The 115343-nt window shown below is 59.2% G+C and carries 100 protein-coding genes and 4 tRNA genes (2 of these 104 cut by a window edge); 42 read left to right on the forward strand and 62 right to left on the reverse strand.

Annotation, left to right across the window (positions count from 1 at the left end; all coding sequences use genetic code 11):
- From gatA to ACYJRZ_RS12640, 3 genes are all read right to left on the reverse strand, one after another.
- Positions 1–969: the 5' portion of an Asp-tRNA(Asn)/Glu-tRNA(Gln) amidotransferase subunit GatA gene (gene gatA, locus ACYJRZ_RS12630; protein WP_459459232.1), read on the reverse strand. It extends 513 nt beyond the left edge of the window; only the first 969 of its 1482 coding nucleotides appear in the window; it begins with the start codon at positions 967–969; its stop codon lies off the left edge, out of view.
- A 59-nt stretch (positions 970–1028) separates the two neighbouring features.
- Positions 1029–1316, reverse strand: a complete 288-nt coding sequence (gene gatC / locus ACYJRZ_RS12635; RefSeq protein ID WP_037194314.1) for an Asp-tRNA(Asn)/Glu-tRNA(Gln) amidotransferase subunit GatC — start codon at positions 1314–1316, stop codon at positions 1029–1031.
- Positions 1317–1402: 86 nt separating this feature from the next.
- Entirely contained in the window at positions 1403–2113 is a 711-nt protein-coding gene (locus tag ACYJRZ_RS12640) for a metal-dependent hydrolase (protein ID WP_459459233.1), read from the reverse strand.
- Positions 2114–2229: 116 nt separating this feature from the next.
- On the opposite strand from ACYJRZ_RS12640, the gene ruvX reads away from it, so the two are divergent.
- The gene (ruvX, locus tag ACYJRZ_RS12645; RefSeq protein ID WP_459459234.1) at positions 2230–2727 is read left to right on the forward strand and encodes a Holliday junction resolvase RuvX; all 498 of its coding nucleotides are present in this window, start codon (positions 2230–2232) and stop codon (positions 2725–2727) included.
- Here ruvX and ACYJRZ_RS12650 read toward each other — a convergent pair.
- From ACYJRZ_RS12650 to ACYJRZ_RS12665, 4 genes are all read right to left on the reverse strand, one after another.
- The gene (locus tag ACYJRZ_RS12650) at positions 2661–2996 is read right to left on the reverse strand and encodes a DUF6105 family protein (RefSeq protein WP_459459235.1); all 336 of its coding nucleotides are present in this window, start codon (positions 2994–2996) and stop codon (positions 2661–2663) included. The genes ruvX and ACYJRZ_RS12650 overlap by 67 nt on opposite strands.
- 302 nt (positions 2997–3298) lie before the next feature.
- Entirely contained in the window at positions 3299–3955 is a 657-nt protein-coding gene (locus tag ACYJRZ_RS12655; protein WP_459459236.1) for a TetR/AcrR family transcriptional regulator, read from the reverse strand.
- Between the two features lie 103 nt (positions 3956–4058).
- Complete coding sequence (locus tag ACYJRZ_RS12660) at positions 4059–4676, reverse strand: GNAT family N-acetyltransferase (protein ID WP_459459237.1); 618 nt, start codon at positions 4674–4676, stop codon at positions 4059–4061.
- A 3-nt stretch (positions 4677–4679) separates the two neighbouring features.
- Positions 4680–6338 carry an acyl-CoA dehydrogenase family protein gene (locus ACYJRZ_RS12665; protein WP_459459238.1) on the reverse strand — a complete coding sequence of 553 codons (1659 nt, stop codon included), beginning with the start codon at positions 6336–6338 and terminating at the stop codon, positions 4680–4682.
- A 185-nt stretch (positions 6339–6523) separates the two neighbouring features.
- Between ACYJRZ_RS12665 and ACYJRZ_RS12670 the strand changes: the two genes are divergently transcribed.
- The 9 genes from ACYJRZ_RS12670 (at position 6524) to rpmG (ending at position 18135) form a co-directional block, all read left to right on the forward strand.
- On the forward strand, positions 6524–7480 hold the full coding sequence (locus ACYJRZ_RS12670) for an aspartate carbamoyltransferase catalytic subunit (protein ID WP_459459239.1): 957 nt from the start codon (positions 6524–6526) through the stop codon (positions 7478–7480).
- The gene (locus ACYJRZ_RS12675; protein WP_459459240.1) at positions 7477–8766 is read left to right on the forward strand and encodes a dihydroorotase; all 1290 of its coding nucleotides are present in this window, start codon (positions 7477–7479) and stop codon (positions 8764–8766) included. Before ACYJRZ_RS12670 ends, ACYJRZ_RS12675 begins: the two co-directional genes overlap by 4 nt.
- 34 nt (positions 8767–8800) lie before the next feature.
- Entirely contained in the window at positions 8801–9418 is a 618-nt protein-coding gene (gene plsY, locus ACYJRZ_RS12680; protein WP_112414706.1) for a glycerol-3-phosphate 1-O-acyltransferase PlsY, read from the forward strand.
- Complete coding sequence (gene dprA, locus ACYJRZ_RS12685) at positions 9418–10566, forward strand: DNA-processing protein DprA (RefSeq protein WP_459459241.1); 1149 nt, start codon at positions 9418–9420, stop codon at positions 10564–10566. Before plsY ends, dprA begins: the two co-directional genes overlap by 1 nt.
- 281 nt (positions 10567–10847) lie before the next feature.
- A complete protein-coding gene (topA, locus tag ACYJRZ_RS12690) occupies positions 10848–13517 on the forward strand; it encodes a type I DNA topoisomerase (RefSeq protein ID WP_459459601.1) in 2670 nt (889 codons plus the stop codon).
- Positions 13514–15892: a ribonuclease R gene (rnr, locus tag ACYJRZ_RS12695; protein WP_459459242.1), complete on the forward strand. Its 2379-nt coding sequence runs from the start codon at positions 13514–13516 to the stop codon at positions 15890–15892. The genes topA and rnr overlap by 4 nt, the downstream gene beginning before the upstream one ends.
- A 32-nt stretch (positions 15893–15924) precedes the next feature.
- Positions 15925–16380 (forward strand): DUF983 domain-containing protein, encoded by a 456-nt coding sequence (locus ACYJRZ_RS12700; RefSeq protein WP_459459243.1) that lies wholly within the window; start codon positions 15925–15927, stop codon positions 16378–16380.
- Between the two features lie 306 nt (positions 16381–16686).
- Entirely contained in the window at positions 16687–17871 is a 1185-nt protein-coding gene (locus ACYJRZ_RS12705) for an MFS transporter (protein ID WP_459459244.1), read from the forward strand.
- A gap of 96 nt (positions 17872–17967) precedes the next feature.
- The gene (rpmG, locus tag ACYJRZ_RS12710; protein ID WP_003587245.1) at positions 17968–18135 is read left to right on the forward strand and encodes a 50S ribosomal protein L33; all 168 of its coding nucleotides are present in this window, start codon (positions 17968–17970) and stop codon (positions 18133–18135) included.
- An 817-nt stretch (positions 18136–18952) separates the two neighbouring features.
- Here rpmG and ACYJRZ_RS12715 read toward each other — a convergent pair.
- Positions 18953–20326: a PleD family two-component system response regulator gene (locus ACYJRZ_RS12715; protein WP_459459245.1), complete on the reverse strand. Its 1374-nt coding sequence runs from the start codon at positions 20324–20326 to the stop codon at positions 18953–18955.
- A gap of 16 nt (positions 20327–20342) precedes the next feature.
- On the reverse strand, positions 20343–20714 hold the full coding sequence (locus tag ACYJRZ_RS12720; protein WP_106997712.1) for a response regulator: 372 nt from the start codon (positions 20712–20714) through the stop codon (positions 20343–20345).
- Between the two features lie 131 nt (positions 20715–20845).
- Here ACYJRZ_RS12720 and ACYJRZ_RS12725 point away from each other — a divergent pair, with 131 nt between their 5' ends.
- Both ACYJRZ_RS12725 and ACYJRZ_RS12730 read left to right on the forward strand, forming a co-directional pair.
- Positions 20846–21154 carry a DUF3572 domain-containing protein gene (locus tag ACYJRZ_RS12725; protein WP_459459246.1) on the forward strand — a complete coding sequence of 103 codons (309 nt, stop codon included), beginning with the start codon at positions 20846–20848 and terminating at the stop codon, positions 21152–21154.
- Positions 21155–21156: 2 nt separating this feature from the next.
- Positions 21157–21804, forward strand: coding sequence for a hypothetical protein (locus ACYJRZ_RS12730; protein WP_459459247.1), 648 nt, complete (start codon positions 21157–21159; stop codon positions 21802–21804).
- Between the two features lie 18 nt (positions 21805–21822).
- Here ACYJRZ_RS12730 and ACYJRZ_RS12735 read toward each other — a convergent pair whose 3' ends face one another.
- Positions 21823–22401 carry a GNAT family N-acetyltransferase gene (locus tag ACYJRZ_RS12735; protein ID WP_459459248.1) on the reverse strand — a complete coding sequence of 193 codons (579 nt, stop codon included), beginning with the start codon at positions 22399–22401 and terminating at the stop codon, positions 21823–21825.
- 83 nt (positions 22402–22484) lie between these two features.
- On the opposite strand from ACYJRZ_RS12735, the gene ACYJRZ_RS12740 reads away from it, so the two are divergent.
- The 3 genes from ACYJRZ_RS12740 to ACYJRZ_RS12750 all read left to right on the forward strand — a co-directional run bounded on the left by ACYJRZ_RS12740 (position 22485) and on the right by ACYJRZ_RS12750 (position 26473).
- A complete protein-coding gene (locus tag ACYJRZ_RS12740; protein WP_459459249.1) occupies positions 22485–23774 on the forward strand; it encodes a DNA polymerase IV in 1290 nt (429 codons plus the stop codon).
- Positions 23775–23963: 189 nt separating this feature from the next.
- On the forward strand, positions 23964–25007 hold the full coding sequence (locus tag ACYJRZ_RS12745; protein WP_459459250.1) for a glycoside hydrolase family 25 protein: 1044 nt from the start codon (positions 23964–23966) through the stop codon (positions 25005–25007).
- 194 nt (positions 25008–25201) lie between these two features.
- A complete protein-coding gene (locus ACYJRZ_RS12750) occupies positions 25202–26473 on the forward strand; it encodes a L,D-transpeptidase family protein (RefSeq protein WP_459459251.1) in 1272 nt (423 codons plus the stop codon).
- 60 nt (positions 26474–26533) lie between these two features.
- Here ACYJRZ_RS12750 and dnaE read toward each other — a convergent pair whose 3' ends face one another.
- Positions 26534–30028: a DNA polymerase III subunit alpha gene (gene dnaE, locus ACYJRZ_RS12755; RefSeq protein WP_459459252.1), complete on the reverse strand. Its 3495-nt coding sequence runs from the start codon at positions 30026–30028 to the stop codon at positions 26534–26536.
- Positions 30029–30381: 353 nt separating this feature from the next.
- Here dnaE and ACYJRZ_RS12760 point away from each other — a divergent pair, with 353 nt between their 5' ends.
- Positions 30382–30972, forward strand: a complete 591-nt coding sequence (locus ACYJRZ_RS12760; RefSeq protein ID WP_459459253.1) for a hypothetical protein — start codon at positions 30382–30384, stop codon at positions 30970–30972.
- A gap of 78 nt (positions 30973–31050) precedes the next feature.
- Positions 31051–31518, forward strand: coding sequence for a DUF5680 domain-containing protein (locus ACYJRZ_RS12765; RefSeq protein ID WP_459459254.1), 468 nt, complete (start codon positions 31051–31053; stop codon positions 31516–31518).
- Positions 31519–31525: 7 nt separating this feature from the next.
- On the opposite strand, the gene ACYJRZ_RS12770 is transcribed toward ACYJRZ_RS12765, so the two are convergent.
- The 25 genes from ACYJRZ_RS12770 to ACYJRZ_RS12890 form a co-directional block, all read right to left on the reverse strand.
- Entirely contained in the window at positions 31526–32209 is a 684-nt protein-coding gene (locus ACYJRZ_RS12770) for an ABC transporter ATP-binding protein (protein ID WP_459459255.1), read from the reverse strand.
- A 14-nt stretch (positions 32210–32223) separates the two neighbouring features.
- Positions 32224–33534 (reverse strand): lipoprotein-releasing ABC transporter permease subunit, encoded by a 1311-nt coding sequence (locus ACYJRZ_RS12775; protein WP_459459256.1) that lies wholly within the window; start codon positions 33532–33534, stop codon positions 32224–32226.
- Positions 33535–33560: 26 nt separating this feature from the next.
- Positions 33561–34883 (reverse strand): proline--tRNA ligase, encoded by a 1323-nt coding sequence (proS, locus tag ACYJRZ_RS12780; protein WP_459459257.1) that lies wholly within the window; start codon positions 34881–34883, stop codon positions 33561–33563.
- Positions 34884–35608: 725 nt separating this feature from the next.
- A complete protein-coding gene (locus ACYJRZ_RS12785) occupies positions 35609–35884 on the reverse strand; it encodes a DUF1467 family protein (protein WP_459459258.1) in 276 nt (91 codons plus the stop codon).
- Between the two features lie 149 nt (positions 35885–36033).
- The gene (gene mce, locus ACYJRZ_RS12790; RefSeq protein ID WP_459459259.1) at positions 36034–36438 is read right to left on the reverse strand and encodes a methylmalonyl-CoA epimerase; all 405 of its coding nucleotides are present in this window, start codon (positions 36436–36438) and stop codon (positions 36034–36036) included.
- A 30-nt stretch (positions 36439–36468) separates the two neighbouring features.
- Entirely contained in the window at positions 36469–38142 is a 1674-nt protein-coding gene (locus ACYJRZ_RS12795; protein WP_459459260.1) for a ribonuclease J, read from the reverse strand.
- Positions 38143–38156: 14 nt separating this feature from the next.
- Complete coding sequence (locus ACYJRZ_RS12800; RefSeq protein WP_459459261.1) at positions 38157–38921, reverse strand: biotin--[acetyl-CoA-carboxylase] ligase; 765 nt, start codon at positions 38919–38921, stop codon at positions 38157–38159.
- Complete coding sequence (gene nuoN, locus ACYJRZ_RS12805; protein ID WP_459459262.1) at positions 38921–40363, reverse strand: NADH-quinone oxidoreductase subunit NuoN; 1443 nt, start codon at positions 40361–40363, stop codon at positions 38921–38923. The genes ACYJRZ_RS12800 and nuoN overlap by 1 nt, the downstream gene beginning before the upstream one ends.
- 18 nt (positions 40364–40381) lie before the next feature.
- Positions 40382–41893, reverse strand: a complete 1512-nt coding sequence (locus ACYJRZ_RS12810; protein ID WP_459459263.1) for an NADH-quinone oxidoreductase subunit M — start codon at positions 41891–41893, stop codon at positions 40382–40384.
- A complete protein-coding gene (gene nuoL / locus ACYJRZ_RS12815; RefSeq protein WP_459459264.1) occupies positions 41893–43887 on the reverse strand; it encodes an NADH-quinone oxidoreductase subunit L in 1995 nt (664 codons plus the stop codon). Before nuoL ends, ACYJRZ_RS12810 begins: the two co-directional genes overlap by 1 nt.
- Before the next feature lie 7 nt (positions 43888–43894).
- Entirely contained in the window at positions 43895–44203 is a 309-nt protein-coding gene (nuoK, locus tag ACYJRZ_RS12820; protein WP_007689961.1) for an NADH-quinone oxidoreductase subunit NuoK, read from the reverse strand.
- A gap of 31 nt (positions 44204–44234) precedes the next feature.
- Positions 44235–44849: an NADH-quinone oxidoreductase subunit J gene (locus ACYJRZ_RS12825; RefSeq protein WP_069614970.1), complete on the reverse strand. Its 615-nt coding sequence runs from the start codon at positions 44847–44849 to the stop codon at positions 44235–44237.
- Between the two features lie 149 nt (positions 44850–44998).
- Positions 44999–45490, reverse strand: a complete 492-nt coding sequence (gene nuoI / locus ACYJRZ_RS12830; RefSeq protein ID WP_069614971.1) for an NADH-quinone oxidoreductase subunit NuoI — start codon at positions 45488–45490, stop codon at positions 44999–45001.
- 40 nt (positions 45491–45530) lie between these two features.
- Positions 45531–46574, reverse strand: coding sequence for an NADH-quinone oxidoreductase subunit NuoH (gene nuoH / locus ACYJRZ_RS12835; protein ID WP_047627053.1), 1044 nt, complete (start codon positions 46572–46574; stop codon positions 45531–45533).
- Between the two features lie 12 nt (positions 46575–46586).
- Entirely contained in the window at positions 46587–48668 is a 2082-nt protein-coding gene (nuoG, locus tag ACYJRZ_RS12840; RefSeq protein ID WP_459459265.1) for an NADH-quinone oxidoreductase subunit NuoG, read from the reverse strand.
- 241 nt (positions 48669–48909) lie between these two features.
- Positions 48910–49653, reverse strand: a complete 744-nt coding sequence (locus ACYJRZ_RS12845) for a 5' DNA nuclease (protein WP_459459266.1) — start codon at positions 49651–49653, stop codon at positions 48910–48912.
- Between the two features lie 9 nt (positions 49654–49662).
- Positions 49663–50967: an NADH-quinone oxidoreductase subunit NuoF gene (gene nuoF, locus ACYJRZ_RS12850; protein WP_095434513.1), complete on the reverse strand. Its 1305-nt coding sequence runs from the start codon at positions 50965–50967 to the stop codon at positions 49663–49665.
- 10 nt (positions 50968–50977) lie between these two features.
- Entirely contained in the window at positions 50978–52099 is a 1122-nt protein-coding gene (locus ACYJRZ_RS12855) for an NADH-quinone oxidoreductase subunit E (protein ID WP_459459267.1), read from the reverse strand.
- A gap of 15 nt (positions 52100–52114) precedes the next feature.
- The gene (locus ACYJRZ_RS12860; RefSeq protein WP_459459268.1) at positions 52115–52432 is read right to left on the reverse strand and encodes a hypothetical protein; all 318 of its coding nucleotides are present in this window, start codon (positions 52430–52432) and stop codon (positions 52115–52117) included.
- Positions 52432–53622, reverse strand: a complete 1191-nt coding sequence (locus ACYJRZ_RS12865; RefSeq protein ID WP_459459269.1) for an NADH-quinone oxidoreductase subunit D — start codon at positions 53620–53622, stop codon at positions 52432–52434. The genes ACYJRZ_RS12860 and ACYJRZ_RS12865 overlap by 1 nt, the downstream gene beginning before the upstream one ends.
- 66 nt (positions 53623–53688) lie before the next feature.
- The gene (locus ACYJRZ_RS12870) at positions 53689–54291 is read right to left on the reverse strand and encodes an NADH-quinone oxidoreductase subunit C (protein WP_095434510.1); all 603 of its coding nucleotides are present in this window, start codon (positions 54289–54291) and stop codon (positions 53689–53691) included.
- Between the two features lie 18 nt (positions 54292–54309).
- A complete protein-coding gene (locus ACYJRZ_RS12875; protein WP_015339504.1) occupies positions 54310–54891 on the reverse strand; it encodes a NuoB/complex I 20 kDa subunit family protein in 582 nt (193 codons plus the stop codon).
- Positions 54882–55247 carry an NADH-quinone oxidoreductase subunit A gene (locus ACYJRZ_RS12880; protein ID WP_034489570.1) on the reverse strand — a complete coding sequence of 122 codons (366 nt, stop codon included), beginning with the start codon at positions 55245–55247 and terminating at the stop codon, positions 54882–54884. The genes ACYJRZ_RS12875 and ACYJRZ_RS12880 overlap by 10 nt, the downstream gene beginning before the upstream one ends.
- A 258-nt stretch (positions 55248–55505) precedes the next feature.
- A tRNA-Asp gene (locus ACYJRZ_RS12885) sits at positions 55506–55582 on the reverse strand.
- Between the two features lie 48 nt (positions 55583–55630).
- Positions 55631–55707 (reverse strand) — tRNA-Asp (locus tag ACYJRZ_RS12890).
- A gap of 391 nt (positions 55708–56098) precedes the next feature.
- On the opposite strand from ACYJRZ_RS12890, the gene ACYJRZ_RS12895 reads away from it, so the two are divergent.
- Positions 56099–56174: transfer RNA gene (locus ACYJRZ_RS12895), tRNA-Val, on the forward strand.
- Between the two features lie 349 nt (positions 56175–56523).
- On the opposite strand, the gene ACYJRZ_RS12900 is transcribed toward ACYJRZ_RS12895, so the two are convergent.
- From ACYJRZ_RS12900 to ACYJRZ_RS12920, 5 genes are all read right to left on the reverse strand, one after another.
- Positions 56524–57819, reverse strand: a complete 1296-nt coding sequence (locus ACYJRZ_RS12900; RefSeq protein WP_459459270.1) for a capsule biosynthesis protein — start codon at positions 57817–57819, stop codon at positions 56524–56526.
- Positions 57816–59393, reverse strand: a complete 1578-nt coding sequence (locus ACYJRZ_RS12905; RefSeq protein ID WP_459459271.1) for an LTA synthase family protein — start codon at positions 59391–59393, stop codon at positions 57816–57818. The genes ACYJRZ_RS12900 and ACYJRZ_RS12905 overlap by 4 nt, the downstream gene beginning before the upstream one ends.
- A gap of 131 nt (positions 59394–59524) precedes the next feature.
- Positions 59525–60379: an SDR family oxidoreductase gene (locus ACYJRZ_RS12910; RefSeq protein WP_459459272.1), complete on the reverse strand. Its 855-nt coding sequence runs from the start codon at positions 60377–60379 to the stop codon at positions 59525–59527.
- Positions 60380–60398: 19 nt separating this feature from the next.
- On the reverse strand, positions 60399–61757 hold the full coding sequence (locus ACYJRZ_RS12915) for an aminotransferase class I/II-fold pyridoxal phosphate-dependent enzyme (protein WP_459459604.1): 1359 nt from the start codon (positions 61755–61757) through the stop codon (positions 60399–60401).
- A 50-nt stretch (positions 61758–61807) separates the two neighbouring features.
- Positions 61808–69268, reverse strand: a complete 7461-nt coding sequence (locus tag ACYJRZ_RS12920; protein ID WP_459459273.1) for a type I polyketide synthase — start codon at positions 69266–69268, stop codon at positions 61808–61810.
- Between the two features lie 399 nt (positions 69269–69667).
- Here ACYJRZ_RS12920 and ACYJRZ_RS12925 point away from each other — a divergent pair, with 399 nt between their 5' ends.
- Complete coding sequence (locus ACYJRZ_RS12925; protein WP_459459274.1) at positions 69668–69934, forward strand: glycosyltransferase family 2 protein; 267 nt, start codon at positions 69668–69670, stop codon at positions 69932–69934.
- Positions 69935–69956: 22 nt separating this feature from the next.
- Here the strand turns inward: ACYJRZ_RS12925 and ACYJRZ_RS12930 are convergent, their stop codons facing one another.
- On the reverse strand, positions 69957–73412 hold the full coding sequence (locus ACYJRZ_RS12930) for an ATP-binding protein (RefSeq protein WP_459459275.1): 3456 nt from the start codon (positions 73410–73412) through the stop codon (positions 69957–69959).
- The gene (locus tag ACYJRZ_RS12935) at positions 73412–74647 is read right to left on the reverse strand and encodes a metallophosphoesterase family protein (RefSeq protein ID WP_459459276.1); all 1236 of its coding nucleotides are present in this window, start codon (positions 74645–74647) and stop codon (positions 73412–73414) included. Before ACYJRZ_RS12935 ends, ACYJRZ_RS12930 begins: the two co-directional genes overlap by 1 nt.
- Positions 74648–74869: 222 nt before the next feature.
- Here ACYJRZ_RS12935 and ACYJRZ_RS12940 point away from each other — a divergent pair, with 222 nt between their 5' ends.
- On the forward strand, positions 74870–75856 hold the full coding sequence (locus ACYJRZ_RS12940) for an aldo/keto reductase (protein WP_459459277.1): 987 nt from the start codon (positions 74870–74872) through the stop codon (positions 75854–75856).
- A gap of 147 nt (positions 75857–76003) precedes the next feature.
- Complete coding sequence (locus tag ACYJRZ_RS12945; protein WP_459459278.1) at positions 76004–76741, forward strand: SDR family oxidoreductase; 738 nt, start codon at positions 76004–76006, stop codon at positions 76739–76741.
- 127 nt (positions 76742–76868) lie between these two features.
- Here the strand turns inward: ACYJRZ_RS12945 and hupB are convergent, their stop codons facing one another.
- From hupB to clpP, 4 genes are all read right to left on the reverse strand, one after another.
- Entirely contained in the window at positions 76869–77144 is a 276-nt protein-coding gene (hupB, locus tag ACYJRZ_RS12950; RefSeq protein ID WP_015339480.1) for a DNA-binding protein HupB, read from the reverse strand.
- Positions 77145–77346: 202 nt separating this feature from the next.
- Entirely contained in the window at positions 77347–79767 is a 2421-nt protein-coding gene (gene lon, locus ACYJRZ_RS12955; RefSeq protein ID WP_459459279.1) for an endopeptidase La, read from the reverse strand.
- 420 nt (positions 79768–80187) lie between these two features.
- On the reverse strand, positions 80188–81465 hold the full coding sequence (gene clpX / locus ACYJRZ_RS12960) for an ATP-dependent Clp protease ATP-binding subunit ClpX (protein WP_015339478.1): 1278 nt from the start codon (positions 81463–81465) through the stop codon (positions 80188–80190).
- Positions 81466–81762: 297 nt separating this feature from the next.
- Positions 81763–82395, reverse strand: a complete 633-nt coding sequence (gene clpP, locus ACYJRZ_RS12965; RefSeq protein WP_269245515.1) for an ATP-dependent Clp endopeptidase proteolytic subunit ClpP — start codon at positions 82393–82395, stop codon at positions 81763–81765.
- 411 nt (positions 82396–82806) lie between these two features.
- On the opposite strand from clpP, the gene ACYJRZ_RS12970 reads away from it, so the two are divergent.
- Positions 82807–84051 (forward strand): GGDEF domain-containing protein, encoded by a 1245-nt coding sequence (locus ACYJRZ_RS12970; RefSeq protein WP_459459606.1) that lies wholly within the window; start codon positions 82807–82809, stop codon positions 84049–84051.
- Between the two features lie 143 nt (positions 84052–84194).
- On the opposite strand, the gene pstB is transcribed toward ACYJRZ_RS12970, so the two are convergent.
- From pstB to ACYJRZ_RS13005, 7 genes are all read right to left on the reverse strand, one after another.
- The gene (gene pstB, locus ACYJRZ_RS12975) at positions 84195–85028 is read right to left on the reverse strand and encodes a phosphate ABC transporter ATP-binding protein PstB (RefSeq protein ID WP_081598367.1); all 834 of its coding nucleotides are present in this window, start codon (positions 85026–85028) and stop codon (positions 84195–84197) included.
- 29 nt (positions 85029–85057) lie between these two features.
- Positions 85058–85909, reverse strand: a complete 852-nt coding sequence (gene pstA / locus ACYJRZ_RS12980; RefSeq protein WP_459459280.1) for a phosphate ABC transporter permease PstA — start codon at positions 85907–85909, stop codon at positions 85058–85060.
- 10 nt (positions 85910–85919) lie between these two features.
- Positions 85920–86891 carry a phosphate ABC transporter permease subunit PstC gene (gene pstC / locus ACYJRZ_RS12985; RefSeq protein WP_459459281.1) on the reverse strand — a complete coding sequence of 324 codons (972 nt, stop codon included), beginning with the start codon at positions 86889–86891 and terminating at the stop codon, positions 85920–85922.
- Positions 86892–86967: 76 nt separating this feature from the next.
- Positions 86968–87993, reverse strand: coding sequence for a phosphate ABC transporter substrate-binding protein PstS (gene pstS / locus ACYJRZ_RS12990; protein WP_459459282.1), 1026 nt, complete (start codon positions 87991–87993; stop codon positions 86968–86970).
- A 251-nt stretch (positions 87994–88244) separates the two neighbouring features.
- Entirely contained in the window at positions 88245–88601 is a 357-nt protein-coding gene (locus tag ACYJRZ_RS12995) for a cupin domain-containing protein (RefSeq protein ID WP_459459283.1), read from the reverse strand.
- Positions 88602–88740: 139 nt separating this feature from the next.
- Positions 88741–90024 carry an O-acetylhomoserine aminocarboxypropyltransferase gene (locus ACYJRZ_RS13000; protein ID WP_459459284.1) on the reverse strand — a complete coding sequence of 428 codons (1284 nt, stop codon included), beginning with the start codon at positions 90022–90024 and terminating at the stop codon, positions 88741–88743.
- Between the two features lie 169 nt (positions 90025–90193).
- Positions 90194–90622, reverse strand: coding sequence for a CoA-binding protein (locus tag ACYJRZ_RS13005; protein ID WP_459459285.1), 429 nt, complete (start codon positions 90620–90622; stop codon positions 90194–90196).
- 113 nt (positions 90623–90735) lie between these two features.
- Here ACYJRZ_RS13005 and ACYJRZ_RS13010 point away from each other — a divergent pair, with 113 nt between their 5' ends.
- The 9 genes from ACYJRZ_RS13010 (at position 90736) to ACYJRZ_RS13050 (ending at position 98501) form a co-directional block, all read left to right on the forward strand.
- Positions 90736–91062: a hypothetical protein gene (locus tag ACYJRZ_RS13010; protein ID WP_459459286.1), complete on the forward strand. Its 327-nt coding sequence runs from the start codon at positions 90736–90738 to the stop codon at positions 91060–91062.
- Positions 91063–91913: 851 nt separating this feature from the next.
- Positions 91914–92750 carry an EamA family transporter gene (locus ACYJRZ_RS13015; protein WP_459459287.1) on the forward strand — a complete coding sequence of 279 codons (837 nt, stop codon included), beginning with the start codon at positions 91914–91916 and terminating at the stop codon, positions 92748–92750.
- 237 nt (positions 92751–92987) lie between these two features.
- A complete protein-coding gene (rplM, locus tag ACYJRZ_RS13020) occupies positions 92988–93452 on the forward strand; it encodes a 50S ribosomal protein L13 (protein WP_004122374.1) in 465 nt (154 codons plus the stop codon).
- Between the two features lie 2 nt (positions 93453–93454).
- Positions 93455–93925: a 30S ribosomal protein S9 gene (gene rpsI, locus ACYJRZ_RS13025; protein WP_069616279.1), complete on the forward strand. Its 471-nt coding sequence runs from the start codon at positions 93455–93457 to the stop codon at positions 93923–93925.
- A 138-nt stretch (positions 93926–94063) separates the two neighbouring features.
- The gene (locus ACYJRZ_RS13030) at positions 94064–94327 is read left to right on the forward strand and encodes a hypothetical protein (protein WP_459459288.1); all 264 of its coding nucleotides are present in this window, start codon (positions 94064–94066) and stop codon (positions 94325–94327) included.
- Positions 94328–94392: 65 nt separating this feature from the next.
- Positions 94393–94770 carry an antibiotic biosynthesis monooxygenase family protein gene (locus ACYJRZ_RS13035; RefSeq protein ID WP_459459289.1) on the forward strand — a complete coding sequence of 126 codons (378 nt, stop codon included), beginning with the start codon at positions 94393–94395 and terminating at the stop codon, positions 94768–94770.
- Positions 94751–95704: an agmatinase gene (gene speB / locus ACYJRZ_RS13040; RefSeq protein ID WP_459459290.1), complete on the forward strand. Its 954-nt coding sequence runs from the start codon at positions 94751–94753 to the stop codon at positions 95702–95704. The genes ACYJRZ_RS13035 and speB overlap by 20 nt, the downstream gene beginning before the upstream one ends.
- A 137-nt stretch (positions 95705–95841) precedes the next feature.
- Positions 95842–96774 carry an N-acetyl-gamma-glutamyl-phosphate reductase gene (argC, locus tag ACYJRZ_RS13045; RefSeq protein ID WP_459459291.1) on the forward strand — a complete coding sequence of 311 codons (933 nt, stop codon included), beginning with the start codon at positions 95842–95844 and terminating at the stop codon, positions 96772–96774.
- Between the two features lie 416 nt (positions 96775–97190).
- Positions 97191–98501 (forward strand): DUF2778 domain-containing protein, encoded by a 1311-nt coding sequence (locus tag ACYJRZ_RS13050; protein ID WP_459459292.1) that lies wholly within the window; start codon positions 97191–97193, stop codon positions 98499–98501.
- A 22-nt stretch (positions 98502–98523) separates the two neighbouring features.
- Here ACYJRZ_RS13050 and ACYJRZ_RS13055 read toward each other — a convergent pair whose 3' ends face one another.
- A complete protein-coding gene (locus ACYJRZ_RS13055) occupies positions 98524–99627 on the reverse strand; it encodes a COX15/CtaA family protein (protein WP_459459293.1) in 1104 nt (367 codons plus the stop codon).
- 112 nt (positions 99628–99739) lie between these two features.
- On the opposite strand from ACYJRZ_RS13055, the gene ACYJRZ_RS13060 reads away from it, so the two are divergent.
- Together ACYJRZ_RS13060 and ACYJRZ_RS13065 are read left to right on the forward strand one after the other, a co-directional pair.
- Positions 99740–99949: a DUF2842 domain-containing protein gene (locus tag ACYJRZ_RS13060; RefSeq protein ID WP_047627098.1), complete on the forward strand. Its 210-nt coding sequence runs from the start codon at positions 99740–99742 to the stop codon at positions 99947–99949.
- A gap of 134 nt (positions 99950–100083) precedes the next feature.
- Positions 100084–101334, forward strand: coding sequence for a GNAT family N-acetyltransferase (locus ACYJRZ_RS13065; RefSeq protein WP_459459295.1), 1251 nt, complete (start codon positions 100084–100086; stop codon positions 101332–101334).
- On the opposite strand, the gene ACYJRZ_RS13070 is transcribed toward ACYJRZ_RS13065, so the two are convergent.
- Positions 101335–103590, reverse strand: a complete 2256-nt coding sequence (locus ACYJRZ_RS13070) for a GumC family protein (RefSeq protein WP_459459297.1) — start codon at positions 103588–103590, stop codon at positions 101335–101337. It lies immediately after the preceding gene.
- Between the two features lie 192 nt (positions 103591–103782).
- On the opposite strand from ACYJRZ_RS13070, the gene ACYJRZ_RS13075 reads away from it, so the two are divergent.
- The 6 genes from ACYJRZ_RS13075 (at position 103783) to ACYJRZ_RS13100 (ending at position 109995) form a co-directional block, all read left to right on the forward strand.
- Positions 103783–104358 (forward strand): polysaccharide biosynthesis/export family protein, encoded by a 576-nt coding sequence (locus ACYJRZ_RS13075; RefSeq protein ID WP_112337566.1) that lies wholly within the window; start codon positions 103783–103785, stop codon positions 104356–104358.
- A 12-nt stretch (positions 104359–104370) separates the two neighbouring features.
- On the forward strand, positions 104371–105516 hold the full coding sequence (locus ACYJRZ_RS13080; protein ID WP_459459300.1) for a glycosyltransferase: 1146 nt from the start codon (positions 104371–104373) through the stop codon (positions 105514–105516).
- Between the two features lie 76 nt (positions 105517–105592).
- A complete protein-coding gene (locus ACYJRZ_RS13085; protein WP_459459302.1) occupies positions 105593–107149 on the forward strand; it encodes an undecaprenyl-phosphate glucose phosphotransferase in 1557 nt (518 codons plus the stop codon).
- Positions 107146–108408, forward strand: coding sequence for an O-antigen ligase family protein (locus tag ACYJRZ_RS13090; protein WP_459459304.1), 1263 nt, complete (start codon positions 107146–107148; stop codon positions 108406–108408). Before ACYJRZ_RS13085 ends, ACYJRZ_RS13090 begins: the two co-directional genes overlap by 4 nt.
- A complete protein-coding gene (locus tag ACYJRZ_RS13095) occupies positions 108405–109640 on the forward strand; it encodes a glycosyltransferase family 4 protein (protein WP_459459306.1) in 1236 nt (411 codons plus the stop codon). Before ACYJRZ_RS13090 ends, ACYJRZ_RS13095 begins: the two co-directional genes overlap by 4 nt.
- A 64-nt stretch (positions 109641–109704) precedes the next feature.
- Entirely contained in the window at positions 109705–109995 is a 291-nt protein-coding gene (locus tag ACYJRZ_RS13100; protein WP_459459308.1) for a helix-turn-helix domain-containing protein, read from the forward strand.
- A 55-nt stretch (positions 109996–110050) separates the two neighbouring features.
- Here the strand turns inward: ACYJRZ_RS13100 and ACYJRZ_RS13105 are convergent, their stop codons facing one another.
- Together ACYJRZ_RS13105 and ACYJRZ_RS13110 are read right to left on the reverse strand one after the other, a co-directional pair.
- Positions 110051–111070: an extracellular catalytic domain type 1 short-chain-length polyhydroxyalkanoate depolymerase gene (locus tag ACYJRZ_RS13105; protein WP_459459311.1), complete on the reverse strand. Its 1020-nt coding sequence runs from the start codon at positions 111068–111070 to the stop codon at positions 110051–110053.
- A 224-nt stretch (positions 111071–111294) separates the two neighbouring features.
- Positions 111295–111507, reverse strand: a complete 213-nt coding sequence (locus ACYJRZ_RS13110; RefSeq protein ID WP_459459313.1) for a hypothetical protein — start codon at positions 111505–111507, stop codon at positions 111295–111297.
- A gap of 239 nt (positions 111508–111746) precedes the next feature.
- Here ACYJRZ_RS13110 and ACYJRZ_RS13115 point away from each other — a divergent pair, with 239 nt between their 5' ends.
- Positions 111747–112139, forward strand: a complete 393-nt coding sequence (locus ACYJRZ_RS13115; protein WP_459459315.1) for a hypothetical protein — start codon at positions 111747–111749, stop codon at positions 112137–112139.
- Positions 112140–112231: 92 nt separating this feature from the next.
- On the forward strand, positions 112232–112927 hold the full coding sequence (locus ACYJRZ_RS13120) for a thermonuclease family protein (RefSeq protein ID WP_459459317.1): 696 nt from the start codon (positions 112232–112234) through the stop codon (positions 112925–112927).
- A 36-nt stretch (positions 112928–112963) separates the two neighbouring features.
- Here the strand turns inward: ACYJRZ_RS13120 and ACYJRZ_RS13125 are convergent.
- Positions 112964–113040 (reverse strand) — tRNA-Pro (locus ACYJRZ_RS13125).
- A gap of 87 nt (positions 113041–113127) precedes the next feature.
- The gene (locus ACYJRZ_RS13130) at positions 113128–113544 is read right to left on the reverse strand and encodes a BA14K family protein (protein WP_459459319.1); all 417 of its coding nucleotides are present in this window, start codon (positions 113542–113544) and stop codon (positions 113128–113130) included.
- 174 nt (positions 113545–113718) lie between these two features.
- On the opposite strand from ACYJRZ_RS13130, the gene ACYJRZ_RS13135 reads away from it, so the two are divergent.
- Complete coding sequence (locus tag ACYJRZ_RS13135; RefSeq protein WP_459459321.1) at positions 113719–113976, forward strand: hypothetical protein; 258 nt, start codon at positions 113719–113721, stop codon at positions 113974–113976.
- A 79-nt stretch (positions 113977–114055) separates the two neighbouring features.
- Here ACYJRZ_RS13135 and ACYJRZ_RS13140 read toward each other — a convergent pair whose 3' ends face one another.
- Positions 114056–114385 (reverse strand): hypothetical protein, encoded by a 330-nt coding sequence (locus tag ACYJRZ_RS13140; protein ID WP_069616257.1) that lies wholly within the window; start codon positions 114383–114385, stop codon positions 114056–114058.
- A 245-nt stretch (positions 114386–114630) separates the two neighbouring features.
- On the reverse strand, positions 114631–115343 hold the 3' portion of the coding sequence (locus ACYJRZ_RS13145) for a porin (RefSeq protein WP_459459323.1). 394 nt of this gene lie beyond the right edge of the window; only the last 713 of its 1107 coding nucleotides appear in the window; its start codon lies off the right edge, out of view; the stop codon is at positions 114631–114633.

Raw genomic sequence — 115343 nt, forward strand, 5'->3', positions numbered from 1 at the left:
GGAGGCCTCGGCGGGCGCGACGATGTAATAGGCCGGCAGCGCATATTTCGTGTGCGGCAGGGAGATGTTGACGATCTCGGCGCCGGCATCCTTCAGCCAGGCAATGCCCTGCTGCCAGAGCGTTTCGATCTCTTCCGGCATGCCGTCGACGCGATATTCGTTCGGGATGCCGATCTTCATGCCTTTCAGCGACTGACCGAGCGAAGCTTCGTAATCCGGCACCGGCAGGTCGACGGACGTCGTGTCCTTAGCATCGACGCTGGCCATCGACTTCAGAAGGATGGCGGCATCGCGCACATCGCGGGCGATCGGGCCGGCTTGGTCGAGCGACGAGGCGAAGGCGACGATGCCCCAGCGCGAGCAGCGGCCATAGGTCGGCTTGATGCCGACGGTGCCGGTGAAGGCGGCAGGTTGGCGGATGGAGCCGCCGGTATCGGTCGCTGTGGCACCGGCGCAGAGATGCGCGGCAACGGCCGCGGCCGAACCACCGGACGAACCGCCGGGAACGAGCTGCAGGTTGGATCCCTCGGCGCGCCAAGGGTTGATCACCGGCCCGTAATAGGAGCTCTCGTTGGAGGAGCCCATGGCGAACTCATCCATGTTGAGCTTGCCCAGCATGACGGCGCCGTCGTTCCAGAGGTTCTGCGTGACGGTCGATTCATAGTGCGGCTCGAAACCGTCCAGGATGTGGCTGCAGGCCTGCGTATGAATGCCTTCCGTGCCGAACAAGTCCTTAATGCCAAGCGGAATGCCTTCCAGCGGGCCGGCTTTGCCTTCCGCAAGGCGAGCGTCCGACACCTTGGCCATTGCCAGCGCCTTTTGCGGCGTCACCTTCACATAGGCATTGAGCTGACCGTTGGCCGCCTCGATCGCCGAGATATAGGCCTCGGTCAGTTCGGTGGCTGTAATCTGCTTGGCGCGCAGCTTGTCGCGGGCTTCGGCAATGGTCAGGCTGGTCAGTTCGCTCATTTTGTTTCGCTTCAGATCTGGAATTGGGCAACGGGTCGGAAAAGGCTCCAAAGGAGCGGTTATTCGACGACTTTAGGCACCAGGAAGAAATTCTGATCGGTATTCGGCGCATTGGCGACGATGTCAGCGGCCTTGTTTCCGTCCGTTACTTCGTCGGCGCGCTTCTTCATCGCCATCGGGGTTACCGAGGTCATGGCCTCAACGCCATCGACATTCACTTCGGAGAGCTGCTCGACGAAGCCCAGAATGCCGTTAAGCTCGCCCATCATCCGCTGCGCTTCGTCTTCATTGACGGCGATGCGGGCAAGATGGGCGACGCGTTTGACAGTGGCGAGATCGACGGACATGGCATTCTCCGGATAGGTGACTTATCCACTAAAGTGAATTTGCTTCACGCTATAAAGGCCATGCCCGCCATACGCAACGGGTATCGTCAGGCAGAAACGCTCTCGCCCGCCTTCGGCGCCGCAACCGCGGTCTTTGAACCTTCCATGCCGGCGATGAACTTTTCCGGCGTCTGGTCGATGATCGGGAAGGTGCCGTAGTGGCAGGGAATGGCAGTCTTGAAGTTGAAGAAGCGCTGGCAGGCGAGTGCCGCCACCGCACCGCCCATGGTGAAGCGGTCGCCGATCGGCAGGATGCCGATATCGGGCTGATGCAGCTCGTTGATGAGAGCCATATCCGAGAAGATGTCGGTATCACCCATATGGAACAGCGTCGGCTCGTCGTCGAAATGCAGCATCAGGCCGTTCGGATTGCCGAGCGCGTGGGAAACGCCGTCTTCGGTGATCTGCGCTGAAGAATGCAGCGCATTGGTGAAAGTGGCCGAGAAGCCGCCGAGGCCGACGGTGCCGCCGGTATTGCCCATTTCCAGCTTCTCGACGCCCTTGGTGCCGAGCCAGGAGGCCAGATCGGCATTGGCGAGAACGACGGCGCCAGTATCCTTGGCAATCTGAACCGTGTCGCCGACATGGTCTGCATGGCCGTGCGTCAGCAGGATATGGGTCACGCCGGCGGCAACGTCCTTGATGTTGAGACCGGCGGCCGCAAAGGAAGAATTATAAGACAGAAATGGATCGATCAGTATTTTTGCTTTGGCCGTTTCAATGCGAAAAGCGGAATGGCCGAGCCAGGTGATCTTCATTGGATTTCTCCTTATGACTTGATTTGAAATATAAGGCTGGTGTCTAGGAGATATCTCAAACCGCGACAAAGAAAAGCGGCTTGGCTTCAATTTGTTTTGACAGGAGCAAGACCCTGATGACGACGCTGACCATCGAAGATCTAGCCGTGATGCTCCTGCCCGGTCAGCCGATCGCTGGTCTCGATCTCGGCACGAAGACGATCGGACTAGCGATGTCGGATCTCGGGCGGCGCTTTGCCACGCCTCGCCCCGTCATCAAGCGCGTGAAATTCACCCAGGATTCCCAAACATTGCTCGCCTTCGCCGAGAAGGAAAAGGTCGCAGCCTTCGTCATAGGGCTCCCGATGAATATGGACGGCTCTGCCGGACCGCGGGTGCAGGCAACGCGTGCCTTCGTGCGCAGCATGTCGGAAAAGACCGCCCTGCCCTTCGTCTTCTGGGACGAGCGGCTTTCGACCGTTGCGGCCGAACGGGCGCTGCTGGAAATGGACGTCTCGCGTGCCAAGCGCGCCGAGCGCATCGACTCGGCCGCTGCCAGCTTCATCCTTCAGGGAGCCTTGGACAGGCTGTCGGCGCTCGGCAGAGTCGCCTTGCCCGATTCGGACGCCTCCTGACGGCGCTTCCACCATCCAATGATGGTTGCCCGTCGGCGGAAGCCGTAGATTGCGAAGACCAGCAGGCTGTCGAATGCAATCGCACGCGCGACCAGCGGCGGAATGGTTTCCGGCGGAATGCCGAGGATCTTCCCGTAGATATCGAAGACCAAGTCATGCATCTGCCGCGTCAGCATGAAGATGCCAAAGCTCATGTCGTAGTACGACAGGTAATACCATGCCCCGAGAAACGAGACCGGTCCGGCCCAGCAAATCAACAACCACTTCATGCGGTACCCCTTCGACGCTGAAATTGCGTCGTGCCAGCCGAAAGGACGAGCCAATTCGACAGCGCCATGGCGCTCAAAACCATCGCGGGCAGCGTGATATCTAGCGCGAGCACGGCGAAGAACATCACCGCAGTCACGAGAAACACTAATTTAGTGGGCTTCAACCCCATGGCTTGCACGCTTGATGGTTAACTAATCATCTTCCAACAGTGACGAGTTAACCGTTGCGGCGCAATGTAAACCATTTGTTAAGGTTAACGACGGAGTGGATCTGTGGAGATCCCCCTGCTCGATGGCCGCTATCAGCCGTAGACGCCGCGCACGATCCGCTTCAAGGCGATGGCCGCCTTCTCCCAATCCCTGCCATTCTTTAAGGCGAGACCGGCGCATTGGTCGCTGACGGCCGCAGCCAGGACGATGTGCTGGATAGCCGCAAAGATCATGGCATTGACCGCTTGAGCATCGACGCCTTTGGGCGGCACGAGCGAGCCGCGCATGCGCTCAATCCAGCCGGCGAGCGCCTTCGAACGCGCTTCCGACAGGCGGCGCACCTGCTCGCTGTTTTCCGAGACTTCCCAGGCGACGATACGGCGCATGAGGGGATCAGCGCGCAGCGCATCGAGGAAGAGCATCGAAAGCCGCTCCATGAGATCGCCATAGGTCAAAAGGAACATGCCGCCGGTGTCGTCAGGAATGCGATCCGTCACCCAGCTGCCGAGATCGGTGCCGATGGCCTCCACAAGGCCATTCAAGCCACCGTAATAGCGGTAGATAAGCTGCTTGTCGCAGCCGGCGCCGCGGGCGACCGCATTGATACCGAAATTCTGGAATCCTTCATCCGCCAGAAGGCGTTTGGCTGCATCGAGGATCGCCTGCTCAGTCGCGGCGCGATTGCGCACGCGCTTTTCCACTACGGGCACTTCCAAAGGGATTTTAACGGCAGCGTTTGCGGGGGCCATCGACTCGACTCCAATCTGTCACCGAGCGGTGAATAACAAGCCAAGTCGCCCTGAACAACAAAACCGTCAGACCTCTGTCCGTCAAAACACGCGAATCCACAGATTAGAGAAACTGACCAAACCATACTGTCGTTTCAGATGCCAGACCTAGCGGAAATTCAACAGGAACGAAACCGCGTGATGACCAGAAGCGGATACCGCCATGATTGCCGGCATTGGCGCCAAGATGGATGCCCTTGATACCGTTGGCGCGGGCGTTCGCGACCCAGCGATCGAGAAGCGCCGTACCTATGCCCTTCCCCTGGGCTCGCGGCAGAAGATTCATGTGAATATGGGCAGGGAAGCGCTCAATGAGGATCGCCGGCGCCGACTTCGGATGGTGGATCAGCGATATCCGCTTCTGATCGGCGTCCCACAGCGCCGGATCACTTTGCGGGTCTGCATAGCGCCGCCGCAGATGCGGCCACCACTCACGCTCCAGCCGCTCGTCGAAGGTAATCGTATCGAAGACACCGGCGATATAACCGAAAACACCTTCATCATCCTCGGCGACGAACACCAGCTCGGGATGAAGCTTGGCATAGGGCGCGGAATAGATGTGTCCGATCAGCCGGCCGTCGCGGTAGAGCGACGTCGCATCCTTGCCGGCATCGCCGGTCAGGAGCGAGATGGCGTAGAGCTGATCAATATCCTCGGGCCGAACGGTTCGAACGGAAACCATCGCTTATGTCGCCGGCGGATACAGCAGATCAACGATATAGCTGGCATCGAAGCGCGAATCGAGCATGCCGTAAGTCGCGCGCCAGCCACCGGCGAGCCGCGTTTCGATGAAGGCATCGGCAATCTTGCCAGCTCCGAGGCGATAAAGCTCCGCGGCACCGGCTGCGAGCGCCATTTGCTCGACCAGCAGACGGGCGGCGCCCTCGTCCTGCTCACAAAGCGCCATGGCCGCGCGCAGGACATCGATGGTCTTCTTGCCGGCCGGGCCGAGATCGCGGGCGAGACCGGCAAAGACGGTCTCGAACAGGTCCTTGCCCCTGTTCAACACCCGCAGGACGTCAAGCGCCATCACGTTACCGGAGCCTTCCCAGATCGCATTGACGGGGGCTTCGCGATAATGGCGGGCGATCGGCCGCTCTTCGATGTAGCCGCTACCGCCGATGCACTCCATGGCTTCGTAGATCAGCGCCGGCGCGATCTTGCAGCACCAATATTTGGCGACCGGCGTCATGACGCGCGCATAGGCCGCATCTTCCGTGCTGCCGCTGGCCTTGTCGAAGGCCTCGGCCAGGCGGAAGGCGAGCGCGGTCGCAGCGGCGACGTCGAGCGCCATATCGGCAAGTACGCGCGTCATGATCGGCTGGTTGACCAGCATCTTGCCGAAAACGCTGCGGCCGCGAGCGTGATGCACGGCTTCGGCGAGCGAGGCGCGCATGATGCCGGCGGATGCCAGAGCGCAGTCAAGCCGCGTCAGCGTCACCATATCGAGGATCGTGCGGATGCCGCCATCGGGCGCGCCAAGCAGAAAGCCGAAAGTGTCGGTGAACTCCACTTCCGAGGAAGCGTTCGAGCGGTTGCCGAGCTTATCCTTCAGCCGCTGGAAGTGCAGGCCGTTGGCTGAACCATCTTCCAAAAGACGTGGCACCAGGAAGCAGCCCATGCCGTCCTTGGTTTGCGCGAGCATGATGAAGGCATCGCTCATCGGCGCCGACATGAACCACTTATGGCCCGAAAGTCTGTAAATGCCTTCGCTGACCTTGTCGGCACTCGTCTTGTTGGCGCGCACATCCGTGCCGCCCTGCTTTTCCGTCATGCCCATGCCGATGGTGACGGCGCTCTTCTGCATGGCGGGTTTGTTGGACGAATCGTACTTACGCGAAAGAATCTTCGGTGCCCAATCCTTCTGCACCGCCGGCGAGGCCATCATTGCGGCCACGGAGGCGCTGGTCATCGTGAGGGGGCAGAGGTGGCCGCATTCGAGCTGCGCCGTCAGATAGAAACGGGCGGCGCGCACCTTGTGCGAATGACCCTTCGCTTCAGGGTCGGCCTGCGCATCCCAGATCGAGGAATGCAGGCCCATCGCCATGGAGCGGCGCATCAGCGCATGCCAGGCGGGGTGAAACTCGACGACATCGAGACGCTCGCCGCGCGGGCCGTGGGTACGCAGCTGCGGCGTGCCCTGGTTCGCCATGCGCGCCAGTTCCTGCGCCTCGTGCGAAGTGACGAAACGACCGTGCTGCTCCAACTCTTCCCGTATCGAACGCGGCAGGCCGGAGGTAAGATCGACGATCAGCGGATCGGAACGATAGGCATTGATGCCGGTCCAGAGGCTCGGCTGGTTCAGGTCGGCAAAAGGGTCGTCAGTCCGGGTCGCTTGGGTCATGAATCGCTTGTAGAGCAAGTGGGTTGCAAAGGGAAACTGGAAGTTATGTCTCCCACCGGCATAGCTCCTGTAGCGGGATTCGGGCGAAATTGCATGGGGAACAAACGGCCTCCATGCAGCCCCCCGCTTGCCCCATCGGCGCTCCCTCTTTATAGACCGCCTGACGAAATCCAGAGGGCAGGTTCATGGTCTTCTTTCCCCACCGCCATCTCATCGGCATCAAGGGCCTCACCGAGCAGGATATCACCTATCTTCTCGACAAGGCCGACGAGGCGGTCAAGATCAGCCGCCAGCGCGAGAAAAAGACGTCGACGCTTCGCGGGTTGACGCAGATCAATCTCTTCTTCGAAGCATCGACGCGCACGCAATCCTCCTTTGAATTGGCCGGAAAACGGCTGGGCGCCGATGTAATGAACATGTCGGTCGGCAATTCCTCCGTCAAAAAGGGCGAGACGCTGATCGACACAGCGATGACGCTGAATGCGATGCGACCAGACGTGCTGGTCATCCGCCATTCGAGCGCGGGTGCCGCAGCACTTCTGGCGCAGAAAGTCTCCTGCTCGGTCGTCAATGCCGGCGACGGCCAGCACGAGCATCCCACCCAGGCCCTGCTCGACGCACTGACGATCCGCCGCGCCAAAGGCAAGCTTTCGCGCATCATCGTGGCGATCTGCGGCGACGTGCTGCATTCGCGCGTGGCGCGCTCAAACATCCTCCTTCTCAATGCCATGGGAGCACGCGTCCGGGTCGTGGCCCCCGCTACACTACTGCCCGCCGGGATTGCCGACATGGGCGTCGAGGTCTTCCATTCGATGAAAGAAGGGCTGAAGGATGTCGACGTTGTCATGATGCTGCGTCTGCAGCGCGAGCGCATGTCGGGCGCCTTCGTGCCTTCGGTGCGCGAATATTATCACTTCTACGGCCTCGACGCCGAGACGCTCAAGGCCGCCAAGGAGGATGCGCTCGTGATGCATCCAGGCCCGATGAACCGCGGGGTGGAAATCGCCTCCGAAGTGGCCGACGGCCCGCAAAGCGTCATTGCCGAACAGGTGGAAATGGGCGTCGCCGTGCGCATGGCCGTGATGGAGACCCTGCTCGTTTCGCAGAACCAGGGACCCCGCACTGAGGGAGTGGGCGCATGAGCAACTCGATCGTCCTTCAGAACGTCCGCATCATCGATCCCTCCCGCGATCTCGATGAGGTCGGCACGATCGTCGTCGAAGATGGCGTGATAGTTGCCTCCGGCAAGGATGCGAAGAACCACGGCATTCCCAAAGGCGCGACGGTTCGCGATTGCAATGGGCTTGTCGCCATTCCCGGCCTCGTCGATGCGCGCGTACATGTCGGCGAACCCGGCGGCGAGCATCGCGAAACCATTGCCTCCGCCAGCCGTGCGGCAGCAGCGGGCGGCGTCACCTCCTTCATCATGATGCCGGACACGGATCCGGTCATCGACGATATCGCGCTGGTCGAGTTCGTCAGGAAGACCGCGCGCGATACCGCCACCGTCAATGTCTATCCGGCAGCCGCCCTCACCAAGGGGCTTGCCGGCGAGGAGATGACGGAAATCGGCCTGCTGCGGGAAGCCGGAGCCGTCGCGTTCACCGATGCCCATTCGGGCGTCCACGACAGCCAGGTTCTGCGTCGCATCATGACCTATGCGCGCGAATTCGGCGCCGTGATTTCCTGCGAAACACGTGACAAATATCTCGGCGCAAACGGCGTCATGCACGAAGGGCTTCTGGCAAGCTGGCTCGGGCTTTCTGGCATTCCGAAGGAAGCTGAACTGATCCCGCTGGAGCGCGACCTTCGCATCGCGACGCTGACGCGCAGCCGTTACCACGCTGCTATGATCTCGGTGCCGGAATCAGCAGAGGCGATCCGTCTCGCCCGCTCGCGCGGCGCCAAGGTCACCTGCGGCATTTCGATCAACAATCTCGCCCTCAACGAGAACGACATCGGCGAGTACCGGACCTTCTTCAAGCTCTACCCACCGCTACGCTCCGAGGATGACCGCACGGGGATGATCGAGGCGCTGGCAGACGGCACGATCGACATCATCGTCTCCTCGCATGATCCGCAAGATGTCGATACGAAACGCCTGCCGTTCGGCGAGGCAGAGGACGGTGCGGTCGGGCTGGAAACCCTGCTTCCGGCGGCACTCCGGCTCTATCACAGCGGTCAGGTCAGCCTGATGCGGCTCGTCGATGCGCTCTCCACGCGGCCGGCACAGATATTCGGGTTGCCCGCCGGCACATTGAAGCCCGGCGCCAAGGCGGATATCGCTCTCGTCGATCTCGACGAGCCTTGGCTTGTCGCAAAAGACATGCTTTTGTCGCGCTCGAAGAATACGCCCTTCGAGGATGCGAGGATGAGCGGCCGGGCGGTTGCAACCTATGTCGCCGGCAAGCTGGTTCACAGTCTCTAAGGCAAGTGCCAGGGTTTACGGAGAAAAAGACGCGATGGCTGATTTCTGGACTTGGCAGCTTACCTTGCAGACAGCGCTTGCCGCCCTCGTCATCGGCTATCTGCTCGGCTCCATCCCCTTCGGCCTTCTGCTGACCCGCATGGCCGGTCTCGGCGACGTGCGCAACATCGGCTCGGGCAATATCGGCGCGACCAACGTTTTGCGCACCGGTAACAAGGGGCTTGCAGCCGCAACCCTGCTGCTCGATGCCTTCAAGGGTACGGCCGCCGTCCTGATAACAGCGCATTTCTTCGGCGAGGATGCCGGTGTGCTCGCCGGTTTCGCCGCCTTTATCGGCCACATCTTCCCGGTCTGGATCGGCTTCAAGGGCGGCAAGGGTGTCGCTACCTATCTCGGCATCCTGCTGGGGCTCGCACCGCTGATGGCCCTGATCTTCGCCATCGTCTGGCTGGCGATCGCCTTTACCACCCGCTATTCCTCGCTTTCCGCACTGGTTGCAACTCTTGTCATACCGGTTGTATTGTGGATATTGGGCGCCGACAAGATCGCCGCTGTCATGGCGCTGATGACCGTCATCTCCTGGTACAAGCACAGGGCCAACATCGCCCGGCTGACGGCAGGAACGGAAGGCAAGATCGGAGCAAAGGGATAATGGACACAGGCAGCGCAAGACGGACCGGAGTTGCGCTGACAGAAAAACAAAGGATCGCCTGGCTCAGGCTCATCCGCTCCGACAATGTCGGTCCGTCCACCTTTCGCGATCTCATCAACCACTATGGCTCCGCCGAAGCTGCGCTCACGATGCTGCCGGAACTTTCGCAACGCGGCGGCTCGACGCGCGCGATCCGCATCGCCGATGAGCGGGACGCCCTGCGGGAGCTGGAAGCGGCGCATCGCTTCGGCGCACGTTTTGTCGGCATCGGTGAACCGGACTATCCTTCTGCGCTTCGCGAGATCGACGGCGCGCCACCTCTGCTCGCCGTCAAAGGCAATATGTCTGTGGCAACCAGACCGGCCATCGGCATGGTCGGCTCTCGCAATGCCTCGATCAGCGGCGCCAAATTCACCGCGATGATCGCACGCACTTGCGGCGAGGCAGGCTACGCGGTGGTTTCCGGGCTGGCGCGCGGCATCGATACGGCAGCCCACCGCGCCAGCCTCGCCACCGGCACGATCGCCGCCATGGCGGGTGGCCTCGACCAGCCCTACCCGCCCGAGAATATCGGCCTGCTCAATGACATATGGAATGGCAACGGGCTTGCCGTCAGCGAGATGCCGTTCGGTTGGGAACCTCGGGCACGTGATTTTCCGCGCCGCAATCGCCTCATCGCAGGCATATCGCTCGGTGTCGTTGTTGTCGAGGCGGCAACACGATCCGGCTCTCTGATCACGGCGCGCCTTGCCGGAGAATTCGGCAGGCTTGTCTTTGCCGTTCCCGGCTCGCCGCTCGATCCACGCTGCGAGGGAACGAACGGCCTGCTGAAAGACGGCGCGATGATCGTCACGTCGCCAGATGACGTCATCGAAGCGCTGCGGCCGCTCGCCGAACCGGACCTCTTTCGCCCGCGCCCCGCAGCTCCGCCGGTTGAAAGAAGCGGATCGCTCTCCGCGCCGCCCGATGATGCTGAGCGCGACCATATCATCGAGGCGCTGGGGCCGACACCGGTCGAGATCGACGATATCGTCCGCCACACCGGCCTGCCGATATCCGCCGTTCATTCCGTTCTTCTCGAACTCGACATGGCCGGTCGGCTGCACCGCCATCCCGGCGGGCTGGTCTCGATCTCCATGCTGGATTGAAAACTGTGACGTGCGTACCGATTCTAAGCATTGCGTCGTCTCGCCAAGCGCAAAAACCGTATTACAGTGCCGCGCGTCACATATGACGCAGTAAAGGTCGCCGTAACACGTTAAAGGCGCTGCATAATTTTATTCTTCAATCGATCCCCGATTTAAGGAATTATGCAATAGCCTCTTGACCGCGACGATTTCCCTGTCCATGTCGGAGGGCCGGGTAGACGGAAAAACCCGGTATCTCCCGCGTCTTATACCGGCGCGACCTCGTATTCAGAGACTTGATGATGAACGTTGTAGTGGTGGAATCGCCTGCCAAGGCCAAGACAATCAATAAATATCTGGGACCCGGATATAAGGTTCTTGCATCCTTCGGCCATGTGCGCGACCTACCCGCCAAAGACGGTTCGGTGCTGCCGGATCAGGATTTTGAGATGCTGTGGGAAGTCGATGGCGCCTCGCAAAAGCGCATCAAGGACATCGCCGACGCGCTGAAAACCTCCGACGGCCTGATTCTTGCGACCGACCCGGATCGCGAGGGTGAAGCCATTTCCTGGCATGTGCTCGACGTGCTGAACAAAAAGCGCGTCATCAATGGTAAGCCGGTGAAGCGCGTCGTCTTCAACGCCATCACCAAGAAGGCCGTCCTCGACGCGATGGCCGAGCCGCGCGACATCGACGTGCCGCTGGTGGATGCTTACCTCGCCCGCCGCGCCCTCGACTATCTCGTCGGCTTCAACCTGTCGCCGGTTCTCTGGCGGAAGCTACCCGGTGCCCGCTCAGCCGGACGCGTGCAGTCCGTGGCCCTTCGCCTCGTCTGCGATCGCGAGTCAGAGATCGAACGCTTCATCTCCGAAGAATACTGGAATCTTTCGGCGATCCTGAAGACACCGCGCGGCGATGAATTCGAAGCTCGCCTGGTCTCTGCCGACGGCAAGCGCCTGCAGCCGCGTGCGATCGGCAACGGCGAGGAGGCTGGTAGGCTGAAGGCGTTGCTGGAAGGCGCCTCCTACGTGGTCGATACCGTCGAGGCAAAGCCGGTCAAGCGCAATCCGAGCCCGCCCTTTACCACTTCGACGCTACAGCAGGCAGCCTCCTCGAAGCTCGGCTTTTCCGCGTCGCGCACCATGCAGGTGGCGCAGAAGCTTTATGAAGGCGTCGATATCGGCGGCGAGACCGTCGGTCTCATCACCTATATGCGTACAGACGGCGTGCAGATGGCGCCGGAAGCGATCGACGCGGCGCGCCGCGCCATCGCCAATCAGTTCGGCGACCGCTACCTGCCGGAAAAGGCGCGCTTCTATTCCACAAAGGCAAAGAATGCCCAGGAAGCGCACGAAGCCATCCGCCCGACCGACTTCGACCGCGTACCGGACCGCATCCGCAAATTCCTCGATGACGACCAGCTGAAACTCTATGACCTGATCTGGAAGCGCGGCATCGCCAGCCAGATGGCTTCGGCCGAAATCGAGCGCACGACCGTCGAGATCTTGGCCGACAACGCCGGCAAGAAGGCCGGCCTGCGCGCCGTCGGCTCCGTCATCCGTTTCGATGGCTTCATCGCCGCTTATACCGATCAGAAGGAGGATGGCGAGCAGAGCGACGACAGCGAAGAAGGCGGCCGCCTGCCGGAGATCAATGCCCGCGAAAATCTCGCCAAGCAAAAGATCAACTCGACCCAGCATTTCACCGAACCGCCGCCGCGCTATTCGGAAGCATCGCTGATCAAGAAGATGGAAGAGCTCGGCATCGGCCGTCCCTCCACCTATGCGGCAACGCTCGCAACGTTGCGCGACCGCGATTACGTAACCATCGACAAGCGCAAGCTGGTGCCGCAAGCCAAGGGACGGCTGGTGACGGCTTTCCTCGAAAGCTTCTTCACCAAGTATGTGGAATATGATTTCACGGCCGATCTGGAAGAGAAGCTTGACCGCATCTCCGCCGGCGAACTGAACTGGAAGGACGTGCTGCGCGACTTCTGGCGCGATTTCTTCGCTCAGATCGAAGATACGAAAGAACTACGCGTCACCAATGTCCTCGATGCACTGAACGATGCGCTGGCTCCGCTCGTCTTCCCGAAGCGCGAAGACGGCAGCGATCCGCGCATCTGCCAGGTGTGCGGCACGGGCAATCTTTCGCTGAAGCTCGGAAAATATGGCGCCTTCGTCGGCTGCTCGAACTATCCGGAATGCAATTATACCCGCCAGCTTTCGTCGGAAGGCGGCGCGGAAGCCGAATCCAACGGATTGAACGAGCCGAAAGCTCTCGGCGCCGATCCGGTGACGGGCGAAGAGCTGACGCTGCGTTCGGGCCGCTTCGGGCCATACATCCAGCGTGGCGACGGCAAGGATGCCAAGCGTGCATCGCTGCCGCGCGGCTGGAAGCCCGAAGATATCGACTATGAAAAGGCGATGGCACTGATCTCGCTGCCACGCGACATCGGCAAGCACCCCGAGACCGGCAAGATGATCTCGTCCGGCATCGGTCGCTATGGACCGTTCCTGCTGCACGACGGCAACTACGCCAACCTCGAAAGCGTGGAGGATGTCTTCACCGTCGGTCTGAACCGCGCCGTCACTGTTCTTGCGGAAAAGCAAAGCAAGGCAGGCGGCGGAGCGCGCGGCGGTACGCCCGCGGCGTTGAAGGATCTCGGCGCGCATCCGGACGGCGGTGGCGCGATCACTGTTCGTGACGGCAAATACGGCCCCTACGTCAACTGGGGCAAGGTCAATGCGACGCTGCCGAAGGGCACGGATCCGCAAGCGATCACGGTCGAGGAAGCTCTCGCCCTGATCGCCGCCAAGGCCGGCAAGAATGGCGGCACCACCAAGAAGGCACCCGCCAAGGCAAAGGCCGCGGCAGCCGGCGCAAAAGCGACGAAAACGACTGCCAAGCCGAAGGCTGCTGCAAAGAAGCCCGCAGCCAAGACGACAGCGAAAAAGAAGAGTGCAGAGTGAGCAGGGAACCGCGCGGCAGGACCCCATCGTCGGAACGACGTTCCGGCAAACCCGGCCGCGCCGGTAAGGCAAGCGGTGACGCGGAGCCGATGATGGCGATCGTTCACGGCGTGCTGCCGCCGCGCGAGGTCATCCTGCGTTTCATCGCAGATCACCCGCAGCAGGCATCCAAGCGCGAGCTCGCCAAAGCCTTCGGCCTGAAGGGCGAGAGCCGCGTCGCACTGAAGGAACTGCTGCGCGAGCTTGAAGAAGAAGGCATGGTGCAGAAGAGCCGCAAGTCGCTCATCCGCCCCGGCGCGCTTCCGCCGATCGCCGTGCTCGACATCACGACGCGCGACAAGGATGGCATGCTGATCGGCCGTCCCGCCGAGTGGGCTGAGGAAAATGGCGTCGCGCCTGCCGTGTTGATCAAGCAGTCTTCCTCGCCGGCCGGCCGCAACGGCAAGGGCAAGGCGCCGGTCGCCGGCATGGGTGACCGCATCCTCGCGAAGATCTTCTCGGCCGTAGATCGCGGCGGTCCGGCTTACACCGCCCGCATCATCAAGGTCATCGATAAACGACAGGGCGGCTCCATGGGCGTCTTCCGGGAAACGCCTGGCGGCGGCGGACGGCTGATGCCGATCGAACGGCGCGGCGAGGAGATGGTGATCGACCCGGATTATACCGGCGGCGCCAAGGACGGCGACCTGGTCGAAGTCGAAGTGGCGCGTCTTGGCCGCTTCGGCCTGCAGCGCGCCAAGGTTCTGTCGGTCATCGGCTCCGTAGCCTCGGAAAAGGCAATCTCGATGATCGCCATTCACGCGCACGGAATACCACATGTCTTCCCTCCCGCCGTGATCGCGGAGGCCGATGCCGCAAAGCCGGCCACCATGTCCCATCGCGAGGATTGGCGCAGCCTGCCGCTGATCACCATCGACCCGGCCGACGCCAAGGACCATGACGACGCCGTCTACGCGGAAATGGATCCCTCGGCCGACAATCCGGACGGCGTGATCGTTACAGTCGCCATCGCCGACGTCTCCTGGTACGTGCGCCCGAACTCGCCGCTCGACCGCGAGGCGCTGAAGCGCGGCAATTCGGTCTATTTTCCCGATCGCGTCGTGCCGATGCTGCCGGAGCGCATCTCCAACGATCTCTGCTCGCTGAAGGAAGGCGTGGACCGCCCCGCCCTTGCGGTTCGAATGATCTTCTCCAAGGAAGGCCGCAAGGCCGGCCATACCTTCCATCGCGTCATGATGAAGAGCGCAGCCAAGCTTTCCTATCAGCAGGCGCAGGCGGCGATCGACGGCAAACCCGATGACAAGACCGGACCGATGCTGGAGCCGATCCTGAAGCCGCTCTGGCACGCCTATGAGATTCTGAAAAAGGGCCGCGACCGGCGCCAGCCGCTCGAGCTCGACATGCCCGAGCGCAAGATCCTGCTGAAGCCTGATGGTACCGTCGATCGCGTCTTCGTGCCGCCGCGTCTCGACGCGCACAAGCTCATTGAAGAAATGATGATCCAGGCGAACGTCGCCGCCGCCGAGACGCTGGAAAAGCGTAGGCAGGTGCTGATCTATCGTATCCACGATGGCCCGACGCTCGCCAAGCAGGAGGTGCTGCGCGAATTCCTCGCCACCCTCGGCATATCGCTTGCCAAGGGCGGCAATGTGCGCGCCAACAGTTTCAATGGCATCTTGGCGAAAGCCGAGGGTACGGCGCATCAAACCATGGTCAACGAAATGGTGTTGCGCTCGCAGAGCCAGGCGATCTATAGCCCGGATAATATCGGGCATTTCGGCCTGAACCTGATGAAATATGCCCACTTCACCTCGCCGATCCGCCGCTACGCCGATCTGATCGTGCATCGCGCGCTGGTGGGCTCGCTCGGCCTAGGCGAAGGTGCGATCACGCCGGATGAAGAAGCCTCGCTCGACGATATCGCGGCCGAAATCTCGACCTTCGAGCGCCGTGCCATGGCCGCAGAACGCGAGACGGTGGACCGGCTGATTGCCCATCATCTGGCCGGCCGCGTCGGTGCGGAATTCGAAGCTCGCGTCGGCGGTGTCACCAAGTCGGGACTTTTTGTGACCCTGCCGGACTATGGCGCCGACGGTTTTATCCCTATATCCACGCTTGGCACCGATTACTTCATTTATGATGAAGCCCATCAGGCGCTGACGGGCGAAAGGACGGGACTCGGCTATCGTCTCGGTGACGATGTAACAGTGAGGTTGGCGGAAGCCGTGCCGCTTGCCGGAGCCCTGCGCTTCGAAATGCTGAGCGACGGCAAGCCTATGCCGACGGCGGTGCGTTCCTTCCACAAGGCGACCCGCCGCAACAAGAACCCGGCCCGCAAGGCGCCGGGCACGAGACCACCGCGCGGCCGCAGGTAAAGAACGGCTGCCGGCACGGAGGAAGCGTATTCATGACGGGCAGCCCATCCGACTCTCCCATCCGTTTTGGTGGTTCAGACGAGAGCGAACGTCCCCTCGGACGGTCGATTTTGCGTGGCACACTGAACCGCTGCCCCCGCTGCGGCACCGGCAAGCTCTTTCGCGCCTTCCTGAAGCCCGTCGACCGATGCGCGGTCTGTGATGAAGATATCTCTCACCAGCGCGCCGATGACCTGCCGCCCTATCTGGTGATCCTCGTTCTCGGCCACCTCATCGTCGGCGGTTACATGCTGATTGATATGACCGTCAAGCTGCCACTGTGGGCGCATCTCGCCGTCTGGGCACCCATCACCATCATCGCGGCGCTTGCCATCATCCAGCCGATCAAGGGCGGCGTCATCGGCCTGCAATGGGCGCTGCGCATGCATGGCTTCGGCGGTCATGACGACAGCCCGGAGGAATGGGACCAGGGAAACGACCGGTCGTGACCATGGTGTCCGGTTCATGCCGTCAGTCTCTATCGTTCGCAGCGATTGTTTCCGCACATTGCGGTTCTATATCGGAAACTGCTGGGGTTTTGTCGCTTAATCGTGCTTCAGGGGAACTGCTTTGCCGGCAACCGCTTGACATGAGCAGCATTTCTTGTCTGAACATGCCGCGCGTCATAGGGACTACTCCGGAGGGTGTGACCGATCACATGAAGGCCGACCTGTCACCTGAATTTGGCCGAGCCGTGGCTTCCTGTGTTCCACATTCCGATCGATTCGCCTGCCTCATGCCCCAGGGATTTGTTTATGCTTGAACCGACGAACGACAAGGCCGGCCATGTTGAAGAAATTCACTGGCCTTCGCTCGTCGCAGCCATTACCTCCGTATCCGCTGTCGGCATCGCCATCGGGCTGGGGCTGCCGCTTTTGAGCATCATTCTCGAAAAGCGCGGCGTTCCCTCAAGCCTCATCGGCCTCAATACCGCCATGATGGGCGTCGCCTCGATGTTGGCAGCTGTCGTCACGACCAAGCTCGCCCATCGCTTCGGCGTCGTGCAGACAATGATCTGGGCGGTTTTCCTATCGGCCCTGAGCTCGCTCGGCTTCTACTATGCAGAAAATCTGCTTCTGTGGTTTCCGCTGCGTATCGTCTTCCACGGAGCGACGACAACGCTCTTCATCCTGTCGGAATTCTGGATCAATGCCGCCTCGCCGCCTTCCAAACGCGGATTCGTGCTCGGCCTTTATTCCACCGTCTTCTCTCTGGGATTTGCTGCCGGCCCTCTCGTCTTTTCCGTCGTCGGCAGCGAAGGCCTGATGCCCTTCCTCATCGGCGCCTGCATCATCCTGGCCGCTGCCATCCCGATCTTCATTGCCCGTAACGAGAGCCCGATCGTCGACGAGAAGCCGGAGCTGCATTTCGTGCGCTACATCTTCCTCGTGCCGACGGCAACCGCTGCGGTCTTTGTGTTCGGCGCAGTTACCGTCGGCGGCGGATCGCTCTTTACCAGCTATGCAACGCGGCTCGGTTTCAACGAATCACAGGCGGCACTGCTGCTGACGGTTATGGGTGTGGGCAATTTCGTCTTCCAGATTCCGCTCGGACTGCTCGCCGACCGAATGCGCGACAAGCGGCCGCTGCTGTCGATCATGGCCACTATCGGGCTTGTCGGAGCACTCCTGCTGCCGTCGCTGTCATCGAACTGGATCATTCTCGCCATCATCCTGCTCTTCTGGGGTGGCTGCGTCTCCGGCATGTATACGGTCGGCCTCAGCCACCTCGGCACGCGGCTGACGGGCGTCGATCTCGTTGCCGCCAATGCTGCCTTCGTTTTCTGTTACGCGGTCGGCATGGTTCTCGGCCCGCCGACGATCGGCACGGCGATGGATTTTGCCAATCCCAGCGGCTTTGCCTGGGCCGTAGCCTTTTTCTTCGGTCTTTATGTCCTGCTTTCGGGGATACGCCTGCTTTTCATGGGCAACAGAGGTTGACTTTTCGGGCGCGATTTGTATTTTCGCGCCAGAATTCGCCGTGGACCTCCGCACTGGCCGTCCACGGCGTTCATTTTTATTAAAGGCAGGACGACCATGGCCAAGGCTACCACCATCAAGATCAAGCTGCTGTCGACGGCCGACACCGGTTTCTTCTACGTCACGACGAAGAACAGCCGTACGATGACGGACAAGATGACGAAGACGAAGTACGACCCGATTGCTAAGAAGCATGTCGAGTTCAAGGAAACGAAGATCAAGTAAGTTTCCTAAACTTCAGGTTACAAAAAGGCGCGACCTTCGGGTTAGCGCCTTTTTTGCTTTATAAGCCTCATTCGACCGCCGTCCGATTTTGCAACAGCAGTTGATACCGCCTTAGCTGACAAATGCCTTACCGGTACAGCAAAAGAAAAACGCCGCCCTCCAGAAATGAAGAACGGCGTTTTGAACGGGGGCCGGCTAGCCTGCAAAACGGCACGAGGAACCGTTATCTTCTGCCTGCTAGCCGACCGACCCCACGACCCAGGAGATGCGGCGGACCTGAGCATCATGGGGTATCTTTGATACCTTAATGGGTTGTCTGTATCCGGGACTAAATTCGCGCGAAATCAGAAGGAAATCAACTAATTCTTAATGATAAAAAATACCTGTCTGCTCAGATGGTTAAAATTCATGACTGCAATGAAAGAGGATGCCCGATAGGATTACCGAAAATTGGTCAAGAAATCATCAAGAATAAGATGAGATTTTCCATCTCAGTAGAAAATATTCAATACATATCTTCATGTAAAATTTAATATGCAATTTAGCTTCAATCGAGCCCCTGCCTTGCCAGCCCTCACCTCGTCACCAGGGTGCGAACAAAATAAATATAAGCAGCAGGACAAAACGAATATTTCAGCGCCAAGCGGAAAATGCGGACTTATACAAAATCGGAAGTATAAGTATTGTTCTTTATTTTAAATTAGAACCAAAGTGGCTATTCGGGGTAAGGTAAAGAAGGAAAAGCTGAATCGGGGCTCAAAAACCTGAAAGCTTCCTTCAATATTGATGGGGAATCGCCATTTCCAGTCGTTTACCCCTATGCGGCAGAAGCTACGACCCTATTGCGGCCTGCTCTCTTGGCTTCGTAAAGCGCAAGATCGGCCTGTTTCATCAACTGCTCCGGTGTATCGATTGTCTCCAAACGGCACGAGATTCCAAAAGAAGCGGTAATGTTAAGCGCAACCCCGGTGTCGCGTAGCTTTATAGGCATATTTTCAACTACAGCACGTAGACGTTCTGCGACGGCTGCGGCGATATCGGCAGGCGTATCCGGCATGACCACCACGAATTCCTCGCCCCCATAACGGCAGGCAAGATCGGCGCCGCGCACCGTCGAACGGATTCTTGCGGCAAACTCCTTTAGAACTTCGTCGCCTGCATCGTGACCATGCATATCGTTGACGGCCTTGAAGCGGTCTATATCGGTGATCAGGACCGAGAGCGGCCTGCCCCGCGCCAGGGATCGGTCGAAAAGCACCTTGAGGTGATTGTCGAGGTAGCGCCTGTTGTGCAGGCCGGTAAGCGCATCGGTGACGGCAAGCTCGATCGTCTGCTGCACGCTGGCACGCAGACGGTCGTTATAGCGTTTACGGCGTATCTGTGTGAGGCAGCGTGCGACAAGCTCATTCGGATCGATCGGCCGGACGATATAATCATTAACGCCGAGATCCAGCGCGCGAACGATCATGTCATCGGCCCCCTGCTCGGTTACCAGCAACACCGGCAGGAAGCGCGTGCGCTCTAGCGAGCGCAGCTGCGAGCAAAGCCGCAGCGGGTCATAATCGTCGAAATTGGAATTGACAATGACGAGCTCGAACGGCCGTTCGGCCGCTTCGAACAAAGCCGCCTGCGGATCGGACATCGCAACGACCTGAGCAATCGGCTTCAGCGTACGGATGATACGCTCCTGCGAATTGGCGCGGCCGTCGACCAGCAGTATCTGGCCGGATTCCTCGGGGCGGCCGTCGCCGGAGCGCATCAGATCGTCAATGCCGAAGTTGCGCGCGGTCTCGTTGCGCATATGCAGCTCATCGCTCAAAGTCTTCAGGCGAAGCAGGCTCTTGACGCGTGAAATCAGCTGAAGGTCATTGACCGGCTTTGTCAAAAAATCGTCGGCACCGGCCTTCAGGCCACGCACTCGGTCGGCGGGCTGATCGAGCGCCGTAACCATGATGACTGGGATACGCGCAGTACGGGGATCGGATTTCAGGCGCTCGCACACCTCGAACCCATCCATACCGGGCATCATAATATCGAGAAGGATGAGATCGACCTGCGTGTTCGCACAAATGGCGAGCGCCTTAAAGCCATCCTCAGCCGTCAGCACCTCGAAATATTCGGCCAACAGCCGAGCTTCCAGAAGCTTTACGTTGGCCGGGATATCGTCGACTACCAGGATGCGTGCGGTCATCAGCTCTTTCCCATCATCAGGCGTCGCCCAGATAGGTTTTAATGGTCTCAATGAATTTCGGCACTGAAATCGGCTTCGAGACATAGGCCTCGCATCCACCCTGGCGAATGCGCTCCTCATCACCCTTCATGGCGAAGGCCGTGACCGCGATCACCGGGATCACGTGCAGATCGTCGTCCTCCTTCAGCCATTTGGTGACCTCCAGGCCAGAAACTTCCGGCAACTGGATATCCATGAGGATCAGATCAGGACGGTGCTTGCGCGCGAGATCGAGCGCTTCCATACCGTTGCGGGTCTGAATCGTCGTGTAGCCGGACGCTTCGATCAGATCGCGAAAGAGCTTCATATTGAGCTCGTTGTCTTCTACAATCATTACCTGCTTAGCCATGGAAAGCTGTCCCTGCATCCGGTATTGCATCCATTCTCTCGAAATATAGGGTCGCGAGGAACCGATTCCAGAAATAGTTGAATCGCAAATTACCGGCATTTGGTTGAAAAATAGGTAACTCACCCTTCAAAATGCAAAGTAACTTCAAGAACCCGAAGAAGAATGCGGCCGACCCGCAAGAGACTGCCATCGCCGTACTCGGCTGGCTTGCCAATGAACCGGATATGTTCGGCCGCTTCTTAGCACTCACCGGCGTAGAGCCGGCGCAGGTGCGCAACGCCATCAACGAGCCCGCCTTTCTTGCCGGCATGCTCGATTTCCTCATGAACCACGAGCCGACATTGCTGGCCTTCTGCGAGGCCAGCGGCATTCCGCCGGCGGCCGTCGCCGCTGCGTCGGCGCATTTTTCGCCGCCCGGCCTTGCCTCTGGAGAATACTGATCATGGATGCCCCGCTCGAATTCGACGTATCGCATATCCGGCTGCAGGAGCGGCCACTGATCGTCTGCGATGTCGATGACGTTGTCCTGCATTTCTTTGCGCCTTTTCTGACTTTCATCGAGGCCGAGGGCCATGAATTCCTGCCGCGCTCCTTCCGGCTGACGGGCAATATCGTCTCCAAGGTCAACGGCTCTGCACTGGAAGAAAAGGATGTTCATCGGCTGATCGAGGCCTTCTTCGAGGCGCAGGAACAATGGCAGACACCACTCGATCGCGTGGTCGATACGCTCGGCGAATTCTCGAAAGACGCTGACATCGTTTTCCTCACCGCTATGCCGCCCCAATTCTGGGAGCAGAGACGGCGGCTTCTCGACAGCCTTGAGCTTGCCTATCCGTTGCTGGCGTCGCTGCAGCCGAAGGGGCCGATCGTGCGTTCGCTGCATCGACAGCGCGAAATGCCAATCGCCTTCGTTGACGACATGGCCCATAACCTGCATTCGGTCAGCGAATATGTTCCAGGATGCCTCCTTATCAATCTGAAACCTGACTCCGTCGTTCATCGCATGGCGCCCGCTGTGGCCGCCGGTATTCCGCAAGCCAATGAATGGGGCCAGGCAGCACCGCTGATCCAAGCTCATATCGCACGCTGACTTCATCCGACGTTGCCCTCAAAGAGCGAGGCGCATCAAAGGCCTGCCATCCTTCCGCTTTGCGACCTCAGAAAATCCGGCCGCCTCGAATATGCGCTGCGAGCCGACGTAGAGACCGACGGATTTCGACTGTTTGGTACGTTCGATCGGACAGCCTTCGAGCAACCGCGCGCCTGACGCGCGGGCAAAATTCACCGCTTCCGACAGCATGCGATGGCTATGCCCCTTGCCGCGATCCTTCGAATTTATGAAGAAGCAGCTTACCGCCCAGACGGAGCTGTCTTCCGCATCGGCTGGGTCGAGCGGACGCGATACGGTTTTGGGCGAATTCCATTGCGGCAGCTCTGCGCGCGGACCAACTTGCACCCATGCGATCGGTTGTCCATCATTGTAGCCCAGGAGGCCGGGCGGTGGCCCGATCGAGATTCGCTCGCGGATCAACTGCTTCTTTGCTGCACTATCCATCGTCTTGCGCTGCGATGTCGGGACACGGAAATAAGTGCACCAACAGCCATAGCAGGCACCGCTTGGTCCAAACAGCGTCTCGAAATCGCTCCAGCGATCCGGCGTCAATGGCTGCACAATTAAGTTCTGCACTCGCGCCTCCCCGGCGGTTTTCCAGCTTGAGACTCGCGAGTTTAGATCATAAAGTGGCGATGTTCAATTTTTGTTCTCGCTCTATGACCCATGCGCCCGACAAGATCTCCGGCTTCTGTCGCGATTGCTTGAGCGAGCAATCGGCAACGCGCACGCGCTGCCGGAGCTGCGGCAGCCCCTGCCTCGTCTACCACCGGGAACTCTACGCACTGACGCTGGCGCATATCGATTGCGACGCCTTTTATGCTTCCATCGAGAAACGTGACAATCCGGAGCTGGCAGACAAGCCGGTCATCATCGGCGGCGGCAAGCGCGGCGTGGTCTCCACGGCCTGCTATATCGCCCGCATCCATGGGGTGCGCTCCGCCATGCCGATGTTCAAGGCCTTGGAAGCATGCCCGCAGGCCGTCGTCATCCGGCCCAATATGGAGAAATATGTGCGCGTCGGCCGCGAGGTCCGTGCGATGATGCAGGACCTGACACCGCTGGTGCAGCCGCTTTCGATCGACGAAGCCTTTCTCGAACTCGACGGCACGCAGCGACTGCATCACGATCCGCCAGCCCGCATCCTTGCCAAGTTCGCCAAGCGGGTGGAGCAGGAAATCGGTATCACCATCTCCGTCGGGCTTTCCTATTGCAAGTTCCTCGCCAAGGTGGCTTCCGACCTGCAGAAGCCGCGAGGCTTCTCCGTGATCGGCAAGGAAGAGGCCCTCGCCTTTCTGAAGCCACGGCCAGTCACGACGATATGGGGTGTCGGCAAGGCCTTTGCCGCGACGCTCGAAAGCGACGGCATTCGCACCATCGGCCAGTTGCAGGCCATGGAGGAAGGCGATCTCATGCGCCGTTACGGCGTGATCGGGCAGCGGCTTTTCCGTCTCTCGCGGGGGATTGACGACCGAACCGTGCATCCAAACGAAGCGGCGAAAAGCGTGTCTTCCGAAACCACCTTCTTCGAAGATATCGGGCGCCATGAAGATCTCGTGCCGATCCTGCGCGATCTGTCCGAGAAGGTTTCCCGGCGCCTGAAACGCAGCGGCATTGCCGGCCAGACTGTCGTACTGAAGCTCAAGACCTCGGATTTCAAGACCCGCACACGCAATCGTCGGCTGGAAGATCCGACCCAACTGGCGGACCGGATTTTTCGCACTGGCTTGCGGTTGCTCGAGCCCGAGGCGGACGGCACGAAATTCCGTCTCATCGGCATCGGCGTAACCGATCTTGGCGATGCCGGGCGCGCGGATCCGCCCGACCTTATCGACGTTCAAGCCGCGCGACGGGCCGCTGCGGAAGCAGCCATGGACAAGCTGCGAGAAAAATTCGGCAACAAGACAGTCGAAACCGGCTACACGTTCAGCGACAAAAACCATAAATAACAATTATTTAGCATATGTCACCTGGCGGTGATTTTTGGCTGCCCCGCAAATAATGCATTACGCGCGCGATTCTTTCGCGGGAGAAAGCTCGGATTCAAACTTTTTTGGTAAATTTCCATTAGGACTTGGATTCTGTAACTTTCCGGCGGCGTGAACTCGTCGCCTCTCGTGTTTTGCGTACGGGTTCCTATGCGTCTATCGGCTGTATCGACCATTTTTCTCGCTTGCCTGACAATTTCAGGCTGCGCCGCCCGAGGTGAGCGCGAAGCCGCGCAAGCCGCCCCGCCTTCAAATGAAGTGACAAGTTCCATCACGAAAACCAGCAGGCCGGTGCCATCCGTCGAAATCGGCGAAACCGTTTCGCGCGTCGAGCGGCAGCAGGCACTTGCGGTTGCGATGCCGACAAATCTCCGGCCTGAGGGGCTTATGCCCTCCGACCAGAGCAACGACGGTGACGCACCGGTCCCGCTGCAACGGCCACTCGCGATGCTCTCGCCATCGAATCCGGTGCCCCGCGCCCTGCGGCAGCAGCCGATGCAGATCTACAGCCATCGCTTCCGGGATGCCAAGCCGATCAACTTCGGTACATCAACCTCGCCCCGGAAGCTCGCTGTCCATGGCGTCGACGTCTCGCGCTGGCAGGGCGAAATCGACTGGGATACGCTGCGCACCCAGGGTGCGAACTTCGTTTACATCAAGGCAACGGACGGCGGCGATCATCTCGATCCCATGTTCAAGAAGAACTGGCGGGCCGCCCAGCAGGCCGGCCTGAAGCATGGCGCCTATCATTTCTTCTACTGGTGCCGAACTGCCGGAGAGCAGGCCGACTGGTTCATCCGCAACGTGCCGAAGGAAGCCGGAGCCCTTCCGCCAGTCATCGACGTCGAATGGAACGGCGAGTCGAGCTGCAAGCGGCGTCCTTCGCGCGAGCAGGTTCTCGCCAAGATGCAGGTCTTCATGGACAAGCTGGAAAAGCATTATGGGCAGCGTCCGATCGTCTATACCGCACCGGATTTCTATCGCGACAATCTGAGCGGCGAACTGCTCAACTATCCCTTCTGGCTACGCGCCGTGGCTCAACATCCGTCCAAGGTCTATCCGGGCCGCAAATGGCTGTTCTGGCAATATTCCGGCTCCGGCGTATCCCATGGCGTCGAAGGCAGGATCGACCTCAACGCCTTCCACGGCAGCGAGCAGGACTGGCACAACTGGGTGGCCTCCAACGTCCACTGATCGCTGATAAGCTTGAGATTTCAACCATCGCCGAGGCAGGGTTTAAACGCTCCGCTTCGGCGATGCCGTATCGGGCCTGCGTTCTGCGATCTCCCGCTTTCATACACACGGAAAGGCATGAGTTTTCGGCAAGTCTTCCTTAAACTTCGAAGTCTAACCTTCGGCACAACGAGTATTGCGTTTTGGTTGTGTCTATGAAGCCATTTTTGTTGCTGGGGCTCGCGCTGTTGTCAGCCACCGCCCTTTCTCATCCGGTCTTTGCTGCGTCGGATGCTCGCACCCTGCAGATCGTGGTGTCAAAGGACAGGCAGTCGCTTGCGGTCTATGACGGCGATAAGATGATCGCTACTTCGAAGGTTTCCACCGGCAAGCGCGGGCATACGACGCCGAGCGGCATCTTCTCCATTCTGGAAAAGAAGGTCTATCACGAGTCCAACCTCTATTCGGCCTCGCCCATGCCCTTCATGCAGAGGCTGACTTGGTCAGGGATCGCGCTGCACGAATCCAATTCCGTCCCGAATTATCCGGCATCCCATGGCTGCGTGCGCATGCCGAAGGCCTTTGCCAAGATGCTTTATCAAATGACCGAGCGCGGCGTGCATGTCGTTATCGCCGATCAACCGCTGGTGCCACAGCCATTCGAAAACGCGATGCTGTTCCAACCGCTGCCAGCTCCACCGCCGGCACTGTTTTCCGGCATCGAACTTCGTCCGATGACCGCGAGCTTCCTGCCGCAGGCACAATCGCTGCAGGTCGCGACGAACGACGTAACCTCGATCAAAATACCGAAGGCGCAGGAGACTCTGGCGCCCCCGGCCGATCCCGCGCCGCTCAGCATCCTCATCACCCGGCGTGGTCTGCGCGAAAACGTACGCGACCTGCAGGGGATCCTGAACGGAATGGGCTTCATCACCGGAACGCCTGACGGCATGCTCGGACCGGCAACGGTGCAGGCAATCGAGGACTTTAAGAAGGCACATGATATCAAAATAACGGGCGGCCTCGTCAGTCCCGCGCTGATGAAGGCAGTCTATGCCGCCGCCGGCAGGGGCGAACCGCCGAACGGCGCGATCATGGTCCGGCAGAACTTCAAGCCGCTGCTCGAAGGCCCCGCCATTATCGCCGAGCCGCAAGAAGCGCTCGGTGTGCATTTCTTCACCGCCAACGCGATCGACCGGATCAGCGGAAAGGCCGACTGGTTTGGCATGACGCTGGAGGAAGATCTGAGCAAGCAGGCGAAAAAGCGCTATGGCATCACCAGCGAGGAACAATCGCAATCGTTCGACGCAGCCGGGCAGGCGCTCAATCGCATCACCATTCCCGACGATATCCGTCACCGCATCGAGGATTTGCTGACAGCCGGATCGTCGCTGACGATTTCCGATACCGGCATCGGACCGGAAACCGGCAACGAAACCGATTTCATCACTATCACCAACAACGGCGCGCTGGGTAAGAAGGGCTAGAGCCTTTTGTTTTACGCAATTCCGGACGGCAAACCGCTATACACTTTTCCTGGAATTGCTTCAGACCAGCTCCACGTCGATCACGCCCGGTGCCGTGCGCAGAGCAGCAGCGATTTCGGGCGTGATGCGATATTTCTCCGGTAGTGCCACCTCGACCTCGCGCAAGCCCTCTTCCTTGATGACAATGAAGGACACAAGGCCGTCGCCTTTGGTGTTCAGATGCGCAGCAACGGCTTTTAATGGGCCGGAATCGCGGACATAGACGCGCAGCGCCTTCTGCATCTGCAACGACTTCTCCTCCAGCGACTGCGCCGTCTGCAGGCGCAGGCTGATGCCTTCGGGGCGCTCGTCCGCCTGGGCCGTAATGACAAAGGATTTGCCGACTTCGAGAACGTCGCGATACTGGTTGAGCGTTTCCGAAAACAGCACGGCTTCGAACTGGCCCGAAGCATCGGAAAAGACGAAGATGCCCATCTTGTTGCCGGTGCGGGTCTTGCGCTCCTGCTTGGAGATGACCGTGCCGGCGAGACGCCCGTTGCTGGCGCCTTGCTTCACCGCGGCGGAAAAATCGGCGAAAGGCTGCACCCGCATCTTCTCGAGCACGCTCTTATAAGTATCGAGCGGATGTGCCGTCAGATAGAAGCCAAGCACCTGGAATTCGCGCAACAGACGCTCTGAGGCGAGCCAGGGCGTGTAGGGTGGGAACACGATCTTTTCCGGCCCGGAGGCGGCACTTCCGAACATATCATGCTGGCCGCTGCGTTTGTTTTCCTGCGCCACCTGGGCGTAGCCTATAACGCGGTCCAGGCCGGCGATCAGCTGCGCGCGATCGATCTCGAAGCAGTCGAAGGCGCCCGCGCAGATCAGGCTCTCCAGAACGCGGCGGTTGATCTGCTTGGGATCGATGCGCAGGCAGAAATCCTCGATGCCGGCGAAGGGCTTGTCGCCACGCACCTCGACGATGTGGTCGACCGCGGATTCACCGACACCCTTGATGGCGGCCAGAGCATAATAGATGCTGTTATCACCCGTCTCGAAATGGCGGAACGAGGTCTGCACGGAGGGCGCGATGACCTCGATGCCCAGTCGCTTGGCATCCTGACGAAAGTCGTTAACCTTCTCGGTATTGGCCATGTCGAGCGTCATCGACGCTGCGAGGAATTCTACCGGATAGTGTGCCTTCATATAGGCAGTCTGGTAGGAGACGATGGCGTAGGCGGCGGCGTGCGATTTGTTGAAGCCGTAGTTGGCGAATTTCGCGAGCAGATCGAAAATGACATCGGCCTGCCCCTTCGAAACGCCGTTCTTGATGGCGCCGTCGACAAAACGCTCGCGCTGCTTGTCCATTTCCTCCTTGATCTTCTTACCCATAGCACGGCGCAGGAGATCGGCTTCGCCGAGGGAATAGCCCGAGAGTACCTGGGCAACCTGCATCACCTGTTCCTGATAGACGATAACGCCCTGGGTTTCCTTCAGGAGATAATCGATCTTCGGATGGATCGATTCGATCTCTTCCTCGCCGTGCTTGCGGGCATTATAAACGGGGATGTTCTCCATCGGGCCGGGACGATAAAGCGCCACGAGCGCGATGATGTCCTCGATGCAGTCCGGACGCATGCCGATCAGCGCCTTGCGCATGCCCGCACTTTCCACCTGGAACACGCCGACGGTCTCGCCGCGCGAGAGCATGTCATAGGTCTTCTTGTCATCGAGCGGGATGCTGGCGAGATCGATCGATATGCCGCGCTTGGCAACGAAATCGACCGCCGTCTTCAGGACAGTCAGCGTCTTCAGGCCGAGGAAGTCGAATTTCACCAGGCCGGCCTGCTCCACCCATTTCATGTTGAATTGGGTGACGGGCATGTCCGAGCGCGGGTCGCGATACATCGGCACGAGCTTCGACAGCGGACGGTCGCCGATGACGATACCGGCGGCATGGGTCGAGGCGTGGCGATAGAGACCTTCGATCTTCTGCGCGATATCGAGAAGACGGGCGACGACCGGCTCCTTGTCCGCCTCCTCCTGCAGGCGCGGCTCCTCCTCGATCGCCTTGCTCAGCGGTGTCGGATTAGCGGGATTGTTCGGCACCAGCTTGCAGATCTTATCCACCTGGCCATAGGGCATTTCGAGCACGCGGCCGACATCGCGCAAGGCTGCGCGTGCCTGCAGCGAACCGAAGGTGATGATCTGCGCTACCTGCTCGCGGCCATACTTGGCCTGCACGTAACGGATCACTTCTTCGCGCCGGTCCTGGCAGAAGTCGATATCGAAGTCCGGCATCGAGACGCGTTCCGGATTGAGGAAGCGCTCGAACAGCAGCGAGAAGCGCAGTGGATCGACGTCGGTGATGGTAAGAGCATAGGCGACCAGCGAGCCCGCACCGGAACCGCGGCCCGGGCCGACGGGGATATCGTGGCGCTTGGCCCATTTGATGAAGTCGGCAACGATCAGGAAGTAGCCGGGAAACTTCATGCGCTCGATGACGCTCAGTTCGAACTCCAGCCGCTCGCGATAATCCTTTTCCGTATAGCCCGGCGCCATTCCAAGCGATGCGATGCGCTGCTCCAGCCCCTCGACCGCCTGAGCGCGCAGCTCGGCCGCCTCGGCGCGCCCAGCCTCTTCAGGATCGTCAGTCGCCCCGGTGAAGCGCGGGAGGATCGGCGAGCGTGTTTTCAACACGAATGAGCAGCGACGGGCGATCTCGACCGTGTTATCAAGCGCTTCCGGCAAGTTGGCGAAAAGCTTCGCCATGTCTGCGCGGCTCTTCAGATAGTGGTCCGGCGTCAAGCGGAACCGGGTATCGTCCGAGACGATGGCATTGTGGGCCACCGCCATCAAAGCATCATGCGCATCATAATCGTCCCGCGTCGGGAAAAAGGCTTCGTTGGTGGCGACGAGCGGGATCTCGTGCTCGTAAGCCAGCTTGATCATCTTCTGCTCGTGACGACGATCATAGGTGCCATGGCGCTGCAATTCGACATAAAGCCTGTCGCCGAACAGCTGCTTCAGCCTCAACAACCGGGAGAGCGCTTGCGTGGAATGCCCTTCTTTCAAAGCCATATCGACGGGGCCGGTGAGCGAACCGGTGAGCGCAATCATTCCTTCCGTGCCGATCTCGTCCAGCCATGAGGCTGCGATGTGAACGGCGCTACTACCCTCGCCGCCGAGATAGGCGCGGCTGACGAGATCGACGAGGCGCTCATATCCCCGCTCGGTCGCGGCGAGCAGCACAATGGAGGGCAGCTTCGCCAGAGCCTGCTGCGGCCCGCGCTTCTCGCCCTCGCCGCCATCCTCCATATCGATCGATAGCTGACAGCCGATGATCGGCTGCAGTCCCTCATCCATCGCCTTCTGCGAGAACTCCAGGGCAACGAACAGATTGTTAGTGTCGGTGATCGCAATGGCCGGCTGGCTGTCCCCGGCAGCCTTGGCCAATATCTTCTTGAGCGGCAATGCGCCCTCTAGCAGAGAATAGGCGGAATGAACCCTGAGGTGCACGAATTCCGGCATTTCGCCGACCGGCACCACCGCGCCGCTGCCACCTGCATCCGCCATTTCATACCCTTCCGCACGCCTGAATGAATCAGCGGCATTTTCGGCAGTGCGGACCGTAAAGTCCAGAAGTTGCCCCCATCAAATATGGGAACAGCATGTGCAAACAGGGGACAAACTTACATCGCCATCATGATGAGAGAAAAGCTGGCGACGAACATGACGATGGAAGTGAATGCTGCAAGGTCTCGAATAATGTCGGTCATTTAGGCGCTCCTTACTCGTTATGTTTCTTTTTTGTTCCATTTTTGTTCGAGAGTCAATAGACACATCAAGAAATTTCATCAGACGGTTTTCAGCCTCCGATGGACGCCGGCACAACCGGACGTTATGCAAAGGCAAACAGGGAAATCACGATGAAATCACTTGCCTGCACTCTCATTCTTCTTTGGACTGCAACTGCGGCTCACGCCGAGGATACAATTACGTCCGGCCGCATCGTCGACGCCGCAATCGGCGACTGGAACAAGGACGGCAAGCCGGACCTTGCCATTCTGGTCGCGCCCCCAGCGGACAAGCCGGCTGAAACTTCCATCAGCATCTACATCTATCTTCGCGACAACGAGCATTCTCTGTTGCAGTTGACCGCAAGCGGTCCGGACAAGATCTGGGGCAGAGCCGGCCCTGACATTTACGGCCAGGAACCCTCCATCGCCGCGCTGCCGAACGGCTCGATTGCAATCACCTCGCAGAACGATTCCGTCGGCCGCGACCGCTGGCATCAAACCCTGACGCTTGCCTATCGCAACAATGGTTTCGTGGTTGCCGGCTACACCTACGATGCCCGCGATACGCTCGAACCGGATAACAGCCAGAGCTGCGATTACAACGTGCTGACCGGCAAGGTGACGAAAGGCGGCAAGACGCTGAAGGCCGATTCCAAGACTATCAGCATCCAGGATTGGCAGGATGATATCGGGGAGAAGGCCTGCGGAGTCGGTCAATAGCGCCAATGTTACCCTTTTGTTCTTTACAATTTCATGGATCAATGGCGCTGTGTCGGCACACCAGAATTGGAGAGGGCCGTGCCGGATCTTGCCGAGCTGAACGATTTTATTGTCGCCGCCAAAGCCGAGACCTATGTCGGCGATGGCGAGCGGCTACCATCCTGCCGAAACGGCTCGCATGAAATCGGTTATGCGAGCGGCCGCTGGCGCTATCTGGACAGTTACTTCGGTGGCACGGATTTCGCTGGACAGGAGCTCGTCTGGCATGATGACCAGCCTGTATGGGCCATGAACTATTTCGGCCATATCGTTGAACCCGATCTGATCGACGGAACGCGAGCCGGCATGGTCATCAAGGCGGCACTTCTGCGCCTCTATCAGGATGAAAAACGCTTTCTCGGCGGATTCGAATTCGAACATGTCTATGGCCGCTATATCGACCGAAGCACCGGGGCGTGCGATCACTTCACCGGACATGAGGCTATCATGGTGAAGGACCGCAAGGCCTATGAACTGGATTACCGCGGCGGCCTGATCGTCCCATAACAGGCGCTCAGACCTCGACCACTTTGCCTTCGCTCAGGGTAACACGGCGATCCATGCGAGCTGCAAGCTCGTGATTGTGGGTAGCGATCAATGCGGCGAGGCCCGACTGACGCACGAGTGCCTCGAGCGCATCGAAGACGTAATGTGCAGTCGCCGGGTCGAGATTGCCCGTGGGCTCGTCGGCCAGCAGCACCAGCGGCGCATTGGCGACGGCACGGGCGATCGCGACGCGCTGCTGCTCGCCGCCGGAGAGCTCGGCGGGGCGATGATCAGCGCGATGGCCGATGCGCATGTAGTCGAGAAGCTGGGCAGCCCGCTCGCTCGCATCCTTACGCGAAAGCCCGGAAATAAGCTGCGGCATCATGATGTTCTCAAGCGCCGAGAATTCCGGAAGCAGGTGATGAAACTGATAGACGAAGCCGATTTCGCTGCGGCGCACGGCCGTACGTTTATCGTCGGACAATCCCTCGCAGGCCTGACCGTTGACGAGCACCTCGCCGCCATCCGGATGCTCCAGCAGCCCAGCCACATGCAGCAGCGTCGACTTGCCGGTTCCTGACGGCGCTACGAGCGCGACGATCTCGCCGCTGTGCAGGGTGAAATCCGCCCTCTTTAAGATCGACAGCCGCGTCTCGCCCTGCCCGTAATGACGCTCCACGCCAGAGAGCTGGAGAACGACGTTGCGTTTCATCAAATGGAATATCCTTATTCGTAGCGCAGCGCTTGCACCGGATCGAGCCGCGAGGCCCGCCAGGCCGGAAAGATGGTGGCAAGGAAGGAGAGAGTAAGCGCCATCACGATAACGGAGACGGTCTCGCCGAGATTCATCTGGGCCGGCAATTTGCTGAGGAAATAGACCTCCGGATTGAAGATCACGGTGCCGGAAATCCAGGAGAAGAACTGGCGGATGGACTCGATGTTGAGGCAAACAAGGACGCCGAGTATGACGCCGGCAAACGTTCCGACGACGCCGATTGCCGCTCCCGTCATGAAGAAGATGCGCATGATCGCGCCTGATGTCGCGCCCATGGTGCGCAGGATGGCTATATCGCTGCCCTTATCCTTCACAAGCATGATAAGGCCGGAAATGATGTTCAGCGCAGCGACGAGAACGATCAGCGTCAGGATCATGAACATCGTGTTGCGCTCGACCTGCAGGGCCGAGAAGAAAGTGGCGTTGACCTGCCGCCAGTCCGTCAGGAAAATCTGCCGTCCCGCCGCCTCTTCGATCTTGGGCCGCAATTGATCGACGTCATCTGGATTGGTGATGAAGAGCTCTATCTTCTCGACAATACCCTCGGCATTGAAGAAGACCTGAGCCTCCTCCAGTGGCATGAAGACAACGGAGGAATCATATTCCGACATACCGACCTCGAAGATACCGGAGATCGTATAGGCTTTGACGCGCGGATTGACACCAAAAGGCGTCACATCGCCATCCGGTGCTGTAAGGGTGATCTGATCGCCGACCGTCAGGCCTAATTGCCGGGCCAGCCGGCTTCCAACGAGCACACCCTGTCCCGAAGCGAAACCGACCATATCGCCGGAGACAACGTGATCGGAGACCGATTTGAGCTTGGTTAGATCTTCCGAACGGATGCCGCGCACCAGTGCGCCGGTGCCCGAACCGCCGCGGCCGGAGGCCAGCGTTTCGCCCTCGACGAGCGGCAGGGCCATGGTGACGCCGGGAACGGCTGAAAACTTCTTTGCCAGATCGGCATAGTCGTTCAGCGGCGAATCGATCGGCTGAACGACGACATGACCGTTGAAGCCGAGAATCTGCTTGAAGAGCTCGGCACGGAAACCGTTCATGACGGCCATGACGATGATCAGCGCGGCTACGCCAAGCATGATGCCGACCAGTGAGAAGCCGGCAATCACCGAAATCGAGGCTTCCTTGCGCCGAGAGCGCAGGTAGCGCCAGGCAACGAGCCGTTCGAAACCGGAGAACGGGCGAGACGATGGGCCGGCCTTGAACGAATTTTCCTGCTGTTCCACTGCCGCGCTCACCGCCATTCGCCTTTCATCCTTTGTATCGTCAATCAGCCTGCCAGCCGATTGATCGCTGCTTCAACCGTCATCGTCTCGCGAGCGCCGGTCTTGCGGTCCTTCACTTCCACTTCACCGTTCGCGATCGAACGCGGGCCAACGATAATCTGCACGGGCACACCGATCAGGTCGGCCGTTGCGAACTTCGTTCCGGCGCGATCGTCGCGATCGTCGTACAGCACGTCCTTGCCGGCCTTCGAGAGAGCCGCGTAGACCGTTTCGCAGGCGTCGTCGCAGGCCTGATCACCGGCCTTCATGTTGATCAGCACGACATCGAACGGCGCGACCGATTCCGGCCAGATGATTCCGTTCTCGTCATGCGATGCTTCGATGATGGCGGGAACAAGGCGTGTCGGGCCGATACCGTAAGATCCCATGTGGACAGCATGTTCCTTGCCATCCGGACCCTGCACCTTCGCACCCATCGGCTCGGAATATTTGGTGCCGAAATAGAAGATGTGACCGACCTCGATGCCGCGCGCAGACAGACGATCACCTTCCGGAATGGCGTTGAAGGCGGCTTCGTCATGCATTTCCGAGGTGGCGGCATAGACGGAGGTCCACTTGTCAAAAATCCCCTTCAGGCCGGCGACATCATCAAAATCAGTATCCTCGCCGGGAATGTCGAAATTGACGAAATCCTTGTGGCAGAAGACTTCCGACTCGCCGGTATCGGCGAGAATGATGAATTCGTGACTGAGATTGCCGCCGATGGGACCGGTATCGGCGCGCATCGGGATTGCTCTCAGGCCGAGACGACTGAAGGTACGCAGATAGGCGGCGAACATCTTGTTATAAGAATGTACCGCGCCCTCCTGCGTCAGATCGAAGGAATAGGCATCCTTCATCATGAATTCGCGCGAGCGCATCGTGCCAAAACGCGGACGAATTTCGTCTCGGAACTTCAGCTGGATATGATAGAGGTTCAGCGGCAAGTCTTTGTAAGACTTGATGTAGGACCGGAAGATATCGGTGATCATTTCCTCATTGGTCGGACCATAGAGCATCGGCCGATCCTGTCGGTCCTTGATGCGCAGCATTTCCTTGCCGTAAGCGTCGTAACGGCCGCTTTCCTGCCAGAGCTCAGCCGACTGCAGCGTCGGCATCGACAGCTCGATGGCGCCGGAGCGGTTCTGCTCCTCGCGGATGATCTTGTTGACCTTGTCCAGTACGCGCTTGCCTAGCGGCAGCCACGAATAGATACCCTGCGACTGCTGCCGGATCATGCCGGTGCGCAGCATGAGCCGATGGGAAACAATTTCAGCCTCTTTAGGATTTTCCTTCAGAATGGGCATGAAGTAACGAGACAGACGCATGACGCTTGTTCCAGATGGTTTGACGTTCCGCTCACGGCGGAATCGTTAGCAAATTATGTACTGGAGGCAGTTCATAACTGCTTCGGCGAAGGAAGGAAACCCGCATTCTTCAACAGAGGATTTTGGCAAAAGCCTGCAAATCCAGGGGAAAGCACCTATTTCGGTCGTTTCGAAAAAGCGCACATTTATAAGGATTTACGGCGAAAATCCGTCAACAGAAAAATTCTGCGCGAGTGTAGCAAAAAAGCAAAAAAAAGGATGACAAAGCTCAATGTTTGAGCTAATTTCAGCTCACAAAAGAGGCAGGAAGGCTAAATTCTTGTCGTTTCGCGGTCAAGTCTTGGGAGGATCAGATCTTAGGCGCGCTCGTTCGCTGCCCCGGTAACGGATAAGGATCACGCGATACTTTAAAACAAGGCTTATAGCCTTGTTTTTTTTTGCTTTCTCAAGTCGCTCTACTGTAAATCGATCCGCTTGTCGCAAAGCTTATTTCAGCTTTTCAGCAAAGCATCTCAAGCATTGTCAGAAATTTGATGCGCCATGCACGTGACAGGCGTGTGACGAATTGATGGCGATTGCGAGGCGCGAGCAAATCCGAAAAAAGTCCGTCGCGGTTATCCATCGCGTCTTCCCACAGACAAAAGGCATCAAGCGTCTTCGCTATTCGGAAGAAAGCGGGAAGGTTCAGCTGACTGACCCGCGTTTTCACCCCGTCCTTTGCTAGATCAATTATAGTTCGGAACGAACCGCGGAATGGAATCTATGTTCAGTCCAAGGTAATGCGACGCAACATACCAGGTGCCATACAGGAGAGCCGACACAAGCGTCGTAATGAGGACCACTCGCCAGGCCCGGAATTTCGTCGGCGCACTTTCGACCGTACCTAGAACCACATGCTCATCTTCGGCCTGGGTGCGTAGACCGAACGGCAGGACGGCAAAAAGCGTAATCCACCATACAACGAAATAAACGGCGATACTGGCGATGATCTGCTGTGCCATTATGCTCCCTTCGAAACGAGCCTGCTCGTCTCCTCCTCATCCAAACTGCTTATAGGGGCAAAGCAGTCGCCTTTCAAAGCGCCAATGAGCGCACCTAAAGCAGATTCAGATTTTAGGCCGGTTCCGTCAGAAATCATCCAGCTCTGATGTCACACCTGCTCAAGCTCGATGAGCGTGCCGAAGAAATCCTTTGGATGCAGGAAGAGTACAGGCTTGCCATGGGCGCCGATCTTCGGTTCGCCGTTGCCAAGCACGCGCGCGCCCCTGGCGGCCAGCTGATCGCGTGCCACGAGGATATCCGTGACTTCGTAACAGATATGGTGCATGCCGCCATCCGGATTCTTGGCAAGGAAGGAGGCGATGGGCGAAGCTTCGCCCAGGGGCTCGAGTAGCTCGACCTTACTATTCGGCAGCTCAACGAAAACCACAGTTACGCCGTGTTCCGGAAGTGCCTGCGGCTGAGAGACGGTAGCACCGAGTGTTTCACGATAGGCCTTGGAAGCCGCGGCGATGTCCGGCACGGCTATCGCAATGTGATTGATACGTCCCAGCACGGCACTCTCCTCGCCGATCGGCTGTTGGACTCAGCCGCCGGTGCGCGTGACGAATACGGTCACGACCGGCTTCTTGCCCCAGCCCTGGTTAGCGGCGGCACGCACCGCGCGGCGTACAGCCTCCTGCAGCATGTCCAGATCCTTGCGGCGCGCCCGTGGAATGCTCTCGATGGCACTGACAATGGCGTCGAAGAGCGTGTCCTCCATCTCCTCACCTTCATCATCATAAGCCGGCAGACCGATCGGGACGACATCGGGATCGCCGACGATATCATAGCGTGCATCGAGAACTACGTTCACAGCAACATGGCCGACATAGGAGAGTTTCTTGCGCTCGCCGATGCCCATCTCATCGAAATCGCCGATCAGTATGCCGTCCTTGAAGATGCGCCCATGCGGCGCCTCTCCGATCACTTCGACGGGACCGGGCGCAAGGCGCACGACATCGCCGTTACGGACGCGCGGCACGGTGGCGATACCGCTCTGTTCGGCCAGTTCCTTATGCGCGGTCAGATGTGTCGCCTCGCCATGAACGGGGATAACAACCTTCGGACGCGTCCACTCGTACATCTTCTGCAGCTCGTTGCGCCGGGGATGGCCGGAGACGTGCACGAGCGCTTCGGCATCCGTCACCACATGCACGCCCTGCTCGATCAGGCCGTTCTTGATGTCCTGAATCGCCTTCTCATTGCCGGGAATGGCGCGCGAGGAAAAGACGACGATATCGCCCGCAGCCAATGCGACGTTGCGCATCTCGTCCCGGGAGAGTTTGGCAAGAGCTGCGCGGGGCTCGCCCTGGCTGCCGGTGAGGATCACCACGACCTTGTCGCGCGGGATATAGCCATATTCGTCTTCAGCGATGAAGGGCTTGATGCCTTCCATAAGGCCAATATCCCGGGCCACATCGACGACACGCTTAAGCGAGCTGCCGAGCAGCAAGATCTCGCGGCCCGCTGCCTCGGCGGCTTCGGCGATAGTGCGGATACGGCCGACATTCGAGGAGAAGGTGGTGATCGCCACCCTGCCCTCGGCATCCTCGATAATCTTGCGCAGGCTTTCGGAAACATCCTTCTCCGAAGGCGAAACGCCATCACGCAGCGCATTGGTGGAATCGCACATCAGCGCCAGCACACCCTCGTCGCCGAGCTGACGGAAGCGGGTTTCGTCGGTCAGCGGACCAAGCGACGGCTCGTGATCGATCTTCCAGTCACCCGTATGGACGACATTACCGAGCGGTGTGCGGATCATCAGCGACATCGGCTCGGGGATCGAATGGTTGACGGCCACGCCTTCGATCTCGAAGGGACCAACGTTGATGCGGTCGCCTGCCCTGAACAGCGTAACCGGGATCTCGCCCATCGACTTCTCATAGTCGCGCTTGGCTTCGAGAAGGCCGGCAGTGAAGGCGGAGGCGTAGATCGGAACGTTCAGGCCCGGCCAGAGATCGTTCAGCGCGCCGTAGTGATCCTCATGGGCATGGGTGATGATGATGCCCTTGAGGTTCTTGCGCTCCTTGGCGAGGAAACGGATATCCGGCAAGACGAGATCGACGCCAGGGAGATCCGGCCCCGGGAAGGTGACGCCGCAATCGACCATGATCCACTGGCGTTGGTCCGCCGGGCCATAACCATAGAGCGCGAGATTCATGCCGATTTCGCCGACGCCGCCGAGGGGCAGAAACACAAATTCGTCTTGCTTCGCCATGTGATCCCCAACCATTATCTAAAGAAAACGTCGCCCGCCGCGATCGGCGTGATCCTGCCGTCCTCGGTTTCGAGCATCAACAAGCCATTATCATCGATTCCCGAGAAATGGCCCAAAATCGAGCGATCGGGCAAGTTGACAGTGATCTTTTCCCCGACGCCGCATGCGAACTCTCGCCAGCGCGCCGTGATCTCGCGAACACCCTTGCCACGGTTCCAAACGTTGAGCGCCTCGGCCATATCGGCGTAAAGATGGGCAAACAGCTCGTCCGACGACACCATCGAGCCCTGCTGCCTGAGGCAGGTGACCGGATACATCGGATTGTCAGGCATGACGGCAATGTTGATGCCAATGCCGATGACCAGCGCATAACGCCCATCCGGCAAAGCCTCGCCTTCGATCAGAATGCCACAGGTCTTCTTGCGACCGATCAGGATATCGTTCGGCCATTTGATCTCGACCGGCTCAGCCCCCAGTGGCAGTACTCCACGTACCGCCTGATGCACGGCAACCGCGACCGCAAGCGGCAGCGAGCCGAGGCGGTCCATCGGAGCGGGATCGATCAGAAGGAGAGATGCGTAGAGATTACCGGCCTCCGACACCCAAGGACGACCACGGCGGCCGCGTCCACCCGTCTGTCGCTCGGCGGTCACCCAAAGGTTCCCGGGGTCACCCGCACGTGCACGCTCGAGGCACACGCTATTCGTAGACGAGGTTTCCTGAAGGGCATCATGCCGGAAGTCGGCGAGCGACTTCCGGCTATTCATGTCAGACGCCATCAAAACAGCGTCGCAGCGGCCAGATCGGCCGCACCGCCGATTGCGCCGCCGAAGAAGACGTAGGCAATGACGAACAGGCCGGAGAGACCGAAGACGAGGCGCAGCGAACCGGCGGTCCGTGCGAATTCGTCCTTGGCTTCATCGAACCACATCACCTTGATGACGCGCAGATAGTAGTAGGCACCGACAACCGAAGCCAGAACGCCGATAATGGCGAGCGCATAGAGATGCGCCTGGATGGCTGCAACGAAGACGAAGTACTTCCCGAAGAAGCCGGCGAGCGGCGGAATGCCGGCGAGCGAGAACATCAGCGCCGTCAGGACGACCGCCATGAAAGGATTGGTCGTCGAAAGGCCGGCGAGATCGTCGATGTTTTCGACCTGACGGCCATCCTTCCGGCGCATCGCCATGATGATGGCAAAGGAGCCGAGCGTCATGACCATGTAGATGACCATGTAGAGCATGACGCCGGATACGCCGGTCTTGGTGCCGGCAGCGAGGCCGACAAGCGCATAGCCCATGTGACCGATCGACGAATAGGCCATCAGTCGCTTGAAATTGCGCTGACCGATCGCTGCGAAGGAGCCGAGCACCATCGAAGCGATCGATATGAAGACGATGATCTGCTGCCAATCGGCCAAGACAGGATGGAAAGCCGTGACCACGATGCGGGTCAGGATAGCCATAGCGGCAACCTTGGGTGCCGCCGCGAAGAAGGCGGTGACCGGGGTCGGCGCACCTTCATAGACGTCCGGCGTCCACATGTGGAACGGCACGGCGGAGATCTTGAAGGCGAGGCCCGCCAGCACGAAGACCAGACCGAAGACAAGGCCGAGCGAACGGGTCTCGGCGCTGAGTGCGGTCGCGATCGCATCGAATGTCGTGTGGCCGGTGAAGCCGTAGACCAGCGACATGCCATAGAGCAGCATGCCGGAGGACAGCGCGCCGAGCACGAAATATTTCAGGCCGGCTTCGGTCGACTTGATGCTGTCGCGGTTGATGGCGGCCACGACGTAGAGCGCCAGCGACTGCAGCTCCAGCGACAGATAGAGAGAGATCAGGTCATGCGCCGAGATCATCAGCAAAATGCCGAGGGTCGCGAGCACGAGCAGAACCGGGAACTCAAAGCGATCGAGCTGCTGCTCTTTCGCCTGCCCCATGCTGAGGAACATGGCGACGATCGAGCCGACCAGCGCGACGATCTTCATGAAGCGGGAGAAGCCGTCGGCGAGATACGCGCCGCCGTAGGCCAGCCCCTCGCCCGGCACGAAGATGATCCAGAGGCCGGCCACCGCGAGAAGCGCGATGGCAAGACCCGTGACCGTGGGACCCGACCGCTCGCCCGAGAAGACGCCGATCATGAGCAACACAAGCGCACCGACCGCGAGGATGAGCTCCGGAATGGAAAGATGCAAGCTTGCAAGAATTGTGTCAGCAGTCATGTCGAATAGGTCCCGTCATCAATTCATCGACAGCGCAACATTCTGCGCAGCGTGCAGGGCAGCGGTATAATTGTTCACCAGCAGATCCACCGAAGCCGCCGTGGCATCGAAGATCGGAGCCGGGTAGACACCGAAGAGGATCGTGAGCGCGATCAGCGGATAGAGGATGAGCTGTTCACGCGGCGACAGATCCAAAAGCTTCTTCAGGTTTTCCTTCTCCAGCGCGCCGAAAATGACGCGGCGGTAGAGCCAGAGCGCATAGGCGGCCGACAGGATGACGCCGGTCGCGGCGAAGAGCGCAACCCAGGTGTTGGCACGGAAGACGCCGATCAGGGTCAGGAATTCGCCGATGAAACCAGAGGTGCCGGGCAGGCCGACATTGGCCATGGTGAAGACCATCATGGCGACGGCATATTTCGGCATGTTATTGACCAGGCCGCCATAGGCCGCGATTTCGCGGGTATGGGTACGGTCATAGATCACGCCGACGCAGAGGAAGAGTGCGCCCGAGACGATGCCGTGCGACAGCATCTGGAAGATCGCACCCTGGACGCCCTGCTGGTTGGCCGCGAAGATACCCATCGTCACGTAACCCATGTGGGCGACCGACGAATAGGCGATCAGCTTCTTGATGTCGTCCTGCATCATCGCCACCAGCGAGGTGTAGATGATGGCGATGACCGAGAGCGCGAAGACGAGCGGAGCGAAATATTCCGAGGCGTTCGGGAACATGCCGAGCGAGAAGCGGATGAGGCCGTAGCCGCCGAGCTTCAGAAGAACGCCAGCCAGGATGACCGAGCCTGCCGTCGGCGCCTGAACGTGCGCGTCCGGAAGCCAGGTATGGACCGGCCACATCGGCATCTTCACCGCAAAGGAGGCGAAGAAGGCGAGCCATAGCCAGGTCTGCAGCTGCGGCGGGAACTTGTAAGCGAGCAGCGTCGGGATGTCGGTCGTACCGGCCTGCCAGTACATCGCCATAATGGCGAGCAGCATCAGAACCGAGCCGAGCAGCGTGTAGAGGAAGAACTTGTAGCTGGCATAGACGCGGTCCTTGCCGCCCCAGACACCGATGATCAGGAACATCGGGATGAGGCCGGCTTCGAAGAAGACGTAGAACAGCACGATGTCAAGCGACACGAACACGCCGATCATCATCGTCTCAAGGACGAGGAAGGCGATCATGTAGTCCTTCAGGCGCTTTTCGACCGAGAGCCAGCTTGCGAGCACGCAGAAGGGCATCAGGAAAGTGGACAGGATGACGAAGAGCATGGAGATGCCGTCGACACCCAGATGATAGCTGATGCCGCTGTTCAGCCACTCATGCTTCTCGACGAGCTGGAAGCCCGGATTGGCATTATCGAACCAGATCCAGACGAACAGCGACACGATGAAGGTGACGATGGTCGTCGCCAGCGAAATGTTCAGGACGTTCCGGCGACCATTGGCGCCGTTCTCCTGCGTGAACAGCAGAAGGAGAACGCCCACCAGCGGCAGGAAGGTGACCGTTGAAAGAATGGGCCAATCGGTCATCAGAGGGAACTCCCGAGCATCATCCAGGTAACGAGGGCTGCGATACCGAGCAGCATCGCGAAGGCATAGTGATAGAGATAGCCGGTCTGCAGGCGCACGACGCGGTTGGTGACATCGACGACGCGGGCCGCAATGCCGTTCGGGCCGATGGTGTCGATGACCCCGATATCGCCCTTCTTCCAGAGGAAGCGGCCAAGCGCCTTGGCCGAGCGGACGAAGAGGAAGTCATAGAGTTCGTCGAAGTACCACTTGTTCAGCAGGAACTGGTAGAGCACCTGCTGCTTTTCGGCGAGGCGACGCGGTGTTTCCGGCGACTTGATATAGAAGTACCAGGCGGTGACGAGACCGAGGAGCATGGCGATGAAGGGGCTGAGTTCAACCCAGACCGGCGCATGTTCCATTTCCTCGAGGATCTTGTTGTCCGGGAGCGTGAACAACGCATGCTTCCAGAATTCCTCGTAGGCGTGACCGACGAAATCGGCGTTGAAATACATGCCGGCGGCGACGGCGCCGATCGCCAGCAGGTAAAGCGGGATCAGCATGACGTTCGGCGATTCATGCACGTGGTGCATGACCTCGTGCGAAGCGCGTGGCTTGCCGAAGAAGGTCATGAAGATCAGGCGCCAGGAGTAGAAGCTGGTGAACATCGCAGCAATAACCAGCAGCGTGAAGGCGAAGCCGGCGGCTGCGTTGTGCGAGGCGAAGGCCGCCAAAATGATCGCATCCTTGGAGAGGAAGCCGGCAAAGCCGATATGGGTCAGCGGAATGCCGACGCCGGTGATTGCCAGCGTGCCGACAATCATCATCCAGAAGGTCTTCTGGATATGGGGGCGAAGGCCGCCCATATGACGCATGTCCTGCTCGCCGTCGACGGCGTGGATGACCGAGCCGGCGCAGAGGAAAAGCAGAGCCTTGAAGAAGGCGTGCGTAAAAAGATGGAAGATGGCTGCGCCGTAAGCGCCGACGCCGAGGGCGACGAACATGTAGCCGAGCTGCGAACAGGTCGAATAAGCGATGACGCGCTTGATGTCGTTCTGCACGAGGCCGACGGTCGCGGCGAAAAAGGCCGTGATCGCGCCGATGATAGTGACGAAGGTCAGCGCATCCTGCGACAGTTCGAAGATCGGCGACATGCGGGCGACAAGGAAGACGCCGGCGGTAACCATGGTTGCGGCATGGATGAGCGCGGAAACAGGCGTCGGGCCTTCCATGGCGTCCGGCAGCCAGGTATGCAGCAGGAACTGCGCCGATTTGCCCATCGCGCCCATGAACAGCAGCAGGCAGACGGCCGTCAGCGCGTGGCCGCGATCGAGATGCATGCCGAGGAAGTTGAGCACGATATCGGTCGGCTGGCCGCCCTGACCGGAAGCGAAGCTCTGGGCATTGCCGAAGATGACATCGAAATTGATCGATCCGAAGAGGACGAAGACGCCTGCGATACCGAGAACGAAGCCGAAGTCGCCAACGCGGTTGACTATGAAGGCCTTCATCGCGGCGGCCGAGGCCGACGGCTTCTTGAACCAAAAGCCGATCAGCAGATAGGAGGCGAGACCGACGCCTTCCCAGCCAAAGAACATCTGGGCGAGGTTGTCGGAGGTCACCAGCATCAGCATGGCAAAGGTGAAGAGCGAGAGATAGGCAAAGAAGCGCGGACGATGCGGATCGTGATGCATGTATCCGATCGAATAGACGTGAACGAGGGTCGAAACCGAGTTCACGACGATCAGCATCACCGAGGTCAGCGTGTCGACGCGCAGCGCCCAAGAAACGTCGATGCCGCCGGATTGGATCCAGCGCAGGACTTCAACCTTGATCGGGCCATCCGTATGGCCGAGCGCCACCGTGAAGAAGACGATCCATGAAAGGACGGCCGCGATGATCATCAGGCCGGTGGTAACATATTCCGAAGCCTTGGCGCCGATCGCGCGGCCGAAAAGGCCGGCGATGATCGCGCCAATCAGGGGAAGAAAGACGATAGCCTTATATAAGAACATAGCTTTATCAGCCCTTCATCACGTTGACGTCTTCGACGGCGATGGAGCCCCGGTTACGGTAGAAGACGACGAGAATTGCCAGACCGATCGCAGCTTCAGCCGCGGCGACGGTCAAAATGAATAGAGCGAAAACCTGGCCGACGATGTCGTTGAGGAACGACGAGAAGGCGACCATGTTGATGTTGACGGCAAGCAAAATAAGCTCGACCGACATCAGGATGATGATGACGTTCTTGCGGTTCAGAAAGATACCGAAGACGCCGAGCACGAAGAGGATGGCGCTGACTGTGAGGTAGTGGGAAAGTCCGATGACCATGTTCTTGTTCCTTTGATCCTCGTGCCTCGCCTCAGACGCCCTGCCCCGGCTTGACCTTGACCACCTCGACGGCGGTCGCAGGCGTGCGGGCGACCTGTTGGGAAATGTTCTGGCGCTTGATGTGTGTGCGATGCTTCAGCGTCAGCACGATTGCGCCGATCATCGCGACCAGCAGAACGAGGCCAGCGATCTCGAAGAAATAAACGTAATTGGTATAGAGCACGTCGCCGAGGGCGGCGGTGTTCGTCCGCTGCGTCAGAGCCGGGATCGGCATCGCGACGGTCTTGGCAACGGTCGGCGAGATGACGCTGCCGCCGATGACGACGATCAGCTCGGCCGCCAGGATAACGCCGATCAGCGCGCCGATCGGTGCATATTCCAGAATGCCGGCCCTGAGCTCGGAGAAGTCGATGTCGAGCATCATGACGACGAAAAGGAAGAGAACCGCCACTGCGCCGACATAAACGACCAGCAGGATCATTGCCAAGAACTCAGCCCCCATCAAGAGGAAGAGGCCGGCCGCGTTGAAGAAAACCAGGATGAGGAACAGGACCGAATGGACCGGATTCCGCGCCGAGATGACCATGAACGCCGACGCCACAGCGACAAAGGCGAAGATATAGAAAAAAAGAGCCTGCAGACCCATGTTGGTGCCTTTTTCGTCTTCCCCCGGGCAGCCGGGAGTTTCCCTGCCCGATGGAGCTCGGCCGGACGATAGGTCCGACAAAACTCCGGTCTAGATTCAACCGCGACGGCGACAATCGGCCGCCCGTCGCGGCATATTCAGAATTCCGCTCAGCGGTATGGCGAATCGATCGCGATGTTGCGCGCGATTTCGCGTTCCCAGCGGTCGCCATTGTCCAAAAGCCGCGCCTTGTCGAAGTAGAGTTCTTCGCGGGTCTCAGTGGCGAATTCGAAGTTCGGCCCTTCGACGATGGCGTCGACCGGGCAAGCTTCCTGGCAGAAGCCGCAATAGATGCACTTCACCATATCGATGTCGTAACGCACCGTGCGGCGGGTGCCGTCGTTGCGGCGCGGCCCGGCCTCGATGGTGATGGCCTGGGCAGGACAGATGGCTTCGCAGAGCTTGCAGGCGATGCAACGCTCTTCGCCGTTCGGATAACGGCGCAGCGCGTGTTCGCCGCGGAAGCGCGGGCTGACCGGCCCCTTTTCGAAGGGGTAGTTGATCGTTGCCTTCTGCTTGAAGAAGTAACGCATCGACAAAAAGAATGCGCCGACAAATTCCTTGAGGAACAGCGAGCTGACGGCGTTGGAAATTCCGGCCATCTTCAACCTCCAAATCTGCTTGAAGCGAGGATCGACATCATCATGCCCATCCCGTCAGCTTCAGCACGAATGCAACGATAACGACCATGGCGAGCGACAGCGGCAGGAAAACCTTCCAGCCGAGGCGCATGAGTTGGTCATAGCGGTAGCGCGGCACGAAGGCCTTCACCATCGCGAACATGAAGAACACAAAGCACGACTTCAGCAGGAACCAGATGATGCCCGGAACCCAGTTCAGGATCCAGATATCGACCGGAGGCAGCCAGCCGCCGAGGAAGAGTATCGTCGTCAGCGAGCACATCAGGACGACGGCGGCATATTCGCCGAGCATGAACATCATGTAGGGCGAAGAGCCATATTCGACCATGAAGCCGGCAACCAGCTCCGATTCCGCTTCCGGAAGGTCGAAGGGCGGACGGTTCGTTTCAGCGAGCGCCGAAATGAAGAACACGATGAACATCGGGAACAGCGACAGCCAGTGCCAGTCGAGGAACGAGGCCGGCAAGCCGAGCTTGGTGCCGAGGCCGGTCTGCTGCGACAACACGATATCCGTCAAGTTGAGCGAACCGACGCAGAGCAGAACGGTGACGATGACGAGACCGATCGAGACTTCGTAGGACACCATCTGCGCCGCCGAACGGAGCGCGCCGAGGAACGGATACTTCGAGTTCGAAGCCCAGCCGCCCATGATGATGCCGTAAACTTCGAGCGACGAGATCGCCAGAATGTAGAGGATGCCGACGTTGATATCGGCGACGACCCAGTTCTGCGCGACAGGCACGACGGCCCAGGTCGACAGCGCCAGCACCACGGAAACCAGCGGCGCCAGCAGGAACACAGTCTTGTTGGCGCCAGCCGGGATGATCGGCTCCTTGAACATGAACTTCAGCAAGTCGGCAAAGGACTGGAACAGGCCGAAAGGACCGACGACGTTCGGGCCGCGGCGCAGCTGGACAGCGGCCCAGATCTTACGGTCGGCAAGCAGAATGTACGCGATGAAGATCAGCAGGCAGACCAGGAGCAGCAAGGACTGGCCGATCATGATCAGCGCCGGCCAGAGATAGGTCGAAACGAATGAATCCATAGTCCTCTGCCCTTACTCTGCCGCAACGCGGAAATTGTTGCGGGCCAATGCCGAGCATTCGGCCATGACAGCCGACGCGCGCGTTATCGGGTTCGTCAAATAGAAGTCTTTGATCGGCGAAGCAAATGCCGATTTGCCCATCGCGCCGGCTTTTTTCGCAAGTGCGGCAATTTGGGCGCTATCGCCTTCGGCAATCTCGTCGATCTCGGCGAAATGCGGGAAGGCTGCATAGAGCTTGGCGCGCAATTCCCTCAGCGAATCAAAGGGAAGCTTCTTGCCGAGCACGTCGGAAAGGGCACGGATGATCGCCCAGTCCTCGCGGGCGTCGCCCGGAGCGAAACCGGCGCGGTTGCCCATCTGGACGCGGCCTTCGGTGTTGACCCAGGTGCCCGACTTTTCGGTATAGGCAGCCGCCGGAAGGATGACATCGGCGTTTTGAGCGCCGTTATCGCCATGCGAGCCGATATAGACCGTGAACTTCGCGGCCTTGCGGCTGAAGTCGAGTTCATCGGCGCCCAGCAGGAAGAGCACGTCCATAGACGATAACATGGTAGCGGCATTGACGCCCTTTGAGCCCGGCACAAAGCCGAGATCAAGGCCGCCGACGCGCGCAGCTGCCGTGTGCAGCACGGCAAAACCGTTCCAGTCTTCCTTGACAACGCCGACGGTGGCAGCGAGCTTGGCAGCATTTGCCAGCACTTCGGCACCGTCTTCGCGGGTGAGAGCGCCCTGGCCGATAATGATCATGGGCTTCTGAGCATTCTTCAAGACATCAGCGAAGCTGTGTGAGCCGCTGACGAGATCGCCCAGCGTATCCGGGCCAGCGCCGAGATAATCATAAGCGTAGCGAAGATCTGCAGCCTCGCCGATCACGCCGATCGGGAACTTGCCGCGGCGCCAACGCTTGCGGATGCGCGAATTCAGCACCGCAGCCTCGAAGCGAGGATTGGCGCCAACGATCAGCAGCGCGTCGGCGGCTTCGATGCCTTGGATGCTCGGGTTGAAGAGGTAGCTTGCGCGGCCGAGCGACGGATCAAGCGCCGTCCCGTCCTGGCGACAGTCGAGATTCTCCGATCCCAGCGACTTCAGCAGCTCGCCGAGGGCATACATTTCCTCGACCGAAGCGAGATCGCCGGCGATCGCGCCGATCTTGTCACCGCTGGTGGCGGAAACGGCCGACTTGATAGCGGCGAAAGCGTCGCTCCAGGTCGCCGGCTGCAGGCGGCCGTCCTTGCGGACATAGGGCTTGTCGAGGCGCTGCGTCTTCAGGCCGTCCCAGATGAAACGGGTCTTGTCGGAGATCCACTCTTCGTTGATCTGCTCGTTGACGCGGGGCAGAACGCGCATGACTTCGCGGCCGCGGGTATCGACGCGGATTGCCGAGCCGAGAGCGTCCATGACGTCGATCGATTCGGTCTTGTTCAGTTCCCACGGACGAGCCGTGAAAGCGAATGGCTTCGAGGTCAGCGCACCGACCGGGCAAAGGTCAACGACGTTGCCTTGCAGCTCGGAGGTCATCGCCTGCTCGAGATAGGTGGTGATTTCAGCATCTTCACCGCGGCCGATAAGGCCGAGTTCGGAAATGCCGGCAACTTCCGTCGTGAAGCGGACGCAGCGCGTGCAGTGAATGCAGCGGTTCATCACGGTCTTGACGAGCGGGCCGATATATTTGTCTTCGACAGCGCGCTTGTCTTCCTGATAGCGCGAGCTGTCGATACCGAAGGCCATGGCCTGGTCCTGCAGATCGCATTCGCCGCCCTGGTCGCAGATCGGGCAATCCAGCGGGTGGTTGATCAGCAGGAATTCCATCACACCTTCTCGGGCCTTCTTGACCATCGGCGTGTTGGTGAAGACTTCCGGAAGCTCGCCGTTCGGGCCGCCGCGAATATCGCGCACGCCCATGGCGCAGGAAGCCTGCGGCTTCGGCGGGCCGCCCTTCACCTCGACGAGGCACATGCGGCAATTGCCGGCCACCGACAGTCGTTCATGGAAGCAGAAGCGCGGGACTTCGGCACCGGCTTCCTCGCACGCCTGAATAAGCGTGTAGTGATCCGGAACTTCGATCTCTTTACCGTCAATCTTCAGTTTAGCCATCGTCCACTCAGTCCTATGTCACGTCTCCAGCCCAACCTGGCCGCAGACAATTTCATGATCGCAAACCGGGTTGCCATCGGAGCGGCTCAAACGCCTGATAGCACCGGTTTGCTCACAATAAGCTTTGCCGAATCTTGTCCCCGCAAGACCAGCTTTGCGACCGAACCATTGCGGACATCCCCGCTATGATCTCACCCGCGTTCATTCACCCTCCCCGGCGGCGACCCAGCCGAGGAAAAATTCAGCTCCGGCCTTTCGGCAGAAGCGCCTTCGCCTGGCCAACCCAGTCGTCGCGCCGGATGCGGCCGTCGAAGCCAAGCTCCGTGTCGATCCGCTCGATATCGACGTCGCTCCAGGCGGCGATATCGGCAAAGCGCTTGATACCGCGTCCGTTCAGCACCTGCTCCAGCTTCGGCCCGACGCCGGAAATCCGCTTCAGATCATCAGCCTTCACTGCTGCCTTGCGGCCGCGCGCAGGGGCCGGCTTGGCTGCAACTGGTGCAGCGATTTCAGCCTTCGCCATCTTCTTTGCAGGTGCAGCGACCGCCTTGTGCGCGACAACCGCGGGCTTCGGCTCGGCTTTCTTCACGGCAGCCGCCTTCTGCTTCGCAGCAGCCGGCTTTGGTGCAACAGGCTTGACTACAGCCTCTACCTTTACAGGTTTTGCATCCCCTGCCCCATTACTCCCGGGAGGCAGCTTTGCAGCAGCGTCACCCTGATGCTTTTCGTCTTCCAGGGCTTCGGCCAATTTGGTTGTCGCTTCAACAGCACCTTGGAAAGCGCCAAGAAATGCGCCGGCCAGTTGCGAGGTAAAGCCGAAACCGATTGCGGTCGCAGCGGCAATAGCCGCAGCTGGATGGGCCATCAGCGGATGGATCGGCATGACCGGCGCGTTCCCAAACATATCGGCAGCAGCGCGGCCAAGATCGGCCGATGCATTACCGGCCGCTCCGCTCTCCTGCCTGATATCGTTGGTTTTCGCCATCTTCGATCCTTACTCGGCTGCTTCCAGAACCGCGCCGTGGCTCGTCGCGTTGGCGGTGTACTGGTCGATGCGCTTTTCGATCTCGGGACGGAAATTGCGGATCAGGCCCTGAACCGGCCATGCGGCTGCGTCACCGAGCGCACAGATGGTATGACCTTCGATCTGCTTCGTCACCTGGAACAGCATATCGATTTCGCGCTTCTGGGCGTTGCCACGAGCCATACGCTCAAGAACGCGCCACATCCAGCCCGTACCTTCGCGGCACGGCGTGCACTGGCCGCAGCTTTCATGCTTGAAGAAAGCCGAGATGCGGGCAATCGCCTTGATGATGTCGGTCGACTTGTCCATGACGATCGCCGCAGCCGTGCCGAAGGACGACTTGACTTCGCGCAGGCCGTCGAAGTCCATCGGGCAGTCGATGATGTCGGCAGCCGGAACGACCGGGCACGATGCGCCGCCGGGGATGACGGCAAGCAGGTTGTCCCAGCCGCCGCGAATGCCTCCGCCGTGCTTTTCGACCAGTTCGCGGAAGGTGATGCCCATCGTCTCCTCAACCGTGCAGGGACGGTTGACGTGGCCGGAAAGCATGAACAGCTTCGTACCGACATTGTTCGGACGGCCGAAGGAGGAGAACCAGCCTGCGCCGCGACGCAGGATCGTCGGGGCAACGGCAATCGATTCGACGTTGTTGACGGTCGTCGGGCAGCCATAAAGACCCATATTGGCCGGGAATGGCGGCTTCAGGCGCGGCTGGCCCTTCTTGCCTTCCAGGCTTTCGAGCAACGCCGTTTCTTCGCCGCAAATATAGGCGCCGGCGCCGTGATGGACGAAAACATCAAAATCCCAACCGAGCTTGTTGTTTTTTCCCAGCAATCCAGCATCGTAGCATTCATCGATGGCAGCCTGCAGAGCTTCGCGCTCGCGCATGTACTCGCCGCGGACATAGATATAAGCGGTATTCGCACCCATAGCGAAACCGGCGATGACGCAGCCTTCGATCAGCGTATGCGGATCGTGGCGCATGATGTCGCGGTCCTTGCAGGTGCCGGGTTCCGACTCGTCGGCGTTGACGACCAGATAATGCGGACGGCCGTCGCTTTCCTTCGGCATGAAGGACCACTTGAGGCCTGTTGGGAAGCCCGCGCCGCCGCGACCGCGAAGACCGGAAGCCTTCATCTCATTGATGATCCAGTCACGGCCCTTTTCGAGGATTTGCTTCGTGCCGTCCCAATGGCCACGCGACATCGCGCCCTTCAGGGATTTATCCTTGAGGCCGTAGATATTGGTAAAGATGCGATCCTGATCCTGTAACATGCTTCACCTCTTACCGCGGCTTCTTGCCGAAGACCTTGATATATTCCGCTTCGCCACCCTTAGCGAGTGCCTCGGCCTGCCTGACCCAGTCGTCACGATCGATCCGGCCCTTGAAATTCAGATAGCCGTCAACCCAATGGCGCTCGGCCTCATGCCAGCTTGCAATCTGCGCGAAGGTGAAGATGCCGAGCTCATGCAAGGTCCCTTCGATCTTCGGGCCGACACCTGAAATAAGCTGCAGATTATCGGGCTGTGCGGGTCTTTCGATACCGGCAGGACGATTCTTATCGTCGAGTGACGGCTTCCCGGCAACGGGCTCCGCAGTCGCCGTGCCAGAAAGCGGCTGCGTTTCGGCAACCTTGGCGTTCTTGGCTGCTTCTTTAGGCGCCGTCGCCGGCGTCTTCAGGCTCTGATTGGTTTCAGCGTCTGTGCTCTTGACGCGAGCGGCCTCGGATGGCGGGATCGACACCGTGTCAGCGGTTGCCTTGGCCGTCTTATCTGCCGTGCTCTTTGCCTTCGCCTCATCCGACAGGAGAGACGTCAAGCCGCCTTCCGGCGCGGAGAAAACACGATCGATCTGTGGGCCGGTCTTAATCTCATGACCCTTGCCTGCGGCGAATGCATCGATGATCTCTTCGAGACGTGCCGGGGTCAGATCCTCATAGGTATCCTTGCCGATCACCACCATCGGTGCGTTGACGCAGGCTCCCTGACATTCGACCTCTTCCCAGGAGAGAGTGCCATCGGCATTGCGCTCGAAAGCGTGATCGTTGATCCGGCTCTTGCAGACCTTGATCAGCCCCTCGGCGCCGCGCAGCATGCAGGGCGTCGTGCCGCAGACTTGGACGTGGGCGCGCGTACCAACCGGGTGCAGCTGGAACTGTGTATAGAAGGTCGCAACTTCGAGCGCGCGGATATAGGCCATGTCCAGCATGTCGGCGATCGTTTCGATAGCCGCCTTGGTGACCCAGCCTTCCTGCTCCTGCGCACGCATCATGAGAGGGATGATCGCGGACTGCTGGCGGCCCTCGGGATATTTATTGATCGTCTTTTCAGCCCAGACCGCATTCTCCGCATTGAAGGCGAAGGCGGCAGGCTGGAATTGATCTTCGGCTAGTCGACGAACGGACATCTTTCACGCCTTATCTCAGTTTAAGGACCCACACCGCGTATTCGTCAGAGACGAGAATTCACAGGCATAGGCCGACTGGTCTTTCTGCATAAACACAACGAACTTGCCACCGTTCGGTACGGCGGCCTTGATCTGGTAGCCACGGGAGAGAAGGTCCGCAACGGTCGAATCTCCGCCCGATGTACCCTCATTTCCGCCTTTTGCAGAATTCGTGCTCGTCGCATTCGAACCCTGCAGGTTGAGCGTCGGCAGGCTCGGCGTCTTGCCGGTCTGCTGTGCCGAGGCACCGCAAGCGACCAGAAGCGCCGGAATTATCGCCTGCCAGACCCGCATCAGCGATCTACCTCACCGAAGACGATATCGAGCGAACCGAGCACGGCTGCGACGTCGGCGAGCTGGTGACCGCGGCACATGAAGTCCATGGCCTGCAGATGCGCATAGCCCGGCGCACGGATCTTGCAACGATATGGCTTATTGGAGCCGTCCGAGACGAGATAGACGCCGAACTCGCCCTTCGGCGCTTCGACGGCTGCATAAACTTCGCCGGCCGGCACGTGATAGCCTTCGGTATAAAGCTTGAAATGGTGGATTAGCGCTTCCATGGAGCGCTTCATCTCGCCGCGCTTCGGCGGAACGACCTTACCATCGAGCGACGAGACCGGTCCGGCCTTGGCATCACCCAGCAGGCGATTGACGCACTGCTTCATGATACGGACGGATTCGCGCATTTCGATCATGCGAATGAGGTAGCGATCGTAGCAGTCGCCGTTCTTGCCGATCGGAATATCGAATTCAAGGTCGGAATAGCATTCGTAAGGCTGTGCCTTGCGCAAGTCCCAGGCGGCACCGGAGCCGCGGACCATGACGCCAGAGAAGCCCCAGGCCCAACAGTCTTCCAACGATACCACGCCGATATCGACGTTACGCTGCTTGAAGATACGGTTGCCGGTCAGAAGGTCATCGATATCGTCGAGCGCCTTCAGGAAGGGATCGCACCAGTCGCCGATATCCTGCACGAGCTTTTCGGGCAAGTCCTGGTGAACGCCGCCCGGACGGATGTACGCGGCATGCATGCGCGAACCGGAGGCGCGCTCGTAGAACACCATCAGCTTTTCGCGCTCTTCGAAGCCCCAAAGCGGCGGCGTCAGCGCACCGACGTCCATGGCCTGCGTGGTGACGTTGAGAAGATGCGACAGGATACGGCCGATTTCCGAATAAAGCACACGGATCAGCTGGCCGCGGATCGGGATTTCGATGCCGAGCAGTTTTTCGACAGCGAGTGCATAAGCATGTTCCTGGTTCATCGGCGCCACGTAGTCGAGGCGGTCGAAGTAAGGAACGGCCTGAAGGTAGGTCTTCGTCTCGATCAGCTTTTCCGTGCCGCGATGCAGCAGGCCGATATGGGGATCGACGCGTTCCACAATTTCGCCGTCCAATTCGAGGACAAGACGCAAAACGCCGTGCGCAGCCGGATGCTGCGGACCGAAATTGATGTTGAAGTTGCGAACGTTATGTTCTGTCATGGCGGCGATGCTCGCGTTTTCAGAATTTCAGAGGATGGCGGACCGAAGCCCGCCACACGCCAACAATCAGGCCTTAGCCTTCTCGTCGCCCGGGAGCACGTAATCAGTGCCCTCCCACGGCGAAAGGAAGTCAAAGTTGCGGAATTCCTGCTTCAGCTCGACCGGCTCGTAGACAACGCGCTTAGCGGCGTCGTCATAACGAACTTCGACGAAACCAGTCGTCGGGAAGTCCTTGCGCAGCGGATGACCTTCGAAACCATAGTCCGTCAGCAGGCGACGCAGATCCGGGTGACCGGTGAAGAGAACACCGTACATGTCCCAGGTTTCGCGCTCGAACCAATCGGCGCCGGGGTAGACGCCGCAAGCGGAGGGTACAGGCTGATCCTCGCCAACGGGAACCTTGACGCGAATGCGCAGGTTCTTCTTGGGCGACAGCAGATGGTATACCACGTCAAAACGCTCGGCACGCTGCGGCCAGTCGACACCGCAAATATCCGTCATATTGACGAAACCGCACTTGGCGTCGTCGCGCAGGAAGGTCAGCAGGGCGATAACGTTTTCGGTCGTCGTCGTCACGGTCAGTTCGCCATACTTGATCTCGCTCGACGAGATCAAGGCGCTGCGAACTTCCGTGAGGTAGGCGGCGAGCTCGTTCAGGGCTTCACTCATAGTACCTTGTCCCCTGCCTTACCGTTCGATCGTGCCGGTGCGCCGGATCTTCTTCTGCAGCAGAAGCACGCCGTAAAGCAGCGCCTCCGCCGTGGGAGGACAGCCCGGAATATAGATGTCGATCGGAACTACACGGTCGCATCCGCGAACAACGGAATAAGAATAGTGATAGTAGCCGCCGCCGTTCGCACAGGATCCCATCGAAATGACGTAACGCGGCTCAGGCATCTGGTCGTAGACCTTGCGCAGAGCGGGCGCCATCTTGTTGGTGAGCGTGCCGGCGACGATCATGACGTCGGACTGGCGGGGCGAAGCGCGCGGCGCAAAGCCGAAACGCTCCACGTCGTAACGCGGCATGGAAACCTGCATCATCTCGACGGCGCAGCAAGCGAGACCGAAGGTCATCCACATCAGCGAGCCAGTGCGAGCCCAGTTGATCAGCTCATCGGTAGAAGTGACCAGAAAGCCCTTGTCGGCGAGTTCATTGTTGATTTCGCCGAAGAACGGATCGTTGCTGCCGACGGGCCGGCCGGTCGCGGGATCGATGATCCCCTTCGGCTGCGGCGCAACGAGCGTCGTGTTGCTTGGAGCTACTCCCATTCCAGGGCTCCCTTCTTCCATTCATAAATAAAGCCGATGGTCAGCACCGCGAGGAACACCATCATCGACCAGAACCCGAACCAACCGATGGCACCGAAAGATACGGCCCATGGGAAGAGGAAGGCGACTTCCAGATCGAAGATGATGAAGAGAATCGATACGAGATAAAAGCGGATATCGAACTTCATGCGGGCGTCATCGAATGCATTGAAGCCGCATTCGTAAGCCGACAGCTTTTCCGAGTCAGGCGCCTTGAAGGCGACGGCAAACGGCGTGATCAACAGCGCCAGGCCAATCACCAGGGCAATACCAATGAAAATCGCTATCGGAATATAGGAACTGAGCAGTCCAGTCATCATGTCCATCCCTGCTTGCGGTCAGCGCCGGGGCGGCGCATCTGAGCAAATGCCCAGCAAGCGAAAGAGCGTTGCAACAGAGCCGTGGTTAGCGCAGGCGGAGCGCGCGCGCAAGCCTTTTGAATCTGTCGTTCGGGGTCCTGTCGAGCGGTAGATATCAATGTGTTGCGACGACAACGCGACAAATTGGCGCAAACGCGAAAAGGCTCGTTCGCAATTGCAATAAATTGACGTTTGATTGTAATGGCTTGAAGAGAATGGCGCGAGTGACGGGGCTCGAACCCGCGACCTCCGGCGTGACAGGCCGGCACTCTAACCGACTGAGCTACACCCGCGCATTGTTTGGCCTTTCAGCCAGGACGGATCCGAAATTTGCCATGAAATGGCGCGAGTGACGGGGCTCGAACCCGCGACCTCCGGCGTGACAGGCCGGCACTCTAACCGACTGAGCTACACCCGCATTACATTTCAAGCATTCCAGATGCTTCCGCACCCATCAAAGCGGCCCTCGCCGTTCGATGAGCGGCTAACTACGGGGTTCGTGTTTGGGTGTCAAGCAGGTTTGAATACAAATCGATGACAGAGTGTGAATTGTTTTGGAGAAGCTCGCCCGCAATTTCTTGTTCCGTCGATTTGGCATGGCAGCTTCTCACCCTACGCATTTCAACGACACCTGATATGCACAGCGGCAATGCCGCAAGTATCGCCTCCGTCTATGTGGATGGTCACGTCCGGAGAGGTGTAAAATTCAAAAAAATCAAAAAATCTTCACAAACACTCTTGCGGTTTGTCGTCGTTCCGCATAGATCACGGCCACCGAACGCGGCGGGCCAATGACCCGCTTCGCAGAAGGGCGATTAGCTCAGTTGGTAGAGCGCCTCGTTTACACCGAGGATGTCGGGAGTTCGAGTCTCTCATCGCCCACCATTCCCCAGATAGATTGAATTGTTCGTCGATTTGCTGGCAGCTTTGTTGCAATGAGCGATGTCGCGCCCTACCGCGGCGATTCAGTAGTTTCCGATAATAATGACCGCCAAAAGCACCACGGAAACGAGCACAAGCGCCGCTATGATAATCAGCAGCTCCTTCAACATGAATCGTTCCATCTTGCTGTCATCCATGGCGTTTGCTCCCGGCAAACCGTTATACAAATTCACCCCCGACATCGAATCGCTGCGTCGGGTTCTCCGTCAGTCCACATGTAGGCAGTCGTATTGTCAATTTCAGCCTGCCCCCGTCGCGGAAGCAATTCTTCTTCCATCCCATTGCATCTTCATTACGGCACATGAAGCTTTATCGGTCGTTGCCTTGGCGGCGGGTCGATGTAGGCATCAGGCAAATTAACCGTTCGCGATCGCAGCCTCTCTGCTATCTGCACGGCGGCGGCGCGCGCGCCCTCGCGCGAGCAAAAGTTGCCGCGCACCTGTACGGCCGCGGCCAGCAGGCGAAAGAATGCGCCGCGCAGTTCCGGTGACGGCGGCGTCGGTTCCAGCCAGAATCGATTCAAGCCATGCTGATCGCTCAGTCCATCGATATCGTAGATCGCCGCGCCCAGCGCTTTCACCGGCTTTCCCAGCTGCAGCGCCGAAAGTGCCGCGGTCGAGTTGACTGTTACCATGCCCTGGCTGACGGCAATCAGCCGGTCGAGGCTGCCGCCGTCGATCAGATGGATGCGCGACGACAATCCGCATGAAGCGCCGACGTGCTCGACATAGGCCCGCCAGTCCACGAGCCCGTTGTCGAGTGGATGAAGCTTTAGGACGAGATGTGTGTCCGACGCGGCATGCTCCGCAAAAGAACGGAGAATCAGCCGGATCGCATCCTGCTGCTGATGGAAAGGCGAATGCGCCCGGAGCTGGAAATCGGTCTGAAGCTGCAGGGGATAGACGAAGAATCGTTTGCCGCCTGCAATCAGCTCCTCGATCACACCATGCGCTTCCCGTGTCTTTCTGCCGCTTAAAGGCAGTTTTTTCAGCCATCCGGCATATTCCATTAGGGGATGGTAGAGCCCATGCCGCCGATAGCCGGGATAAAGAAACCACAGAAAGACCGTCGGCAGATAATAGGCGAGATCGTAAAGCGCTTCCGCCAGGAAAGTCTGATTGTAACGACGTGTCCAATCCGGCTCCGGCAGATTGGAGGCTGCCTCCAGAATATGGACCGGATTGGTGGGAAAGTGCGAGTTGGAGGAGAGGCCATCTCGCTCCAGCGTCACCCAATCCGGCCGCAGATATCCCATTTCCACAACATTGACGGCAACGCCGGCGTGATGCGCCTCCTCGATGGCGACCCGATGATAGGGTCGCTCTTCTCCATGCAGGATCAGATCTGTGACATTCTCGGCTTCGATTCGCTGTCTGACATAGGCGCGCCATCCGGCAAAGTCGCCACTGTAGTTGAACGCCTTGCGGCAGCGCCATGAAATCCAGTCCCCGGCATTCAGGTTGATGCGGATGCAGCGGCCGCCGCCTTTCTCCAATATCCTGGCAGTCTCGACGAACAAAGGCGAGGACGGGCCCTGCAGGAAGAGGAAGACGCGCGGGCGCGCGGCCCCTTCCCCGCTAGGCATCATTCCGCAACCTCGGTGGCAAGCCCGGCATAGCGCAGCAATGTGCCGATCAGATTCCAGGGCGCCTCTTCCTGCGGCGGCTGCGGCTTTTGCGAATGAGCACGCGCGCGGCCGAGCGGAACGATGACATAATCGGTGCGCGGATCGGGGAACGGATCGGCGAAAGCCTTCAGCAGAGGTGCGTGATCGCCATAGAAGAGCAACCAAACCGGGCGATCAAGCCTGTCGAGATGATGGGCAAGATTTCCGAGTGCATGATCGGCGCGCATCAGGAGTTCGCCGTAGATATCCACCGGATTGACGAGGTCGCCGCAGCGGCCCGGCTCCCAGGGACCGTGATTCGCCATGGACGCGACAAAGAGGAAGTTCTTGCTCGTGCCGTCTTCATCGATCGTCCGAATCACGCTTTTCGTCAGAGAGAGGTCGCTGACGTAAGGACCATCGCGCTCGGGATTGTGATCGAACTCGTCCAGCATCATCATCCGATCGAAGCCAAGCTGCGGCAACGCCTTGTGACGCAGGAAAAACGTCTTGTCGTAGGGATGGATGAACTGCGTCTTCCAGCCGGCTTTTTTCAGCCGCGCCGGCCAGACGACATCCTTGTAATGGCTGGCGCGCAGATAGGGATAGCTGGCGTCGATATGGACATTTTCGGGCAGCAGCCCGCTCAAGACAGCAAATTCGGTTCGCAGCGTATAGCCACCCTCGAAAACGCTGGTCATGCGGCCCCATTGCGCAGCCTGTTCCCTCAGACGGTCGAGATTGGGGAGCTTGATATTGTCGACACCGAAATGCCTAAGATCGATGAAGGATTCGGATTGCCAGACGACGATGAGCGGCTCGTCTTCGCCATGCTCCCATAGCTCCTGCAGTGCAGACATGAAGCGCCCGGACAATTCCGAAACGATCGCCTCGCGCCGGACACCGACCCAGATAACGAAATGAAAGACGACGGAGGCGAAGGTGCCGAATCGCACCGTATCGCTCTTGACGTTAACCTTGCCGAGAAACTTCTGTGTAAAGCGGCAGACCGGTTCGCTGACGACCCGGCTGAACAAAGCGATCCATGGCATAAAAGCCGCAGCCAGCATCAGCAGGACCCAAAGCGCGCCATGGTTGTCCGGCAGAACCGCAGGCTCCAGATACATGTAAAGGCCACTGAGGCCGAAGACGTAGGCAAAGGCGATGATCCAGAAGACGATGTTCAGCGATGTCGCGTAGAAGATCTCCTTGTATTTGAAGACATCCACGACGAGTGCGATGTCCGAAAATACCAGAGGCTCGCGGATGAACTCGAATTTCGCCCTCGATATGCCGGTGAAGATGACGAAGAAGCTGATGACGGCCTGGGTGCTGTAGATCGGGCGCCAGGATATGGCGAAGAAAGCCGCGTAGATCAGGATGATGACCGGGATTCTTGCTGCGCAGTCGCAGACCACTCGCCGCCAGCTTCTTCTCGCACGATTCTCAGCGTTGACAGTTGCCGGCATCGCCAGAGGATCAGTCAGAAAAATGATGACGCAGGAAAACGCGAAGCAGGCAAGCGTCAAAAGAACTGGAAAATCATGAAGCTTCAAGACTGCGCCATCCCAATGCCCGCCGCCTCTGCAGCATTTCTCATATCCGCGAGGAACGGGCCGCCAATTCCCTGACTTACCTTCTCTTGCACGTGTTTCACCGACAGCGCAACACCGATAGTTGTTTCGTATTACTTATCACTATCAAAGCCTTGCTCGGCGGTATCGGCAAGACCGTGATCCCCCTCCCCACCAAATATTTTTCGCGTCTTGCGCGAAAACCACCATAGCAGCGGCGGTTTTATCAATGGTCCGAAAAATGCAAGCGCCGTCAGCGAAAATCCGAAATGGATTCTTTGCTTGCCGCGGTCCATCCCACGGACGATTCGTGCAGCGACCGCCTCCGCGCTCCAAGGCTTGACGGTTCCCATCAAAATCTCCGCTTCGCGCGGCCTAAGAGCGATTTCCCGAGCATATTGCGGCGTCATCGTATCGGGCGGGAAGCAGATGGATATCTGCACGCCCCAAGCGGCAGCTTCCGCGGTCAAAGCTTCGGCAAAGCCCGCCAGCGCCGATTTGGATGCGCAATAAGCGCTATATCCAAAGATGCCGATCAAGGAGGCCCCCGAAGAAATCATCATGATCCGGCCACCGCGCCGGCTTTTCATGCCGACGTAGACGGCACGGACCGCGTTGGCCGTCCCTAGGAGGTTGATGGAGATCTGCTCATCGAAAACCGATGCCGGCATTGCATCGAAGGCGCAAGGCTCCACGATGCCCGCAGAGGTGACAAGGATATCGCAAGGGCCGAAGGATGCTTCGCAAAACATTACCGCTTCCGCGGTCTGTTTGGCCGAGGCCACATCAACAGAAGCCGCCCTAATAAAGGCGCTGTCGACACCGGGAAGCGCTGCGATTTCGGCGCGTGCAGCTTCGAGACGAGCCATATCGCGAGCAAGGAGTGAGATTCGAGCGCCCCTAGCCGCATAAAGCTTGGCTATCGCCAGACCAATTCCGCTTGAACCTCCCGTGACGATAACGTGCATGAGACGATCGCCCCGAAACTTAAGAGCTGCCTGGAACCTGAGCCATGGGCAGCAGTTGCATCATCTTCTCCATATCCAGCGAAGCAAGGCCGAAATTGCGGTCCTTCAAGCTCTTGAGCTTTTCCGCCGTCAGCGCGACCGCGCGCCGGATCTGCTCCTCGGTGTGATTGCAGGTAATGAAGAAACGAAGGCGCGCCATGCCTTCCGGCACGGCCGGATGAATGATGGGCAGCACGTTGATGCCTTCGGCGAGCAGGTCGTTGGAAAGCTGCGCTGCCCGAAGCGAATCGCCAACGATCACAGGCACGACCGAGCGCCCTACGCTGAGGCCGGTATCGAGGCCGGCCGCCTTTGCCTCTTCGAGAAAGAGACGGCCGTTGCGCCTAAGCCGCTCGGTTCGCTCCGGTTCGGATTTGAGGATATCAAGCCCGGCGATCGCGGCGGCGGCGAGAACGGGCGATAGGCCGACGCTATAGACGAAACCGCCCGCTTCCGCCTTCAGAATATCGGCAAGCGCACGCGTGCCGGCAATATAGCCGCCGCAACTTGACGTCGTCTTCGAGAGCGTGCCCATCCAGATATCGACATCACGCGGATCGAGATCGAAGTGCTCGAACGTGCCGCGGCCCGTCTTGCCGAGAATGCCGAGCGCATGCGCCTCGTCGACCATCAGCCAGAAGCCATAGCGCGCCTTGAGTTCCAGCAGCGCCGGCAGGTCGGCAATATCGCCATCCATCGAATAGATGCCTTCAACGATGACGAGGATACGCCGGAAATCCGACGACAGCGTCTTCAGTATATTTTCGAGGCTATCGACATCATTATGCTGGAACAGCCGGCGGGCAGCACCGGAAAGCCTAATGCCGGCAAGCGCGCTGTTGTGAATGAATTCGTCGTGGATCACGAGATCCTGCGGCCCCATTAGGCAACCGATCGCAGCGACATTGGTCAGATAGCCGCTGACGAAGCAGACGGCGGCATCGACGCCATAGACCTCCGCAAGCCCGCGCTCGAGCTCTACATGATCAGGCCGCTCGCCTGCGACCAGGCGGCTGGCAGACGCCGAGATTCCGAAGCGATCGATCGCTTCCTTGGCGCGCTTGGCGACATGGGGGTCCGTATTGGTCGCCAGATAATCATAGGAGGCAAAATTGACGAATTCGCGCCCGCCAATGCGCGTTGTCGCGCCAGCGGCGGCATCATGCGATCGATAGAACGGATTGGCGACGCCGAGCAGTTCGCCTGCCATGCGCTGCGTTGCGACACGCTTATATTCAGGCAGATCCTCGAAGCGGGTCGCCTGGCGCGGCTGTGAGTGTGGCTGGCGGTTCAGCCTTTCGGTCCGATTGCGGCCGGAAGATTCGCCGACACGGCGCATCTGCTCAAGCAGCCTGCTTTTCTTCTGCTCCGCCGGTTCGCCATCATAGGTCACTGCACGGCCCTTTTCTCGTGTTCTGCGCCATGACTGCGCGCCAGGCGCTCGACCACCTCATCGCCTGCCATATCACCAGTGCCGTTATCGCCGTTGCGATTCATGACCCGATCACGCAAACGGCTGACGACATCGCCCACGGTTGTGCCCTCTCCTACCCCGCTCAAAGGAATATCGAAGCCGGTTTTCTGCTGGAAGCTCATGCCGAGCTCCATAGCCATCAGGCTGTCGAGGCCGATATCCTTCAAAACCTTGTCGGGCGTCACCGTGTCTTCGGTCACGCGCAGGATGGCGGCAATCTCTGCCGCGACAAGCGCATGCAGCGCGGCCCGAGCCTCCTCTTCCGATTTCCCTCTGATCAGTTCCCTGAGATCGATGCTGTCTCCCTCGTTGAGGGCCTGATGGCTGCCTGAATGGCGCATCAGCGGCTCGAACAGAGAACGTCCGGCGATCGGCAGCAAACGAGCTGCATTCCAATCGATCTCGGCGATCATGACCGCCGCCGCATCGACATCCCCTCTGTCCGCGAGCATATAACGCTCAACCTGTTCCAGCGCGTCGCGTGCCTTCAACGCCGCCTTTCCAATACGCTTGGAGAGGAGATCATTGACCTCGATGTTGCGAGCAAGGAAGCCCTTGTCGGCGATTGCGCCGAAGCCGACGGCGAGCGCGGGCTTGCCGGCGCTCCGGCGCGCACGCGCCAGGCCTTCCAGATAGCCATTTGCCATTACATAGTTAGCCTGACCGGGATTGCCGAGCATGGTCGTTGCCGAAGAGAACAGCAGGAAGAGTTCCAGCCTGTCATCTCGTGTCAGACGATCCAGATTTTCCGCGCCGCGAATCTTGACCTCGAGAACGGGGCGATTGCGTTCCGGCGTCAGATTAGCAAGGAGCGCGTCGTCCAGGACCATGGCGGCGTGAATGACGCCTTTCAGTGCCCCTTCGGTGCGAAGCGAGGCAAGCAGCGTCTCGACCGCGGCGGCATCGGTGATATCGCGGGCATGCAGCGTCGTAACGACACCCCGCTTTGCCCAATCTGCTATCGCCTGCTTCGTTTCAGCGTCGGCAATGCCGCGGCGCGAGCATAGCGCTATGCGGCGCGCGCCCTTCGAAACGAGCCAATCGGCGGCGGCGAGCCCGAAGCCGCCAATGCCGCCCGCGACCAGGAAAACACCCTTCCCATCCACACGCAGGGATTTTGCGGGCGCGCGCAAGACGCTGTCAACACCCGCAACGGGCGGTCGCACCACGATTTTGCCGATATGGCCGGCATTCTGCATCAGCCGGAAGGCATTGCCGATCTCGTCATAATCGAAGGCGCGATATGGCAGAGGCGTCAGCTTTTCCTCGGCGAAAAGCTGACCGATCTCCCTGAAGATACGCCGAGTGAGGTCGGGTACGTTGACCAGAAGCTGATCCGCATCGATACCGAAATAGCTGACATTGCGCCGGAACGGACGCAGGCCGATCTTGCGGTCGGAATAATAGTCGCGCTTGCCGAGCTCCAGGAAGCGGCCGAATGGCTTGACCAGCTCGATGCTCCGCTCCATCGCTTCGGAAAAGAGCGAATTGAGGACAAGATCGACACCCTCGCCATCCGTAAGCCGCCGCACGCCGGAAACGAAATCCAGAGAGCGGGAATCAAGCACATGATCGGCGCCGAGCATTTCGAGGAAGCCACGCTTCTCGACCGTGCCCGCGGTGGCGATCACCTTGGCACCCTTAAGCTTGGCGATCTGGAGCGCCGCCAGACCGACGCCGCCGGCAGCTCCATGTATTAGGATGGTTTCGTTAGGCTGAATGCGCCCAAGCTCGACCATCGCATAATAGGCGGTCAAAAAGGCCACCGGCACGGTTGCAGCCGCGACGGTGTCCATCCGTTCGGGGAGCTTCGTCACTCCGTCGCGGTGAACACGGACATGGGTCGAGAACGCAGCAGGCCCGATCCCCATCACCTTGTCCCCCGGCTTGAGATCGCCGACGGCATCGCCAACGGCAAGAATTCGCCCAGCGAATTCCATGCCAATGGTGGCACCGGCAAAGCCGTCTTCCAGCGCCTCCTCTGGCAAGAGCCCCATAGCCCACATGACGTCGCGGAAATTGAGGCCGGTCGCTTCGACGGAGACGACAATCTCCCTCTCGTCAGGCACAGGAAGGCCTACTTCCTCCCAGACGACGCTATCGAGACGACCGCCCACATGTTGCCGGATCATCGCCGCGGCAAAATCCCGGCGGCTTGCTTCGACGGCAGCAAAGGGACCTGCGGCAGCTCTGATCTCCCGGACCGTTCCGGTCGCGCGATCCATGAGCCATTCGCGGTTATCCGTTTCCGCCGTCATGAGAGTATCGACGGCGGAAAATACTCGCCCGTCATCCGCATCGGCATCCAGCAGATGAATGTCAAAGGCATCATATTCGTTTTGAAGAACGCGGCCCAAAGCCCACAGACCGGCATTCGCGTCATCGACGGGACGAGCCGACAGCGGAGAACCGCCCGGCGCCAAGATCACCAGCCGAGGCCGTGCTCCATCGCCGTGCTGCGACAGCAGGTTCGCCAGTTCGGTGAAGATCGAGAGACGCGATAATGAGAGTTCCGCCGCATCGCCGCGCTTTACGCTGGCAAGATACACGATCCGGCTGGTGTTCCGGTCGACCGGATCGAGAGCACCGGCAATATCTGGCGACAACGCACTGAGATCGATGACTTTTGCATTCTCACCCAGCTTGCCAAGACCCTTCTTGCCCTGCTCCGACAAGATCAGGATTGGCTCGGCGGTCTCTAAGATGGCAGCTGTTTCCGGTTGCCGTTCGGACATAGCCGATACCGCTATCAACGCTCCCTCGGGGAATACCTGCTCGCGGATCAGCGGCTTGGCAAAGCCTAAACTGCCTAGAAGTTCGGCAATCTGCTGCGGCGTACCGAGCCGCCCAACGGGGAATTCGGGCGACGGGCTATCGGCAAACCAGCCTTCGGAAAGGCCGAAGACGAAATCATTGAAAGCGCTCGGCGCACGGTCGACCAGCAACAACCGCGCGCCGCCAGCGGCAACCGTCCGGACAGCCCGCTTGATATCGTCATTGTGGAGCATCAGGTACTGGCTCTGATCGCCGGAGGCGACCACGAGGTCCCCGACATAGCGATCCGTCAGTTTGGCCGGATCGGTGACGATGACATGCGCATCGCGTTCGAATGCGATCTCCAATGTCCGGCGCGCCTGCTCACGCGGCTCGGCGATCACGAGACATGCGCCCGCGGCTGCGGTGATCGTCGCCAGTTTCCGGCTGAAAGCGGCCGAAACCGAGCCGACTTCCAAAACGTGTGCGATCGCGCCGGCATCGGCCTCGATGGCGGATGTCAATGCTTCCGCGAGCATCGAAAGCCGCCGTTCGCTCAAGGGCGAATGAACAAGCACATGCTCCAGAGTCGCCCCGCCCGGAATGTTTGCCCCCTGGGCAGCAGGCTCTTGCTCCAAGACGTGCGGCCGTATCGTCGCCAGATGTTCGAGCGTCTCGCGATAGGCATCGCCAACGAGAACACTTTCGGCTACGCGCCCAGCATCCTCACGATAGATTTCCTGCAGCAGCTCAGCCACAGGCGGCAGTGTCGGCTCCAGGGGAACGTGCCACTTTCCGTCTCCCGTCTCCGCGATGCCGGCATCCTCCAGAATGTAGAGGCAATTGACCAGGAAAGACCGGAATTCGGCATCGCCGGGAAGGCCGGAAAATGCGACGGCGCCGTTGCGGTCCGCAACCTTCAGCGCGATATCGTGGCAGGCGCGATAGACCGCGGCTTCAAGAAGAAGGCTTGCATTGTTGAGCGCATGGTTCTCGCCGGAGCCGCCGTACAATGGAATCTGTCGCCCATCAGCGCTGGATTTATGGGCGCCGACGAAAAGAGCAGAAGGCACGCTCTCATAATGAAATGCAACGGAATCGAGCGTTGCCCTGCGGCGCAGCTGCGTGCGGCGGAAACGACAATCGTCAAGAACGGCAACCGCGCTGCCCTTTGCATCGAACAAGGTGAAACGGGCCTTGATCGAATTCGCGCTGAAACGCTCGATCTCAATGAAGGCTTTGACGATCGATCTTTCCTTGCCGAAAGCTCTCACGGTGCCAAAGTGAACGGGAATATAGGGAGCGCCGGTTTCATCGCCGGAAAATTGATCGAACAATGCGACGAGACCGTGAAAGGCCGCGTCGATCGACATAGGGTTGAGATTATAGCTGGCGAAGGGATGAGACGGTGAGGCAGCCGGCTTCAGGTCCACTTCGATCGCATGATGACCGAACGCCGCAGCTTTTGACAGAAGCTGGAAATGTGGGCCGTAATGCAATCCGAAACGTTCCGCGGTTTCGTAGGCCACCTCGGACGTCAATATGGATTTACGGTCCCCGCTCGATCGCGCGGAGGCCTTGCTATCCATCTCAGCTGCCAGCGGCTTGCGGCAACGTCCGACCGCATGCACCGTCCATTCGTCATGGCTGAGGCGCTCTCGCGACCGGATCTCGATATCTCCCGTCTCGGGCGACAGAATGGTGGACAATTCGACCATCCTGTCCTGAGACAATTCAAGCGGCCGGATAATTTCGAGATTGCCGATTTCGACTTCATCAGTCCCGTAATAACGCTGAGCAGCCGTTACGGCGATTTCGATAAAGCCACTGCCGGGCAGGATTGCCTTGCCGTCGACCACATGTTCAGCAAGGTCCGGGAAAAGACGTGCGTCGAGATGGTTCTTCCAATTCGAGCCATTGTGATCGGTGCGCCAGCCAAGCAGCGTGTACGGGCTTTTGCGATCGCGACCGAAAATATCGATCTCGTCTGTCGTCGCGTGAGCACGAAGCTCCACCGGCTCGAAAGGCAGAGGCGGCAGCTCGACGAAGGCGTTGCGCGCGGCACTGCCGCGTGCGCGCAGCGCAGGCGCGCCATTGGCAACCGCTCGCGCAAATGACTGCGAAACAGGATCGTGGCCGCCAATGGGAGCCTCTCTCAGCAAGGTCGGTATCGCGATGGCCTGAACCGATGCTTGTTTTGCGATCTCCGCGACATAGTTCGACAGGATCGGGCGGGGCGAAATTTCTATGAAGAGGTTGCATCCCATTGCCAAGGCGACCTGACACGCGGCCTTGAAAAGAACGGGATCGCGAACATTGCGCCACCAATATTGCGTATCCAGCAGGCGCCCATCACGTAGTTCGCCGGTCACCGTCGAGATAAATATTCCCGTTCCGCTATCCGGGGCCAAGTCGGGCAGATCGGCTAAGAACGCCTCCTTAGCGCGATCAATGATAGGATGATGGAATGGATAGTTGATATCAAGAACATGCGCGACGATCTGAGATTTACGCGCAGCATCGCGGTAGGCTTCTATCTCATCGGCAGGACCGGAGATCGTTACCGAATTCGGCGCGTTGACGGCCGCGATGCATATATTGTCCAGGCCCTTGGTTTTCGCAAAGGCTAGCGCTGCATCCTCGCCAAGGACGACGGCCGCCATCTTGCCTTCGCCGGCAAGAAGATCCTGGTGCAGCGAACGCTTCGCGACAATGGCGACCGCCTCGGCTGCCGTCAGCGCCTTAGCAGCATAGGCGGCTGCGATTTCACCGACAGAGTGGCCGAAGATAGCATCCGGCTTGACGCCCATCGACCAAAGACAATCCGAAAGAGAGGCCTGGATCGCGAACAACAGCGGCTGCGCGATCTTGGTATCGGCCAGGCGTGCAGCAAGATCGGAGGCGACCAGAACATCGGTCAGCTTCTCGCCGAGATAATATTCAAAAAGCGCGCTGAAGGACTGGAAACATTGCCGGAAATGGCGGTTTTCCTCATAGGCACCGATACCCATTCCCGCCCATTGCGAGCCATTGCCAGAAAAGACGAAGGCGATCCTGGTAGCCTGGGCCGGAGCTTCGCCTGCCTCGCCGACCGAATTCCTACCCGCAAGATGCGCATCGATCGCGGCGAGTACGGCTGCACTGTCCTTTGCCCGGGCCGCGAAGCGATGACGCATGGTTTCGCGATTGGCCGCAGCGGAAGCAACGATCTGACGCGCTTCCTTTGGCTCGGCAGTTTCAAGACGGGTCCTATATTCCTCAAGCAATGTCGAAAGAGCGGACGCCGTGTGAGCGCTGACGGCAAAAACAACGCCCTCGCCCCGGACCGGCGGCTCAGGCGGCGCGATCGGATCGGGATCGCTGATGACGACATGAGCGTTCGTTCCGCCGAAACCGAAGGAATTGATCCCGGCAAAGCGTGCGTGCTTGGCTGGAAGAAGCTCGATCGTTGACGTGTTGACCCGAACGTTCAGACCCTCAAAATCGATAGACTCGTTCGGGTGGTCGAAATGCAACGAGGCCGGCAGGAAATTATTTTCGAGCGCTATTACGGCCTTCAGCAGTCCGAAGAGGCCAGATGCCGGTTCGGTATGGCCGATATTCGTCTTTACCGAGCCGATCGGCACAGGCGCCCGCCGATTGCGACCTATAACTTCGCCGATTGCCCAGATTTCGGCGGGGTCGCCTACCTTCGTTCCCGTTCCATGCCCTTCGATGAAGGCGATGCGATTGACGTCGATATTTCGCCCTTCATAGATCGACTGGAGCAAGGCGGCCTGCGCCTCACGCGACGGCATGGAAATGCCGTTGGTTCGGCCCGAAGAATTGACGCCTACGGCATGTATCCTGGCATAGCTGCGGTCCTTCTCGCGCAGCGCAACGTCCGTCCGACGCAATACGATCGCCGCACCACCTTCTGCACGGACGTAACCGCGGCCGTTGTCGTCATAGGCGCGGCAGAGTCCTTCCGGCGACAGCATGCGAGCCTGTGCGAAGCCCACGAAGGACATGGGGTTAAGCAGAATATTGATGCCCCCGACGATCGCGGTATCGATCTCTCCGTTTTCGAGGGCTCTCACCGCCTGGTCGAGCGCTACCAGCGACGACGAACAGGCCGTGTCGATCGTCATGCTTGGCCCACACAAGCCGAATATATGCGAGATGCGGTTGGATACGATGGAAAGCGCATTGCCCGTCATGAAATACGGGCTACCCGAGGCGGGATCCTCGATCGTAAGGTTGCCGTATTCAAGGGAGGATGCGCCGACATAGACGCCCACGCGCTGGCCTTCGAATCCATCGATCGGCAGGTTTGCATCTTCCAAAGCTCGCCAGACAAGATTCAGAAGGATGCGCTGCTGCGGATCCATTTGCATCGCTTCACGCTGGGAAAGGCCGAAAACCGTGGGATCAAAGTCGTAGACATTCTCGAAGACGCCGGCTGCAAAACTGTAAGTTTTTCCCTGGACGCCCACAGCCGGATGCCAAAAGCGCGCAAGATCCCAGCGCTCCTCAGGTATACGGCTTACGGTGCAACGCCCCTCCTTTAGTACGAGCTGCAGTTCATCGATAGAACCCGCCCCAGGGGCAATGCTTGCACGTCCGATAATCTCTACTGTCATGATCTCTCAGCAACATACCAAACTGACGAAATTCAATATCAGCTACTCGCGCTTTCAGCACCCGTAGTTGTCGCTGACAAGAACTTTGCGTGTGCAGCCAATTTGCAGCAGCACAGCAAATCAACGCGATATATGATTACTTGGACCCTCAATTCAAATCAAAGATCGCTGTTCTCGCTTGCGGCGGCTTCAGTTCTTTCACTAAATCAATTCGCGACGAATTTCCGTTACCGACAAGGCACGATCCGTCACAATCATACAGATGTCGGCATCGATCAACGAATACGATGGATGCTGATAGGCTACGTAGAGCCCCTATCGTTCCGATTCTATTGATCACTGGCCTGGATTTGTTAGCGTTCTCGCTCCCTAGGACGCAATATTAAGTGGCGTAGTGACGTGGATTATTGTCTGCGGGCGCACAAGGCAGGATACCGTATCGTCTGGACGCCCTTTGCCTGCCTTTATCACCATGAATCGCTATCGCGCGGCTCGGATAAATCCGGCGAACGAAAGAAGCGCTTCGAGCAGGAGAAACAGAACCTGCGTCGGCTGCACACCACACAGGGTTTCATCGACCCCGCGCTCAATCCGGCCTATAGCCGCGATAAATCGGACCCCAAGATCGTAATACCGACGCGACTGCATATCCCGTCGATGTCTTAGCCCGGCCCTGGATCGCTCCTCATCAAAGCTGAATCAGATCGAGACCTCGGCCGATTTCGCTTTTAGCGATCTCGACTACACTCTTCTCGTGGGTAAACAGGATCGTCTGGAAACGATCGGCCGTGGCAGCGAGCACCTGCAGACCGGCGCTGACGCGCTCGTCGTCAAATGTCTGGAAGATATCGTCGACGATCAGCGGTACAGGCTCGTTGCGGGCGGAATAATCTTCGAGGAATGCCAGCCGCAGTGCGAGATAAAGCTGATCGCCCGTTCCCTCGCTCAAGCCGTCGAGCGGCACGCGCTCGCCCGCGGCACGTTCGGCCAGCAATTGCAGCGTGTCGCTTTCATCATGCGCTTCGACGAGACGCGAGAAACGGCCGCCAGTGAGCTGCGAGAACAACTCGCCCGCTCGTTTGATGACGGGATCGGCCTGCTTTTCTCGATAGGCTTCCATCGAGCCGGCCAGCATTCGCGCGGCGATCTTGAGGACGACCCATTGCCGCGCAAGGTCCTTTGCCTCCTGCTCAGCCGCGAGCCTCTCGAAAACCGCATATTCTGCACTAATGCCGGTTTCCAAAGCCTGCCGCTGACGCCGGTTTTCCGCCAGCCGGGCCGAAAGTTCGCCATGTATGGCAAACTGCCGCTGGTCTTCCTCGGTCAGCCGCTCGATTTCGAGATCGGCTGCAACCCGTTCAAAACCGGCAAGCTCGGCACGAAGCTCGCTTTCGGCTTTGCCGTCAGCCTGCTGGCGGAACCGATCGTGGCTTTCGGCAAGCCGTGCGGCGAGACGCGTACGTTCGCGCAGCCGCGAAAGCAGTCCCGACAGATCCCCGCCACCGGGAAGATCCGCGGTCAGCTGATCGAGATCGGCAGTAATGACGGCGAGCGCTGCCTCATGGCGGGTCACCAAGCTTTGCCAACGCTGCCGCTCCTCTTCGAGGCCGTCGCGTTTTTTCAGCTCTCCGCGCATGGCGTTGACACGGGTATGCAGCGCCTCCGCGGCGGCGTCCGGCGGCAGATGGTCCAGCTCGTAGCCGCTATTTGCGGCAAGCGTCGCCAGTCGCCGCTCGAAATCCGCCATATCACGGCGCATGCCGTTAACGCGGCGCAAGCGGTTTTCCCGCTCCGCCAGGACATCGGGCAGTTCCCGCCATGCCTTTAGGGCAGCATCCGCCATCTCCATGGTCGTGTCGGATGGCAGTCGAAGCAGTTCGACGGCTTTGCCGAATGCACCGCGCCAAGCGACCTGCTGTCGTTCTAAGCTTTGCTGCAGGTCGTCGAACCGGGCCAGCCTCTCACGTGCCGCGCCGATTTCCCCTTCCCGCGTGCGGCTTTCGCTCCAGCGTTCCGAAAGAAGGCGCAGATGCTTGCGCAAGCCTTCCGCAATGGCGGCCGGCGGAAGGCGACCGCTCTTATAGCCGGTTGCTTCGACGATATCCTGCAGCGCGGGCAAGACGCGGACTTCGGCCAACGCATTCTCATCGCGTTCGTCCAAGAGATCCCGCAGTGCTTTGCGCTCGCGTCGCAGCAGCTCCACACCGCGACGCCATTCCAGCATCGTCGATGGATCGAGGGCATCGACACCGCAAGGCTCAAAAAGGGCTACGAAGGCTTCCTGGGCATCCTTCAGCGCTTTCTCAAAGCCCTTGAAACGACCGGAAGCCTCCTCCCGCTCCCGCAGTAGACAAGCTTGACGCAGACGATAGTCGGCGTGACGCGCAACACGATCCGCATCACTCAGAGCTGCATCGGCCAGACGGTCCGCTTCAGCTACCTCGACGGCCAACGTGGCAAGCATTCTGGCTTCCGGAGCCGCACCATCCGCCCACCTCTGCTGGATAGAGGCCCATTGCGCATCGCGGCTCTCACGCGCGGCGATGATCTGTTCGCGCGTAATAATCGGCCCGGTGCGTTCGGCATCCACAAGCGTTCGTTCTATCTCCGCCAGCTGCTCGTCATAAGTCTGCAGCTTGGCAGTAGCGTCGCGCACCTTCGATCGCGCGGCGTCGATCGCATCGCGATGTCCCGTAATCTCCGTCGTTTCCGGAAGCGGTACCGTGAAGAGCAGATTAATGTCACCGACCGGTGGCTGCAGCCGTCCGGCCGCTTCACGGAGATCGGCTTCCGTGCGACGTATCTGGGTTTCCAGCCCATCAAGGCGAGCCAAGGCGGAGAGATCGCCGCTCAAAGCCTCAAGCTGGTCAATGTAGGGTCTCGGATCGATCAACCGCCCGTTAAGGCTGTCCTTCTCGAGCGCGGCCAACTGCCTGCGCTCGCTGTCGGATTGTTCGACAAGCGACTGTATCTGCCGCGCAAGTTGCCTACCCTGCTCCACAAGTTCGGACAGGCGCGCGCGGTCGATATCACTCGGCTGTTGCCGTTCCAACTCAGCCTCGCCAAGACCGAGACGGCGGGCAAGCTGGGACAGCGTTGTGTCGTAGCCAGCAAGCTCCTGATCGACGCGCGGCAGGTCCTGACGTTGAGCGCGGTAGTTGCCGGTATCGGCAAAGAGCTGGGTGATATCGCCCGATATCTGCAGCAACGCTTCATCGATGTGCACGCGTGCGAGGTCTTCCTCGGTGCGTGCAACGGCTTGTTGCGCGCGGCGCAGTTCCTCTTCGCTCGCTTGTTTATCGCGCAGTTTCTGTTCAAGCCGGTCAGCGAAGCCGTCCGGTATGGCGGCGAGATCGGAAAGACCATCGAGCGCAACGGTTTCCGCATCCATCTCGGCAAGCAAGGGCTGCAAGGTCTTCAGCCGCTTGAGCCGGTCCAGTGCCTCGCGCGTGCGGCGGCGCTCCACCTGCAGCCGCTCCAACTCCGCTTCCAGCTCGGCGGCTTCAGCAAGAAGCTTCTTCCAGTCGCCGGATTTCAGCTCGTTGTCCCGCTCAGCCTTGCGGGCATCCTCATAGCGATCGAGAGCCTGGTAGAAGCCGCGGTCCTTCGAACGTCGGGCGGCATAGATGCCGTCGGCCTCCGCTTCCAACGACTGGCGCAGGCGCGACAGACCGGTAAGCCCCGAAGCTGCAGAAAACAGCAGGCTACCGATCTCCCCGCCGCTGCGCAGCATGGCGGTCGCACCTTGCCGCAACCGTTGAGAGTCGAGGCCGAAGGCGCGCTCGAAGACATCGCGGCTGAGATTACCTAGGAAGGGTGAAAGCGCATCATCGGCCAGCGCTGTCTCCTTGTCGTCCGGCGCGAGAAGCGTTCCCTTACGACCGCGACGACGGCGAAAACTCAAGCAGGCGCCATCGCGCGCTCTAAGATCGGCGCCGATTCGCAAGGTATTGGGCTCATGCAGGAAGCTCTGCTCGGCAGCGGTCGGGAATCCGAAGAGAAGATCGGAGATAGCGCTCAGAGCCGAGGATTTGCCCGCCTCGTTCGGACCGTAGATCACATGCAGCCGTGCGTCGGGGCGAAAATTGATCGCGCGATCGGTCAGCGCGCCATAGCGGAGAATATCGAGCCGGGTGAAGCGCATCAGCCTGCCCCCTGCCCGCGCGCCAGCAGCAATTGCCGGGCCTCTTCGATAAGGGTTTCGAAGCTGTCGTCAAGCGGGGTATCGGTAGCCCCTAGGCCGCCCGGCAGGCGCACGGCGATCTCGTCGATCAAGCGGCTTGCTTCCGCCATAATATCGGCGTCGCCAGCATGCTCCGCCAATAGCTGGCGCAGGTCGAGCGCGCCGTCCGCATCAGCCGATTTCTCCGGCGGCGGCTCAAGCCGCAGCTCGAGCTTTTCCAGCCAGATATCCTCATGCACACGATGACAGGCAGCTTCCACCTCATCGCGCCATTGCTGGCGATTGGCGGCGATCGCCCCCTGCAGCGGCGTTACGCCGGAAAGCCGCACGCGCAGCGCCATCATGCGCCCGTCCATCTGGTCGGCCAAGGGCTGCACTGCGTGCTCCACGCGACGGAGGATCGCCGCCTGATCGTCCTCCGGATCGACGACAATATCGGCCTGCGCAAAACGGGCCTCATCGACGATGATGCGCTCATGCACGATGCGTCCGTCTTCGACGGTCACCAATACCGCACCCTTGGCACCGCGTTCGCGAATGTTGCGTCCTTGCAGATTGCCCGGAAAGATCACGAGCGGATCCTCCGCAACCACTTCAAAGTCGTGCACATGACCGAGCGCCCAGTAATCATAGCCGCGCGAACGCAGATCCTCGACGGAGCATGGCGCATAGGGCGCATGCGGCTCGCGGCCGGTGAGCGAGGTATGGAGAATACCGATATTGAACCAGCCGGAGACGGGCGCGGGATAGGTAATCGCCAGATTGTCGTTGGCGGAGCGCTCGGCAAAGCCCTGGCCGTGCAGCGCCACCCTCAGGGCTTCCAGCCTGACACTACCCGGCTTGCCGGTCGGGAACTCATGGACGTTTGATGGCAGAGTGATGGTCTTGGTGATGACGCTTGCTGCATCGTGATTGCCGCGCAGCAGGTAGACCGGAATGCCCGCCCGCTCCAGCCGCGCCATTTCGCGATTGAAGAACAGGCCGATCTTATTGTCCTTCCAGTCGCCATCATAGACATCGCCGGCAATGACGAAGAAATCGACGCGCTTTTCGATCGCCAGCCCCACAAGGGTCGAGAATGCCTTGCGGCTCGCTTCGACGAAGACGGCAGCGACGGCGGCGTCCTTCAAGGCCAGCCCCTGGAAGGGGCTACCGAGGTGCAGATCGGCGGCGTGGATGAAGCTGAAAGAGGGCATGGGCTCCAATAACAGTCAGAAATCCGGTCTTTCCTTTTAAGGAAATAGAGGCGCAATGAATACCGCGCCGGCAACGTCATCCAAGGGTTTCATCACTAGGTCCGGATTGTCATATTCCTCGGTCACGTGATTGCGATCCTCGATCGCCAATGTGCGCTTGTGGCCCTGTCGGACGGCTGCTACTGCGCTATCATCTTATGATTAAAAGAGAGGAGACTTTTCATGAGACATCATGCTTTCGGACGAACGCCCTTTATCGTGACCGATGTCGGCTTTGGCGCCTGGCAGATCGGCGGCGCATGGGGCGATGTCAGCGAGGCCGACGGCCGTGCAGCATTGAACGCCGCCCTCGATGCCGGCATGACCTTCATCGACACCGCCGACGTCTATGGCGACGGCCGCTCAGAAAAGATCATCGCGGATGTACTGAAGGCACGCGGGGCCCAACGCCCGATGGTGGCGACGAAGGCCGGCCGCCGGCTGAACCCGCATGTTGCCGACGGCTATACCAAGGTCAATCTCGAAGCCTTCATCGACCGCAGCCTGAAGAACCTCGGCGTCGAAAGCCTTGATCTCGTGCAGCTTCACTGCCCGCCGACCGAAGTTCTTTATCGACCTGAAGTTTTCGACGGTCTCGACGAATTGCAGAAGGCCGGCAAGATCAAAGGATACGGCGTCAGCGTCGAGAAAGTCGAAGAGGCACTGAAGGCTATCGAATATCCGGGTGTCGTCAGCATCCAGATCATCTACAACATCTTCCGCCAGCGACCCGACCATCTGTTCTTCAAGGAAGCCAAGCGCAAGAACGTCGCCGTCATCGCCCGCGTACCGCTGGCCTCCGGCCTACTCTCCGGCAAGATCACCCGCGATACGCAATTTGCCAGCGACGACCACCGCAATTTCAACCGTCATGGCGAGGCCTTCGATGTCGGCGAAACCTTTGCCGGCGTGCCGTTCGAAGTCGGTCTGCAGGCCGTGGAAGAAGTGCGCAAGCTGGTTCCGGCCGGTGCGAGCATGGCAGCCTTTGCGCTGCGCTGGATCCTGATGAACGAAGCCGTCACCGTCGTCATTCCAGGCGCCCGCAATGCTGAGCAGGCCAAAGCCAATGCGGCAGCAGCCGATCTCGCTCCGCTCTCCGCCGACGTCATGGCGGCGACGCGCGAGATCTACGAGCGCCTGATCGCTCCGCATGTTCATCATCGCTGGTAACATCCATCTGAAGTGGGTGGTCGGAACGCGCTTTCGGCCATCATGGGCATATTGTTCCTTAGGTGCAAAGACAGCATCAACATGCTGCTGCCTCAAGCTTGACACCATTGAGGAAAAGGGGCCGGATAGGCTCCAAGGAGGAATGTCATGAACGTAGCGCTGGTAACGGGCGCCTCTCGCGGCCTGGGTGCGGTGATTGCCTTGGAGCTTGCCAAGGCTGGCTGGGCCGTCGCCGTCAATTATGCAAGCGACACGCAGGGGGCCGAGAAGATCGTCGATACCATTCGGCAGCGCGGCGGGCAGGCATTTGCCGCCCGGTTCAGCGTGATCGACAAGGAGCAGCTTGTCGACGGGCTGGAAAAGATCAGGTCATCGCTCGGCCCCGTCGATCTCATCGTCAACAACGCGACCGGTCCCCAGCCGAGCATGCCGCTCATGGAGCAATCTTGGCGGACCTATCTCGATCAGCTCGAATTCTTTGTCAAGGCGCCGCTGGAGCTGCTGCAAGCCGTATTGCCGGACTGGCGGGCGCGCAAATCAGGGCGTATCATCAACATAGGCTCCGAGATCGCCGAGCTCGGCAATCCGAATATCGGCAATTATGCCTCCGCCAAGGGCGCGATGCTGTCGATGACGCGCTCCTGGGCGAGAGAGCTGGCGCCGGAAGGGATTACGGTCAATCTCGTTGCGCCAGGCTGGATCCCCGTCGAGCGCCATGCCGACGCTTCGAAAGAAGCGATAGACGACTATCTCGCACAAACGCCTATGGCCCATTTCGGTAGGCCCGAAGATATTGCCGATGCCGTCGTCTTTCTGGCCTCGAGCAAGGCAGATTTCATCACCGGCCAGAAGCTCGCGGTCAATGGCGGCCGGACGCTGCTCTGAGAACGCCTCGCAAAGGCGGGCTTCGGTGGCAGATTGCTGCGCATGAAACGAAAAAGGGCCCGCGAGAAGCGAGCCCTCGATGTTGTCCACCCGCAAGGCAAAAAGCCTCGCAGCGGGTGAAAACGAATTAGCTGTTGACCGAGTCCTTCAGGCCCTTGCCGGGCGTGAACTTCGGTACGTTACGGGCAGGAATATCGACCTCGGCACCGGTGGACGGGTTACGGCCCTTGGTGGCTGCACGGTGAGAAACGGTGAAGCTGCCGAAACCAGCAAGGCGAATGTCGCCGCCCTTCTTCAGTTCGGCCTGGACAGTATCGAAAACAGCGTCGACAGCGGAAGCAGCGTCAGCCTTCGTGATACCGGCCTTCTCGGCCACTGCGGACACGAGCTCATTCTTGTTCATGTTTCCACCCCTTTCTCTGGTATGAAACGACTTATCAGTAAGCGGGGCGCAAAATATAAATGCTCTTACCCGCCGCAACCCCAAAAGCCCTGCAAATCAAGGAAAAGCAAGCGTTGCCATGCGCTTTTCACAAAAAAAGACCGGCAAAAATGCCGGTCTTTCGTCCATTTATGTCAATTCGACAGAATTGAGGCGAAGGGGCTCAATGAGCGATGGCGGAACCTACCTCGTCGACGCCTTCGACCGTTGCGATCACAGGCGTTTCCACGGTGCCATCCCACTCGATCGGCTCAGGACGGCGAACAAGCGCATGCTTGATCACCTCGCCCATGCGCGACACGGGGATGATTTCCATGCTGTTCTTCACGTTGTCCGGAATCTCCGCCAGATCCTTGGCGTTTTCTTCCGGGATCAGCACCTTCTTGATGCCGCCGCGCAGGGCCGCGAGCAGCTTTTCCTTCAGGCCGCCGATCGGTAGCACACGGCCGCGCAGCGTGATTTCACCCGTCATGGCAACATCCTTGGAAACCGGGATGCCGGTCATGATCGAGACGATTGCGGTTGCCATAGCGACACCGGCCGACGGGCCATCCTTCGGCGTCGCACCTTCCGGCACGTGCACGTGGATGTCGCTCTTGTCAAAGCGGGGCGGCTCGATGCCGAAATCGACAGCGCGCGAGCGGACGTAGGAGGCCGCCGCCGAGATCGATTCCTTCATGACTTCCTTCAGGTTGCCGGTAACCGTCATGCGGCCCTTGCCCGGCATCATCACGCCTTCGATCGTCAGCAGCTCGCCGCCGACTTCAGTCCAGGCGAGACCGGTGACAACACCGACCTGATCGTCGCGTTCGGCTTCGCCATGGCGGAAGCGCGGCACGCCGAGATAGTCGGAAATATTCTCCGCCGTAACAGCAACCGACTTCACCTTGCCCTTGATGATCTCGGTGACCGCCTTGCGGGCGAGCTTCATCAATTCGCGCTCGAAGTTACGAACACCGGCTTCGCGGGTGTACTGCTGGCTAATCGCCATCAGGGCGCCGTCGGTGACCGAGAATTCTTCCGGCTGCAACGCATGTTCCTTGATGGCCTTCGGCAGCAGGTGCCGCTTGGCGATCTCGCGCTTTTCATCTTCGGTATAGCCGGCGATACGGATGACTTCCATGCGGTCCATCAGGGGTGCAGGGATATTCAGCGTATTCGCCGTCGTGATGAACATCACGTCCGACAGGTCATATTCGACTTCCAGGTAGTGATCCATGAAGGTCGAGTTCTGCGCCGGATCCAGCACCTCAAGCAGAGCCGAAGACGGGTCGCCGCGATAGTCCTGGCCGAGCTTGTCGATCTCGTCGAGCAGGAACAGCGGGTTGGACTTCTTCGCCTTCTTCATCGACTGGATGACCTTGCCGGGCATCGAGCCGATATAGGTGCGGCGATGACCGCGGATCTCGGCTTCGTCGCGAACGCCGCCAAGCGCCATGCGGACATACTCACGGCCGGTCGCCTTGGCGATCGACTGGGCGAGCGAGGTCTTGCCGACGCCCGGAGGGCCGACGAGGCACAGGATCGGGCCTTTGATCTTCGTCGCGCGAGCCTGGACGGCCAGATATTCGACGATGCGCTCCTTGACCTTCTCCAGACCGAAATGATCCGCTTCGAGGATCTTCTCGGCGTTATTCAGGTCGGCCTTGATCTTCGACTTCTTGTGCCAGGGGATACCCAGCAGCCAGTCGAGATAGTTGCGCACAACAGTCGCTTCAGCCGACATCGGGCTCATCTGCCTGAGCTTCTTCAGCTCGGCATCGGCCTTTTCCTTGGCTTCCTTCGACAGCTTGGTCTTGGAGATGCGCTCTTCCAGTTCGGCCATCTCGTCACGGCCTTCTTCGCCGTCGCCGAGCTCCTTCTGGATCGCCTTCATCTGCTCGTTCAGGTAATATTCGCGCTGCGTCTTCTCCATCTGGCGCTTGACGCGCGAGCGGATGCGCTTTTCGACCTGCAGAACCGAAATCTCGCCTTCCATGAAGCCGAGCGCCTTTTCGAGGCGAGCCTTGACGCTGGTGGTTTCCAGCATTTCCTGCTTTTCGGTGATCTTGATCGAAAGATGCGATGCAACAGTGTCCGCCAGCTTCGAATAATCATCGATCTGGCTGGCTGCACCGACCACTTCCGGCGAAATCTTCTTGTTGAGCTTCACATAGCTCTCGAATTCGGAAACGACGGAACGGCTCAAAGCTTCGAGCTCGACCTGGTCTTCTTCCGGCTCATGCAGGACATGGCCAAGGGCTTCGTAGAAGTCTTCACGGCCGGTATATTCGTCGATTTCTGCGCGCGCACGGCCTTCCACCAGCACCTTGACGGTGCCGTCGGGCAGTTTCAGCAGCTGCAGGACATTTGCAACGGTACCGACCTTGTGGATGGCGTCCGGCGCGGGATCGTCATCGCTGGCGTTGATCTGGGTGACGAGCATGATCTGCTTGTCCGAACCCATGACCTCTTCCAACGCGCGAATGGATTTCTCCCGTCCGACGAACAGAGGCACGATCATGTGGGGGAAGACCACGATGTCGCGCAACGGCAATACCGGATAGGCAATGCTGTCGTGTGCCGCAGACGTTTTCTTACTCATGTCATTTCCTTTCCGTCGTCCCGTTCCCGGGCTCTCTGCCGGCTTGGGGGGAGTTAGCCGGCTCTCTCACTTGGTAAACAAGTGGAGCTTCACACTGCCTATTTCAAGTCACAGGAAACGCCCGCCACAAGGCAACGATCCCGCATATCCGCAAGGAGGAACGCAACAACAAAACACCAAAGCCCGACAACTCGAACACTGCTGGCGACGTTAAGATCCGAAGAAACCCGCCGGGCCTGCGCCCCATCCGCCTCGTGCTTCAGAATCATGCCATCATGGCTGCAGCAGGGCCTCTTCACAACCGGTTCCGATGGCATTCCCTTAAGCTTATCCAAGACTTTATCAGCAAACCGTGCGATTTTTCAAACAGAAAGGGGCCCGTCGATGACGAGCCCCCGATTCGTGATCACGGATGATGGATCAGGCCGTTGCGTTGGCCTTCTCCTCCTGCCGGTCGGCATAGATGTAGAGCGGGCGGGCCGAGCCGCGAACCACTTCCTCGGAAATGACCACTTCGCGCACGCCTTCCAGCGCCGGTAGCTCGAACATGGTATCGAGGAGGATCTTCTCCATGATGGAACGCAGACCACGGGCACCCGTCTTGCGGACGATCGCCCTGCGGGCGATTTCGCGCAGAGCGTCCTCGTGGAAGGTCAGCTCGACATCTTCCATCTCGAACAGGCGCTGATACTGCTTCACCAGCGCGTTCTTCGGCTCGGACAGGATCTGGATCAGCGCATCCGCGTCCAGATCTTCCAGCGTCGCCAGAACGGGCAGACGGCCGATGAATTCCGGGATGAGACCGAACTTCACCAGATCTTCCGGCTCCAGCTCGCGCAGCACTTCGCCGACGCGGCGGTCATCCGGCGCCTTGACGGTCGCGCCGAAGCCGATCGAAGTCTTCTCGCCGCGGGCGGAGATGATCTTGTCGAGGCCGGCGAAAGCGCCGCCGCAGATGAAGAGGATGTTGGTCGTGTCCACCTGCAGGAATTCCTGCTGCGGATGCTTGCGGCCGCCTTGCGGGGGAACCGAAGCCACCGTGCCTTCCATGATCTTCAGAAGCGCCTGCTGCACGCCCTCGCCCGAGACGTCGCGCGTGATCGACGGATTGTCCGACTTGCGGGAAATCTTGTCGACTTCGTCGATGTAGACGATACCGCGCTGTGCGCGCTCGACATTGTAGTCGGCAGCCTGCAGCAGCTTGAGGATGATGTTTTCGACGTCTTCGCCGACATAGCCTGCTTCGGTCAGCGTCGTCGCATCGGCCATGGTGAAGGGGACGTCGATGATGCGGGCGAGCGTCTGGGCAAGATAGGTCTTGCCGCAGCCGGTCGGGCCGACGAGCATGATGTTCGACTTCGCCAGCTCGACGTCACCGTTCTTCGATGCGTGAGCGAGCCGCTTGTAATGGTTGTGAACGGCTACGGAGAGGATCTTCTTCGCCTGCCGCTGGCCGATGACGTATTCGTCAAGAACCTTGATGATGTCCTGCGGGGTCGGAACACCGTCACGAGACTTCACCATCGAGGATTTGTTTTCCTCGCGGATGATGTCCATGCATAGCTCGACGCACTCGTCGCAGATGAATACGGTCGGTCCGGCAATCAACTTCCGGACTTCATGCTGGCTCTTACCGCAGAACGAACAATAAAGCGTGTTCTTTGAGTCGCCGCCGTTGCTGCCGCTGACTTTGCTCATATCACTTTCCTTCCAGCACGCCGCAAATTTCCAATTTGAAATCGCGGTCCACTCTATGCGCCCGCCGGACCTGCCCCTCGTTTGCAGATCGCGGCGCCCTTCAGGGTACTGAACGCAGGCCAGGCAACCAAACCGGAACTGCGTGGCAACGATCCCCCTTCGAATGCCGAATGCTATGTCATAAAAACGCTACATAGCATTAATGCGTACTATTACCGCGTTCTGCTCCACATTAAACCCCTATTCGATCACAAATGGGATAGAACTGTGGCGTAGAAGTCACCGCTTAGTGGATAATCACGAGACGGTTTCACCTTCTATTTCAGTACGCGACGTCAGCACCTTGTCGATCAGACCCCATTCCTTGGCCTCATCGGAGGACATGAAATGGTCGCGATCAAGCGTCTGCTCGACCTCTTCATAGGTCCGGCCGCAATGCTTGACGTAAACCTCATTGAGACGGCGCTTCATCTTGATGATGTCGCGTGCGTGGCGTTCGATGTCCGAAGCCTGGCCCTGGAAACCGCCCGAGGGCTGGTGAACCATGATCCGGGAATTCGGCGTTGCGAAACGCATGTCCTTGTCGCCGGCGGCCAGAAGCAGCGATCCCATCGAGGCAGCCTGGCCGATGCAGAGCGTGGAAACGGCCGGCTTGATGAACTGCATCGTATCGTAGATTGCCATACCGGCAGTGACGACGCCGCCCGGCGAATTGATATAAAGGGCGATTTCCTTCTTCGGGTTTTCGGCCTCAAGGAAGAGAAGCTGTGCGCACACCAGCGTCGCCATATGGTCTTCGACCGGTCCGGTCAGGAAAATGATGCGTTCCTTCAGCAGGCGGGAATAAATGTCATAAGACCGTTCCCCGCGGTTGGTCTGCTCGACAACCATCGGCACCAGAGCCATAGCTGTATCGACTGGATTTCTCATGTGCGTCCTTTATCAAACTTGTCCCGGCGACGGAAACGCCGGGAATCGGAGTAAAAATCCTTTACTCCTACATAGAGTGTCCCTGCCCTTCACTTCAAGACGCCCGAAAGCATAACGTCAAAAAGCTCTCATGACCCGCGAAGCGTTCACAAAGCATTTCTAACCGCGGCTCCTCGAATGCCAAGGTGCTGCAGCGACACACAAGCTGCTACTCACCATATTTCCAGATCGCAAGGTGAAGGAAACATGAAGGCCCGGATCGGGCCGACGTACATCTTCAGCATAGGCAAAATTTACCAAGGCACTTAAGGAACTTGCCATCTTATTGGGCAAGGATGAAACGAACACGGAAATCGTCGCGCAGTTTGCGCCGACAGCCGAAAACAGCGGAGACGTCCGATCGTGCTGAATATGACCACAGGCCTGACCATCTGGTGCTCGGAAGCCATAACGCTGGCGACCGTGCTCCTTCTCGCCTGGCGGCATGATCGCAAATCCCCAGCCTATTTGATCTGGGCACTGGGCTTCACCGTCAGCGCCGTGGGATTCGCGTTGGTGGCTGCTCGAGGTCTCATCCCCGATATATGGTCGATCCAGATCGGCAATGCCGTGGCCCTGCTCGGCGAGAGCGCCTGGATCGTCGGATTCCGGGTCTTGGACAGGCGCCGGCTGGAATGGTCCGCATTTCTGCCACCCGCCATCTGGCTGATCGGCGTCAGCCTTCCCTGGGTCACCGGCGTTTTCGCCAATCGCGTCATCGTCTATGACCTTGCCGGCGCAGTCGGCGCGACCTTGCTTGCCTTCGCCGTGCATCCGGGCGACGGTCGACGGGAGCCGGCGCGCGGGCAACTCGGCATCGTCTTCGTGGCGCTCGCCTGCTTCTGTTTCGGCTCGGCTCTGTGGATGGTGCTTGCTACTCCTTCACTGGAAGAGGCCATGATCTATCGCGGCTACATGGCGCTTGGCTACGGGCTGCTCGTCATCATCGCCATCGTCCTCAACGGCAAGCTTCTCATGGAACGCGCCGAGCGCCGCTGGCGGGCAATATCCATCACCGATACTCTGACGGGAGTTCTGAACCGGCGCGGGCTTCAGGAAAGTTACGAGATTCTCGTTGGCAAAGGGCAGCAACAACAGCAAAAGCTTGCCGCCCTACTGTTCGATCTCGATCATTTCAAGAAGATCAACGATCGCCATGGCCATCAGGCGGGCGATGCGGTGCTCGTCGAATTTGCCCGCATTGCCCGTCAGTTTGTGCCTCGCACCGGCGCATTCGGCAGAATGGGCGGTGAGGAATTCATCGCCTTCGTTCCGATAGACGAGCAATCGCACGCCGAAGCGCTGGCAGAAACCATCCGCGCCGATTTCTGCCGCGTGCCGTTACTTGCCGGCCGCACGCTGGTGCCGGCAACCGTCAGCATCGGCGTCGCGATCATGCCGCGCGACACCGTCAGTTGGGATCGACTGGTCTCTTTCGCAGACCATGCGCTTTACGCTGCCAAGCGCGCAGGCCGCAACTGCACCATCGTCTTCAACGAAACTGAGACTGCCAGGGAGCCCGATGCCGCATTTGCGGCGGACGAAGGCGAACTTGTGCCGACCCTCGACGACCAGATCCACGCCTTGCGGCGCATGGGTACACTCGCGAGGATGTGATCGGCTTGTTCGGCGCATCCCATTCTATCGGGGCTTTGGTTTGACCAAATTGCATAGCCGCCCGACACGACGGCCATTCCCCAACGCAAAAAGCGCGCCTGGATAGCGCGCTTTCGCAAGTTTGGCGGCAATGTCCGACTGTATCAGCCGTAACGACCGGTGATGTAGTCTTCCGTGCGCTTGACCTTCGGCGCCTGGAAGATCTGCTCGGTCTGGCCGTATTCGATCAACTCACCAAGATACATGAAGGCAGTGCTGTCGGAGATACGGCTCGCCTGCTGCATGTTGTGCGTGACGATAACGATGGTGAAGTCGCCCTTCAGCTGCGACACGAGTTCCTCGACCTTAGCGGTGGAGATCGGGTCCAGAGCCGAGGTCGGCTCGTCGAGCAGCAGGACCTCAGGACGAATGGCAATGGCGCGAGCGATGCAGAGGCGCTGCTGCTGCCCACCGGAAAGGCCAAGCCCGCTCTGGTGCAGCTTGTCCTTCACTTCGCTCCACAGCGCCGTTTCCGTCAGCGCCGCTTCGACGCGGGCGTCCATCTCCGACTTCGAGACCTTCTCATAGAGGCGGATGCCGAATGCGACGTTCTCATAGATCGACATGGGAAACGGCGTCGGCTTCTGGAACACCATGCCGACCTTGGCGCGCAGATCGTTCAGATCGACGTCCTTGGTAAGGATATTGCGGCCATCCAGCAGAATCTCACCCGCAACCGTCTGACCCGGATAAAGGTCATACATGCGGTTGAAGGTGCGCAGCAACGTGGATTTGCCGCAGCCCGAAGGGCCGATGAAGGCGGTGACCGCGTTTTTGCGGATGTTCATATTCACGCTCTTCAGAACGCGATGGCCGTTCTGATAGGTGAAATCGAGGTTCTTCACCTCAAGTTTCGCAAGGCCGAGATCCGACTGGGAAGCAGCATCCTTCCCCGGCTGTGCGTTGACGCTCTGGAAATTGCTGTCGCTCATGTTCATGGTCTCATTCCTATCGTTCGGCGGCTGCGTCACTGGCGGCGCCCACTCAAGACACGGGCAAGGATGTTAAGCGCAAGGATGGCAACGGTGATGATCAGCGCGCCGGCCCAGGCCAGTTGTTTGAGATCCTCGCCGGGATCGGCGGCAAGCGTGTTGATGGCAACCGGCAGCGTGGCGATCGGACCGGTCAGGCCTGTATTCATGAATTTGCTGTAGCCGGCTGTGAAGAGAAGCGGTGCGGTTTCGCCGCTGATGCGGGCGATGGCCAGCAGGATGCCGGTGAGAATGCCCGTCCAGGCGGAACGATAGATCACCATCATCATGGACTTCCAGCGTGGCGCACCAAGCGCAGCGGTCGCTTCACGAAGCGCATTCGGCACCAGCAACAGCATATCTTGGGTCGTACGGTTGACGACCGGGAGAGCGATCAGCGCCAGCGCGAGGATGCCGGCAACGGCGGAGTTGCCGTGCATGGGTACGACTACGGCGCCGTAGACGAATACGCCGACGATAATCGAGGGTGCTGACAGCAAGATGTCGTTGAGGAACTTGGCCGCCTCGGCAAGCTTGGAGCCGTTGGCATATTCTACCAGATAGGTGCCGGCGAGAATGCCGATCGGCGCGGCGATCAGGATGGCACAGCCCGTCACCAGTACGGTGCCGTAGATTGCGTTGATCAAGCCACCGCGGGAGCCCTGAGCCGGGATCGACATGGTAAAGACGTCAAGGTTCAGCGCCGACACACCGCGGAAAACCAGGGTGACCAGGATCACGCTGAGAAAGAATATACCAAGAATGGCTGCGATGAAGCACAAGGCCATCATCACGCGGTTTTTCCCGTAGCGCCTCGACACCAGGTTCTGACGAATTGCGTTGTCCATAGTTTTTTCCTCAGTGCGAGTCGCCTCGGCCGATCATCCATCTCGCCAGCGCAAGCACGCAGAAGGAAAGGATGAACAGGAGCAGGCCGAGCGCGATCAGGCTCGACAATTGTAGACCGTCGGCATCGCCGAAGTTGTTCGCGATCTGGGCGGAAATGGTGGTGGACGGCGAGATGATCGACGACTGCAGGCGGCTCACCGAGCCGACAACGAAGGTGACGGCCATGGTTTCGCCAAGCGCGCGACCGAGGCCGAGCATGATACCGCCGACGAGACCGCGGCGTGTGTAGGGGATCAGAATGTGGCGAGCCACTTCCCAGGTGGTCATGCCCATGCCGTAGGCGGATTCACGCAGCATCGGCGGAACGGTGCTGAACACGTCGCGCGAGATCGCGGTAATGAAGGGCAGGATCATGACAGCGAGCACGAGGCTTGCCGTCAGCAGGCCGACGCCCGGCGCCGGCGGCTGGAACAGCAGGCCGATCACCGGTACCTGGCCGACCGTCGCGATCAGGAAGGGCAGGATATAGTTCTGCATCAGCGGCACGAGAATGAACAGGCCGACGATGCCATAGATAATGGAGGGAACGCCCGCCAGAAGCTCGATGGCCGTGCTGATCGGACGGCGCAGGCTGCCGGGGCAAAGCTCTGTCAGGAAAATGGCGATGCCAATGCCCAGGGGAACGGCAATCAGCATGGCGATGAACGAACTTACCAGCGTACCGACCACGGCGGGCACTGCGCCATAGATATCGGCGGGAGCGCTCCATTTCGTGCCCCAAAGGAACGACAATCCGAAAGTCTGGAAGGTCGGCAAAGCATCGATGACGAGAACGATAAGAATTGCCAGCAGCATAAGCACGACAAGAATGGCCGAGCCAAGCGTCATCAAATAGAAAATCCGATCCTGCATCCGGAATTTTCTGGTGGCGGCGGAGGTATTCACAGCCTGGAAGCCAGCCATCTGAGTCGCATCAGCCATCGATTTCCCCTTGTCCTGTCACGAAAGGCGGACAGGGAAATTCCCTGTCCGCCGCAACTTTCTCGCCTAGCACAAATTACTTCGTGCCGAAGTCCGTCTTCCAAGACTTCTCGACGATCTCGACAACATTGTCCGGGACCGCAAGATAAGACAGGGCGGCCGCGTCCTTCTGGCCGTGCTCATAGGACCACTTGAAGAACTTTAGCGCCTCTTCGTTCTTAGCAGCATCGGCCGGCTTCTTGTAGAGCAGAACCCAGGTGGAGGCTGCAATCGGCCAGCTCTTTTCGCCCGGCTGATTGGTGATGATCAGGTTGAAGTTCTTAGCCTTGGCCCAATCGGCGTTGGAAGCGGCAGCCTTGAAGGTTTCCAGGCTTGGCTCGATAACCTTGCCGGCAGCGTTCTTCATCTTCGCGAAGCCGATGTGGTTGGCGACGACGTAAGAATATTCAACGTAGGAGATCGAACCAGCCGTCTGGTTGACGGTGGTGGAAACGCCTTCCGAACCCTTGGCGCCGAATCCAACAGGCCATTCAACAGCCGTATTCGAGCCAACCTTTTCCTTCCACTCCGGCGAAACTTTCGACAGGTAGTCGGTGAAGTTGAAGGTCGTGCCCGAGCTGTCGGCACGGTAAACGACCGAGATCGGCGTGGACGGCAGCTTTGCTTCCGGGTTGAGAGCCTTGATGGCTGCATCGTCCCACTTAGCGATCTTGCCGAGGAAGATGTCGGCCAGCGTCTTGCCGTCGAGAACGAGTTCGCCCGGCTTTACGCCTTCGACGTTGTAGGAAACGACGATGCCGCCGGAGATCATCGGGAACTGGGCAATGCCGTTCTTCTCGAGATCAGCGTCGCTCATCGGCTTGTCCGAAGCGCCGAATACGATGGTCTTGTCGAGGAGCTGCTTGATGCCGGCGCCCGAACCGACCGACTGATAGTTGACGACATTGTTCGTCGCAGCCTTGTAGCCTTCGGCCCACTTGGACAGAACCGGTGCAATGAAGCTCGAGCCAGCGCCCGTGATGTCGGCGGCGGAGGCCGAAGCGGACATAGCCGCAATGAGGCCTGCAGTCAGGCAAAGCGAACGGAGTTTCAGGTTAAGCATGGTAAACTCACTTCCTCAAGTGAATGAAAGGATGGCGAGCAGAAGATCGGCGCGAGGTTCCCATGGTAAACGGTCCTCCCCGCCTGAAATCTCCCGGCGACAGACTTGGCTCTAAAGACGCATTGTTTCAGTTTGATGACAGTTTAATGAAGCGGCAGTGACACAACCTGCGGCAATCATCGCGGCCATTGCGAAACGGCATGAAACGAGCCGCGTCAAGGGACGCATGAACGCGAACTTCATGTTCTGATTCAAGAGGATCGTCGGAGACGGATCACGTAGTCCTTGCGAGTCGTTTCAATAACTTCCCAGGTTCCCTTGAAGCCTGGCCGCAAGATAAGACGGTCGCCTGTACGCAGATGAAAAGCCTCGCCATCCTCACTCGTCACAATGGAATAGCCGGAGAGGATATGGAAATATTCCCATTCGTCGTAGACAACCTTCCATTTGCCTGGGGTTGCTTCCCAGATACCGACGTAGAGGCCGCCATCGGCCTCTTCAACGTTCCATGTGCGAAAGATCGGGGCACCCGAAATGAGACGATCCGCTGCGGGCGCTCCGAGTTCTGGCTCAACGCCATCGACATTCAGTTGCACATAGGTTGCCACTTAGATCCCCGTCGACCACGTTTCGCCAAGATAGAAGAAGTCCGCGACCGCCGATCGCGAGCGCGGACCGAGACAAACATGAAATGTGCCGAGATCAAAGAACCCCGGCTGCTTTTTCGGCTTCCTGGCGGTGCCGTCCTCAAATTTTCGCCAGCGCCTGCTCCAGATCGGCGATGATATCCGTGACATCCTCGATACCGATGGACAGGCGCACCACATCCGGGCCGGCGCCGGCGGCGATCTTTTGCTCGTCGCTCAGCTGCTTATGCGTGGTCGAAGCGGGATGGATGACGAGCGAGCGCGTGTCGCCGATATTGGCGAGATGCGAGAATAGCTGCAGGCCCTCGACCAGCCCCTTGCCGGCTTCATATCCCCCCTTCAAACCGAAGGTGAAGACGGAGCCCGCGCCCTTCGGCGAGTAACGCTGCTGCAGGGCGTGATTAGGATCGTCCTCAAGGCCGGAATAATTGACCCAGGCGACCTTCTCCTGCGCCTTCAGCCAACGAGCGACCGCGATCGCATTATCGGAATGGCGCTGTATACGTAGCGGCAAGGTCTCGATGCCGGTCAGGATCAGGAAGGCATTGAACGGCGAGATGGCCGGTCCGAGATCGCGCAGGCCCAGCACCCGGCAGGCTATGGCGAAAGCGAAATTGCCGAAGGTCGAATGCAGCACGATGCCGTTATATTCCGGGCGCGGTGAAGACAGCATGGGATAGTTGCCCGAAGCGGACCAGTCGAAAGTGCCGCCGTCGACGATAATGCCGCCCATGGAATTGCCGTGGCCGCCGAGGAATTTCGTTAGAGAATGCACAACGATATCGGCGCCATGCTCCAGTGGTCGGATCAGATAGGGGCTGGCCAGCGTATTGTCGACGATCAGCGGCAGGCCATGCTTATGTGCAATAGCGGCAATCGCGGCAATATCGACGAAGGTGCCGCCAGGATTGGCAAGGCTTTCGATGAAGATGGCGCGCGTGCGGCTATCGATCTGGGCTTCGAAGGTCGCAGGATCGGCGGAATCAGCCCAGCGGACCCGCCAGTCGAAATTCTTGAAGGATTGCCCGAACTGATTGACCGAACCACCATAAAGCCGTTTAGCCGCGACGAAATTGTCGCCCGGCTGCATGATGGTGTGGAAAACGAGGAGCTGGGCTGCATGACCGGAGGCGACGGCGAGAGCCGCAGTGCCGCCTTCGAGGGCAGCCACCCGCTCTTCCAGCACGGCCTGTGTCGGGTTCATGATGCGGGTATAGATATTGCCAAACTGCTGCAATCCGAACAGAGCGGCGGCATGATCGGCATCCTGAAAGACGAAGGATGTCGTCTGGTAGATTGGCGTCGCGCGCGCGCCTGTCGCCGGATCCGGCTGCCCGCCTGCATGGATTGCAAGCGTGTCGAAACCTGGGTTGTTGGCTGGCATGTTTTTCCTCCCGGCGGATTTTGCTCGTGATCGGGCAAGCATAATGCCTGGCATATGAAAGTTAACCGCGAACTTTGCCGCGCTTCTCAGCTTGCGGAAAAAACTTGCCATCTTTTGCTGAGATCGCGCGATAAACCGCCGAATGGCTTCGATCACGCATGATCCCAGATCAGGCGACCAGACGTGGATATTCGATAGCCGGGCATCGGTCCATCACGACCCTAACCCCCGCCGCCTCCGCTCGCGCCGCGGCGGCGTCGTCACGCACGCCAAGCTGCCCCCATATGACGGGTGGCCGCGGCTCGATCATGATCGTCTCTTCCACCACCGACCGGAGATATTCGGGCGCGCGGAAAACATCAACCATATCTACAGGTTCGGGGATGTCGGCCAAGCGCGCATAAACCCACTGTCCAAGAATTTCCTTGCCGGCCTGCCCGGGATTAACGGGGATAACGCGGTAGCCTTTGTTCAGGAGATAGGCCATCACACCGTTGCTCGGACGAGCGGGATTAGGCGAAGCGCCGACGAGCGCGATGGTCCTTACGGACAAGAGGATATCGGCTATATAGGAATCGTCATAACTGTCGTGGTTCATCACGAAGCCTCCCGCTCCGATCACACTTTCGTTTTGTCGCAAATACGGAAACCGCAATGGCGGTCTTCGCGTATATACATTGTATTATAGCAACTTCAGAGAGGATTACTCAGATGAAAAAATTCATCCTGCTGGGCCTGCTCGTTACATCGGCCGCGACGCCGGCCCTGGCTATCTCGCGATACAATTCCATGTCCATGACCTGTGCCGAAGCGAGGGCTGTCATCAATCGGGAGCGTGCGGTCATTATGCGCTATCCTGCTAAGAGAACGCCGAAGATGACGCTTTATGATCGCTATGTTGCCGACAGCAGAGCATGCGATCAGGGCTTTTATGCCTATCAGGACTATCTGCCCACCAAGGATCGAGCGTCGTGTCCAGTCTATGTATGCCGGCCGACGACAGACCTGGATGATGACTTTTTGATTTTCCGACGCTGATCGAAGTACGCCCAAACTGAAGGTGGCGGACATTCATGCGCTCGCAACATCAGCCACTGAGCACAACCAATGAGTGCATACAGCACTGCGCACTTTCGGCACCGCAAGCCTCCGCGCAGGTGCAGCGAGGCTTTGCTGGGTTGGCTCTTCAAAGCGCTTTCAAGAACATTTTGGAACAACTCACCGGCGTTCTCCGGACATGCAATCTTTGTTCACCATTTATTCACATGTAATTTAGGAAATTCGCATGAGCAAGGAATTCAGATGAGAACTGATGAGGAACATGGAGGACTATAGTTACTTCATAATTTTTCCACAGAATAATTTTCGCGCTCGCGCGATGATATGCATATGAAAATCTACCGGTTTCTCGATGCTATACTTTGAACGTAAACTATTTATACGTTCCTGATCGGCAGCGACGGTCGCTAACTGTAATATTTTTCAGCCACTGTAGAATTATGCACATGATGAAATCTGCAGTCATGCGGATTGCCGAACACCGACTTTATGACGACCTCTTATCCGGGACAGCAAGTAGCGGCATGGTCGCCAAAGCGCCCTGTCGTTTTTAAGTAAGAACTGTCTAATGCTACTCTCGCGTTCACAGGACATGCAATATTTGTTCGCGCTTTATACTCCAATAAATTAGTTATTTATAATGATAAAACGAATGATTTAGAACACAACAAAAACGCAACTCTCAATATTAATGTCGTCACCGCAGGCGGAACAAGCCTTCATAATTATCGATATTTCGTTGCTTTTCGATGCATTGCGGATCATATGGAGACCGCATTCCCACAAAATGCCAAATGCTGCCACATGCCTGTCAAATCGCGAGGTTTTCCGTGTCTCTCGACGTTATCGCGCTCGTCCTCTTCGGGGCTCTGCTGCATGCGACGTGGAACGCGATCATCAAGGCAGGTACCGATAAATCGCTCGATGCCGCATTGGTCTCCGCCGGCGGCGCGGTCGCGGCCCTTCCCCTGCTGCCGTTTCTGCCTCTGCCAGCCTCCGCCGCTTGGCCTTTCATCGGCGCCTCGGCCATCCTGCAATTTGCCTATTTCCAACTTGTGGCGGCCGCCTATCGTGCCGGCGATATCGGGTTGGTCTATCCGCTGATGCGCGGTGTAGCGCCCCTCATCATCGTCTCGACAAGCAGCTTCATCCTGAAGGAAACTCTTTCGGGAGGCGCATTGATCGGAACCATGACCATCTGCGCCGGCATATTGACGCTCGCGCTCGAGGCCCGAAAGGGCAGCCGCCGGGCGATCGTTCTCGCCCTCGCCAATGCCGTTGTTATCGCGACCTATACCTATGTCGATGGCATCGGCGCGCGGGCGTCGGGCAATTCAGTGTCCTATACGCTGTGGATGGCGCTTCTGCCGCCCATCCTCCTATTTTCCTGGGCGATATCGCAACGCGGTCTCAATGCCGTCGCCGCCCACGTCCGCTATAACTGGTGGCGCGGGCTTATCGGCGGCGGCGGTTCGATCGCCTCCTACGGGCTGGCATTATGGGCGATGACCAAGGCGCCGGTCGCCATGGTCGCCGCCTTGCGCGAGACTTCAATCCTTTTTGCTTTGGTGATATCTGTCGTCGTTCTGAAGGAGCGGTCCAGCATCTGGCGCTATATTGCCGGCGCCATTATTGCCGGTGGAGTGTTGGTTTTACGGCTGGGTTGACGATAATTTATGTGGTTTTATATTACCACATAATCAACACATTGATTTTACATTGTAATTTTTACAGTCCGCCAATCCGACGATATTGACCCAGGTCCTTAATCGATCTATAAGCCGCCGCAGATTGCAGCCTTTCCGGGCTGCTTTCTTTTTGGCACGCATCCATGCGCGCCAAACCAAGCAACAAGAAACGCCCAGACGCCTTCGGGCCAAGGGTCCTAAAAGAGAGTATGCAACATGGCAACCTTCTCCCAGAAGCCTGCAGAGGTGGAGAAGAAGTGGGTTCTCATCGACGCCGAAGGGCTTGTCGTTGGCCGTCTCGCTTCTATCATCGCAATGCGTCTGCGCGGCAAGCATAAAGCCACCTTCACGCCGCACGTCGACGACGGCGACAACGTCATCGTCATCAATGCCGATAAGGTCGTCTTCACCGGCAAGAAGTACGAAGACAAGGTTTACTACTGGCACACCGGTTATGCCGGCGGCATCAAGGAGCGTACGGCTCGGCAGATCATCGAAGGCCGCTTCCCGGAGCGCGTCGTTGAGAAGGCCGTCGAGCGCATGGTTCCCCGCGGTCCGCTCGGCCGTCGCCAGATGAAGAACCTGCGCGTCTACGCCGGCTCCAACCATCCCCACGAAGCCCAGCAGCCGGTCGTCCTCGACGTCGCCAAGCTGAACAAGAAGAACGTAAGGAGCGCCTGATAATGGCTGACCTCTCCTCCCTGAAGGACCTCGGCACGACGTCGGAAGCAGCTGCTGCTCCTGTTCACGTCCGCAAGGTTGACTCGCTCGGCCGCTCCTACGCGACCGGCAAGCGCAAGGACGCCGTAGCCCGCGTTTGGGTAAAGGCCGGCTCTGGCAAGATCATCGTCAACGGCAAGGACTACACGGCTTACTTCGCCCGTCCGGTTCTGCAGATGATCCTGCGTCAGCCGATCGTCGCTGCTGCCCGTGACGGCCAGTTCGACATCGTAGCAACCGTAGCCGGCGGCGGCCTCTCCGGCCAGGCCGGTGCCGTTCGTCACGGCCTGTCCAAGGCAATCACCTACTTCGAGCCGGGCCTGCGCTCGGTCCTGAAGAAGGGTGGCTTCCTGACCCGCGACAGCCGCGTCGTCGAGCGTAAGAAGTACGGCCGCGCAAAGGCACGTCGTTCGTTCCAGTTCTCCAAGCGTTAATCGCTTATCCGAGATCGGATTTTTGGAAAGGCCGGGTTTTCCCGGCCTTTTTTTTGCAACATAAGAAAAGATGCGGAGCCACCGAGGCAAGCGGCGCGTTTTGTGGCAAAGTTCCGATACAAGCACCGGGAGAGTTCAATGCGTGGATTCATCTTTTCGCTTCTGCTTTTGATCGCGAGCACCGCACCCGCTTTGTGCGACGATGCCCAGCCCGCTCCACCTGCGGAAATGACGGCGGATATGCAGAGCATGAAGGATTTTCTCCACACAAATGCCGACTGCCGCGAATTCAACGACAGCTGCTCCTACTGTGTCGTGACCGATGGGCAGGCCGAGTGTTCCACGCCGCAGATCGCCTGTGTGAAAAAGGCATATCAATGCACCGTTAGATTGGGCAAATAGTCGCCGGATCTTGGCTTACAATTGCAGCCTGAATTTCCAGATTGACCGCTCTCCAGAGAAACACCATGAGCAAGAGTACTTCATCGCGTTTCGCGCCCACTCCCGAGCCGCCCTATTACATCGTCACATTCGCATCGCTCCGCACCGGAGGCGATAACGGCTATGGCTCTATGGGTGAGCGCATGGAGGAACTGGCAAGGGCACAGGACGGCTTTCTTGGGCTCGAAAGCGCGAGAGGTGCCGATGGTTTCGGCATCACCAACTCGTTCTGGCGGGACGAGGAAAGCATCCTCGCCTGGAAGAACGTGGTGTCGCATCTGGCCGCGCAGAAACTCGGGCGCGAGCGCTGGTATGAAGAATACAAGGTCCGCATAGGCAGGATAGAACGCGCCTACGACTTTCAGGCGAGCAAAGGAGAGGGCCTTGCCGAGCACATCGATTGACCACGCCTTTACCGCAGCAAGCCTGACCTCGGCTGCGAGCGATCCGACCTTCGCCGGCGCGTTGTCCTTCATGCGCCGCCGCTTCACCAAATCGCTTGATGGTGTCGACGCCGCGGTCTGGGGCATCCCCTTCGATGCCGCCACCTCGAACCGGCCGGGAACGCGTTTCGGACCGCAGGCGATCCGCCGTGCGTCGGCCATCTTCGACAATGATCCGCAATATCCGTTCAATCGCGATCTCTTCGCCGAGATGGCCGTCATCGACTATGGCGACTGCCTGCTCGATTACGGCAATCATCAGGAGACACCCGCCGCAATCGAAAGACAGGCGGCCACGATCCTGGACAGCGGCGCCTTCCTGCTGACACTCGGCGGCGATCACTTCGTCACATGGCCATTGTTGAAGGCACATGCTGCCAAGCACGGGCCGCTGGCACTGGTGCAGTTCGATGCCCATCAGGATACCTGGTACGACGACGGCAAGCGTATCGACCACGGCTCCTTCGTTGCGCGCGCCGTACGCGACGGTCTGATCGACCCCGACCGCTCCATCCAGATCGGCATCCGCACGCACGCGCCCGAGGATTTTGGTATCCAGATCCTTTATGGCAATCAGATCGAAGATATGAGCGCCAGCGATATCGCCTCGACGATCATCTCGCATACCAAGGGCGCACCGACCTATCTGACCTTCGATATCGATTGCCTCGATCCAGCGTTTGCTCCGGGCACGGGAACGCCGGTCGCGGGCGGCCCTTCCAGCGCCAAGATCCTGTCGGTGCTGCAAAGGCTGCATCAGCTGGATATCCGGGGTGCCGACGTCGTCGAAGTCTCGCCCGCCTACGACCACGCCGACATCACCGCCATTGCGGGGGCGACCGTGGCGATGTATATGCTCGGTCTCCACGCCGAACGGCATGCGAGCAGTCGCTGAGACATGATTTCGGGATAGGCGAGGCGGTTTTCGAAAGCCGTCCTTCTGCTTCCGCAGCAGTCGTTATGAAATTGAATCAACTGCATGGCAAACTGAGTCCGGAAACATTTTCAACCTATTGAAAGAGCAGGAATAAGATGGCACCGAAAATCTTCATCGATGGCGAACACGGAACCACGGGCTTGCAGATCCGCACGCGCATGGCCGACCGCCGCGATGTCGAGCTACTGTCTATTCCCGAAGCCGAACGCCGCAACGCCGCCATGCGCGAGGACATGCTGAACAGCGCCGATATCGCCATCCTCTGCCTGCCAGACGATGCGTCGAAGGAAGCGGTAAAGATGGTGGCGGGCAACAACAATGTCCGCGTCATCGACACCTCGACGGCTTTCCGCATCCATCCCGACTGGGCCTATGGCTTTGCCGAAATGGACAGCAACCAAGGCAGCAAGATCAAGGCGGCGCGTTTCGTCGCCAATCCCGGCTGCTATCCCACGGGTGCGATCGGTGTCATCCGGCCGCTGCGCGCCGCGGGCATCCTTCCGACGGGCTATCCCGTGACGGTCAATGCAGTGTCCGGCTACACCGGCGGCGGCAAGCAGATGATCGCACAGATGGAAAATCCCGATCATCCGGATGCAATCACCGCGCCGCATTTCCTCTACGGCCTGTCGTTGACCCACAAGCACGTCCCGGAGATGACGACACACGGCCTGCTGGAGCGCGCACCGATCTTCTCGCCCTCCGTCGGCCGCTTCCCTCAGGGCATGATCGTGCAGGTGCCGCTGCATCTCGGCGATCTCGCGGAAGGCGCGACGCTGGAGAGCATTCATGCCACACTCGTCGACCATTATGCCGGTCAGGATATCGTTCAGGTCGTTTCGCTCGATGAGAGCCGCGCCCTGCCCCGCGTCAACGCCGTCGAGCTCGCCGGCAAGGACACGATGAAGCTCTTCGTCTTCGGCACGCCAGGTGGCGCGCAGGTCAATCTCGTTGCCCTGCTCGACAATCTCGGCAAGGGCGCATCGGGTGCGGCCGTGCAGAACATGGACTTGATGCTGAGCGCGTAGTTCAATCCAACGTGGATTGAAATTCAATGGGCCCGGCCTGTTTATTCGGGCCGGGCCTTTTCACGTCAAAAGTAGTTTTGCGCAATTTGGGCTCCGCTGCCGTACCCGGCCTTATTTTTGCCGTTGCTCTAAATTAGCCGAACCTACACGGAAAAGTGAACAACCGTTGGGCCTGCGGCCAATTGTCGGCCGAATTGGCTCTTAACGGCTTTGCTGGTCCGAATGGGCGGGACGTTTAAAACTATCCCTTTTTTCAATGAATATCCAAGAATGAGCCATCGTAAAGGAATTGGTTACCATAATTCGGCATGCTTCCAGACAGCCGGCAAGTTGGCGACCGAACGCGACTTTCGCGTTAGGGCGCGTGTGCGTTCTTGAGCCGGTTCAGTGTCTGTGTAGTTTGGATAACGAGTATCATGGCGTTCGTGACCGAAACGTTCGGTAACTTCAATTCGCGCTCCGGCTACGCCTCGCGATCGAAAAAATCCTTCAGCATCCGTCCTGGCACCCTGGCCACCGGCGTCGCAGTCGCGGCTTTCGCCTGGGTCGCGGCGACGCTGATGACGACGCAATCGATGGTGCTATCGCTTCCCGGCGCGGCGACATCGACCGACAGCTTCCTGGCACCGCGAGCATCGGCCTTCATCGTTCCGCAAAGCTACGTAGCGCACCCTACCCGCTATGCGAGCCAGACCACTTCGCTGCATGGACAAAGCCGCTTCGGCAACATCGCCACTGCGGAGGTTCAAACGAAAGCCGGCGGGACGGATGCGGTTCGTGCGCAACTGGCACATGCCCTCATCCAACAGACATCCGATATGAAGCAGGCTCAGATTGCAGCGGCCAGCATCAAGAGCGGCCGTCTCGAAGTGGCAGCGGCTTCGCCCGAGACGATCGCCCATTTGCGCAAGGTGATCGCTATCAATTTCGCAACTGCCATGCAATCGTTGAGCCAGGCAAAATATACCACAGCTCTGATGCCGGCCGCAGGCCCCCTGAACACCACAGAGCAGCCGGCGGCGGTCGCTTCCGCGGCTCCTGAGGTCAGCCTGCCCGCCATTGCGGAAGCAAAGCCGGTGCCTGCGAAAGACGCCGATATTGCGGTGGCCGAGGCCGTGCTGAACGTCATCCCCGCGGCACGTCCCGCCCGGGAAACGCCCGTGCAACGCACCAGCGCCACAAGCGCCATCGCCCGGGCAACGAACAGCGAAACGACCGCACAGCCGCCATCGCGCATGATGGCCTACGCCGATCCGGATGACAGCTCCGTTCGCAAGACGAAGCCCTTTATCAACCCGTTTGCCGCAATCAGCCCCGGACCGGGCACAGCGATCTATGACATCGAAGCGAAGACCGTTTATCTGCCGAGCGGCGAGCGCCTTGAGGCCCATTCCGGCCTCGGCCACATGCGCGACAATCCCCGCTATGTCGACCGCAAGAATACCGGCCCGACGCCTCCTGAAACTTATAACCTGACTTACAGAGAAAGCCTGTTCCATGGCGTGCAGGCGCTGCGCCTGACACCCGCAAACGGCGCCCGCGTCTATGGCCGCGACGGCCTGCTGGCTCACACCTACATGCTCAGAGGCGGTCGTGGCGAATCGAATGGCTGCGTGGTCTTCAAGGACTACAACCGCTTCCTGGCCGCCTTCCGGCGTGGTGAAATCAAGCGGTTGAAAGTGGTCTCGCGGATGTCGTCGGCGGCAAGCTTCGCTTCCGCGCGCTAAAAGGATTGAGGCGCAATGCGCCTCAATCTCTTACGACGATCGATGTCTGGCGCGGTAATTCGCCATAGAAACCGCGCCAATTGGCAATCGCGAAGCCGAAGACGATCAGGGCGCCGGCCTGATGCGCCAAGGCCAAATGCAGCGGCACGTGCAGCAGCAGCGTCGAAATGCCGAGGATCGCCTGGATCAGCACAAGAACGAAGAGAACGACGGACCGGCGCGCGTGGGTCGTTTGCGCCGCCGCACGCAGTGAGATGATCATATTGATGGCGACGACGACGAAGAGCGCGTAGGCACCGAGACGGTGAACGAACTGGACCGTCTTCGGGTTTTCAAAGAAATTGATCCAGGCCGGCGATTGTATGAAAAGATCACTCGGCACGACGGCGCCATCCATCAGCGGCCAGGTATTGTAGCTGAGGCCCGCATCGAGGCCGGCGACGAGCGCGCCGAGATAGATCTGGAAGAGTGCCATCAAGGCGATGAGACTGGCGAGTTTCGCCGAATGCCGCGTCGGCGGCGGCTCGTTCGAATGAGGGGACAGGGCGCGCATGAACCACATGCAGGCGGCGAAGATCAGACAGGCGGTTACGAGATGGGTGGCAAGACGGTATTGGCTGACGTCGGTGCGTGCTTCGAGCCCCGAGGAAACCATCCACCAGCCGATCGCACCCTGAAGGCCGCCGAGCAGAAAAATGCCGGCAAGCGGCAGCCAGAGCTTGCGCTCGACGCGGCCCGTCACAACGAAGAACAGCAACGGCAGGCCGAAGATGATACCGATGGTGCGGGCAAGCAGACGATGCGCCCACTCCCACCAGAAGATGCCCTTGAACTCCTCGACCGTCATATCCTTGTTCAGGATCTGGAATTGCGGGATGCGCTTGTAGAGATCGAATTCGTCCTGCCATTCCTGCGCATTCAGCGGCGGGATCACGCCATGGATCGGTTGCCATTGCGTGATCGATAGGCCGGAATTGGTGAGGCGCGTTGCACCTCCTACCAGCACCAGACCGAAGAGAACGAGAAGCACGCAGGCCAGCCATATGCGGATGGCGCGACGATTGCGGTCCTGACGGGCCACTTCCTTCAAAATCGCCTGTTCGGTCGTAAAATTTGCGGCAGCCATGGCTTCTCCCTTCGATCAGGCTGTTGATTTGCCCGATAGGGGCGTGCAAAACAAGTCCCGGGAGTTTGCGGCATGCCGTCGCGGCGTGCTGTCATAATGAGGAGAAAACCCCGTGCCCCTTCGCCTGCGCAAATTCATAGGCATGATCCTGCTCGTGCTGCTGGTTGCAATCTATGCGATCGTTGCCATGATCGTTGCAGTGCGAACGCTTGCAGATCAACCCGGCTGGGTACATTTCCTGTATTTCTTTTTCAGCGGCATCATCTGGGTGCTGCCGGCAATGGGCATCATCAAATGGATGGCCGGGCCGCGCCCGCAATAATGCTCGCCCCGGCGCGATTTACATTAGGCTAACCCTGATCCGCACCTGCCAGACGACGGTGTCCCATCTTAAGCCAAAAATAAGCCGTTGCCCGCCAGACTGCGTCCGAATACCGCCGGAGCGGAGAAGATCGGATGCAGACCCAGACGCGAGATATCGCCGGCATCGCCGCCGCAGCCGATAAGCGGATTGCGTCGATCGGGATGGAACCTACGGCTGCCGTTCATCTGCAGGTCGACATCTTCCACAGCATGGCGCCGCTTGAAGCCGAATGGCGTGCTCTGGAGAAGGACAATCTCAACTCGCTGCACCAGAGCTATGACTGGTGTGCAGCCTGGGTGGAGAACTTTGGACATCCTCTCGCCATCGTCAGGGGCTCCATCGGAGATCGCGTCGCCTTCATCCTTCCGCTCGAGATCATCCATAGTCGTGGAACAAGACGAGCCGAGTTCATCGGAGGCCACCACAACAATATTAATACCGGTCTGTTTTCGGCCGAGTTCCTGGCGAACGGTCCGTTGACCCCCGTTCAGGTAAACGCCATATCCGCTGCGCTGCGCGGCAAGGTTGATGTTGTCATCCTGCGCAATATTCCGCTCGAATGGCGAGGGCGAGCAAGCCCCCTCACCTCGCTGAGGTCGATCGAAAACCAGAACCATGCCTTCCAACTGCCCTTCCTCGCCAATTTCGAAGCAAGCCTGAAACAGGTGAATGCCAAACGACGGCGAAAGAAATTCAAGCATCAGAGCCGGATTCTCGACGCCCAGGGCGGCTATGAATATGTGATCGCCGGTGCCGACCAGCAGGATGCGCTTCTCGATCTGTTTTTCCGGCAGAAGGCGGCCCGCTTCAGGGGGGCCGGTTTGCCTGACGCCTTCAAAGATGCGCGGATCAAGGCGGCGCTGCATGCAATGTTGCGTCGGCGCGAAAGTGGCACGGCCGATTCGACGCTGCAGATACATGCGCTCCAGCTGAAAGGCGAACACGAGGGCCACGTGCCGGCCATTGCCGCCCTCTCCCGCAAGGGGGACCACGTCATCTGCCAGTTTGCCTCTATCGACGAGGCTCTGGTTGCAGAGGCAAGCCCCGGCGAATTGCTATTCTGGCTGATGATCGAGCGGCTGCATCGCGAAGGCATCGCACTTTTCGACTTCGGCATCGGCGACCAGATTTACAAGCGTTCCTGGTGCCCGATGGAAACGGTGCAGCATGATCTTTTCCTGCCGGTTTCAGCCGTGGGACGCCTCGCGGCAATGGCGAGCCGGGGCATGACGCGTACGAAAGTGGCGATCAAGTCCAATAAAAAGCTCTATTCCCTCATCCAGCGGCTGCGGGCGCGGCGTGCAGCCGGCGCCGCAGCGGATGATGGCAACGCTGGGGATTGATCAGGCGGCGTCCCGGCGCGTATCCGGATCATGCTCCTCGCGCCAGCCTGACATCAGGATGATGTGCTCGTAGCCGGCTTTCTGGAACTCCGTCATGGCAGCAATGAACTGGCTTTCGTTGGGCTCCGGCATGGAGAGGATGATTTCCGTCTCCTTGCTGCGCGTCAGCCGCGCAACACCGGAGACCTCGGCCGCGCCACACTCCACGAGAACGATATCATAGGCCGAGTTCAGGGCGTCGAGGATCAGCGACAGACGGTCGGCACCGCGCATGGCACGGGCAAGATCGCTCATGCCCTGCGGAACGAGATGGGCATCCGACAGACGATCCGGATGGATCGTATCGCCAAAGGCTGCTTCGCTGCAGAGCAGATCGGTCACACCGGGAAGTTCATCGTGCTCGGCCATCAGCCTCGAGGGACATCCTGTGCCGGTCATGTCGACCAGCACGATGCGGCAGCCTGCATCGGCGATGGTTCGCGCCAGCATCACGGTTGCAGTCGAGCCGCTGTCACCCGTCGGAGATATCGCGATGGCAAGTCGCGAGCCACTATCGATCAGATAGTCCGCGACGGATTGGATGGAAAAATCTTCCTCCTCCTCAACAGCCTGGGCAGCCTGCTTCGGCTCGCGCTCCGGAGCAATTGCGGTACCCACTGCGATCGTCGCCTCCGGAGCAGTTAAGGTATTGGCAGCCTGAACCGGGATTTCCTCTGCGGGGACGGAGAGCATGCTTGCGGGCACCTCGACATTGCTTGCGCGTGCAACAGATGGAAGCGGAACTGGCGCGGCGACGGTTGGGGTACGCTTCGCTATCTCTCGCACGGCGTCATCTTCCTTGCGGGCAAGTCCGACAGGGCGCAATGCGCGGCCGCTGAACAGCTCGGAGAGCATTATGACGATGGCCGTCAGGATGAAGGTGGCAAGCGTAGCAACGACGACAATCGGGCCGACCTTCGGGAAAGAAGGATCGACCGGTTCGACCGCAGTTGAAACGATGCGTGCATCCGCAGGGCTGGAATTCTTGTCGACTCGAGATGCTGCTTCGCGATACCGCGCAAGATAGGTTTCGAGCAATTGCCGCTCGGCAGCAGCTTCGCGTTCCAGCGCGTTCAGGCCGACTTCGTTCTCCCCTGCCCGGGCACTATCGGCCTTGAGAGTATTCGATTGCGCTAGGAGCTGCTGCTCGCGCAGCTGCGCCACCTTTGCTTCATTCTCGATGCTTGCCAGGATCCTCTGCGTCTCGCGGTCGATCTGCTGGCGGATATCGGCAAGCTGTGCCCGCAGGCTCTTCAGCCGCGGATGCCCATCCATCAGCGTCGTGGAGAGATCGGAGATCTGCGACTCGAGGTTCGACTGGGTCGCCTTCAGCCGCTGAATTGTCTGCGATCCTGCGACATCGGCAAGCGTATCGGTGGAACGGCCGCTGGACGGCGCGCTGCGCACCGCCTGCGCCCTCGCCTCGGCATTGGCTCTGTCGCCGCGCACCTGCGCCAGCTGTGTTGAAATATCCGCAAGCTGCTGCGTGGCGAAATTGCTGTTCTGGCTGGTCTGCAGAAGTCCATTGGCGGAACGATAATCGGCGACCTTCCTTTCGGCCTCGCTGACCTTATCGCGCAGCTTGGCGATCTCCGGCTCCAGCCAGCGGGTTGCCTCGCTGTTGGAATCGAGCTTGGCGCCACTCTGCATCGACAGATAGACCTGCGCCATGGCATTCGGCACGCTGGCGGCAAGGTCCGGATTGCGGGACGTGAAGCTGATGCCGATCACGCGCGAGCTGTTGATCTGATAGACCTGCAGCCGGCTGGTGAAAGCATCCAGCATCCGCTCTTCCGGAGCCTTATCGGCCGCCGGTTGCTTCAGATGCAGCTTGATCAGGATATCCGAGATCGCGGAGCTATTATTGCCGGCGGAGAATTCGGGCCGGTCATAGAGTTTGAGATTGGAAATGACCTGCTTCACCAGATCCGCCGACTGCAGGATCTGCACCTGGCTGGCAATGTTAAGCTCGTCCAGTAGAGGTCCCGCACCGGCATCATTGCCAGACGTCGTCGTTGCGAAGGCCGGCGCACGCTGCTCAATGAGAATACGGGCTTCGCTGCGATATTCCGGCGCCATGACCTTGGCAATTGCAAATGCCGCGCATGCGCCGGCCAGCGTGATGGCGACAACGCGCACCCGCCGCTGCCACACAGCGCGAAAGAGCTGAGCGAGATCGATGTCCACATCCTGCTGGGTGCTGTTGACACCGGACATATGCAAAACTCCGTAATAGAAAGCCGGAATTAATCGTAAACGACTATAGTAACCCAAGCGTTAATAGTATTTCGTCAGCATTATTTTTGATGTCGCTAATTTTTTCCCGAATTTTCATTTGCTCTTTACCGACCGTTAACCCTAACGGATCGATAACGACGGCAGTGTCCTTCCCTTTCCAACGAGCGCGAAATGCCCTTCGCAAAGCCAAAGATTGTCCTTGCACTCGGCATGGCTGCCGTGAGCGCCGCGCTCACCGGCTGCAATACCTATCAACCGGCTCCCAAGGCCTTCAATGAGGCCACGATCCAGCCCTATACGCTGGATAGTGGCGATCGGTTGCGCGTTACCGTGTTCGATCAAGCCGGCCTGACCAACACCTATACGGTCGATCAAGCCGGTTATATCGCCTTCCCGCTGATCGGTCAGGTTGCTGCTCGCGGCCGGACGCTGCAGCAGCTCTCCGGCCAGATCGCACAGAAGCTTCGCCAGGGTTACATTCGCGATCCCGACGTCACCATCGACATCGACCGCTATCGCTCCGTCTACATCATGGGTGAAGTCGGGCAGCCGGGCCAGTACTCCTACGTTCCGGGCATGACAATCCAGAATGCCATTGCAGTTGCAGGCGGTTTTACCAGCCGGGCGAACCAATCCAACGCGGACGTCACCCGCAAGATCAACGGTCATGTCATGACGGGGCGGGTCGGCATCTCCGATCCGGTTCTGGCAGGCGACACCATCTATGTCAGAGAGCGGTTGTTCTAACCGCGACCGCTCATGGCCCGACCGCTTCGAATCCTTCATTGCTTCAGGTCCCCGGTCGGCGGGGTCTTCCGCCATGTTCGCGATTTGGCGGAGGAACAGAGCAAAGCGGGCCACCAGGTCGGCATACTTTGCGACAGCCTGACGGGCGGTGAGCATGAGGATCGTCTGTTCGACGATATCGCGCCGTTTCTGGCTCTCGGTGTCGTCCGTCTGCCGATCCGACGGCAAATTACCCTCTCGGATGCTGCCACACTTTGGAGTAGTTACAAGAAAATCAAGAGCTTGCGGCCGGATGTGCTGCACGGGCACGGCGCCAAGGGCGGCCTGCTTGCGCGCGTTCTCGGCTCGATCCTGCGGGTCAATAGGTATCGCGTAGCCCGCCTTTATACCGCGCATGGCGGAAGCCTGCATTTTCCCCGTCACTCCTTCCAGGGCGTGCTTGTCCATAGCATGGAACGGATGCTGGAATTTTTGACCGACGGGCTGATCTTCATCTGTGATTTTGAACGCCGCACCTATGAAGCAAAGATCGGCAAACCGCGCACCCGTTCGGTGATGATCTATAACGGCATCAGCGAAAGAGATTTCCGGATCATACCGACGCGATCGGACTCCGTGCACTTCGTCTATATCGGCATGCTGCGGGACCTCAAAGGTCCCGATCTGTTTGTAGACGCCTTTGCGAAAACGGAACGGCGGATCGGCAGGCCGCTTTCCGCTCTGATGATCGGCGACGGGCCGGACAGAGACAAATATCACCGGATGATGGTCGAGCGGGGCCTCGGCCACCGCATTGGAATGCTGCCGGCCATGCGCGTGCAGGAAGCCTTCGCGGTGTCCCAGAATGTCGTGGTTCCCTCGCGCGCCGAAGCCATGCCTTATATCGTTCTGGAAGCACTCGCAGCCGGGAAGACCGTGATTGCCTCGCGGGTCGGCGGCGTTGCGGAAGCACTTGGCGAAAACAGCCCTGCACTCGCCAAGCCGGAAGATGCCGACGACCTCTCACGCATAATGGCGCAAGCGATCACGGAACCGCAATGGGGCGCCCGCAACATGCCCGATATCGGGACGATCCGAACGATTTTTTCCGCCTCTGCCATGGCACGGGATACTTTGCACCTGTATCAAAATATACTTGGCCTGGATAGCGACAGTTAGAATACAGCCAAGTGTTGTAAGTGTTTCTTAGCTGATATCTGGTAGGCCTTGTCCGGTAACGACCGGATAAGTTGTCATGAACACTACCGAAAAGTCCGAGCAGTTCAACTTGGACAATCTTCGCAAGCAGGTTTCAGAAATACGCACGCGTGGTGCCGGTGAGACGCCGGGCGACCGCCCTGGCGGAATGAATGCCTATGCGCGGCAGATCGCCGAACAGTTTCGCGAAACCAACCAGTCTCCGTCTATCATCGTCGGACAATATCGGTTGTTCGAATTTCTGTCGCTGCTCGCGTTCGGGCTGGCGATTCTCCTTTTCGGCACATCGGACAATCATCCTTTCGTGTCGAAGGGCGTGGTGACGATCGCGCTCTGCGGCCTTGCCATTGTCTTCCTGCAGATTGCTGATGCCTATCAGATCCCGGTCCTGCGCTCGCCTCATCATTTCCTGCACAGGATTCTCGGGGCTTGGGCTGCGGCCTTCGCGGTCATGGTCATCGCCCTGCTCCCGTTCGACATCAATAATATCTATTCTCTCCCCCTTCTCGCTCTCTGGTTCGCGGCCGGTGCGGGCTTCCTTCTCGTGGCGCGCCTGCTTTTCGCCTATGGCATCCGCCACTGGGCCCGCAACGGCGTCATGGAACGGCGCGCCGTCATCGTCGGCGGCGGCGAACCGGCCAAGGAACTCATTCGCGCCCTCGAACATCAGCCAGACAACGATATCCGGATCTGCGGCATCTTCGACGATCGCGGCGAAAAGCGTTCTCCCATCATGGTGGCCGGCTATCCGAAACTCGGCACGGTGGCGGAACTGGTCGAGTTCGCGCGGCTCGTGCGCATCGACATGCTGATCATCGCGCTGCCAATCAGCGCCGAAGACCGCATTCTGCAATTGCTGAAAATGCTCTGGGTGCTGCCCGTCGATATCAGACTGGCGGCGCATGCCAACAAGCTGCGCTTCCGCCCCCGCGCCTATTCGCATGTCGGCGCCGTGCCGATGCTCGACATCTTCAACAAGCCGATCCGGGACTGGGATGGCGTTGCCAAGCGCATCTTCGACATCTTCTTCAGCGTGGTCGCGCTCGCCCTTGTCTGGCCGATCATGCTGGGGGCCGCGATCGCCGTGAAGGCGACCTCGAGGGGCCCGGTATTCTTCATGCAGAAGCGCCACGGCTTCAACAACGAGATCATCAACGTGTTCAAGTTCCGCTCGATGTACACGCATATGAGCGATCCGTCAGCCCGCAACGCCGTAACCAAGAACGATCCGCGCGTGACCCCCGTCGGACGCTTTATCCGCAAGACGTCGATCGACGAGTTGCCGCAGCTCTTCAACGTGCTGCTCGGCAGCCTCTCGCTCGTCGGCCCGCGACCGCATGCCGTGCTTGCCGCCAGCCATAACCGCACCTATGCCGACGTGGTCGAAGGTTACTTCGCGCGCCATCGCGTAAAGCCGGGCGTGACCGGCTGGGCGCAGATCAACGGCTGGCGTGGCGAGATCGACAGCGACGACAAGATCAAGTTCCGCACGGCCTACGATCTCTATTACATCGAGAACTGGTCGCTGCTGTTCGATCTGAAAATCCTGTTTCTGACGCCGTTCCGTCTGCTCAATACGGAAAATGCCTATTGAGCGCGGTCGATCTGCCATCACCCCGCATTGCGCAGCCACAGCTTGCCGCATTGCGGCTGATTGGTACGGCGAGCGTTGCCGTGGGCGTATTCCTGTCGGGTTTCGTCATTGCGGAGCCGGCACCTTATGAGCTGTGGCTCGCCTTTCTCATCGGCACATGGTTCATCCTCGGGCTGAAAATCTCGCGCAGCGTCGCGCCGCTTCTGGCCCTGTTCCTGACGTTCAATGTCGGCGGGATGCTCTCGATCACGCAGATGCATGACCTCGCCGCTGGCAATCATCTCGATGGCCCGATCTATATCGCGGTCTCGACCTTTCTAGCGTTGAGCGCCGTCTTCTATGCTGCCATCACCGAGGATAACGAAAAGCGGCTGAAGCTGATCTTCAATACCTGGGTCGTGGCAGCGCTGATCACCGCAAGTCTCGGCATCCTCGGCTACTTCCATGCCGTGCCGGGGTTCGACATTTTCACCCGCTACGACCGCGCCATGGGTGCGTTCCAGGATCCGAACGTCTTCGGCCCCTATCTCGTGGCGCCAAGCCTCTATCTCATGCACGGCTTGCTGATCGGAGACCTGAAAAAGGCGCCGATCAAGGGCATCTGCCTGTTCGTGCTCGCCTTCGGCATTTTCCTGTCTTTCTCCCGCGCCGCTTGGGCTCTCTTCGCCTTCACCTCGGTGATGCTGATCTTCTGCATGTTGCTGAAGCACCGCAGCAATACCTTCCGGCTGCGCATTCTGGTGATGTCGCTGGCGGCCATCATCCTCATGGTCGTGCTGCTCGCCGTCGCACTGCAATTTCCGCAGGTCAGTGACCTGTTTTCGACGCGCCTCCAGCTAGTTCAGAGCTATGACGGCGGGCACCTCGGCCGTTTCGAGCGCCACAGCATCGGCTTCCAAATGTCCATGGAACGGCCTTTCGGCATTGGGCCATTGGTCTTCGGCCAGATCTTCCGCGAAGACGAACACAATACCTGGCTGAAGACGCTGACCACCTATGGCTGGCTCGGCTTCGTAACCTGGATCAGCATGATCTGCTGGACCATCTATATCGGCTTCCGCAACCTTCTAAGGGAGCGCCCCTGGCAACCCTATCTGATGATCGCCTGGATCGTCATTCTCGGCCATGTCGGCATCGGCAACGTCATCGATACCGATCATTGGCGCCATCTTTACATGCTGATCGGCATCGTCTGGGGCTGCGGCGCCCTGGAGCAAAAATATCAACGTGATTTGAGCAGAAGGGAAACTGCGCGGTGAACATTCGCACCAGCGTCAAACGCCTGTCGTTGCTGCAGGTTCTCGAACCGAGCGGCGGCGGTTCCGGACGACATTTTCTCGATCTGTGCCGGGCCATGCAACATCGCGGCCATTTCGTGACCGCCGTCTATTCCCCTGTGCGCGCCGAGCCCGCCTTCGTCACTGAGCTGGAAAATATGGGGCTGGACAATGTCATTCCGCTTGCCATGCGGCGTGCTCCCGGTCCTTGGGATCTGACGGCATGGTGGCAGCTCCGCAAGCTCTCCGCCATTCATGGACCCTTCGATCTGATCCACGGCCACAGCTCAAAGGCCGGCGCTCTTACGCGCTTGCGGCTGCCGGGACGACATGTGCCTGTTCTTTACACACCGCATGCCTTTCGCACCATGGATCCGACGCTGGGTTCGAAAGGCCGTCTGATCTATGGGGGCATCGAGCGTCTTCTGGGGGCTTTTCTGACGGATCGGCTCATCTGCGTTTCGCAGGACGAATATGATCATGCCCTGTCGCTCGGCATCCCGGAAAAACGCCTGCGCGTCGTCGTCAACGGCGTGAATGCACCGCCCATCAGCCAGCGGACGGCCCTTCGCAGACGCTATGGCATTCCACAGGATGCCCTGCTCTTCGGCTTTGTTGGGCGCATGACGCGACAGAAGGCGCCGGAGCGTCTGGTCCATGCTTTTGCCCGCATAGCACCCTATTTGCCACAAGCGTATCTGCTGATGATCGGGATGGGTGAGCTAGCCGATGCAACGAGAGACATGATTAGAGCAGCCGGGCTTGAAGATCGTGCCAGAATCGATAGCAGCGTACCCGGCGTGACTGCCATCGACTCTGTCGACGTCGTCGTCATGCCCAGCCGCTATGAAGCCATGTCCTATGTGATGCTGGAAGCGGCCGCCGCGGGTAAGCCGCTGCTGCTCGCCGATGTCGGGGGCGCGCGCACAGTGCTGGAACATGGCAAGAATGGATACATCGTGCCGAACAGCGACGATCCGGAAGCATTGGCAGCTGCGATGGCGAGGCTTGCTGACCCGGCACGGCTTGCAAGTTTCACTGCTGAGGCTCGCCGCCGAAAGAATGGCTATACGATTGCCGGTATGGCCCATGCGACCGAGAAGATCTATTACGACCTGCTCGGCCATCCCTTCCCCACCCCGCTAGAACTGGCGACAAATGCCAAATTCGGCGATGCGATCAAAGTCCGGAAGAAAAGCGCCCAGGCCCTTTAAACAGCTATGGGATTTTCGAGCGAAATCGGTTCCGCTTTTCGTGCCGATGCGATAGAGTTAACCTATGATTACTTCAGCACAATTGCGCGGCGCGCGCGCCATGCTCGGACTGACGGTGGAGACACTTGCCAGCGAGAGCAAACTGCCGGTTTCCGTTATCGAATCGTTGGAAACAGGAATCAACCCGACAGATATGAGGGCGCTTGCAGCTATCCGCTCCGTCCTCGAGAGCCACGGCGTGCTTTTCCTCGCCGGTGGGAGTGACGGCATGGGTGGTCCTGGCATTCGCTTCAAGCACTGGTCCGACGATGACGGCATTCGGCCGGAAAACCTGAATGCCACCAATGACGATTGATGGTTGAGGCAGGGTTACCCAGCGCGAAACCGTTACACGGTTTCGCTGGTCTGGCTCAGGCTGCGAGCTTCCAGCTTTTGACAAGCTCTTCGGGCGCCGACAGCGCAGCCGGCAAGATATAGCGTTCAGTGTCATTGGCAGGTTCCCAGCCTTCGACGCTCGAGCCGACCGGCAGACCATGACCGAAGTCAGTCAGCGTCACCAGTTCCAAAATCAGATGGCCGTAATCGTCGCGCCACTCTCGGCGTTCGCCGCCCTCGAAAAGACGCAGCCGACCTTTGATGCGCGGACGCTCACGTGCGGCGAGCCATTGCGCAACGGAGGCTTCCGCATTGGTGAAGGACACTACCTCATCGGCATCGCCATGCCAGATGGAGACGACCGGAAAGCTAGCTGCCTCAGGGGACACTTCTCGCACAAGCTCCCCCCATTTTTCAGCCGGGCGGCTTGAGCCGCGTTTCATGACATCAAGTGCCGACAGGGCATCGCGGGCAGCGCCGAAAGGCAGGCCTCCAATGATAGCGCCTGCGGCAAACAGTTCTGGATAGGTTGCCAGCAACGCGGCCGCCAGGGCGCCGCCTGCCGAAAGGCCCATGACAAAGATCTTGCCGTCATCGATCGCATGCAGCCGGCGGCTGAAATCGATCATTTCTCTGATGGAGCCGAGCTCACCGCGGTCGCGTGTGACCAAGCTCGGGCGAAACCAGTTGAAACAGAGATTGGGATTGTTCGAGGCCTTTTGCTCCGCATAAAGCACGGCAAATCCATGCTGACGGGCAAGTGCCGTCCAGCCGCTCGCGCGATCGAAATCCTCGGCATTCTGGTGACAACCGTGCAGAACAACAACGAGCGGCATCGGCCCTTTCACACCAAGCGGGACATATTCGAACATACGCAGATTGCCGGGATTGCGGCCGAACCACAAAACTTCCGTCAGCCGCTGGGGCAATAGGCGCGTGGAAACGCGACGGCGTGCCGGCTGCGGTTGCTGCTGCGTCATCGGAAACTTAAGCTGCGGCAGCTCGATAGAATCGACAAGCAAGCGGCGAAGCCGGCTCGGAACTTTAAAATTCATTATGGACCTTTCCATCCGCACCGGCTGCGCTCGGTTTTTCCCGCGGCAAGCCGATGCGCACTGTTCCTTTCGAGAATCAGTGATATCGAGAAATCGAATCTCTTTGTGCAACGCAGCAAATATAGGAAGGCTGGTCCGCTTCGAACAGACACAAAGCATCATTGCTGCTATGTGAAATCAGCTTAAATCGATTAGATTTTCGGCCATAAAAAAACGCAGCTGTGTCAGAAATAAGCCCGTGCAAGCGCGATCAGCTTGGCGTCATCCTTCACGCCCTGGCGATAAAGCTGGATGATCAACGCACCAAGACGCTCCGCCTCGAGGCTGCGAGGGTTCATCCCGCGATCTATGCAGACAGTGTCCAGTACCTTCTCAAGACGGTCCAGATCGTCCGAAAACAGCGGCAAATCTCGTGGATGGATAGGTGTATCGAGCATTCGCGCGTCTCATTGTCCGTTCGGGCAGAAGCACGCTGTACTTCGCCGGCACCCGTTTAATTCCGACGATAGGATCGAACTATGCGCCTTGCGCATTGGGTTGGCAAGGAAGCATTTCAGCGCGACGCACTTCTGATTCGCAAACATTACGGAAAATCGAGCGAAGGTACAATTTTAAGTTATGACATCACTGAGCCTTTATCTCCTTCTGCAATAAGCGGAAAAACGGAGGCACACTAATGACCAGACTTCTGATTCGAATCGCTCTTGGCTTGACGCTGGCAACAATGGCCCTGCCGGCCGTCGCGCAGAATTTCTCGAACCTTCCGCTACGCAATTCTCACCAGCCGCCCGAAGGATATATTTCCGTTCAATCCGGAATATCGATTTCCTATCCGGTAGCGGATGGGGATAGCGAGGAGCAGCAGGAAAAAGCGTTGATATCCTTCTACAAGATTGCCGCTGGCAGCTGCGCCACGCTGCTCGACACCATTGCGGATGCCTGCGAGATCAGTGCTCTGTCGAGCAATACCTCGGTCAACAATCTGGACAATCGCGGCACCAGGCTTTCCATCAACGGACAGGTAACGATGTCGGTGAAATTGAAGGCGCCGGCAGCGGCAGCGAAATAACCCTCCCCTATCGCTTTGATGATCTCCGCCAAAACCAACGGATCGGTAAGAAATGGCGGCGATAATCCCTCTCGCAATTGAGGGACGATACCATGGCGAAAGCGAAACGACGCACGCGGCGCAAGCCGCAGTCCAAGGCGGGCAATTCGATGTGGCTATGGGGCGTTGTCGGTCTGGCAACGGTAGCCGGCATTTACGCCTATCAGCATCGCAAGGATATGCCGTCGATGCTGGCGCATGCCGGAGCAGTTGCCGTCATGCCTCATATGGCTAGGGACGCGCCGGTGCCGGCAGCGAAGCCGCAGATAAAGACGGCGGCGATCACATCCGAGCCTCGAGCCGAATCTTCCCTGCCGGTACCGCCCGCCGCCATTCCGGTGGCGATGCCGGTCAACAAGATACCGGTCGAACGGCCCATACCCAGCTTGCGAGCCCAGTCCGGCGGCCGCTTCGTGCTTTGCGGCGCCGGTTCAGGCACCAATTGCGTCGTTGACGGCAATACTTTCTGGCAGGATGGGATCAGAATCCAGCTGGCCGATATCGATGTCCCGGATGCCAGCGCGGCGCGCTGCCCCAGCGAAAAGCAAAGAGGCATTGCAGCAAAACTACGCCTCCAGGCAATTCTCAACGACGGAAACTTCGTGCTTTCCGGCAGCAACCGCCGTGACGACCCGAATGGCGGCAAGCTGCGCATTGCCATGCGCGCAGGGCGCTCGCTCGGCGACCAGATGGTGTCAGAGGGTCTCGCACGCCGCTGGACCGGTCAGCCGACATCCTGGTGTAGCTGATTTTCAGAAATTCGATTGGGAGTTCAAGGAGATAAATGGTCGGGGCGACTGGACTCGAACCAGCGACCCCTTGACCCCCAGTCAAGTGCGCTACCGGGCTGCGCTACGCCCCGACCTGCCGAAACGGCTTGTTTCGTTTAGAGTTTAGCGTTTGCCGACGCAAGCGAAAAGTAGCAGCCTGCTCAGAAAAAGTTGCGCGCTCAGCGGCACTCTCGCCTTGGCCCATAGCTCGGCTGATAGGTATTGTCCGAGGCACGATAAGAGCGATAACGGCTGGCGCAGGCGCGCGCATGACCGTCATCGTAATAGCTTTGCGCGCGCTGCCAGCTGAAGAGCGTGCCCGTCACGAAGGACTTGAAGAGCACACCGCTGTCCGAATCGTCGTCATAATAACTGTCGGAGCCGTGCAGCCGGTGGCCGCTACCCCAATGATTATGGTGGTGGTGATGCCAATGGCCGTGGCCATGGCCGTGATCGTGAACCTGGATGATCTCAGGCTGTTCGGTTGCAGGAAGCTTCAGGGCCGGCATGGTAATGGCCGCGGCCGGCATTGCGGCGCCCGCCGCCAGCAAAAGGCCAAAGCCTACGGCAGTTATCGATCTGGCAATCGTAAACATATGCGACTCCTTCGAAATCCGGCGGCGCTGCGAAGTAAATCTGCATGCAAACCTTGCTGCCGAGCACGCCGTCATTATGTCTATATAGTGATTTGAAACCGCACTCATAGACGCCCTCCCGCCTTTATTGCGCGCGTAATTGCGCAGGGTGGAAGTGCGTGGAAAATCAAGACAATGAAGTCCCTCTTAGCTCTCATCATATGCGCACCGCTGCTTGCCGCGTGCAACACAACCGAAACGGTACAGCCCATTCCGGGCAGCATCACCTATGGCGGCCAGCCGCACACGAAGCTGACGCTTTCACCTCCCGGCTCGCAATTCCAGCACCATTTCACCAACCAGTGGGGCCAAGATGTTCTCGAAACCTATATCGTCCAGCCGGACCGAAGCCTAAAACTCGTCAATCGCCAGGAAATGAGCCCACCAGACTAATGGCTCACTATATCCCCGACGTGAAAACTCCGTCAGCCTGAGCTGACGGAGCACATTATGACGCGGATAGAGGTCACGCTTACCAGCAGCGATAGCAACGACGATAATAAGGACGGCCGTAATAGCCGCGATGATGGTGATTGTCGCTGACGGCGGCACCGACGAGAACGCCGCCGATAATGCCGGCAGCAGCCAACGCGGCGGCTTGGTTTTCAGCCTGTTGCGCCTGGGCACGATTGGATTGATAGGTCGCGCCGACGCAGCGATTGTAACGCTGCGTTCCCGGACGGAACCCTTGCGACTGACAGGTCATTTCCGCATTCATCGCCGATTCCTGCGGTGTCTGACAGCTCGATAGAATGGTCGATATAGCGACGAGGCTCGCCGCCATTGTGGCACGTATGCGCATGTTCCCTCCGGCAATATTGATACAACCCCAGGAAAGCGAAATACAGCCAAAGGTAAGCCTTAGCAAGTCAGCCCTACCAAGCAGAAGGTGAAAATCCGCCAAACCATGGCAAAACTGCACGCAACGATCGTATCGTGCTTAACAGCCGGATAGCGGGTTAGCATAAAATGCAAAGGCCTCGCGCGATGTCGAGGCCCTATCCAATTTGTAGCCCACTGCCTATTCAGGCCAGGGAAAGCTTTCGATCAGAAGTTCCGTTCGAAACGAAGGATGCCGGCGACCGTATCATCCTTGATGTAGTCGTAATGCACATAGGTGAGTTCCGGCTCGACCAGGAAATCCTTGACCGGATAGATCTTAAGGTTTGTAGTCGCCTCGAACATCTTGGACTCGGTATAGGCAAGCTGCAGGTTCCATTTCAGCTTGTCATTGACCGGAACGCCCACGCCGGCCCAAAGCGCCCAATCACCCCAGCCACATTTGGCAGCATTGACGGTGCCGTTCGATCTCGTGCAGGCCGAGATGTCCTGGTTGGTGCCGGCATATTTGTTCAGCTTGTCGCCGTCCGTATTCCAGCCCCCCATCAGGAAGGCTTCCACGCCACCAAACTTGGCGTCGAGACGAGCCTTGATGGCACCTTCTTCGACAATGGAATCATAGCCACCAACGACCTTGATGCCCCAGTTGCCGGCCTTGTAGCCGAGCCCGGCAACGACGTCGGGGGCATAGTGGTTGGATCTGTCGTCCGTCCACCAGCCGGCACCGTAAGAGGCCTCACCGTCTGAGGTAGAGTTGGAATCTTCCAGAGAAATCACGGCCGAGAAGCCATTGTCTGGCTCATATTTGTAGGTCAGCTGGTTTAGTTCATACGGGCCGTCATAAATCACGTCGTCGTTGATGACGTCGCCGGCATAGCCGACGTAAAGATTGTACTGAGAGTCGAGCTTACCGACCGTGA

This window comes from Rhizobium sp. No.120, from assembly GCF_054558365.1.

Coding starts and splice junctions, on each gene's coding strand:
- ACYJRZ_RS12725 (WP_459459246.1), top strand. CDS start 20,846: ATGCAAAGTAACTTCAAGAACCCGAAGAAGAATGCGGCCGACCCGCAA.
- dprA (WP_459459241.1), top strand. CDS start 9,418: ATGGACACAGGCAGCGCAAGACGGACCGGAGTTGCGCTGACAGAAAAA.
- ACYJRZ_RS12860 (WP_459459268.1), bottom strand. CDS start 52,432: ATGCGGGTCTGGCAGGCGATAATTCCGGCGCTTCTGGTCGCTTGCGGT.
- hupB (WP_015339480.1), bottom strand. CDS start 77,144: ATGAACAAGAATGAGCTCGTGTCCGCAGTGGCCGAGAAGGCCGGTATC.
- ACYJRZ_RS13080 (WP_459459300.1), top strand. CDS start 104,371: ATGGCCCGACCGCTTCGAATCCTTCATTGCTTCAGGTCCCCGGTCGGC.
- topA (WP_459459601.1), top strand. CDS start 10,848: ATGAACGTTGTAGTGGTGGAATCGCCTGCCAAGGCCAAGACAATCAAT.
- ACYJRZ_RS12730 (WP_459459247.1), top strand. CDS start 21,157: ATGGATGCCCCGCTCGAATTCGACGTATCGCATATCCGGCTGCAGGAG.
- rplM (WP_004122374.1), top strand. CDS start 92,988: ATGGCAACCTTCTCCCAGAAGCCTGCAGAGGTGGAGAAGAAGTGGGTT.
- ACYJRZ_RS13130 (WP_459459319.1), bottom strand. CDS start 113,544: ATGTTTACGATTGCCAGATCGATAACTGCCGTAGGCTTTGGCCTTTTG.
- ACYJRZ_RS13000 (WP_459459284.1), bottom strand. CDS start 90,024: ATGCCAGCCAACAACCCAGGTTTCGACACGCTTGCAATCCATGCAGGC.
- ACYJRZ_RS13085 (WP_459459302.1), top strand. CDS start 105,593: ATGAACACTACCGAAAAGTCCGAGCAGTTCAACTTGGACAATCTTCGC.
- ACYJRZ_RS12660 (WP_459459237.1), bottom strand. CDS start 4,676: ATGGTTTCCGTTCGAACCGTTCGGCCCGAGGATATTGATCAGCTCTAC.
- ACYJRZ_RS13105 (WP_459459311.1), bottom strand. CDS start 111,070: ATGAATTTTAAAGTTCCGAGCCGGCTTCGCCGCTTGCTTGTCGATTCT.
- gatC (WP_037194314.1), bottom strand. CDS start 1,316: ATGTCCGTCGATCTCGCCACTGTCAAACGCGTCGCCCATCTTGCCCGC.
- ACYJRZ_RS13035 (WP_459459289.1), top strand. CDS start 94,393: ATGAGCAAGAGTACTTCATCGCGTTTCGCGCCCACTCCCGAGCCGCCC.
- ACYJRZ_RS12810 (WP_459459263.1), bottom strand. CDS start 41,893: ATGACCGATTGGCCCATTCTTTCAACGGTCACCTTCCTGCCGCTGGTG.
- ACYJRZ_RS12855 (WP_459459267.1), bottom strand. CDS start 52,099: ATGTCCGTTCGTCGACTAGCCGAAGATCAATTCCAGCCTGCCGCCTTC.
- ACYJRZ_RS12970 (WP_459459606.1), top strand. CDS start 82,807: ATGACCACAGGCCTGACCATCTGGTGCTCGGAAGCCATAACGCTGGCG.
- ACYJRZ_RS13055 (WP_459459293.1), bottom strand. CDS start 99,627: ATGGCTGCCGCAAATTTTACGACCGAACAGGCGATTTTGAAGGAAGTG.
- nuoK (WP_007689961.1), bottom strand. CDS start 44,203: ATGGTCATCGGACTTTCCCACTACCTCACAGTCAGCGCCATCCTCTTC.
- ACYJRZ_RS12845 (WP_459459266.1), bottom strand. CDS start 49,653: ATGGCGAAAACCAACGATATCAGGCAGGAGAGCGGAGCGGCCGGTAAT.
- ACYJRZ_RS13115 (WP_459459315.1), top strand. CDS start 111,747: ATGACCAGACTTCTGATTCGAATCGCTCTTGGCTTGACGCTGGCAACA.
- ACYJRZ_RS13005 (WP_459459285.1), bottom strand. CDS start 90,622: ATGAACCACGACAGTTATGACGATTCCTATATAGCCGATATCCTCTTG.
- ACYJRZ_RS12745 (WP_459459250.1), top strand. CDS start 23,964: ATGCGTCTATCGGCTGTATCGACCATTTTTCTCGCTTGCCTGACAATT.
- ACYJRZ_RS12770 (WP_459459255.1), bottom strand. CDS start 32,209: ATGAAACGCAACGTCGTTCTCCAGCTCTCTGGCGTGGAGCGTCATTAC.
- ACYJRZ_RS12700 (WP_459459243.1), top strand. CDS start 15,925: ATGACGGGCAGCCCATCCGACTCTCCCATCCGTTTTGGTGGTTCAGAC.
- ACYJRZ_RS13140 (WP_069616257.1), bottom strand. CDS start 114,385: ATGCGCATACGTGCCACAATGGCGGCGAGCCTCGTCGCTATATCGACC.
- ACYJRZ_RS12825 (WP_069614970.1), bottom strand. CDS start 44,849: ATGGGTCTGCAGGCTCTTTTTTTCTATATCTTCGCCTTTGTCGCTGTG.
- rpmG (WP_003587245.1), top strand. CDS start 17,968: ATGGCCAAGGCTACCACCATCAAGATCAAGCTGCTGTCGACGGCCGAC.
- ACYJRZ_RS13110 (WP_459459313.1), bottom strand. CDS start 111,507: ATGCTCGATACACCTATCCATCCACGAGATTTGCCGCTGTTTTCGGAC.
- ACYJRZ_RS12915 (WP_459459604.1), bottom strand. CDS start 61,757: ATGCGCCGTGTCGGCGAATCTTCCGGCCGCAATCGGACCGAAAGGCTG.
- pstC (WP_459459281.1), bottom strand. CDS start 86,891: ATGGCTGATGCGACTCAGATGGCTGGCTTCCAGGCTGTGAATACCTCC.
- rpsI (WP_069616279.1), top strand. CDS start 93,455: ATGGCTGACCTCTCCTCCCTGAAGGACCTCGGCACGACGTCGGAAGCA.
- plsY (WP_112414706.1), top strand. CDS start 8,801: ATGGCTGATTTCTGGACTTGGCAGCTTACCTTGCAGACAGCGCTTGCC.
- ACYJRZ_RS12880 (WP_034489570.1), bottom strand. CDS start 55,247: ATGACTGGACTGCTCAGTTCCTATATTCCGATAGCGATTTTCATTGGT.
- nuoI (WP_069614971.1), bottom strand. CDS start 45,490: ATGGCCGGAATTTCCAACGCCGTCAGCTCGCTGTTCCTCAAGGAATTT.
- ACYJRZ_RS12665 (WP_459459238.1), bottom strand. CDS start 6,338: ATGACCCAAGCGACCCGGACTGACGACCCTTTTGCCGACCTGAACCAG.
- ACYJRZ_RS12865 (WP_459459269.1), bottom strand. CDS start 53,622: ATGACAGAACATAACGTTCGCAACTTCAACATCAATTTCGGTCCGCAG.
- ACYJRZ_RS12920 (WP_459459273.1), bottom strand. CDS start 69,268: ATGACAGTAGAGATTATCGGACGTGCAAGCATTGCCCCTGGGGCGGGT.
- ACYJRZ_RS12875 (WP_015339504.1), bottom strand. CDS start 54,891: ATGGGAGTAGCTCCAAGCAACACGACGCTCGTTGCGCCGCAGCCGAAG.
- ACYJRZ_RS12720 (WP_106997712.1), bottom strand. CDS start 20,714: ATGGCTAAGCAGGTAATGATTGTAGAAGACAACGAGCTCAATATGAAG.
- ACYJRZ_RS12930 (WP_459459275.1), bottom strand. CDS start 73,412: ATGCGCTTCACCCGGCTCGATATTCTCCGCTATGGCGCGCTGACCGAT.
- nuoN (WP_459459262.1), bottom strand. CDS start 40,363: ATGACTGCTGACACAATTCTTGCAAGCTTGCATCTTTCCATTCCGGAG.
- proS (WP_459459257.1), bottom strand. CDS start 34,883: ATGCGTCTGTCTCGTTACTTCATGCCCATTCTGAAGGAAAATCCTAAA.
- pstA (WP_459459280.1), bottom strand. CDS start 85,909: ATGGACAACGCAATTCGTCAGAACCTGGTGTCGAGGCGCTACGGGAAA.
- ACYJRZ_RS12795 (WP_459459260.1), bottom strand. CDS start 38,142: ATGGCGAAGCAAGACGAATTTGTGTTTCTGCCCCTCGGCGGCGTCGGC.
- ACYJRZ_RS12650 (WP_459459235.1), bottom strand. CDS start 2,996: ATGAAGTGGTTGTTGATTTGCTGGGCCGGACCGGTCTCGTTTCTCGGG.
- lon (WP_459459279.1), bottom strand. CDS start 79,767: ATGAGTAAGAAAACGTCTGCGGCACACGACAGCATTGCCTATCCGGTA.
- ACYJRZ_RS13065 (WP_459459295.1), top strand. CDS start 100,084: ATGCAGACCCAGACGCGAGATATCGCCGGCATCGCCGCCGCAGCCGAT.
- ACYJRZ_RS12775 (WP_459459256.1), bottom strand. CDS start 33,534: ATGGCGGTGAGCGCGGCAGTGGAACAGCAGGAAAATTCGTTCAAGGCC.
- ACYJRZ_RS12670 (WP_459459239.1), top strand. CDS start 6,524: ATGGTCTTCTTTCCCCACCGCCATCTCATCGGCATCAAGGGCCTCACC.
- ACYJRZ_RS13135 (WP_459459321.1), top strand. CDS start 113,719: ATGAAGTCCCTCTTAGCTCTCATCATATGCGCACCGCTGCTTGCCGCG.
- ACYJRZ_RS13050 (WP_459459292.1), top strand. CDS start 97,191: ATGGCGTTCGTGACCGAAACGTTCGGTAACTTCAATTCGCGCTCCGGC.
- dnaE (WP_459459252.1), bottom strand. CDS start 30,028: ATGGCGGATGCAGGTGGCAGCGGCGCGGTGGTGCCGGTCGGCGAAATG.
- nuoG (WP_459459265.1), bottom strand. CDS start 48,668: ATGGCTAAACTGAAGATTGACGGTAAAGAGATCGAAGTTCCGGATCAC.
- pstB (WP_081598367.1), bottom strand. CDS start 85,028: ATGAACATGAGCGACAGCAATTTCCAGAGCGTCAACGCACAGCCGGGG.
- ACYJRZ_RS12900 (WP_459459270.1), bottom strand. CDS start 57,819: ATGATGCCTAGCGGGGAAGGGGCCGCGCGCCCGCGCGTCTTCCTCTTC.
- nuoH (WP_047627053.1), bottom strand. CDS start 46,574: ATGGATTCATTCGTTTCGACCTATCTCTGGCCGGCGCTGATCATGATC.
- ACYJRZ_RS12935 (WP_459459276.1), bottom strand. CDS start 74,647: ATGCCCTCTTTCAGCTTCATCCACGCCGCCGATCTGCACCTCGGTAGC.
- clpX (WP_015339478.1), bottom strand. CDS start 81,465: ATGAGCAAAGTCAGCGGCAGCAACGGCGGCGACTCAAAGAACACGCTT.
- ACYJRZ_RS12640 (WP_459459233.1), bottom strand. CDS start 2,113: ATGAAGATCACCTGGCTCGGCCATTCCGCTTTTCGCATTGAAACGGCC.
- ACYJRZ_RS12655 (WP_459459236.1), bottom strand. CDS start 3,955: ATGGCCCCCGCAAACGCTGCCGTTAAAATCCCTTTGGAAGTGCCCGTA.
- ACYJRZ_RS13010 (WP_459459286.1), top strand. CDS start 90,736: ATGAAAAAATTCATCCTGCTGGGCCTGCTCGTTACATCGGCCGCGACG.
- pstS (WP_459459282.1), bottom strand. CDS start 87,993: ATGCTTAACCTGAAACTCCGTTCGCTTTGCCTGACTGCAGGCCTCATT.
- ACYJRZ_RS13075 (WP_112337566.1), top strand. CDS start 103,783: ATGCCCTTCGCAAAGCCAAAGATTGTCCTTGCACTCGGCATGGCTGCC.
- ACYJRZ_RS12870 (WP_095434510.1), bottom strand. CDS start 54,291: ATGAGTGAAGCCCTGAACGAGCTCGCCGCCTACCTCACGGAAGTTCGC.
- argC (WP_459459291.1), top strand. CDS start 95,842: ATGGCACCGAAAATCTTCATCGATGGCGAACACGGAACCACGGGCTTG.
- ACYJRZ_RS12750 (WP_459459251.1), top strand. CDS start 25,202: ATGAAGCCATTTTTGTTGCTGGGGCTCGCGCTGTTGTCAGCCACCGCC.
- ACYJRZ_RS12910 (WP_459459272.1), bottom strand. CDS start 60,379: ATGCACGTTATCGTCACGGGAGGTTCAAGCGGAATTGGTCTGGCGATA.
- ACYJRZ_RS12940 (WP_459459277.1), top strand. CDS start 74,870: ATGAGACATCATGCTTTCGGACGAACGCCCTTTATCGTGACCGATGTC.
- ACYJRZ_RS12945 (WP_459459278.1), top strand. CDS start 76,004: ATGAACGTAGCGCTGGTAACGGGCGCCTCTCGCGGCCTGGGTGCGGTG.
- ACYJRZ_RS12715 (WP_459459245.1), bottom strand. CDS start 20,326: ATGACCGCACGCATCCTGGTAGTCGACGATATCCCGGCCAACGTAAAG.
- ACYJRZ_RS13120 (WP_459459317.1), top strand. CDS start 112,232: ATGGCGAAAGCGAAACGACGCACGCGGCGCAAGCCGCAGTCCAAGGCG.
- ACYJRZ_RS12675 (WP_459459240.1), top strand. CDS start 7,477: ATGAGCAACTCGATCGTCCTTCAGAACGTCCGCATCATCGATCCCTCC.
- ACYJRZ_RS12705 (WP_459459244.1), top strand. CDS start 16,687: ATGCTTGAACCGACGAACGACAAGGCCGGCCATGTTGAAGAAATTCAC.
- nuoL (WP_459459264.1), bottom strand. CDS start 43,887: ATGTTCTTATATAAGGCTATCGTCTTTCTTCCCCTGATTGGCGCGATC.
- clpP (WP_269245515.1), bottom strand. CDS start 82,395: ATGAGAAATCCAGTCGATACAGCTATGGCTCTGGTGCCGATGGTTGTC.
- nuoF (WP_095434513.1), bottom strand. CDS start 50,967: ATGTTACAGGATCAGGATCGCATCTTTACCAATATCTACGGCCTCAAG.
- ACYJRZ_RS12760 (WP_459459253.1), top strand. CDS start 30,382: ATGAAATCACTTGCCTGCACTCTCATTCTTCTTTGGACTGCAACTGCG.
- ACYJRZ_RS13070 (WP_459459297.1), bottom strand. CDS start 103,590: ATGTCCGGTGTCAACAGCACCCAGCAGGATGTGGACATCGATCTCGCT.
- ACYJRZ_RS13100 (WP_459459308.1), top strand. CDS start 109,705: ATGATTACTTCAGCACAATTGCGCGGCGCGCGCGCCATGCTCGGACTG.
- ACYJRZ_RS12785 (WP_459459258.1), bottom strand. CDS start 35,884: ATGGCACAGCAGATCATCGCCAGTATCGCCGTTTATTTCGTTGTATGG.
- ACYJRZ_RS12800 (WP_459459261.1), bottom strand. CDS start 38,921: ATGGCGTCTGACATGAATAGCCGGAAGTCGCTCGCCGACTTCCGGCAT.
- ACYJRZ_RS13030 (WP_459459288.1), top strand. CDS start 94,064: ATGCGTGGATTCATCTTTTCGCTTCTGCTTTTGATCGCGAGCACCGCA.
- ACYJRZ_RS12740 (WP_459459249.1), top strand. CDS start 22,485: ATGACCCATGCGCCCGACAAGATCTCCGGCTTCTGTCGCGATTGCTTG.
- ruvX (WP_459459234.1), top strand. CDS start 2,230: ATGACGACGCTGACCATCGAAGATCTAGCCGTGATGCTCCTGCCCGGT.